Genomic DNA, 90,511 nt, shown 5'->3' with positions numbered 1-90,511 from the left:
ACGAGCTGCATGTTCTGGTTCACCAGCCATACATTCCCGGAGTTCACATCGTTCAGGACCACCAGGCCCCGGTTCACCCGGAAAACATACGACGGCGACGCACTCGCCTTGGGCACATCCACATTCTTGTCATCAGCATCGTTGGTGCAGTCCCGCACGTACTTGTTCGCACCCGACCACGCCGCATGCACACAACCACCCAGCTGAACCGGCGCCGCCGGCACACCCTCACCATCGAAAGTCACCGTCTTCGCCGTGGAACCATCCAAAGGCTGCTTCAACAACGCCTTCTGCGTCGAAATCGCCACAAAATCACTGCCCGGACCGCCCTGCTGCAACTTCGCATCCCGCGCGTTCTCCAACTGCAGCCGCTTCCCGCCCGACAGGAACAGCTTCCCTGCCGCAGCATCCAACACCACCGGCTTGTCCCCCACCACCGTGATCTGCAGATCACCGGAACCCTTCAGCTCACCCCACGTGCCGGACTCCGACGACGTCACCTCACCGTCAGCATCCACGGCCGTGACAGTGACCGTGCCAGTCTTCGGATCCGCAGAATAAATCCGGTCATCAGCGCCCACAGCGGACACCAACCCCTCGGAGCCCACCATCACCGGCTCCGACGATTCCTCATCAAACCCGTTCACGGTGGACGGCGACACCGCCCAAACCTTGCCCGACGCCGGATCGGTCACCGAAATCACGCCTGCGCCGAAGCTCACATCGGCTGAACCCGGCAACTGCTTATCCCCACCCAGGCGCATATTCGCAGGAGAAACCTGGTTCAGCGTCGAACCCGTCTCATCATCCACAAACACATCCCCGGCATGCTGCAAAATATCAAACGTCGTACTCGCCGGAGTCACCGCACCATCAAGAACCCGCGACGGATAATTCAACCGCCCCACAGCATTCTTCGACTTCGACACCACCCACACACCGCCGTCGTTCAACTCCACCTCAGTGGTCTTAAACCCCGGATACAACACCGCACCCGTGACCAACACCACTACCGCAGCACTAAATGCTGTGCCGGTGATCAGCCGCTTGTTGCGTTTCGTGAGTTTGTTGTGGCGCCTTTTCAGCCCAAGCTTCCCCAGCAGAGTTGTCACAGCGTTACTTTTCCCTCAATTTTGTGGCGGCCCCCAGGCCATCCTGTCCAAAGACCCGGTATCGGGCTCTCTGTTCCCCGCGTCAGCCTACCCAAGCTTCGGAGCAGCCGCGATGGGGAGCCCTCCCCAACCGATTCGCTGCCGCATCCGCTCCCAACATCCCTCAGCATCGCGGGATCCCGTGGGAGTAAGGCTGACCGAGCTGTGAGTGTCCCGCGACCATGTAATAACCGACGTTTCGGTTGGAGCCGGGTTCAATCCGGTAGAACGGCTGATCCGGGGTGTTGGTCCAGTGGTCATTCATCATGACGTAGCAGTGGACCACGATCCGCTCGCCGCTGTTGACGTAAAACCACGGCGGGGTATCGCCCTTGTTGACACCTTGGCAGTCGAAGTACGGACTTGGCCGGTAGCTGGCCTTGCCATACTCGAACGTGCAGGTGCGCACCAGGTCCGTGCCCTTGACGACGGTGGTGATCCATTCGCCTTGCGCACCCGAGGACGCGGACGCGGACACCACACCGCTTTCAGTGCCCAGCGAGTTGATGGTTTTCACGTCGATGCGATGCGACTCACTGAATCCTCCCGTGTTGATGACCCTGCTGCCGGACGGGGCCACGTTCTCCCAGCCGCCGCCGTCGATGCTGATCCGGGTACTAACTACGTCATTGGTGGTGGTGGACGGTGAGGACCAGTTCAGGGTCAGCGATTTCTGGTTCATGGCACCGTTCTGCCCGGATGCCGCCGGCGTCCCGGGTGACCCAAAGGGGGTGGTCGAGGCCCCGGTGCTGCCATTGGAGCTCGGCGCAACCGTGGAGTGCGCGATCACCGTGATCGTGGTCTGGGTGCCGTTGGTAAAGCCGCCCACCGTTTGGCCGCGGGCGATCGGGCCGCTTTGGCCGGTGCTGGCGTTGTAGCTGTAGCTGACCTCATCCGCGGACGAGCCGTTGCGTTCCGCGGCGGTCAGTTCCTTGAAGTTGATGGTCACTTTCCGCCCGGCTCCTCCGGTGTCCGCAGCGGCGACCGTAACGCCTGAGACCTGGCCGAGTTTGCCGGTGGCGCGCCGGGGTGCCGATGGCGGACTGACGGCACCCTTTCCTGCCTTGTTTTCGGCCTGGACAGTGAACGTGTACTCAGCTTCGGAGTTGTTTGCCGTGAAATTGGCCGTCCGTACCGTACCCGCGATGGTCTGGGTCTGCGGCGCTCCGCCGCCTCCGCTCATCGTGACGTAGTAATTCCTGATCGCGTCCCCGTTGGTATCCGGTTCCGTCCAGTTCACCCGGAGCTGGTTGGTGGTTCCTACCGCAGAAGCCACGGCTGACGTCGGTGCGGCTGGTGCGGCTGGGACTCCGGCCGGGTTGTCTTCGGAGGAGTAGATGCCCCAGTCGGACGGACCGAGCTCGTTGACGGCCTGCGCGCGCACTTTGTAGCGGACTCCGTTGGTCAGGCCGGGCCAGGTGTACGTCAGGCCGGTCACGCCGTTCTTGACGGCGATTCCGTTGGCCGGCGGCGGAGAGATTTCGAGGTTATAGCTTTTGACGGCCGAGCCTTCCGTTTTGGCCGGCAGCCAGTTGATGACCATGTTCTTGTCGCCAGCTTTCACAGTGGGCGCCTCCGGCGGGGACGGCTTTTCGTCGGGCCGGATTTCGTTCGACTGCGGGGACGCCGGGGAGTCTCCCACTTCGTTGGTGGCGGTCACCGTGAAGATGTACTTGACGTCGTTGGTCAGCCCGCTGAGTGTGCACGTTGTAGTGGCGCACTGTTGTTCGAAGCCGTTGTTGGACCGGACCGTATAGCCGGTGATCGTGGCGCCGTTATCCGACGGCGGGGCCCACTTGAGCACTGCCGTCCGGCTGCGTACATCGGTTGCTGTGGGGGCCGAGGGGGCATCCGGTTTGTCCCTGACTGTGATGCGGACGCGGCCGTTCACCTGGCGGGACGGATCCTCGGTTTTGTCCGAGACCGTGTACCGCAGCACCATGACGCCCTTGGATCCTTCAGCCGGCGTCACCGTGACAGAATCCCCGTTGATGACGGGTTGGCCGGCAGCGGATCCGGTTTCGACGCCGACTGAGACAACCTTGAGCGGCGTGTCGCTGAACGGATTGAAGTCGTTGGCGAGGACGTTAATAGTCTCGGCCCGGCCCGCGTTGGCTTGGTCGACGACGTCCTCGTTGGCGGTGGCAAGCGGCCGGTTTGATGCCACGACGGTGGCCGTCACTGACGCCTTGACAGCTCCGGAGCGTCCGTCGGTGACTTTCAGCGGGATGGTCCCCTTGCGGCCCGCGGCCATTCCGGCCTCGGAGCGGACGTTGAGCGTCTGCCCATCAATCGTGGCTGTGAACCCTTCGGGCGTGGTCCCGTCCAACTCGAATGTGAGCTTTTCCTGGTCCCCGGCGTCCGCATCCCTGGCCAAATTGCCCAAGTCCAAGCTGGCTGTTTCGGCCTTCGGCACTTCGAGGTCGCTTCCGCTGAAGGTGGGCTCGTGGTTGGCGTTCGGGTCCGGAATGACATTGGTGATGATGGTCAGCGTGGATTTCAGGCCCTGCGGATCTTCCGGACCGGAGCCGTCCGTCACTTCGAAGGTGAGGGAACCGGGACCGACGTAGTCCTTGAGTGCCGCGTAGCGCAGTGTCCTGGCATTGCCACCGATGACGTGCTGGGTGTCAGCGCCCTGCACCCGGACCTTGTCCGCCTGGGTGATCTGTGGGGCGCGGCCGTCCCGAACCCGGACGTACTCGCTCAGGTCAAGCGTGATTTCCTTGCCGGCCATCACTTCCACGACGTCGGCGCGGGCCAGGGTAGGGTGCTCTTCACCCTGCCCGGGCACCCAGACGACAGCGGTAGCATTCTGGCCATCGACGTCGGTGACGGTGTACGGGACCAGCTGGTCCACCGGTGCCAGGCTGACCACCACGTTGCCGTCGCCGCCGACCCGGGCGTTCGGGTTTCCGTCCGGCAGCGTGATCCTGAGTTCGGAGGCCACGCCGTCGGGGTCGGAGTCGTTTTTCAGGACAGGAACGTCGACGGCGGATTTGCCCAGCGTCTCGGCGGGCGTGACGACGTCGTCCTTGGCAATTGGGGCTTTGAGGGTGGCGTCGGGGCTCACCCTGACCCTGATGACGGCGCTGCCCTGGGCCTTCTTGTCGTCCTGGATCTTGTAGCCTACGCTCTCGTTGCCGGCGGCGCCCGGGGCGGTCAGCAGTACCCTGCCGCCGGCGGCCGTTTCGACGCGGAGCTCGGGCCGGGCCTCGAAGGCGTCGGAGACCAACCCGAGCGGGTCACCATCCGGATCTGAGTCGTTGCTGAGGGCGTCCACGGCGATCTTGCGTCCGGGCCGCACTTCCACGGAGTCATCCATGGCGATGGGTTTCTGGTTGTTGGGCTCCGGCGGAGCAACCCCGACAATCACCGTGCCGGTGTTCTCGGCGCCAATCCGGTCCCGGACGCGGTAGGTGAACGTGTCGGTCCCGGCGGCTGTTCCGATCGCTGTGAACTCAAGGTAGCCGTCCTTGACTACAGCCGTTCCCATCGCGGGGGCCTTATCCACCCCGATCAGTTGCACGGAGTCGCCGTCGGCGTCGATGCCGTCCAGGGGCACGGGGATTCGCACCACCATCCCTGACACCACGCGCGCCGTGAGGTTTTTGGGTTCGGGGCGGGTGTTGCGTTCGTCATCGCGGGCGCGGACGCGGATAGTGACCTGTTGGGAGTCCGACTGTCCGGATTCGTTGGTGACCTTGTAGATCGCGTAGACGGTCTTGGGCACGTCTCCGGCGATAAAGCGTAATGCGTTGCCCGCGCGGAAGATGCGGCCGTCGGCGTCGTCCGGCTTTTGGGCCAGCTCCGGCTCAAGGGTGAGCTTCCCGCCGTTGGGGTCGGTGTCGTTTTCAAGGACGGGAATGGTGACGACGTCGCCGACCCGGACTGACACTTCGTCCGGTTTGGCCTGGGGGGCCTGGAGCTTGGCCGGCGCGGGCACTACCAGGACCGCGATGTCCCCGCTGGCGGAGGACTTGCCGTTGGAGATCGTGTATTTAACGTTGAGCTGGCCCTGCGCCCGTATATCGGTGATCCTGACGACGGAATGATCCACCACCGAGACGCTCACCGGCAGGCCGTCGGCCGCCGTGACGGACTGGACCACAAGCACGCCGCCGGAGGGGTCCGAGTCGTTACCAAGGACATCCACCAGAACAGTGCCGCCGCTGGGCAGCAGGGCCGTGTCCCGCACGGCGACGGGGGCGCCATCGCTGTCGCCGGAAACCACGTCCACGCGAACCAGCTGCTGGGCACTGGCCGGACCGTTGGTCACGAGGTAGGACACGTAGTGTGCGCCCTGGGCCGTGGAGTTGAAGGTGAAGGTCTGCTGGTCCGCGCCCATGGTGGCTGTGGAGTTGCCGTCCGGCGTGATCTGGGCGAGACGAAGCGCACCTCCCTGCGGATCGGAGTCGTTCTTCAGCGGTGCGATGACGGTGTCCACACCGGCGACGGCGACGACGTGGTCTGCGTTGGCGATGGGCGGCAGCGCACCCGGCGCGCGCACGTCCACTGTGACTTTGCCCTCGGCGGTCGACTGGCCGTCGGACACCGTGAGGGTGACCACTTTACGGCCCGGCTCCGTACCGGCGTCCTGGAAGGTGAGCAGTCCGTCGGGCCGGGCTTTGACCTGGTCGCGGGGGTCGCTTCCGGTGGCACTGACTACGTAGAGGTCATCGCCATCGGGGTCGGTCCAGTCGGTGAGGATGTTCTGGCTGACGATTTTGCCGGCCTGCACCACGAGCGTGGTGTTCCGGTTCGGCTTCTGCCGCGGGGCGGAGTTCTCCCCCGGCGGGATGATATTGAGGGTGATGTCGGAAGAGGCGGTGAGGCCACGGCCGTCATCGACGGTGTATTTGAAGGTCTCGGAGCCGGTCCTGTCTGCCGGGACAGTGACTTGGAAGCCGGTGGATCCGTAGATCGGGGCGAGGAGCCCGGATTTGATCGGTTCCGGGGCACGGACCGTGAGGATGTCGCCGTCGGGGTCGGTGTCATTGTCCAGCACCGGGAGGATCGCGGTCCTTCCCGCGCGTATCCCAAAGGTATCCGGCTTGGCGACCGGCGCGCTGTTGGGTTTGGTCCGGTCCGGCAATACCGTCTGCTGGACTTCGTCCGCGGAGTCCTTGTCGGCGTCGTCGGACGTCTGTTGTGGCGGAATGACGTCGTCCCAGTTGTTCACGAGCTGCATGTTCTGGTTCACCAGCCACACATTCCCGGAGTTCACATCGTTCAGGACCACCAGGCCCCGGTTCACCCGGAAAACATACGACGGCGACGCACTCGCCTTGGGCACATCCACATTCTTGTCATCAGCATCGTTGGTGCAGTCCCGCACGTACTTGTTCGCACCCGACCACGCCGCATGCACACAACCACCCAGCTGCACCGGCGCCGCCGGCACACCCTCACCATCGAAAGTCACCGTCTTCGCCATGGAACCATCCAAAGGCTGCTTCAACAACGCCTTCTGCGTCGAAATCGCCACAAAATCACTGCCCGGACCGCCCTGCTGCAACTTCGCATCCCGCGCGTTCTCCAACTGCAGCCGCTTCCCGCCCGGCAGGAACAGCTTCCCCGCCGCAGCATCCAACACCACCGGCTTGTCCCCCACCACCGTGATCTGCAGATCACCGGAACCCTTCAGCTCACCCCACGTGCTGGACTCCGACGACGTCACCTCACCGTCAGCATCCACGGCCGTGACCGTGACCGTGCCAGTCTCCGGATCCGCAGAATAAATCCGGTCATCAGCGCCCACAGCGGACGCAGTGCCCTGCGACGCGGCCAGCACAGGCTCTGTGGACTCTGCGTCGAAGCCGTTGACAGTGGATGGCGAGAGAGCCCAGACCTTGCCCTTCGCCGCGTCCGTAACAGAGATGACAGCGGAACCGAAGCTCACATCGGCCGAACCCGGCAACTGCTTATCCCCACCCAGGCGCATATTCGCAGGAGAAACCTGGTTCAGCGTCGAACCCGTCTCATCATCCACAAACACATCCCCGGCATGCTGCAAAATATCAAACGTCGTACTCGCCGGAGTCACCGCACCATCAAGAACCCGCGACGGATAATTCAACCGCCCCACAGCATTCTTCGACTTCGACACCACCCACACACCGCCGTCGTTCAACTCCACCTCAGTGGTCTTAAACCCCGGATACAACACCGCACCCGTGACCAAAACCACAGCGGCGACACTAAAAGCGGTAGCTGCAAACCAGCGGGGCGGGCGGATGCGCGGTCCGGCTGCTGTCGCTCCCGTAGCGCGCGCAGATCGGCGAAAATTCACGGTTCGGTTCCCCCAGGTAGCCTCCGGCAGGGCCGGTCTCCGGCCAGCTATCGCCGGGCATTCATGACTATAGCGCTATTCGCCATCAAATGGATAAAATCGTTGCTTCCGGTTTCAGGCTCAGTCCAGGACCAGGCCCTTGCCCAGTCCCCTGGCAAGGCGGACGGGGTGGATTTCGCCGAAGCCACGGACGTTTTCGGCTGGCTGCGGGAGCAAGACGAAACGCTCGTCCTGGTCCAGGGCGGAGGCTGTCATGGAATCCACCAGCACGGTTCCCGGGTCCGCCAGAGTGGTGAGCCGGGCGGCAAGATTCACGGTAGGGCCATAGATGTCTCCGAGCCGGGACAGGATCCGGCCCCAGACCATCGCCACGCGGGCCTCGGGCAGGATCTCGTCCTCGGTGAATGCCTGGGCGAGGGCAAGCGAGATCTCGGCGCCGGCAGCAGGAGTCTCGGCAATGTAGAGCACTTCGTCGCCGACGGTCTTAACCAGGCGCCCACCGCCTACGGAGATGATTTCAGCGCATTTGTTCTCGAACCTCTGGACCAGCCTGGCGAGGGTCTTCTCATTCATGCGCCGTGACAGGCTGGTGTAGGACACCAGGTCAGCGAATCCGACGGCGCGTGCCAGAGGCAGCGGAGCGTCATCCTCGTCGCCTTCGCGGCCCTCTTCGCTGGCCTGCAGGCCGGCTTCCGCCCGAACGGCGAGCCGCTGGACACCGGCATTGAGCTGGCGCCGCCAGCTATAGACCAGCATCTCCTCAAGGGCGTCCACCAGCGCCGGAAGTTCGTTCACCAGCCTCTTGCGTGCCACCGCATCGGTGACTCCCTGTTCATGGACCATGTCCTCGACCAGGGCTTCGATCTGCCAGACCACCATCCGGTCGGTCATCTGCCCAATGGCGCGGGTCACGGAGATCGCTGCCTCTTCGGTCAGCTTCCCGGTGCGGACCAGGTCCACCACGGTGGAAAGGGCTGCCTGGTCGCGTTCCGTGAACGCCACGTCCTCATCGCCGAAATTCGGAAAGCCGAGCGCCCGCCACAGTTTGCGTGCCGAGAGGAGGGACAGCCCTGCGCCGGCTGCGACTTCGCGGCGCCGCAGTTTGCGGTCGCCGCCCAAGAGCCGGGCTTCAAGTGCCTTGGCAGCCAATCGTTCCGCGGAAAGAGTTCCGGTGGCGGGGTGCACGATGGCAGGCCGGGCGTCGACACCAGGAGCCTGCTGCTCCTGCTGCTCGTCATCGTTCATCTGTCCCACCTTCTCTCAACTCCCATGGCAGCGTCCCGCGTTCCTCCGCAGGGTCGCCTGCCCCAAATGCCACGTCCCCGGGCAACTCGTCGATGGCATCCAGGATAAAGTCCCGGAATCTTGCAACTTCCGGCACATCAACAACTGTGACTATCCCCTGGTATCCGGTTTCCAAGGATATATTCCCTGACCGCAATATGCGCTGCCCCATTGTCTGGGTAAGCATCAGGTTGCGGACCGCTGCCAGGTTCACCTGCTGGTCCCGCCGCTTCAACATGCCGTATCTGGCAACTATCCTGCGGCTAGTGAGCGTGTAACGGGTCCCCTGCCATTTCAGCAGGCGTGGGAGGCAGTAGGCCAACCATATCCATGCGGCGCCGAGGATGCATCCTGTGACCAGCCAGGGAGACCATTCCCGGGAGAGCGCGGGGACCAGCCGTTCCGCTTCCCCCCGGATGATCCAGGCGCTGGCGAACGCCGCCGCCGCGGGAGCGGCGATGAAGGCTGCGGCTGGCGCAATCAGCTTCCTCGGCTGGGGGCGCGTGGTGACTATCACCTGTTCCCCCGGCACGAGGTCTCTACGCATAACCGCTTTCGGTCCCCTGCCGCGGCGTTTGGCCCGGCGGGGTCCAGGGGCGGAGGTGCACGACGTCGCCGGCTGTCACCACATGTTCATGAGCGGCACCGTCGACAACCAGCAGGGAGCCGTAATCGTCCAAACGCGTTGCGTGCCCGATGATCTCGTGGTCACCGGGCAACTGGGCTTTGACCTGCTTGCCCAGGGTCACCAGGACAGCTTCCACCCGCTTGTGCAGTGACGGACCGCCGGCCATCCCGGCGGCGGGATCGCCGTCGGCGTTGCAGAAACTGCGATAGAGCACGGCGAAATGGGAGAGATAGCTCTTGAGCAGCAGCGTCCGGTCCACCGTCACGGGCTGCTCCAGTGCTACCGAGGTGGCCGTAGGGACGGGAAGTTCGGCGGAACTGAGGCTGACGTTCAGGCCGGTGCCCAGGATGACCGGCGGCGCGGAGCCCTCCACCATGGGGCCAAGCTGGGCGAGGATTCCGGCGATTTTCCGGCCGCGGACCAGGACGTCGTTGGGCCATTTGAGCTCCGCAGGGATGCCGGCAGTCTCCAACAGGGTTTCCCGCAGCGCCAAGGCGGCCAGCAGGGACAACCAGGAGTAGCACTGCGCCGGCAGCGGCCGCCCCTCGGCATTGACGGGCCTGAGCACAATCGAGACAGATACGGAACTTAAGGGAGGGGCCTCCCACCGGCGGTCAAGGCGGCCCCGGGCTGCTGTCTGGTACTCAGCAGTCAGGACAGAAAGATCCGGCCAGGACTTCGGCTCCACAGTGACTGACCGCAGGAGGTCGGCGTTGGTGGAACCGGTGGAGTCCACCACCACGAGCTTCGCGATGCCTGTGGCGGACAGAAAATCCTGGTCTGCCAAGGCTCCGCGGTTCAACGGTATGCCCGGGGCGTGTGCGTCATCCATGCTTGAATCCTATCGACTTGCCCACCCTCGGGCTCCCGCGACCATCAGGTTCAGAGGAAGATGTCAGGAACCAACCGGTCTTCGTCTGCGCCCAGGCTGTAGGGCCGGAAGTCCGTCACCCCGGCTGCGGCGAGTACCTGCTCGTCAGTGTAGAAGTTGCCGGTGGATGGCCCCCCGGCAGCCAGGACGGCGCCGGTTAGGACGGCGTGCGCGGCGTCGGCCATGATCTGGGGGCCCCTGGCGGCCTGGACCATGCTGGACCCGCCGGGCATGTTGCGGATAGCAGCGGTATCAATCAGGGTGCACGGCCAAAGGGAGTTGACGTTGATCCCGTCCGCCTTGAGTTCCTCCGCCAGCCCCAGGGTGGTCAGGCTCATGCCATATTTGGCCATGGTGTAGGCCAGGTGTTTTCCGGCCCACTTGGGGTCCAGGTTCAGCGGCGGGGATAGCGTCAGGATCTGACCGGCCTCCGACTTCCGCAGTGCCGGAAGCGCCAGCTTGGACAGCAGGAAGGTGCCCCTGACGTTAATGTCCTGCATGAGGTCGTAGCGCTTCATGTCCACTTCGTCAGTCCGGGACAGGTCAATAGCTGAGGCGTTGTTGATGACGGCGTCGATGCCCCCGAACATTTCCACTGCTGCTGCAACGGCGTCGGCAACGTCGTCGTCGTTGCGCACATCACCCACCAGAGGCAGTGCCTGGCCGCCCGCTGCCTCGATCTGTTCCGCGGCGGTATAAACGGTCCCTGCCAGCTTCGCGTGCGGCTTGCCGGTCTTGGCCATCAGTACAATATTGGCGCCGTCCTGCGCGGCCCGGGTAGCTATGGCCAGCCCGATCCCGCGGCTGCCTCCCGAGATCAGCAGGGTCCGGCCCTGTAGGGAACCGGCGGCCTGGTACGGCACTGCAGCGGCACCCGAAGCATCATTGCTCGAAGTCATGGCTCCACTGTAACCCAAGTATGTTACTGGCGAGTAACAAGCGTCTCGGCGTCACTCGAGCGCAGAAAATTGTAGGTTTTCTACAGCGGTCCCGACGAATAGCGTCACTAGACTAGCCAGCAGGGTCCTGTTTTTGTGCGGAAGCTACTTAATGCGCCGCAGCATCCCAGGACCAGCCACCATCAGCTACAGAGCCGGAGACACTTCATGAGCCACGATCTGACAACGACAGCGGGAAAGATCGCCGATTTCCGCGACCGCCAGGCCCGTGCAGAACAGCCCTCCGGCCCCGAAGCCATAGAGAAGCAGCACGCCCGCGGCAAGAACACCGCGCGCGAACGGATTGAACTGCTCGTCGATGAGGGATCGTTCATCGAATTCGATGCGCTCGCCGTGCACCGCTCCACCGCCTTTGGTATGGAAAAGAAGAAGCCGCTCGGTGACGGCCTGGTATCCGGGTACGGCACCGTCGATGGCCGCCCCGTGGCCGTCTACAGCCAGGACTTCTCCGTTTACGGCGGATCCCTCAGCCAGGTCAACGGCGAGAAGATTGTCAAGGTCCAGGAGTTCGCGCTGCGCAACGGCTGCCCCGTAGTGGGAATCCTCGACGGCGGTGGCGCCCGCATCCAGGAAGGTGTCGCGTCGCTTGCCATGTTCGCGGACATCTTCCGCAACAACGTCCATGCCTCCGGCGTGGTCCCGCAGATCTCCCTCATCATGGGTCCCTCCGCCGGCGGAGCGGCCTACTCCCCGGCGCTGACCGACTACGTGGTCATGGTGGACAAGACCTCCCACATGTTCATCACCGGCCCCGACGTCATCAAGACCGTCACCGGCGAGGACGTGGATATGGAAACCCTGGGCGGTGCCCGGCAGCACAACGCCACCACGGGAACCTCCACGTACCTGGCCTCCGACGAAGCAGATGCCATCGAATTCGTCCGCGAGCTCCTGGACTTCCTGCCGTCGAACAACCTGTCGGAGGCCCCGGTCCTGGAGCACCAGCAGGAGCTGGATGTCGACGACGACGACCTCGCCCTGGATGCGCTCATCCCCGATTCCGCGAACCAGCCCTACGACATGCGCACCGTCATCGAGCAGATCGTTGACGACGCACATTTCCTCGAGATGCAGGCGCTCTACGCCCCCAATGTGATGATCGGTTACGGCCGCGTCGAAGGGCACACTGTGGGGATCGTGGCCAACCAGCCCCTGCAGTTCGCCGGCACGCTGGACATCGCGGCATCTGAGAAGGCTGCCCGCTTTGTCCGCCACTGTGACGCCTTCAACATCCCCATCATCACGCTGGTTGACGTTCCGGGTTTCCTTCCCGGGAAGGACCAGGAATTCCAAGGCATCATCCGCCGCGGCGCCAAGCTCCTGTACGCCTACGCCGAGGCCACCGTCCCCAAGCTGACCGTCATTACGCGCAAAGCGTACGGCGGCGCGTACATCGTGATGGGTTCCAAGAAGCTTGGGGCAGACCTCAACCTGGCCTGGCCGACCGCCCAGATCGGCGTCATGGGAGCCCAGGGCGCCGTCAACATCCTTTACCGCCGCGATCTCGCTTCCGTTGCCGAGGCCGGCGGAGACGTTGAAGCCCGGCGTGCCGAGGTCATCCGGCAGTACGAGGAGGAGCTCCTCAACCCTTACCAGGCCGCGGAGCTTGGGTACGTGGACGCGGTCATCGCGCCGTCCGAAACCCGGCCGCAGATCATCAGGGGCCTGCGGGCGCTCCGGGACAAACGTGCCAGCCTGCCCACCAAAAAGCACGGGAACATCCCGCTGTGACCGCGGACAGCCCGGTTGCGGAGACGCCGGACGCCCTGATTTCCGTGGTGAAGGGCCAACCGTCGGCCGAGGAGCTCGCCGCGCTGACCGCCGTCGTGCTTTCCCTCCAAAGCCAGGAGACCGCTGAGGTCCGCAAACCCACTGTCCGGCATTGGGTGCGCCGGCAGCAGCTGCGGCTGGCACCCACACCTGGCCCGGGCGCCTGGAAGCGGAGCCGCGGCTAACATTCCCTAACCGCCAGGGGCACCGTTAGTCTCGTGGAGTGACTACTGAAACCGCGCCCTCCGCCCGTCCACGCACCGCCATCGACGCCGTAGCGAATGAGTACACCGACACGCTCATCCGATTGAATCCGTCCTTCGCCACCACCCTGGGCCTGCCGGGACACGAGACGGAATACCAGGACTACTCCCCCGCCGGTATTGCGGAGTTTGCCGCCGAAGCGAGGAAGACGCTCGACGCTCTGGAAGGGCTGGAAGCCCAGGACGACGTGGACGCCGTAACGCTGGATGCGATGCGCGAGCGGCTGGGACTGCAGCTGGAAATCCGTGAGTCCGGCTGGGACGAAGCCGAACTGAACAACATTGCCTCCCCGGCGCAGGACATCCGCGCCATCTTCGACCTCATGCCCACGGCCACGGCGCAGGACTGGGAGCACATCGCGGGCCGTGCCCTGAACGTTCCCGATGCCATCGACGGCTACATCGCTTCCCTCCGCCAGGCCCGTGATGCAGGGAGGGTTTCGGCGCAACGCCAGGTCAGCATCGTCATCGAGCAAACCACGAAGTACGCCGCCGAGGACGGCTTCTTTGCCAAGTTGGCTGCGGAGGCCAAGATTGCCGACGGGCCGCTGGAGGCGGCAGTCCAGGAAAGGCTCGACGCCGGTGCTGCCGCCGCCCGCAGCGCCTACAGCCGCCTCGCCGAATTCCTCCGCACGGAGTTGCTTCCCTCAGCCCCGCAGAAGGACGCCGTGGGAAGGGAACGCTACGCGCTGGCCTCGCGTTCCTTCCTGGGCGCCACCGTTGACCTTGAAGAAACGTACGCCTGGGGCGTCCAGGAACTGGACCGCCTGATTGCCGAGCAGGAACAAGTGGCCGAAACCATCAAGGCCGGGGCCAGCATCGCCGAAGCCAAGGAAATCCTCAACAACGATCCCGCGCGCCAAATCAAAGGCACCGATGCCCTGAAGGCCTGGATGCAGGAACTCTCCGACAAGGCCATCAAGGACCTGGCCGGTGTGCACTTCGACATCCCGGACGTGATGAAGAAGCTTGAGTGCCTCATCGCTCCGACCGACGAAGGTGGCATTTACTACACCGGACCGTCCGATGACTTCAGCCGCCCCGGCCGGATGTGGTGGTCCGTACCGGCAGGCGAAGACACTTTCACCACCTGGGCGGAGACCACCACTGTCTTCCACGAAGGAGTCCCTGGCCACCACCTGCAGGTGGCCACCGCAACCTACCGCCGCGAGCTCCTGAACAACTGGCGCCGCAACGTGTGCTGGACGTCCGGCCACGGTGAAGGCTGGGCGCTGTATGCAGAGAAGCTCATGCAGGAACTCGGCTACCTGTCCGATCCCGGTGATCACATGGGCATGCTGGACATGCAGCGGATGCGCGCCGCCCGGGTGGTCTTCGACATCGGCGTCCACCTGGAGCTCGCCGTTCCGGAGCGGTGGGGTACCGGCACCTGGACCCCGGAGGCGGGCTACGACTTCCTGAAGAAAAACCTGCCCATCAGCGAGGGGCAACTGAAGTTTGAATTTACCCGCTACCTCGGCTGGCCGGGCCAGGCTCCCTCCTACAAGGTGGGGCAGCGGCTGTGGGAACAGATCCGCGCGGAACTCGAAGCCCGGCCAGGCTTTGACCTGAAGGAATTCCATACGCGGGCGCTGAACGTAGGCTCCGTAGGACTCGATACCCTCCGGAGGGCGCTGCTCGGTTAGACAGGCGGGCGGAACGGGTGTTGAAGTCCCCGGGCGCCTGCGAGGAGGTTTTCCACCCGGTCCCTTCCCAGACCAAAAGGCATGGGTTAGACTCCGACTCACTATACGAGGATGCCAGCTTCATTGTCCCGAGGGGGCGGCCGGGCTGGCGTTCCGGTGACCCAACTCGCTGCCCCCGACCGCGACTACTCGCTGTCGCCACGTCCGAGGAGGGTCCCATCCGCTCAATAGGTCCCCCAACTTCCGAAGCCGCCGCACCAAAGCATGCTGGGGGCACTGCCCGCCTGCCGGGGGCGAAATCCTGGATGCCGGCCCACCTCAGAGACGTCCATCTCGCTCTCCTGAGTGCTGCGCTCGCGTGGGTGCTGTCAGCCGCGGGCTCTTGGAATGCGTCCCTATGGACGGATGAGGCGGCGACGATTTCAGCAGCACGCCGAACGCTGCCCGAGCTGTGGGCGATGGTCCAGAACATCGACGCCGTGCACGGGCTCTATTACCTGTTCATGCATTTCTGGGTCGGACTCTTTGGCGAATCGGCCTTTTTGCTTCGCCTGCCGAGTGCCTTCGCCGTCGCCGCGGCGGCCGCAGGCGTCTTCCTGATGGGCCGCACCCTGGGGGGTAGGGCACTCGGACTGGCGGCCGCCGCTGTTTTCGCGGTCCTTCCGCGGATCACCTGGGCGGGCATGGAGGCCCGGCCGTACGCTTTCACCGCCGCTGCTGGTGTGTGGCTCACCATCGTGCTCATGGTGGCCCTCCGCCGTCGGACGGCCCGTTGGTGGTTGGCCTATTCCGGACTGGCAGCCATCGCCATTGGCATCAACATCTATCTCGTCTTCATTCTGGCCTCACATGCGCTGACGGTGCTGGCACTGCGCCGTACCGGCTGGCGAACGCGAATCACGTGGGCCTTAGCTGCGGTGCTCGGCGCCCTCGTTTCCGCCCCGGTCGTGTACCTGTCCGCGATGCAGGGCGGACAGCTCAACGACGACGAGCTGGGGTTGTTGCGCTGGCTGCGGAACGTGGTGGTAAACCAGTGGTTTCTAGGTGATACTCCCACCGGCGGCTATCCACAAACGGGGACTGCCGGGCTATGGAAGATCAGCGGGGTCCTGCTGGCGGGGGTGTGCGGGCTGGTTATGATCTATGCTTTGGTGGTTGTTCTCCGCACACGCAGCGAGGGCAGCAAACGCAACTTCCTGGCCTGGATCGTTCCCCAGATCGTGCTGCCGACCTCGGTCATCGGCTTGTATTCCGTGTTTGTCCACCCCATGTACAGCCCCCGCTACCTCACCATGAGCGCCCCGGCCGTCGCCGTGCTGATCGGAGCCGGCATGATCTGGCTCCGGCCAGCCTGGCTGAGGGGAGGTGCTTGGATTGCCCTCATCCTGCTCGCCCTCCCGGTTTATGTTTCCCAACGAGAGGTCTATGCCAAGAGCGGTGCTGACTGGAGCGCCGTGGCCGGCTATATCCAGGAGCACAAGGCCACCAATGATGCCGTGTATTTCAGTCCGCGCTACCCGCCCGAGAGCGACCACGTCCATCTTACCCTCCGGCGGATTGCAGTGGCGTATCCCGGCGCCTTTACCGGGCTGCGCGATCTGACCGTTGATACTCCCGGGGCCCAGGACGGAACCCTGGACGGATCGTCCCGGCTGCTCGCAGCTTCAATGACGGGCCTCGAAGGCGTGAACAGAATATGGGTCATCCGCCGCCTCGATTATCCGGTGGACTCGGCGCGTCTAGACGACGACCTTCTCCAGGCGGCCGGATACCGGTCGAGGGCTGCGTGGGCGGGACCCGTCAATTCAATTCTCGAGTTCTCCCGGTAAGTTACGGGGCAACTGGAGACCCGCGATCGGCACACCGCCGCTAAGGACTGTCAGGGCGAAAAAGATACACCCCGGCCTGGAGACCGGGGTGTATCTTTCGGGCTAGCTGTTGTACTCGATGCCGAGGCCCTTGCCAACCTTCAGCGGCAGGCCGGTGTTGTCCCAGACATTTGTCTCAAGTCCGTGGACGATCGTGGTTGCCTTGACGTCAATGCGGACTACGTACTTGCTGACTCTGGGGAGCGCAAAGTAGTTGTACTGGTTTTGTCCGAAGCGATTCTTCTGGAAGGTGATCTCGCCTGGTTTGATGCAGGCCGAAGCCAGCCCGTCGTCGAACCAGTTCTGCTCAACGACAGTGTTTCTCAGCGGTGCGCCGGTGTTGTTCTGCAAAATAATGGTGCAGCCGTGTCCGTGGGGAAACAGGCGTGGTTTCGCGGGATCGGGCGAGGATCCTGCACCGAGGACTCCATCGTTGACAATGTTGTTGCCGGCAATGCGGATGTTCGTGCCGCCCTGGACCTGGATGCCGTCATTGTGAGTCCCGTCGGCTGCGGGTCCGGGATCGTGGGCTGCGTCGTGGTAGACAGTCGTGTGGATGTAGTTACCTTCGATCCGGACATTGGCGTTGACGCTGCCGCCGGGCTTATTGAAAACGCCCATCCCGTCGTTGGTCCCGTAAACGTGGTTCCGCTTCGCGGTGTACTCGTGGCCCACGATGCCGTCCCGGTACGCGTGGGGCAGGATGGGGTGGATCGTGCTGTCCTCGACCGTCAAATTGAAAACATTCGCACTGTTCGCGTCGATGCAGCCCGTGTTGGTGCTGGGCTTGTAGTTTCCGCAGTGCAGAAGGCTGTTCTTGATGACGACGTTTTTCGCCTGGATCTTGACGTCGCCGAAGATCTCTTTGCCATCCAGCACGGTGCCGTCAGTCGTGATGACGTAGGGCTTATCGTAGCTGCCGACCTTGGTAAGGGTCTTTCCGGCTGGTACACCCGTGGTGGACGCGTCCGGTTTGTAAGTGCCGTTGACGAGCGACGTGCGCGGTGTGGCGGCCTCTGCCGGTGCACTGATCATGGCGCCGGCACAAACAAGCCCGAGCAGGCCGAGTATGGGGACGATTCTCTTTCGCATAAGCAAAAAATTCCTTCATTTGATGGGACGTCGTGCTGGTAGCCGCTGACGTCGCATGGAAAACAACGCGGGAACGTAGGACGAAACGCTGTTGCCGCGCCGGCAAATCAAGTCAATAAACGGATGACCGGGGGTCGCCGTCAGGCCAGGCCGGGCCTGAAACGGCACCGACGGCTGGATGTCGATGCAGCAACCCGCGGCCATCCCGTGTGCGCCTGCCGTCAGGGCCTGGCACGGGCGTCGCGCCGCGTTCTTGGTGGCGGCGGCCCAGCATGGCGCACCCGCAGCACTATCTGACTCATTCCGGGAGGCGTTCCCGCCCCCCGGCTGATGATGTATCAGAGTATTCGACGTATCGGAATGTTGCAAATCGATAACGGCCGCTTATGCACGGCCGCGCCTGCGCGCTTAACAATGGCACAGGTGTATAATCCAGCGATTTAAAAATATCGCGGCATGGTGGCCAGCCGGAGGTGAGGTTCCAGCTGGCCACCGACGAAGGGGTCGGGACCCGGACCTGGCGAGATGTTTGCCACAGTCAGGGCGGGAATAACTTCACAATTACTTGATGCGACGCGGTATTTCCGGGGTTTTTCAAGTGCATGGGCGCTAGTTGCCTCGTAATATTTCTCAACATCCGTTCGTCGTGCTATGTGGGACCGGCCTAGCGTATTCGGGTGAGCACTCAAACCCGCACCCCCGAATCCACAGGAAAGACCGGCTTCCAGCTGCCCAAATGGGCTGGCTCGTTCGGCTTCCAGATCATCGCCGCCCTTATCGTGGGCCTGGGCCTCGGCCTGCTGGCCAAGTACACCGGCAGCACCAAAACCAGCCCCAACGGCCTGGGCGCCACGCTGCAGACCATCGGCTCCAGCTATGTTTCCCTGCTGCAGACGGCCGTGGTGCCGCTGATCTTCACGGCCGTGGTCAGCTCCATCTCCAACCTCCGCCAGGTCTCCAACGCCGCCAAGCTGGCATGGAACACCCTGCTGTGGTTTGCCATCACATCACTGGTCGCGGTGCTCATCGGCATCGGCCTGGGCGTCCTGCTGCAGCCGGGTGCCAACACCGGCATCACCGAGGAAGCCAAGTACAGCGGCAAGTCCGGTGACTGGTGGTCCTTCCTGGTGGGCCTGTTCCCGAAGAACTTCCTGGGCCTGGGTGCGAGCTCCACCGTTGCGGAATCAGGTGCGGTCACCACCGCCGTCAGCTTCAACGTCCTGCAGATCCTGGTGATCGCCATCGCCGTCGGCGTTGCTGCCCTGAAGGTAGGCAAAGCCGCCGAGCCGTTCCTCAACCTCAATGCCTCAGCCCTGGCAGTCATTCAGAAGGTGCTGTGGTGGATCATCCGCATCGCGCCGCTGGGCACCGTAGGCCTGATCGGCAACGCCGTGGCCGTGTACGGCTGGGACACCATCGGCTCACTGGGCAAGTTCACGTTCGCCATCTACGTTGGCCTGGCCCTCGTACTGTTCGTGGTCTACCCGGTCCTGGTCCGCACGCACGGGCTCTCCATCAAGCAGTACTTCTCCGGAGTGTGGCCTGCCGTCCAGTTGGCTTTCGTATCCCGTTCCTCGGTGGGCACGCTGCCACTGACCCAGCGTGTCACCGAACGCAGCCTGGGCGTGCCCCGGGCGTACGCTTCCTTCGCCGTACCCCTCGGCGCCACTACAAAAATGGACGGTTGCGCCGCTATCTATCCGGCCATCTCGGCGATCTTCGTGGCCCAGTTCTTCGGCGTCCAGCTGGACTTCAGCCAATACCTGCTGATCGCCCTCGTCTCCGTACTTGGTTCAGCTGCGACAGCGGGCACCACCGGCGCCGTGGTGATGCTCACCCTGACGCTGTCCACGCTGGGACTGCCTTTGGCCGGCGTCGGACTTCTCCTGGCCATCGATCCGATCCTGGACATGGGCCGCACGGCGGTTAACGTTGCGGGCCAGGCACTGGTCCCCACCATTGTGGCCAAGCGCCAGGGCATCCTGGATGAAGCCCTCTACAACGCGCCGCGCAACGGCACCCCGTTTGTGGATGACGACGCCGAGCCCGCCGCAGATCCGTCCGCGTCGGACACTGGAACTGCTTCCGATGCACGGGGGCGGGAACTGGCCGACGCCAAGGCCTAGTGGCCCACGCCTCCAAGCCTGAAGGGGAAGTCCCCGGGATTTGAACTGCCAGTTCAATTCTCCCGGGGACTTCTCCCGTTAAGGCCCGGGGACTCCCGTTCCTAGCGGCCGCCTCCTCCGATCACACCTTTCTCCACGGCTTTGGTGACCGCATCGGCCTCTTCCTGAGTCAGGATGCCGTCGGAAACGGCTTTGTCCAGCCTGGTCTTGAGCGCCGCGGCCTTCTCGGCCCGGGCCTCGGTGCGCAGCTCCTCAAGGGCGGCGGTGACCTTGGCCTCCTCAATCCCCAAAGATTCCGCCAGGGACTTTGCGAGCGCCGCCTCCCGGGCTGCTGCGTCCGGCTTTTCGCCGTCAGCCGGGGGCGAGGTGGGTTTGTTGGCTTCGCGGAGAGCCTGCAGCGCTTCGGTGACTTTGGCTTCCTCGACGCCGAGTTTTTCCGCGAGCGCCGAGGCCTGCGCTACCCCGCGCTCGCCTCCGCGGCCGCCGTGCCGCCCTTTACCTTCCATGGGCGGCGTGCTGTCCGGTGAGGCGCTGGAACTGGCGCTGGGCGTAGGCGTGGGTGTGGTAGTTGCCGACGCCATGCCGGCCACACCGATTCCGGCTCCGACGGCAAGGGCCGTGGCCGAAAGGCCAAGGGCAATTCTCTTTCTGCGTGACATTGGCTGTCTCCTGGATCTGCCGTCCGGTGACGGCTCCTTGTGATGTGTCTCCTGCGAGATAATCCCAGTGTCCGGCGCAAGGTTCGGATGCAGCTGTCGGGAACCTTTCAATCTGCTGTGAAAGGTCCCCCGACGCCCGCCCGGAATTGAGTAGGCTCGGCAGCATGCTGATCGTGACAACCAATGACATTCCGGGCCACAGGATCGATGCGGTGTTCGGCGAGGTGATGGGGCTGACCGTCCGCTCCCGGGACATCGGCTCGCAAATGCTGGCCGGCCTCCGTTCCCTCGGCGGCGGCGAACTGCCCGAGATGACGCGGGCATTGTACGAAAGCCGCCAGGAGGTCATGGCGCGAATGGTGGCGGAGGCCCAGCAGCGCGGCGCCAACGCCATTGTGGCCATGCGCTTCGACACCTCCGAGATGGGCACGAACTGGACTGAAGTCTGCGCGTATGGAACCGCCGTCTTTGCGATCCCGCTCGCAGAGGGCCAGCCGGGGGCTACCGGCCAGTCCATCCAGCTCACGAAGACCGGTTAACGCTCAGCGGGTCTCCCAATTAAGAAGTTGCGCAGAGTGCAAAATTGCACATAGTGTAACCATGTGAGCCATTCTCCCCTGACCGATGAACCCGCGCCCGCGCCCTCCCGCCGCGAACAGAACAAAGCTGCCACCCGTCAGGCCATCACCGATGCCGCCTTGAACCTGCTTCGGAGCCGCGGACCGGGCAACTTCACGGTTGAGGACATCGCCGAGGCCGCTGGAATATCGCGACGCACCTTCTTCAACTACTTCAGCAGCACCGAGGCGGCCCTGGCTTCGGTGACCAACGGTTTCCTGGACCACGCCCTCCAGCAGTTCCGGCTGCGCCCCGCCGGGGAGCCCACCCTCGAGTCTGCCCGCGTGGCCCTGATGCAACTGGCCGACCCCATGACGGTCGCCCCCATGGCAGAACTGTTCACCCTGACTCAGGAGAACTCCCTACTGGTCCGCTCCGAGCTTGAGGCCTGGGATCACTGCACCGAGCAGATCATCACCGCTGCCAAGGAAAGGGTCGCCAAGACGCCCGGGGCGGCCATCGACGAACTTTACCTCCGGGCCCTCGCCGGCTCCGTCATCTCCTGCGGCAAGGCTGCGATGGACGTCTGGTTCGCCCAGTGCGGCGCCGATCTGTCCCCGGCCTCCCTTTCCGTTCTCCGCCAACTGCTCATCGATGCCATCGGCCACCTTGGCGCAGGCTTCGACAGCCAGGCACGCTCTTCCTCCCCCACCCTCCTCAAAGATCGGCTCTGACATGGCCTTGTTGCTCTACCGGCTTGGCAAGTTCTCCTACCGTCACCGCTGGCTGGTCATCTCGCTCTGGCTCGCGGTCCTGGTGGCCGTCGGCGGGTCCGCCGCTGCGTTCCACGGCACCCTATCCAACAACTTCCAGATCCCAGGTACCGAAACCCAGCGCATCGCCGATAAGCTCCGACAGGACCTGCCGTCGGCATCAGGCGGCTCAGCCAGCATTGTTTTCGAAGCACCCGCGGGCGGCTTCACGGCCGAGAGCCGCGCCGCTGTGACGGAAGCGCTGAAAAAGCTTGAAACACTGCCTGATGTCAAAGCCACAGTGGACCCGTTCGCTACCCAGGACCAGGTGGACCAGGCAGGAGCGGCCATCACCGCGGGTGAGCAACAGGTCGCCGAGGGCCAGGCCCGCCTGGACGCCTCCCGCAGCCAGCTGGAATCGGGCAAGGCACAGCTTGCCGCAGCGGAGGAGCAACTCACGGCAGCGGGGGCACCGGCCCCCGTGATCGAGGCTCAACTGGGACAGCAGAAAGCTGCAATGGCACAAGGCCAGGCCCAGCTCGACGCCGGCACGCAGGAGCTTGCTGCCGCCAAGGCCAAGCTGGACCTTGGCAAGCGCCAGGCGGAGGCCTCCGCTGGCCTCCGCTTTGTGTCTTCTGACGGCCAGGCCGCGGTGGCCCAGGTCCAGTTCAATTCCTCCATCAACGGCCTGACCCCGGCCGTGCGCCAGCAGGTCCAGGACATCGCCCACGAGACCTCTGCCGCCGGCGTCACCGCGTTGGCCAGCAAGGAAATCACCGAGGACATCTCGGAACTCTTCGGCGCCGCCGAAATTATTGGCGTCGCCGTGGCCGCGCTCGTCCTGGTCCTGATGCTGGGCACCCTCATCGCCGCCGGCCTTCCACTGCTGATGGCCATCATCGGCGTGGGCGTCGGCGTCGGCATCACGTTTGCCCTGTCCGGAATGTTCGAGATGAGCTCCATCTCCCCCATGCTCGCGCTGATGCTGGGGCTGGCCGTCGGCATCGATTACTCCCTGTTCATCGTCAACCGCCACCGAACCCAGCTCCGGTCCGGGATGGAGCCCGAAGAGTCCGTGGCCCGTGCCACCGGAACCTCAGGCAATGCCGTCCTCTTCGCCGGCCTCACCGTGATCATCGCCCTGGCCGCCCTGGTGGTTCCCGGGCTCCCCTTCCTGAGCGTGATGGGCCTGGCAGCGGCCGGCACTGTTGCGGTAGCCGTCCTCGTGGCCCTCACACTGACCCCCGCAATGCTTTCGCTGATTGGCCGGCGCATCATCTCCAAGCGGGCATGGGCAAAAGCTGACGCCCACAACGCGGAGGCCGGCCATGAACTGGCAGACAAAGCCAGGGACGAGCAAAAGAGCACCCGTGGCTGGGGCGGACTCGTCACCAGGCATCCCGTGGTGGCGCTGGTGGCTGGCGTGCTCCTGCTCGGTGCCCTGGCGCTGCCCGCCACCCAACTGCAACTCGCCCTTCCGGACGGCGGGTCCGAGCCGGTCGACTCCGAGGCCTACCGCGCCTATGACCTGACGGCACGCAGTTTTGGTGAAGGTGTCACTGGACCCATTGTGGTGGTGGGTGAATTCCCGGTGGGCCTGGACGAAACCCAAGCCCAGTCCCTGCAATACGACGTCGCTGACCTGATCCGCGGAGTGGACAACGTTGTGGGAGCCGTTCCGGTGGCGCTCAGCGAGGACCGCCGGACCGCCGTCTTCCAGGTCATTCCGGAAGAGGGTCCTGCCAAAGCGGGCACCGTTCAGGTAGTGAGCGAACTGCGGGAACGGGGTGAGGAGATCAAGTCTGAAACCGGGGTCACTATCGGCCTCACGGGGCAAACCGCGGGCAACATCGACGTCTCCACCAAACTCGGTGAAGCGCTGCCGCCATACCTGGCCATCGTCGTCGGGCTTTCCCTGATCCTGCTGCTGCTGGTATTCCGCTCCATCGTGGTTCCCTTCCTGGCCACCGGCGGGTTCCTGCTCTCCCTGGCCGCCGCCTTCGGCCTGGTGGTCGCGGTGTACCAGTGGGGGTGGCTGGGAGGCGTGTTCGACGTCGCCAACCCCGGTGCCGTGCTCAGTTTCCTGCCCATCATCCTCATCGGCGTACTGTTCGGCCTGGCCATGGACTACCAGGTGTTCATCGCCTCCGGCATGCGCGAGGCCTATATGCACGGTGCCTCTGCCAAGCACGCCGTCCGGATCGGGTTCAGCCACGCCGCAGCCGTGGTCACCGCCGCAGCAATCATCATGGTCAGCGTCTTCGCCGGCTTCATCTTCAGCCACCTGACCATGGTCCGGCCGCTGGGCTTCGCAATGGCCTTCGGCGTACTGCTGGATGCCTTTGTGGTCCGCATGACCATCGTCCCGGCGGTGATGTACCTGCTGGGCGAAAAAACCTGGTGGCTGCCGGGATGGCTCGAGCGGATCCTGCCGGACGTGGACGTGGAGGGCGCCAAGCTGGAACGCCTGGAAAGCGGCCCGGCCAGGGCCGGCCAGCCTGTCCACTAGGCTGACATGGTGACCCGCCTCATCCTTGCCTCTCAGTCCCCCGCCCGCACGAAACTCCTCGCCGAGGCAGGCATCCAGCACACGGTGCTGGTGTCCGACGTGGACGAGGACGCAGTCCAGGCCCGCTACGGCGTCACGGATCCGCACGATACGGCCCTGCTGCTGGCGCGGGCCAAGGCAGAGGCCGTGGCCGCGCTGCCTGAAGCGGACGGCACGCTGGTACTGGGCTGCGACTCCGTCTTTGAGTTCGACGGCGAGGCGCATGGCAAGCCGTACACCGCCGGCGTAGCCCGCGAGCGGATGCTCCGGATGAGCGGGAACAGTGGGGTGTTGCACACTGGGCACTGGCTGGTGGACTGCCGGGATCCCGCACCCGACGACGGGACAACAGACCCCGGATCCGGCGCCACCCTCGGAGCGGTCGCGTCAGCCGAAGTCCATTTCATGGAGATGGAACCGGAGGAGATTGACGCCTACATCGCCACCGGGGAGCCGCTGCACTGCGCCGGCTCGTTCACCATCGATGGCCTGGGCGGGGCGTTCATCCGTAAGGTGGACGGAGACCCGCACGCCGTCGTCGGGCTGTCCGTTTCCACCCTCCGGAACCTCCTGGCCCAGGCCAACGTGCGCATCACCGAGCTTTGGCCAACGGAATAAAGGGACCCAATTTGCCGGAGAGTTGTAGCTTCCCTACAAAGCTCTGCCCGTTTACGCGCGGATTCCGCAAGTAATATCGGCGGACCCCACAAAATCGCGCTAGGCTCCCTGAAGGAAAGAAGGAGACGCCTTGTCAGCAAAGTTGGAGCAGTCCGCAAGTCCCGTGCAGTCGAACCTCACCAAGGTGCTGATCGCCAACCGTGGCGAAATAGCCGTGCGGATCATTCGCGCAGCACGAGATGAAGGCATCGCCTCTGTGGCTGTCTATGCCGATCCTGACCGGGATGCCCTGCACGTGCGGCTCGCCGATGAGGCCTACTCGCTCGGTGGAAACACCGCCGCCGAGTCCTACCTGGTGATGGACAAGATCATTGACGTCGCCCGCCAGTCCGGCGCGGACGCCATCCACCCCGGCTATGGCTTCCTCGCGGAGAACGCCCAGTTCGCCGCGAAGGTCATCGAAGCCGGCATCACCTGGATTGGCCCTTCCCCGGACGCCATCTCCGCCTTGGGTGACAAGGTGCAGGCCCGCCACATCGCTGAAAAGGTCGGCGCACCCCAGGTGCCCGGCACCGCTGATCCGGTGGAATCGGCCGAGGAAATCCTTGAATTCGTTGACAAGTTCGGCCTGCCGGTCGCCATCAAGGCCGCTTTCGGCGGCGGCGGCAGGGGCATCAAGGTGGCCCGCACCCGCGAGGAAATCCCCGAACTGTTCGAATCCGCCGTGCGGGAGGCCACTGCCGCCTTTGGCCGTGGCGAATGCTTCATCGAACGGTTCCTGGACGCCCCGCGCCACGTCGAGACGCAGTGCCTGGCGGATGCCCACGGCAACGTCGTGGTGGTGTCCACCCGCGACTGCTCGCTGCAGCGCCGCAACCAGAAACTCGTGGAAGAAGCCCCGGCCCCGTTCCTCACCGAGGAGCAGAACCGCAGGCTCTATGAATCTTCCAAGGCGATCCTGAAGGAAGCCGGTTACCTCGGTGCAGGTACCTGCGAATTCCTGGTGGGCCAGGATGGCACCATCTCCTTCCTTGAGGTCAACACCCGTCTCCAGGTCGAGCACTGCGTTTCCGAGGAAGTCACCGGAATCGACCTCGTCCGCGAACAGTTCCGGCTGGCACGCGGGGAGGAACTTGGCTACGGGGATCCCGAAGTGCGCGGGCACTCGATCGAATTCCGCATCACCGGCGAGGATCCGGGCCGCAACTTCATGCCGGCGCCGGGCACCATCACCACCCTGAAGAATCCCACAGGCCCCGGCATCCGCATTGACTCCGGTGTTGAGCAGGGCGACGTCATCAGCGGCAACTTCGACTCGATGTTGTCCAAGCTGATCGTCACCGGTGCCACCCGAACCCAGGCGCTGCAGCGTTCCCGGCGTGCCCTTGAGGAGATGGTGGTCGAAGGGATTCCCACCGTTATCCCCTTCGACCTGGCCGTGGTCAGCAACCCGGATTTCGCCCCGGCGGAAGGCCCCTTCAAGGTCCACACGCGCTGGATCGAGACCGACTTCGTCAGTGAAATCCCGGCATGGACGCCTACCGGCACCGAGGCCCAGGCCGACGACGCCGGCGAACGCCAGCGCGTGGTGGTTGAAGTAGGCGGCAAGCGCCTCGAGGTAGTGCTTCCCGCCTCCCTCGGCTCCCTCGGATCCAGCTCTGCCGGAGCCAAGCCCGCGAAGTCCAAAAAGCGTTCCCGTTCGGGCGGTGCGGCGGCCGCTGCGTCGGGCAACGGACTTGCCTCCCCCATGCAGGGCACCATCGTCAAGGTGGCAGTCAGCAACGGCGACATCGTGGCTGAAGGCGACCTGGTTGTTGTGCTTGAGGCGATGAAGATGGAGCAGCCGCTCACCGCGCACCGCTCCGGAACCATCACAGGACTCAGCGCCACAGCAGGCGAGACGGTGTCGGCTGGTGCCGTCATCGCCACGATCGAAGACTAGTCACCGCCGGAGGCGCACCCATGCTTGCACCCAGTTTTGAAGAAGAAGTAGACCGCTACCACCTCGCGGTTCCGGAAATCACGCGGGGAAACGCCGGGCCCGTCAAGGATCTCTACTCGCGGTTGGAGGACGTGACGCTGGCCAACCCGTTCGGCGGCATTGCCCGCGGCTGGGCCCAGGTGGAAGCGCGGCTGGACCAGGCCTCCCGGCAATTTCAGGACGGCGAGATGCTGGGGTTCGACACCATTACGTCCTACACCGCCCGCGACACCGCCTTCCTCGTGGAGACAGAACACTTCCGGGCCCGCTTGGACGGCGCCGCCGTCGCGGAGGAGTTCGCGCTCCGGGTAACCAGCGTTTTCCGCCGGGAGGAAGGCTACTGGAAGCTCGTCCACCGGCACGCCGACCCTGCCGCCCGGCCACAGTCCCGCCGATCACTGGCCCAGCCGGCGGACCGGGCTGCCGGGCACTGACGGCGGGCACTGACTGCGGCGCGCCCCTCTGGATTCCGGCAGGTGCCACGGGCACACTTAGCGTGTGAAGCCTTTCCTGCTGCTTGCCTCCCGGGCCGAAGACGCTGCTGCGGACAACGAATATGCGGCGTACCTGAGGTACGGCGGGCTGGCCCCCGGGCAGCTGCGGCGGATCAGGCTGGAGGCGGCACCCCTGCCGGAACTGGACCTGGCGGACTACTCCGCGGTAATCGTCGGCGGGAGTCCGTTCACGTCCAGCGATCCCAGTGAGCACAAAAGCGCCACGCAACACCGCGTGGAGCGGGAGCTGGCGGGATTGCTGGACCGGATCGTGGAACAGGATTTCCCGTTCCTCGGCGCCTGCTACGGCGTCGGGACACTGGGAAGACACCAGGGCGCCGTGATCGACAGGACCTTCGGCGAACCCCTCGGCGCGGTGGAGATTGAACTCACCGACGCCGGCCTGGCTGATCCTCTCCTTCGCGGAATGCCCGCCCGGTTTATCGCCTTCACCGGGCACAAGGAGGCCTGTTCCTCGCTGCCCGCCCACGCCGTCCTGCTGGCTTCTTCCCAGGCCTGCCCGGTGCACATGTTCCGGATCAAGGAAAACCTCTACGCCACGCAGTTCCACCCCGAGCTGGACGCCGAGGGTCTCGTCACCCGGATCGACATTTACCGCCACGCCGGATACTTCCCGCCCGAGTCGGCTGAGGAACTGATGGCCAACGCCCGCCGTTTCACGGCGACCGAACCCATGAACATCCTGAAGAACTTCGTGGCCCGTTACGGCACGTGAACGCAGAAATGCCCGGCGTGCTCCCAGCAAAAGCAAGGAGCACGCCGGGCATTTACGGCGCTAAGCGGGCTGGAAGTCAGGCCACGTTGTTTTCGTAGTCCAGGTCCCGGGTTTCCCGGCTTACGAACAGCGCGATGAGCGTCAGCACTGCCATGGAGGTCAGGTAGACACCCACCAGCACGGGGCTGCCGTCCGCCTGCTCCCAGAGTGCGACGGCGATGAAGGGAGCCACCGCCGCACCCAGGATGCTGGAGACGTTGTAGCTGACGGCCGAGCCGGTGTAGCGAACGTTCGTGGGGAACAGTTCCGGCAGCAAGGCACCCATGGGACCGAAGGTCAGCCCCATCAGGGAGAAGCCGATGACCAGCAAGGCCATGGTGCCCACAAACCCGCCGCTGAAGAGCGGGACGAACAGGAGCCCGAAGACGAAGATTCCACCGGTCACGGCCAGCAGCATCTTGCGCCGGCCGTATTTTTCTGCCAGCGGGCCGGAGACCAAGGTGAAGATACCGAAGAACACGACGCCGGCGATCAGCATCCAGAGGAAGTCGTTGCGTGTGTAGCCCAGGCCCGGGACGAAGGCAGCTGCTGCGGCTTCCGTCATGGGCTTGCCGGCCTTCTCGGCGGCGGCCTTGGCGGCGTCAAGCGTGGCCGGACGTGTGCCGTAGGTCAGGGTGAAGGTGGTCATCAGGTAGAACAGCACGTACGTGGCGAGCATGATGAACGTGCCGAGGATCAGCGGACGCCAGCTGGTCTTGAAGACGCGGCCGATCGGCAGTTTGGCCACCTCGTTGGATTCGATCACCTTGGTGAAGGCGGGAGTTTCGATCAGCTTGAGGCGGACGTAGAGGCCGATGATGACCATAACGGCGCTCAGCAGGAACGGCACTCGCCAGCCCCAGGCCAGGAAGTCGGCGGGCGTCAGGGCGTAGCTGAAAACGAGGAAGATCACATTGGCGATGATGAAGCCAATGGGCGCGCCCAGCTGCGGGAACGTGCCGTAGATGGCGCGCTTGTTGGCGGGGGCATTTTCCGTGGCAAGCAGTGCCGCGCCGCTCCATTCGCCGCCGAGGGCAAGGCCCTGGGCAAAGCGCATGACCACGAGGAGGGCCGGGGCCCAGAATCCCCAGCCCGGAATGAGCGCCGTCGGCAGGCAGCCGATCAGGAACGTGGCGATGCCCATGGTCAGCAAGGACGCGACCAGCGTGCCCTTGCGGCCAAACTTGTCGCCGAAGTGGCCAAAAACGACCGATCCCAGCGGGCGGGCGATGAACGCGACGCCGAATACTGCGAACGAGCTCAGAAGCTGCGTTGTTTCGTTCTGGTTGGGGAAGAACAGCGCGGGGAATACGAGTACCGCGGCGGTGGCGTAAACGTAGAAGTCGTAGAACTCAACGGTGGTGCCGATCAGGCTGGCTACGATCACCCGACCGCGCGAGTTCACCGCCTTGGCAGATTCGGGACCCATCGAGGTTTCAGTTGATGACATGTATGAACACTTTCGTCAGAACCGGCCGGACGTGGGGAGAGGCCCGGCGTGCAGTAGTTAGAGTTCAATATTAGTTCCGCTCGTCCAGTCAATGGACAAAAGGTCCAGTATGCGGACACTGGGAAGGTGTCTCATTTTTCCGGGCCTCACGCCCCCTAGAGCGGCCCGATAGGCAAATGTCACAGCGCGTTAACAAACGGCGACCGTCCATGAAACGAGCCGTCTCTACCTTGGAAGGACAACATCCCCCAAGAGGAGGTACACCGTGACTGTTGATCGCAGCGCAGATGCCGGCACCGGCAATTCCGTAGATATAGACACCAACCCGTTGCACGAAGGCGTGTCTTCATCCGCCAGCGCACAGCCCGGCTCCACGCGTACTACTGACGCACCCGCCCTTGAATACCGCCCCGGCCGCTGGATCGCCAACTGGAACGCCGAGAACAAGGAGCAGTGGGAGTCCGGTGGCCGCGCCATCGCCCGCAGGAACCTGAACTGGTCCATCTTCGCTGAATTCCTTGGTTTTGTCGTCTGGCAGCTCTGGTCCATCGTGGTGGTCCAGCTCCCCGCAGCAGGCTTCACCTTTACCACCTCGGAAATCTTCTGGCTCATTTCGATGCCCAGCCTGGTAGGCGCCACGCTCCGCATCCCCTACACCTTTATGGTCCCCCGCTTCGGCGGCCGGAACTGGACCATCGTGTCCGCCCTTCTCCTTCTCATTCCCGCCATCGGCTTGGGACTCTGCGTCTCCAACCCCGAAACCCCGTTCGGTGTCATGCTCCTCGTGGCAGCACTCGCCGGCTTCGGTGGCGGCAACTTCGCCAGCTCCATGGCCAACATCACGTTCTTCTACCCGGCCCGTGAAAAGGGCTGGGCACTGGGCCTGAACGCTGCCGGCGGCAACATGGGTGCCGCCGTCGCACAGCTCGCCGTCCCGATCGCGATCACCCTGCTCGCCGTGGGCAGCGTGAACCTGCCGATGGCCGGCTGGATGTGGGTCCCGTTCATCCTGATCGCCGCGTTCGGCGCCTGGAAGTACATGGACAACCTCACCAGCGCCAAGGGAGACGTGGCCGGCTCGGTCGCAGCGCTCAAGGAACCGCACCTGTGGATCATGGCACTGCTGTACATCGGCACCTTCGGTTCCTTCATCGGCTTCGCCGGTGTGTTCCCGAAGCTCATCAAGGACTACTTCCCGGCTTTCTCCTCCATCGGAGTCGGCACCGTGGCACTCTCCCTGGCCTTCCTTGGCCCGCTGGTCGGCTCCCTCGCCCGCCCCTACGGCGGACGTATGGCTGACCGCATGGGCGGCGCCCGGATGACCGTGGCCGCTTTCGCCTCCATGGCAGCGATCACCCTCACCATGATCTGGACCCTTCCGCTGAAGAACTTCTGGCTCTTCCTGGTCCTGTTCCTGATGCTCTTCACCGCCAGCGGATTCGGAAACGGTGCAACCTACCGGATGATCCCCATCATCTTCGCCACCTCCAGCAGGGCCGCGAAGGCAGGAGCCAGTACCGTGGAGACGCAGCGCTTGGCATCCTCTGCCCTCGGCCTGATCTCGGCCATCGGCGCTTACGGCGGGTTCGTTATCCCGCAGGTACTGAACGCCTCCAACTCCGCCAGCGGTTCCTACACGCCCGCCTTCTACGGCTTCGTCGCGGCCTACGCTGTGATGCTGGTTGTCTGCTGGGCCTTCTACATCCGCAACGCCAACCGAAATGCGATGGGACACGTCTAACATGACCAAAAGCGCCGACACGCACTGCCCTTACTGCGCCCTGCAGTGCGCCATGACGCTCAAGTCTCCAGCGGAACTGACCCCGGCTTCCGAGCCGGGGTCAGTCCCCGTGCCCACCCAGGCCGCTGCCGCGGCTGCTGCGACAGTTCCTGTGCTGGAAGTCAGCGGGCGGGATTTCCCCACCAACCGGGGAGGCCTGTGCCGCAAGGGCTGGACCTCCGCCACGCTCCTGAACCACCCCGGACGCGTTACCGAACCGCTCCTCAAGGGAGACGACGGGATCCACCGTCCCATCGGCTGGGACCAGGCACTGCGCCTGGTGACCACGGCCGTGAAGGAAACCCAAGCCCGCTACGGGAAGGACGCCGTCGGCGTCTTCGGTGGCGGCGGCCTTACCAATGAGAAGGCCTACATGCTGGGCAAGTTTGCCCGCCTGGCCCTTGGCACCTCCCGCATCGACTACAACGGCCGTTTCTGCATGTCCTCCGCCGCGGCCGCAGGGATGCGTGCCTTCGGCGTCGACCGCGGACTCCCGTTCCCGCTCGAAGACCTGGACAACGCCAGCACCATCATGATGCTGGGCTCCAACGTTGCCGAAACAATGCCGCCGTTCGTCCAGCACCTCAAGGGCGTCCGCGACGCCGGCGGGCTGGTCATCGTTGACCCCCGCCGTTCCGCGACGGCTAACTTCACGGCCGACGGCGGTGGCCTTCACCTGCAGCCCCTGCCGGGCACCGACCTGACCCTCCTGCTGGGGCTCTCGCACGTGGTCATCCACGAGGGCCTGGCCGACGCCGCCTTCATCGCGGAGCGCACCTCCGGCTACGACGCCGTGGTCCGCAGCGTCAGCGCATACTGGCCCGAACGCGTCCAGTCGATCACCGGCGTCCCGGCGGAGCTCATCCGCGAAACCGCCCGCAGGCTCGCCGATGGCGCACGCAAGGGCGGCAGCTACATCCTCACCGGCCGTGGCGTGGAACAGCACGTGGACGGCACCGACACCGCCACCGCCGCGATCAACCTGAGCCTTCTCCTGGGCCTGCCCGGATCGCTCCGCAGCGGCTACGGCACCCTCACCGGCCAGGGCAACGGCCAGGGCGGCAGGGAACACGGCCAGAAGGCCGACCAGCTCCCCGGCTACCGGAAGATCACCGACCCCGCAGCCCGCGCCCACGTGGCCGGCGTCTGGGGTGTCCCGGAAGAGACCATTCCCGGGCCCGGCCTCCCCGCCGTCCAGCTGCTCAAGTCACTCGGACAACCCGACGGCGTCCGCTGCCTTTTGGTGCACGCCTCCAACATCGCTGTGGCCTCCCCTGATGCGAACTCGGTCATCGCAGGGCTGCGCAGCCTGGATTTCCTGGTGGTCTGCGACTTCTTTATGTCCGAGACCGCAGCCGAGGCCGACCTCATCCTGCCGGTCCTGCAGTGGGCCGAGGAGGAAGGCACGCTGACCAACCTCGAAGGACGCGTGCTCCGCCGCCGCCGCGCCCTGCAGCCGCCCGCCGGTGCCCGCAGCGAACTCTGGATCATGGCGCGCCTGGCGGAAGCCCTTGAGGCTCCCTCCACCTACAGCGAGGACCCCGAGACGGTATTCGAGGAGCTCCGGTTGGCTTCCGCCGGCGGCCTTGCCGACTACTCCGGCATCGACTACGCCATGCTGGACCGCGGCGAAGCCGCCTACTGGCCATACCCCGCAGGCAGCACCGGCACGCCACGGCTCTTCCTTGACGCTTTCGCGCACCCTGACGGCAAGGCGGTCATGACCCCGGTGGCGCCCCGCCGTCGCCGTACCCCCGTTACCCCCACGGGGGACGGCAGGGACCCGGCAGCCAAAACCATGACCCTCATCACCGGGCGCCTCCTGGAGCACTACCAGTCCGGGGCCCAGACCCGGAGGGTATCGGAACTGCTGGCGAGCCAGCCGGAGGCGAAAGTGCAGATCCATCCTGCCGCCGCCGCTTCAATGGGCATCGCCGAGGGGTCCTTCGTGTCGGTAGCCAACGAACGCGGCCAGGTGGTTTGCCGGGCCGAACTCAGTACGGCGATCCGCCCCGAAACAGTGTTCCTGCCGTTCCACTTCCCCGAGCTCGAAAGCGCCAACCGGCTGACGGAAGCCGCCACGGACCCCATCTCCGGGATGCCCGAATTCAAGTTCAACAAGGTCTGGGTCCGGCTGGCCGCCGACCAGGCCGCGAACCAGCCCCAGAACCATGTTCTGCAGACGACGGAGGCCTCATGAGTGAGCAGATTGTCATTGTCGGTTTTGGCCCGGTGGCCGCTCGCCTGATCGATGAACTGATGCCGGCGGTCCGCGACGGACATGTCAGCCTGACCGTAGTGGGCGAGGAAACCGAAGCAGCCTACAACCGCGTCCTGGTCGCTGATCTCGGGGTCGGACGCACCACCGCCGATGCGTTGGCGCTCTCGGACGCGCAGGCCTTGGCTGCCGAGGGAGTGGACGTCCGCCTCGGCGTGCGGGTCCGCCGGGTTGACCGCGCCCGGCAGCAGGTAATCCTCACTAATGGCAGCGCCATCCACTACGAGCGCTTGGTCTTCGCCACCGGCTCGCGTCCTGTCATTCCCAACCTCATTGGTATCAACCCGGACCCCACCTCCCCCGTGCTCCCGGCCGGGGTTACGGCACTTCGGGACCTGCGGGATGCCGAAGTGCTTCGCCAGGCGGTGGACGGCGGCAAGCGCGTAGTGGTGCTGGGCGGCGGTGTACTGGGCCTTGAAACAGCCCTGGCAGCAGCCGAGGAAGGCGCCACCGTGACTGTGGTGCACAACGGACCGCATCCCCTGGGACGAAACATCGACCGTGGCGGCGGAGCGGTCCTCGCGGCCAGCCTTCGCCAGTGCGGTGTCCGGATGGCCGGCAATGCCCGGTCCACGGGTGTGGAGCACAACGCGCCCGACGGCGGCTTCTCGGCACTGCTGCTGGACGACGGTTCCGCGATCGACGGCGACCTCCTGGTCATCTCGTGCGGCGTGCGGCCCCGGACAGAACTTGCCGAAGGCTGCGGCCTGTCCACCGGCACCGGAATCCTGGTGGACCACCGGCTCCGCGCCCACCACGAGCCCCACATCTTTGCGATCGGCGACTGCGCCGAAGTCCGCTGCCCCGATCCCACCTGCGCCGAATGCCGCACCGCCAAGGGCCCGTCCGGCCTGGTAGGTCCGGGCTGGCGGCAGGCGGAATGGCTGGCCGAATACCTCACCCTGCTGGCCACTGGCACGCAGGAAGTGGCTGACGGGCTGCAGGAGCTGCCCCAGGAACTGGCCGGCGTCGTGGTCCTCAAGGCCCGCGGCATGAACATGGCCGTGGCGGGCAACAACAGTGCTGAACCGTGGGACGAGGAAGCCCTCACCGCCGGAGCGGTGAACGGCCGAGCGCGCCTGCAGATCGCTCAGTGGGCGGATCCCGAGCACGGCCGCTACGTCAAGATGACCACCCGCGGCGGAGTGCTGGAAGGCCTTGTGGCGGTCGGCATGCCGCGGACCGCCGCTGAGCTGGTGGGGCTGTTCGAGCGCGGCTCCGAGCTGCCGGCGGACCGTTCACTGCTGCTGCGCCTGGACGGACCTGACCAGCTGGCCGCGACCGGCCCGGCGGATCCGGCGGGCACCGTATGCCGTTGCGCCGGAGTCAGCGGGGCCAAGATCCAGGGGGCCGTGGAGGACGGCTGCTCAACTGTGGCCGAAGTGTCCAAGGCAACGAGAGCCGGGACCGGCTGCGGCGGCTGCCACGAGGACATCAAGGGGCTCATCGAAAAACACTTCCAGGCGGCTCCCGCCGCCTGAAATAATCGGTGGTCTGCCCAACTAGGTAGCAGCAAGTGTCGTTATGAGCGCTCATAACGACACGTGCTGCTACCCAGTTTGAGAGCCGGCCTGTGGCTTTCCACATGCTTGGATGCAGGTTCTTCCATCGTCTTTAGGACGACACTAGGCTCTCCTCCATGGGCCAGATCCGGCCCGCGGGTAGCAGACCTGCGCTGGGCAGTGTCATGGTTTGCGCCAATCTGCAGCGTCTGCCACCAAGAAGAGTCATCACTTCAAGGAATTGAGGTAACGCTATGCATAAGAAATCACTGCTTGGTGCTGCGGTCTGTACGTTGGCGCTGATGGGACTCAGCGCTGGACCTGCCCTGGCAAAACCCTACGATGTTCCGCGGGGACAGGTGGAAATGGGCGCTGACCACGCCAGGTCCGCCTGTGCCTTCTCCGGACTCAACGACGACCCCACGGAGGCCTTCCCGTTTGACGGACAGGTCCAGTCTTACGGTCAACTCGTGAAGAGGGGTGTCAAGGACTTCTTCCCGAAGCCGGGCCTTGCCTGCAATCCAAACACACCGCCTATGGAGGAGCACTAGGTAGACCGCAGTTGGCCCCCGGTCTCGGGGCCAACTGCAGGCCTTGCTACGCCGGGGCTTTGGGAATCATGATCCACAAGGCGATGTAGACCAGCTCGCCGATCCCCACGAGGCCAAAGATCACAAAGCCGAGCCTCACCAGGAACTTGGGAAGCCCGAACCGGGCTGCCAGGGCGGCGCAGACGCCGCCGATGATTTTCCCGCTGCGCGGCCGTACCAGAGCTGTAGTCATGTCGCCACGCTACCGCTATCCCCCGGCGCCCACCAGCCCGGCCTCCCTACATGTGGACGTGCAGGCGCCGCGCTGCTTCCGAAATCGATCCGCTGAGTGACGGGTACACCGTAAACGTGCTGGCGACGTCGTCGACGTGGAGCTTCTGCTTCACCGCGATGGAGATGGCGAAGATCAGTTCGGACGCGTTCGGTCCCACCACAACGCCGCCGATCACGGTCCCGGAGCCCTTGCGCGCGAAGATCTTGACGAAGCCGTCCTTGTGGTTGCGCATCTTGGCCCGGGCGTTGCTCTTAAGCGACAGTTTGACGATGTCGCCCTGGTATTTGCCGGACTGGATTTCGTCCTCGGAAACACCCACCGAGGCGATCTCCGGCGACGTAAAGATGTTGGACGCCACCTGGTGCAGCTTGATCGGCGTCACGCTGTCGCCGAGGAAATGGGCGATCGCGATCCTGCCCTGCATCGCGGCCACGGAGGCCAGCGCCAGGACGCCGGTGCAGTCGCCCGCGGCGTAGATGTTCGCAGCAGTGGTGCGGGAAACGCCGTCGACCTTGATGTGGCCGCTTTCGGTGAGCGCCACGCCGGCTTCCTCGAGGCCGATACCGGCGGTGTTGGGAATCGAGCCAACACAGACAAGGCAGTGGCTGCCGGTGACCTTGGAGCCATCGCCCAGGGTGACCACCACGCCGTCGTCGGTCCTTTCCACGCTCTCAGCGCGGGCACGGGACAGGACCCGGACGCCGCGGCGCTCGAAGACTTCCTCCAGCACCTCGGCGGCGTCGGTGTCGGAACCCGGAAGTACGCGGTCGCGGCTGGAAATGAGGGTGACCTTGGAACCAAGGCCGTTGTAGGCGGAGGCGAATTCAGCACCGGTCACGCCGGAGCCCACTACGATGAGTTCCTCCGGAAGCTCATCGAGGTTATAGATCTGGGCCCAGTTAAGGATGCGTTCCCCGTCCGGCCGGGCAGTGGGCAGTTCCCGGGGATGCGCTCCCACGGTCAGCAGAATGGTGTCCGCTTCCACAATTTCGGTGCCGTCCGCGGTCAGGACTTCAATCGTGTGGTTGTCCACGAGCTTGCCGGAGCCCAGCAGGATGCGGACATTCTGGTGTTCCAGTCCGGACGAGATGTCCCGGGACTGCTGGCGGGCGAGGCCCAGCAGGCGGTCGTTGATGTGCTTCAGGTCCGCCCGCATCACCGGCACAAAATCGCCGCCATCGACGTCGAACTTCACTCCCAGCTCCCCTGCCTCGCCAACGCGGGTCATCAGGTCAGCGGTGGCGATCAGGGTCTTGGAAGGCACGACGTCGGTAAGCACCGCAGAGCCGCCCAGGCCGGCGCGTTCGATGATGGTGACCTGCGCCCCCAGCGAGGCAGCCACCATAGCGGCTTCGTATCCGCCCGGGCCACCTCCTAGGATTGCGATCCGGGGTGAGCTGAAATCAGGGTGCGTAGTCACAAACAACCATTCTCGCGCATGCGGCCCCGCACCACCAATAATCAGGCTTGCCCATGGTGCGGATCACGGGCAGTCGTGACGCTGTGCACAGCGGCAACGGCACGATAACTTGTACCAGTGAGTAATACAGACTTCCTGAACACTGACCCCTTTGCCGCCGCACGCGCCGCCGCAGACTACATCGCCGCCGAAACCGGCGTGGAGCGCCACGACGTCGCCCTGGTCCTCGGGTCAGGGTGGGCTGAAGCCGCTGACCTGATCGGCACCACCACTGCCACGCTGGCCGCGGACGAGGTCCCCGGTTTCCATGCCCCGGCGGTGGAAGGCCACGTGGGAACCATCCGTTCGGTGCTCACCAGGGAAGGCAAACGGGCCCTGGTCCTCGGCGCCCGCACGCATTTTTATGAGGGTAAAGGTGTCCGTGCCGTAGTCCACGGCGTCCGCACGGCTGCCGCCGCCGGCTGCGGGACCCTGGTCCTCACCAACGGGTGCGGTGGCCTCAATGAAAGCTGGATTCCGGGCACCCCTGTCCTCATCAAAGATCACATAAACCTCACCGCGGCGTCCCCGCTGGAGGGGGCCACCTTCGTTGACCTGACAGATCTTTACTCCTCGCGCATCCGCGGGCTGGCCCGCGAGGTCGACTCCTCGCTGGAGGAGGGCGTCTACGCGCAGTTCACGGGACCCCACTATGAAACCCCGGCTGAGGTGCAGTACGCCAAACGGATCGGTGCGGACCTGGTGGGCATGTCCACGGCGCTGGAAGCCATCGCCGGCCGCCATGCGGGCATGGAGGTCTTCGGCATCTCACTGGTCACCAACCTCGCGGCCGGCATCAGCCCGGTCCCGCTCAGCCACCAGGAAGTCATCGAGTCCGGTCAAGCCGCCGGACCGCGGATCTCCAAGCTACTCGCGGAGATCATCGCCCGGTTGTAAAGGGTGTCACGTGCGGGTTTCCGGTCAGCCTGCTGACCGTTTCCTGCCTGGCGTCCGGAAACCGGCGTTCGATGGCTTGGGCTATCCCGGCGACAGATTGCCGGGAAAGCTCGGTACGCCAGGTGACCTCAGCATGCCGCATGGTCTGCGAAATCAGGCACGTCCGCGCATAGTCAGCGTCCATGTCGCCGCCGGGTGCGTCCTTGAGGATGCCTTCGCACCTGAAGGTATGCTCGTCCCCTTCGATGGCCAGGACCACGTCCAGGACGGAGATCCGGTCCGGGCGGCGGGCCAGCTGGAAGCCGCCCCTCGGACCTGACACCGATGCCAGGATGCCTGCCCGGACAAGGGCCTGGAGCTGTTTGTTCAGGTAGGCAGCGGGTAATTTGTAGAACTCGGCCAGGCGCGCACTGCTCACTGCCTCCCCCATCGGGGTCCAGGACATGTTGACGCAACTGTGCAACGCCCACTCCACGCCCTGCCCCATCTTCATATTCGAGACACTACTTGTCCAGAAAATTTTCTGTCAAGGAAATCGGGCACTCGTCGTGCTCCGCTGTGCGGGAAGGGGTGTTCGGGGACTTTTCTTCGGAGCAATGACGATAGCGTTATGCCCATGACGTCCACCGATGCCGACTCCCGCCTCTTCAGCCAAGCCCGTGACTGGGCCGCCCAGGATCCGGATTCCGAAACTTCCGCCGCACTCGCTGAACTGGTCCGGCAGGCGGAAGACGGTGTTGGCGCTGCCCGTCAGGAACTCACTGACAGCTTCAACGGCACCCTGCAGTTCGGCACCGCTGGCCTTCGCGCGGCTCTTGGCCCCGGACCCAACCGGATGAACCGTGTGGTGGTGCGCCGTGCAGCGGCAGGCCTGGCTTCTTTCCTCAGCGACGCGGCCAGTGCCGCTTCACCGGGCACCCGGCCGCGCGCCGTCGTCGGTTTTGATGCCCGCCACAACTCCGATATCTTCGCCAAGGAAACTGCGGCGATCTTTACCGCCGCAGGATTTGAGACCTTCCTGATGCCCTCCGCACTTCCCACACCGCTGCTGGCTTATGCCGTGAGGGCGCTGGATTGCGACGGCGGCGTGATGGTCACTGCCAGCCACAACCCGCCCCAGGACAACGGCTACAAGGTCTACCTGGGCCGCCATGCCGTGGAAGAAAGCGGACGGGGTGCCCAGATCGTGGCTCCGTACGACGCCGGAATCGCAGCGCGGATCAATGCTGTGGGCCCATTGGACTCCATCCCCCTCGCAGCTGGCGGCTGGACTGTATTGGATCCGTCCATCGCCGCCGACTATCAGCGCGCCGCCGCGGCACTCGCCGATCCGGCACGCTTTCCGTCCCGTGACCTGCGGATCGTCCTGACGCCCATGCACGGCGTCGGCGGGGAAACGGCGGTGGCTGTGCTGAACGAAGCTGGCTTTGCCGACGTCACCCTGGTGGCTGAACAGGCTGCCCCGGACCCGGAGTTTCCCACGGTGAGTTTCCCGAATCCGGAAGAGCCAGGCGCCCTGGACCTGGCCCTGGAAACGGCTGTGCGTGTTGATGCTGATATTGTCCTGGCCAACGATCCCGACGCGGACCGGGCGGCAGTCGCCGCCAAGGATCCTGACACGGATGCCTGGCGTATGCTGCGCGGTGATGAGGTGGGGGCACTCCTGGGCGCGCACATCGTGACTCGGCTTGCGGCCAGTGGCGAGGAAAAGCCCGACGGCGTTCTCGCCAATTCCGTTGTTTCCTCACGGCTGCTCGCACGCATCGCCGCCGCGGCCGGGTATGCACACGAGGAAACGCTGACGGGATTCAAGTGGATTTCCCGTGTGCCCGGTCTGCTTTACGGCTACGAAGAAGCCCTGGGCTACTGCGTGGCCCCGGACCTGGTCCGTGACAAGGACGGCATCTCAGCTGCCGTGCTGATCGCGGAGCTCGCCGCTGCCGCCAAGGCAGCCGGCAAAACAGTCTTCGACACCCTTGATGAGCTTTACCTTCAGCACGGCCTGCACGCCAGCGACCAGCTGAGCATCAGGGTAGCGGACCTTGGCCTGTTGGATGCCATGATGAACCGGCTCCGGGTCAGCCCGCCTGATTCGTTCGGTTCCTCCGCCGTGGAAACGTTCGTGGACCTCGCCGAAGGCAGCGAACACCTGCCGCCCACGGACGGTCTTTTGTACCTGACCCGGGACCAGACCCGGGTGATCATCCGCCCCAGCGGCACTGAGCCGAAGCTCAAGTGCTATCTGGAAGTGGTCAAGAATGTGGAGTCCGCAGCGGAACTCCCCGAGGCACGCCAAGCCGCACGCGCCGCCCTGGACCAGGTGCTCGGCGACGTGCGGGAGGCCCTCGGCCTTTAGCGGGAGATTAGAGCTCGATTTCGATGAAACCGTCGATGATGCGGGTGTTGAAGGTGTCCAGCCGCAGCTCAGCCGTACCGAAGCATTCGCCCGTTTCCAGGTCGTAGACCTCTTTGTGCAGCGGCGAGGCAATGGTGGGGCGCGTACCGCGGGAGCCGAGGATGCCTCGGGCCATGACATGGGCGCCGGTGGCGGGGTCCTCGTGGGCTACCGCGAAAATCTCGCTGGGGCCGGTCCGGAAGAGGGCTACCTGGCGGCCTGCAATGAGTGCGGCCTCGCCCCAGGACAGCTCCAGTTCTTCCACGGCGCAGACGCGGTGCCAGCCTGTGGCGGTGTCAGTTTCTGTGGCGAGTGCCCCAAGTTCCAGTGTTGCCGTCATGTCGGCTCCTCTCCCTGTGCTTGCTTGGCCACCTGTATGGCCGTACTAACAAGCTAGGCGTCCGGTGTTTCATGGGCATGCGCTGAATGTGTCCGGCGCGTAAAAGAGACCTCACCCGGCCGGAAATGCGTTCGTGATGCAGAAGTTAAGTTCACGAAACAATTGGGAAACTGAAGCGAAACTGCGGCTGCCTAGTCTGGATGGACAAGCTGCAGAGCACCGTCTGCGGCCCATGCGAAAGGCCCACAGTGACCGAACAGACTTCAAGCACAGAGACTCCGCGCCGCATCGTCGTCGCCGGCGGCGGCCCGGCGGCCCACCGTTTTGCGGACGCAATGCATGCCCGCGGCCTCGAAGGCTGGCATGTCACGGTCCTCACTGAGGAAGCCCACCTCCCCTACGACCGCGTGGCGCTCAGCAAGGCCCTGACGGAAATGGACTACGACCTCACCCTCGGCGAGGCGAGCATGTGGGACCACGAGGCCATGTCCCTGAAGACCGGCGAGCGCGTCGTCAAGATCAACCACGAAGCCAAGTCCGTGGAAACCGCGGCCGGAAACGTCTTTGAATACGACGACCTCGTGGTTGCCACGGGCTCGAACGCCGCCCGCCTGCCGATCCCCGGTGCCGAGCACACACACGTGTACCGCACGCTCGAGGACGTCTGGGCCATCAACAAGGCCATTGCCGAACTCACCGAGAAGCTCGGCCGCAAGGTTAACGCGGTCACCATCGGTGGCGGCCTCCTCGGGCTCGAGTCTGCAGCCGGCACGGAGCAGTTGGGCGCCAACCCGATCGTCATCGACGGTTCGCAGTGGCTGATGGCTACACAGCTGGATGAAGGCGCGGGCCAGGCCATGGGCCGGCTCATTAAGTCCAAGGGCTTCGAAGTGCACGGCGGCGTGTTCCCTTCTGAGGTGCTCTCCGACGACGACGGCCAGGTCACCGGTGTCCTCATGGCTGACGGCCGCGTCATCGATGCTGACCTTGTGATCGTCGCGATCGGCGTCCGGCCGCGCGACGAACTCTTCCGCGCGGCCGAAGGAGAGGAGCAGGTCTTCTCGCTGGGCCAGCGCGGCGGCGTGGTCATCAACGACTACTGCGCAACCGAGATCGACGGAATCTGGGCCATCGGTGAAGTGGCCAACTTCGGCGGCATGTGCCTGGGCCTGGTTGCCCCCGCCAACACCATGGCCGAGATCGTCGCGGACCGCCTGCACGGCGGGGAAGCCACTTTCCCGGGCTTCGACACCGCCACCAAGCTCAAGCTGTCCGGCGTCGACGTCGCCAGCTTCGGTGACGCGTTCGCCAAGACCGAGCACGCCCTTGAAATCGTCTACGCCGACCCGGCCCGCGGCGTCTACCAGAAGATTGTCACCACGGACGATGCCAAGACCCTCCTGGGTGGCATCTTCGTGGGCGACGCTACCCCCTACACCAGCCTGCGTCCGCTCCTGGGCCGGGAACTGAGCGCCGAGCCCGGCGCGTACCTCTCGGCCGCTGGCGGCGGCGACGCCCCGGACACCGAACTGCCGGACGACGCCATCCTGTGCTCGTGCAACAACGTGTCCGCCGGAACCATCCGCGACACCGTCAACGGCTGCGGCGCCTGCGAAGGCAACGCCCCGGTCCAGGAACTCGGCGAACTCAAGGGCTGCACGCGTGCCGGAACCAGCTGTGGCTCCTGTGTCCCGATGCTTAAGAAGCTGCTGGAAACCGAGCTCACCAAGTCCGGCGTCGAGGTCTCCAAGGCCCTCTGCGAGCACATCGAGCTGTCCCGCCAGGAACTGTTCGACGCCATCCGCGTCCTGGAACTGACCTCCTTCGAAGAGATCATGGCCAAGTACGGCACCGGTGCTGGCTGCGACATCTGCAAGCCGACCATCGCCAACATCCTTGCCAGCCAGAACAGCGCCTACGTGCTGGACGCCGGCCGCGGAACCCTGCAGGACACCAACGACCGCGCCCTGGCCAACATGCAGAAGGACGGCACCTACTCGGTGGTCCCCCGCATCGCCGGCGGCGAAATCACCCCGAAGAAGCTCGGCGTCATCGCCGCGGTAGCCGAGAAGTACAACCTGTACACCAAGATCACCGGCGGCCAGCGCATCGACATGTTCGGGGCACGCCTCGAAGAGCTCCCGGAAATCTGGAAGGAACTGGTGGACGCCGGCTTCGAGTCCGGCCAGGCCTACGGCAAGAGCCTGCGCACGGTGAAGTCCTGCGTCGGTTCCACCTGGTGCCGCTTCGGCGTCCAGGACTCGGTGGCCATGGCCATCCAGCTCGAGCTCCGCTACCGCGGCCTCCGCAGCCCGCACAAGCTGAAGATGGGCGTCTCCGGGTGTGCCCGCGAATGCGCCGAAGCCCGCGGCAAGGATGTTGGCGTGATCGCCACCGCCGACGGCTGGAACCTGTACGTCGGCGGCAACGGCGGTGCTACCCCGGCCCACGCCCAGCTCCTGGCCAAGGACCTCGACGACGAGACCCTGATCAAGTACATTGACCGCTACTTCATGTACTACATCCGCACCGCAGACCGCCTGCAGCGCACCGCGCGCTGGCAGGAGGAGCTCGACGGCGGCATCAAGCACGTGGAGGACGTGGTGGTCAAGGACACCCTGGGCATCGCCGAGGACCTCGAGGCTGCCATGGCCAAGCATGTCGACACCTACGTCGACGAGTGGGCCGACACCCTGAAGGACCCCGAGCGCCTGCGCCGGTTCCGCTCCTTCGTCAACGCCCCGGACCAGAAGGACGACTCCATCACCTTTGTTTCGGACGAGCGCGGCCAGATGCGCCCGGCCACCCCGGAAGAAAAGGGGAAAGTCCTCATTGGAGCTTCCATCCCCATGAGGCCCCGCGACGAGAACGAGGTATAGGCATGCAGCTCAGCATTGATCTCACCGGCCGCGAAGTCCTGGTCACCGGCTCGGACCACGCCGCACGCCAGGCGGTCCGCCGCTACGAGGCCGCCGGCGCCGTCGTCTACCGCCTCAGCACCCCGCAGGGTGCCGGGCATGACGGCCCGCTGCCCGAGCGTCCATTCCTGGTCGCAGCAGTCGAAGACGGCCAGCCCGGCTGGGATGCCCTGCTCGAGCGGTGCCGCGCAACCGGCATCCCGGTCGCAGCAGAACCGCCTGCTGGCCCCGTGGGCCATGTCACCCTGGTCGGTGGCGGACCTGGAACCACCGAGCTGCTGACTGTCGCCGCCACGAAGGCCCTCCGCGACGCGGATGTGGTGTTCTACGACAGGCTGGCTCCCTACCAGGAACTGCCGTCCATGACGTCGGCCGAACTGGTCGATGTTGGGAAGAAGCCGGGCCACCACAAGGTGGGCCAGTCCGATATCGAAAAGCTGATGGTGGAAAGCGCCCTCGCCGGAAACAACGTGGTCCGTCTCAAGGGCGGCGATCCATACGTCTTCGGCCGCGGCGGCGAGGAAGTCGCCGCCTGCGTCGCGGCCGGCGTCAAGGTCCGCGTCATCTCCGGCGTCACCAGCGCCATCTCCGTCCCGGCTGCTGCCGGAATCCCGGTGACCCACCGCGAAGTCAGCCACATGTTCACCGTCGTCTCCGGCCACGCGCCGCTGACGGAGAAGGAACACAAGCACCTCGCCGGACTTGGCGGGACCATTGTGGTGCTGATGGGCATCGGAACGCTGCACCAGCTCGCCGCCGGACTCCGCAAAGCCGGGATGCGTCCGGACATGCCCATGGCCGTCGTCGAACGCGGTTACCGCCCCGGGCAGCGGACCACCATCGCGGACCTGGGAACCATCACCTCCGCTGCTGCCGGCTGCAGCAACCCCGCCGTGCTTGTCATCGGCGAGGTGGTTCGCGTGGCTGAGGCCAACCGTGGGCATGCCGAGGCCGCCGCCGACCTGGACAGGCTGGCGGCCTCGCTGCTCGGTTCATGAAAGGATTGAACCCCATGAACGCACTGGCACCCGCAGAACCCCAGGTTGAAGAAACCTCCGGGCAGGAGGCGGCGGACTCCCCGTTGGAGGGTTTCCGCATTGGAGTAACCTCGCACCGGCGCTCCCGGGACCTCATCGAGGCCCTCGAACGCCGCGGCGCTGAAGTCCTGCACGCACCGGCACTGAAGATCGCCCCCGTGCAGGAGGACTTCCGCCTCATTGAGGACACCAAAGCCATCATTGCCGCACGCCCGGATCTCTGCATCGCCACCACTGCCTACGGCATGCGGCGCTGGTGCGAGGCTGCCGACTCCTTTGGCATCGGCGAGGACCTGCTGGACACCCTTGCAGCCTGCCGAATGTTCGTCCGTGGACCCAAAGCCCGGGGCGCCGTCCGCGCGGCCGGCCTTGCCGACGTCGGAATCAGCAGCGACGAAACCACCGCAACGCTGGTGGACATGCTGCTGGCCGAAGGCGTGCGTGGCAAGACTGTGGCCGTCCAGCTGCACGGCTACACGGATGTCCGGCAGCTGGAGCGGCTCCGCATGTCCGGCGCCACCGTCCTGACCGTGACGCCCTACCGCTGGGTCAAGCCCGACGGCGAGGACAAACTCCCCCGGCTCATCGAGGCTGCATGCAGCGGCAACCTGGACGTCCTGACGTTTACCAGCGCGCCCGCAGTGGATGCCATGTGGAGCACCGCCCATGAGATGGGTGTCTACAAGCAGCTGATCGAAAGCCTGAAAACCAACGTGACTACCGCTGTGGTCGGACCCGTCACCGCGCAGCCCCTGCTCGACGCCGGGGTGACCCCGCTGATCCCGGAGCGGTTCCGGATGGGCGCCCTCATCAGGCTGGTGTGCGAGCATCTCGCCCTTAACCATGTGCGCCGCCTGGACACGAGGTCAGGGAATATCGAGTTGCGCGGCCGCAGCCTGCGGATCGACGGGCAGCAGGTTGAGCTGGCCCCCGCGCCACTGCTGCTGCTGCGCGCGCTGCTCGGTGCCGGCGGGGCCGTGCTGTCCCGCGAATCGCTCTCGGAGCTGCTTGAGCTCAGGGGCTCAGTCCACGCCCTGGACATGACAGTCAGCCGCCTTCGGTCCTCGTTGCCGGATGGCCGCCTGGTGGAAACGGTGGTCAAGAGGGGCTACCGGATCCGCGTCTAACGGCGCGGGCTCCGGCCCCGTTTGTGTCAATCGGGACCATGGTGAGAGGTGCGTCACGGGTTCTGTTACCGGGCGGTAAACGTTGGCGAAAAAGCACTCCCAGGACGGCAACAGCGGGGAAACACGCTGGAAAAGCCGGCCGCCTACGCTGGGATTCATCAACGAATTCCCCGGCCGCTCTGCGGCCGCCAGCGAAAGGGCCAGCACATGTCCGCTCCGGCACCGTCCACCACCGTCTCCCCGGCCCCGCGCATCGTCATCGCCGGTGCCGGCCCCGCCGCGCAGGCGCTGGTCCGCCAGTTGGACGGTGCCAGGTTCCGCGGAACCATCACCGTGCTAAGCAACCGGGACGACGCTCCGGCGGAGCTCCTGGATCTTGCAGAACTGCCCCAGGTCTCGGTCCGCTTCGGTCAGCCCGCCAGCTTCATCGACCCGGACAACCGCACAGTCACAACTGCGGACGGAATGGAATTCAGCTACGACGAGCTGGTCATCGCCACCGGATCGGCCCCGGTCTCATCTCCGGTTGCAGGAGCCGGCCGCTGCCTGAGCTACTCCACAATTGACGACGCCGCCCGGATCGGCGACGCCGTCAACGAAGTCACTCGGGAGCTGGGCAGGCGGCCACTCGGGATCCTGGTAGGCACCGGCGCCGCAGCCGGACAGGCTGAAGCCGTGCTGCGTGCCCGGGGCGTCAGGCCCATCCGCACCACAGTCCGGCCCACCGCCGTGGTGCACTCCATCGATCGCGCCGGCACCGGGCTGACAGCGGCCGGGATCGTCTTTGCGGACGGCAGCAGCATGAACGGTGACCTCGTGGTCCTGGCCGAAGAACGGGTCTCCCGCGACGGCCTCGCCGCCAGCGCCGGACTCGCCACCGCTCCCAACGGCGGAATCGCCATCAACAAGGAGTTCAGGACCTCAGTTCCCGGCGTCTGGGCCATCGGCGATGCCGCAGCGTTCGACGGCGTGCGGCTGGGCCTGCTGGTGGCCGCAGCTTCGGCGGCCGGAGCGTGCGCCATGCAGCTTATGACGGCTGTGGCAACGGAAGACCGGGTTCCGGTGGCCGCCTGACCCCTGTGGCAAGATGGTCACCTGAAGAGCCATGGACACCGTGGCATGGGCGGCCCACGAGGCCCCGGAAAGGACCATCATGATGAGCAACGAAGCCACTCCCGCCGCGCAGACGTCAGCGGGCACGGAGCAGGCGCAGGGCAACATCGCTTCCTTCATCGACCACACCCTGCTCAAGCCCGAGGCCAGCGAGGCGGATATCCTCAAGGTCTGCGCCGAAGCCGCCGAGTATGGGTTCAAATCCGTCTGCGTCAACCCGATCTGGGTGAAAACGGTCAAGACGGCGCTCAAGGGATCCGGCGTCCTGGCCTGCTCGGTGGTCGGGTTCCCGCTGGGAGCCACTCCCACCGACGTCAAGACCTTTGAAGCCCGCGGCGCCGTCCTGGACGGCGCAGACGAGGTCGACATGGTCATCAACATCGCCGCTGCCCGGGCCGGCGACAAGGGCGCCCTGGTGGAGGACATCGCCTCAGTTGCCGAGGCCGTACACGCCAGCGGCGCCATCCTGAAGGTCATCATCGAAACGGCCCTCCTCAACGACGCCCAGAAGGTCCTCGCCTGCGAGGCTGCAGTGGAGGCCGGCGCTGACTTCGTCAAGACCTCCACTGGCTTCAACGGTGGCGGAGCCACCGCCGAGGACGTCGCCCTGATGCGCCGGACTGTCGGCCCGGAACTGGGCGTCAAGGCCTCTGGCGGCGTACGGTCCCTCGCCGACGCTCAGGCTATGATTGCTGCAGGTGCAACACGTATTGGTGCCAGCTCCGGAATTGCGATCGTCAAGGGTGAACAGGGTTCATCCGGCTACTGACACGGATCCGGAAGCCGCCACAATTTGAGCCCCGCGGGGCCAAGGAGGAATGAATGTCCAGCAAGACCACAGCGTCCAGTGTCAACACTGTCCAGACCCCGGAAAACGAGAACAGCCTCGTCACCAGCATCGTCCTGTTTGCTGTCATGATGGCGCTCTTCCTGGGCTCAATCTACTCGCTCTCATTCCTGACGCTCGGCAACCCGTGGCCGATGGCCGTCTGCCTGGGCCTCTTCGGCCTCGCGTTCTGGATCCCGCAGACCATCACCGGCCGCTCCGATTCAGCCGGCGAGCACTAAGCATCCGCTAAAACATCCGCTAAAACACACAGGCTGGGGCCCCGGATTTTCCGGGGCCCCAGCCTTTTAAGAGGTCGTCTCAGGTCGCGCCGAAAAGGCGGCTGAACAGGCCCGTTCCGAGTGACAGGGCAGCAGGGAAGTGTGATTTCGCCAAAACCCAAGCTGCCACGCACATGCCCACCATGGCATAGGCGCTCACCGGTATGAGCACCAGCCATTCCCGCTTGGACCCGGCACGGCCCAACAATGGCAGGGAAAAGGCGCCATTGGCTCTCCAGACATCGTTGATCACGGGCAGTTTCCGCAGGAACTTGGGTGGCTTGATAACGATCGGCCAGAGAAGTGGGACGCCGCCCGTTGTGATCATGTCACCCACGATGTGGACCACCACCCCGGTCAGCATCGACACAGGCAACCAGGTCCACTGGTCCGGGGCGAACCACGTGACAAGCCCGGCCATGGTCAGGGCGAACACCCAGTTGCTGAGGAAGCCGGACTTGGGGAACAGCTTCAGTGCCTTGGCCGCGATGTTAATCATGAACATGCACAGCAGGCCGGCGCCCACGGACAGCAGTCCCCAGTCCGTCTGCAGCTGGAACTGGCCGGCCACCATGGCCAGCAGCACGAAAAATGCCGCCCCGAGCAGCGAGTGCGTGCCCTGCCGGTGGCCCCCGATGGCGTTCTCAATGCCCACGGCAATCACGTTCGATAGCGGTGGCAGTGAGTTGGCCACCGTACTGTGCCGGTGGTCCCAGTCGCACACCAGCGCGGTCCCCGCCGTCGCCATGCCACCTATCAGGATGCCCGTGGCGTCAAGCGGATACCAGCCAAGTGTGTAGGGCCCGGTCGAAGCAATAGCTACCCACGCCGCGGCTCCCGACGCGGCGTGATGTCCTCCCATCAAAACTCAACCCACCGCCAGCGGGGCGTCCGAGAAGATGTTGCGGATGACACCGTTGGCCCATTCCAGGATTTCCGCGTCCTGCAGGTCCCTGCCGCCGATCTTCGCAGTCTTAGGCTTCGGGATGAGGACGGCGTCCAGCGCAGGCTTGGGCTGCGAGCCGGGGTACATCCTGGCGAGGCGCATCACCTTTGACTCCGGCAACTGCGCCGGAGAGAACTTGATGAAGTTACCCTGCAGGGCTACGTCGGAGAGTCCGGCTTCGCGGGCGCCCACCCGGAATCGGGCAACGGCTATAAGGTTCTTGACGGGCAGCGGGGGCTCCCCATAGCGGTCCACGAGCTCTGCGTGGACCTCCTCAATGGCCTCGTTGGTGATGGCGGAGGCCAGTTTCCGGTACGCTTCCAGCCGCAGCCGCTCCCCCGGTACGTAGTCGTGCGGCAGGTGGGCGTTCACCGGCAGTTCGATCTTCATCTCGGCAGCCTTTTCCTCGGCGTCGCCGCGGTAGTCGGCCACTGCCTCACCCACCAGACGGATGTAGAGGTCGAAGCCCACGCCTTGGATATGTCCGGACTGCTCGCCGCCCAGGAGGTTGCCGGCACCGCGGATCTCAAGATCCTTCATGGCCAGCTGCATGCCGGCACCGAGCTCATTGTGCGTAGCTACTGCCTTCAGGCGCTCCAGGGCGACCTCACCCAGCGGCTTCTCGGACGGATACAGGAAGTAGGCGTACGCGCGTTCCCGGCCACGGCCCACACGGCCACGGAGCTGGTGCAGCTGGGAGAGGCCGTACTTGTCGGCGCCATCGACGATCAGGGTATTGGCGTTGGAGATATCCAGCCCGGTTTCGATGATGGTGGTGCACACCAGCACATCGAACCGCTTCTCCCAGAAGTCCACGATGATCTGCTCGAGCCGGCTCTCGGACATCTGCCCGTGTGCGACCTCCACCCGGGCTTCCGGAACCAGCTCACGGACTTTCGCGGCAGTCCGTTCGATGGTGGACACGCGGTTGTGCACCAGGAACACCTGGCCCTCACGCATCAGTTCGCGGCGGATGGCTGCCGAGGTCTGCTTGTCCGTGTAAGGACCAACGTAGGTAAGCACGGGATGGCGCTCCTCCGGCGGGGTGGCCAGGGTGGACGTTTCCCGGATACCCGTCAGCGACATCTCCAGTGTGCGCGGGATCGGCGTGGCGCTCATGGCCAGGACGTCCACATTGGTGCGCATCTTCTTCAGCGCTTCCTTGTGCTCCACCCCAAAGCGCTGCTCCTCGTCCACGATCACCAGGCCAAGGTCCTTGAACGCGAAGTCCTTGGACAACAGCCGGTGCGTGCCGATGACGACGTCCACGGAACCGCTCTTGACACCCTCCACGGTCTCCTTGGACTCTTTGGCCCCCTGGAACCGCGACAGTGCCTTGACCCGCAAGGGGAATCCGGAGAACCGCTCGGTGAAGGTCTCGTAGTGCTGCTGAGCCAGCAGAGTGGTGGGCACCAGGACGGCTACCTGTTTCCCGTCCTGGACCGCCTTGAACGCCGCGCGCACGGCAATCTCCGTCTTGCCGTAGCCGACATCTCCGGACACCAGTCGGTCCATGGGGATCTCCCGCTCCATGTCCGCCTTGACCTCGTTGATGGTGGTCAGCTGGTCCGGCGTCTCGACATAGGGGAAGGCTTCCTCCAGTTCCCGCTGCCAGGGCGTGTCCGGCCCGAAGGCGTGGCCGCGGGAGGCCATCCGCGCGGAGTACAGCCGGATCAGCTCGCCGGCGATCTCCTTGACCGCTTTACGGGCCTTGGACTTGGTGCTGGCCCAGTCCGAGCCACCCATCTTGCTCAGCACAGGGGTATCGCCGCCGACATAGCGGGTCACCTGGTCCAGCTGGTCGGTGGGCACAAACAGCCGGTCCCCGGGAGCGCCGCGCTTGGACGGGGCGTATTCCAGGACCAGGTACTCGCGTACCCCGTCTCCGCCGCCCGCAACCTTGCGCTGGATCAGCTCCACAAAACGGCCGATCCCGTGCTGTTCGTGCACCACGTGGTCGCCGCCCAACAGCTGCAGCGGGTCCACGGCGTTCCGGCGTTTGGACGGCATGCGCCGCATGTCCTTGGTGGAGCCGGCGGAGGTGCGTCCCAGCAGGTCGGCCTCGGTCAGCAGGCCCAGCTTGAGGCTGTCCAGGACAAAACCGCGTCCGACGGCGGCCGTGGTCACCTCGATGATGCCCGCCTGGGGTTCCTGGTCAAGGGTGTCCACCCTGGCACAGGGGATGTCGGCGTCGTGGAACAGTTCCGCAAGGCGCTGGGCAGGTCCGGGTCCTTCGGTGGCCACCACAATGCGCCACTGGTCCCGGACGTGCGAGCCGATGAAGTCCATCATCTCCGCAACGTCGCCCTGGTACCCGCGGGGTTCGCGTGCGTGGAGGTTCAGGACGTCGATTTCCGGCAGCAGTTCTTCGTCTGTGGCAAGGGATGTGATGGACCACCAGGAGACCTCGTGGTCCAGGGCGGAGCTGCGGGTGTCCGTCAGGGAGCGGAAGCTGGCGGAGTGCAGGGCTGCTGACGCCTGTGAGCTCAAATCCAGGGGCGCCGTGCCTCCATCGGACGCCGTGGACCAGGCGGCTTCGAGGAACTCCTCGTTGGTGGCGGCAAGATCATGCGCACGGGTGCGGACCTTTTCCGGCTCGATCACCACGGAGATGGAACCGGCAGGCAACTGCTCCACAAAGGGGACCATCGCGTCCACGAGCACCGGAGCCAGGGATTCCATGCCCTCGACCGTGATCCCGCCGGCAATTTTCTCCAGCATGTCAGCGGCGGCCGGCAGTTGCTGCTTGAGGGTGGCCGCCCGCGACATCACCGAGGGCGTGATGAGGATTTCGCGGCAGGGCGGGGCGTGCAGGGCGGTGGGGTGGTGCAGGCCGGGCGAGGACAGCGAGCGCTGGTCTGCGACGGCGAACCAGCGCATCTGGTCCACCTCGTCGCCGAAGAACTCCACCCTGATGGGGTGGTCCTCCGTGGGCGGGAAAACGTCGATGATGCCGCCGCGGACGGCGAACTCGCCACGGTGCGTGACCATGTCCACGCGGGCGTACGCGGCGTCGGCGAGGCTCCGCACCACATCGGAGAACGGCCTTTCCTGGCCCACCTCCAAGGTGACCGGAACCAGGTCACCCAATCCGGCCACGATGGGCTGAACCACCGCGCGGACCGGTGCCACCACGACACGCAGGGGTCCCGCCGTCGAAGTTTCCGGGTGCGCCAGCCTGCGCAGGACGGAGAGCCGCCGGCCCACGGTGTCTGAACGGGGCGAGAGCCGCTCGTGTGGCAGGGTTTCCCAGCTGGGGAACTCAGCCACCGAATCGGCGGGGAGGTACGCGCGCAGGGCCGCTGTCAGATCCTCGGCTTCGCGTCCCGTCGCGGTGACTGCCAACACCACGGCCGGGAGCCCGCCGTCGGACGTTTCTTCTGCCGTGCCCGCGACGGCCAGGCCGTCTGCCATTTCTGCCAGCAGGACCGCACGCAGGCCCGCCGGTGCGCTGATCTGGTAGTCCTGGCCACGTACCTCAAATCCCCTTGCAGCCTCGGCCCTGACCCGGGCGAAGGTCTGGTCTTCGGCCAGGACACGGCGCAGTCCATCAAGCGACGGACCGGGATGGGAGGTACCAGTGCGGGAGGCGCTCGGGCTCATGGCAGAAACTCCTGTGGTGTTCAAGGGGATCGCAGGCAACGCGAAAACCCGAAATTCGCTTCGAATCCCGGGTAGTTCCAGCCTACCCCCGTGAACCACACTAAGCTTTCAGGACCCACGGCCGTCCGGACAGCCTGCCGTTCCGAATGGTTTGGTGAGAAGAAGGAGTCTGCATGACGGGCACTATCGATCCATCACAGCCCACCGAAACCCGCACGGTCCTGGTAACGGGCGCCACAGGCTATATCGGGGGCCGCCTGGTCCCGCGGCTTCTTGAAGCGGGCCACACCGTGAAGGTGCTGGTCCGGACGCCGGCCAAGATCGCCGGCGTCCCGTGGCTGGATGAAGTGGAGGTGGTCCAAAGCAGCCTTGACGACGGCGGTGCGTTACGGGCGGCGCTGGGCGGCGTCGACGTGCTGTACTACCTCGTCCACTCAATGGCTGCCGGCGCTGACTTTGAGCCCAAGGAAAAGGCCATGGCTGAGACCGCCGCGCACGCGGCCGCTGAGGCAGGGGTCAGCCGGATCGTTTACTTGGGCGGCCTGCACCCGTCCAATGTGGAGCTGTCCACGCATATGCGTTCCCGGGAAGCCGTGGGGAAGGTGTTCCTGGACAGCCCCGTGGATGCAGTAGTCTTCCAGGCCGGCGTGGTGATTGGTTCTGGATCCGCCTCGTTCGAGATGATCCGGCACCTGTCCGACGCCCTCCCGCTGATGCCGGCCCCCAGCTGGGTCCGCAACAGGATCGAAGCCATCGCCGTCCGGGACGTGCTGTACTACCTCGTGGCCGCCGCATCCCTGCAGGGGACGACCAACCGCACGTTCGATATCGGCTGCAGGCAGGTACTGAGCTACGCGGGCATGATGAAGGAATACGCCGCCGAAACCGGCCTGCCGCACCGAGTGGTGCTGGCCCTGCCCATTCCCGCTCCCAAGCTCGCCGGCATGTGGGTGGCCCTGACCACCCCCATCCCGCTGTCCATGTCGCTGCCACTCGTCCAGTCGCTGCAGCACGACGCAGTGTCCCGGGAGCACGATATTGATTCCTTTATTCCCGTCCCGGAGGGCGGCCTGACTCCGTACCGGCGTGCGGTGGCCCTGGCCCTCGGCAAGGAGCGCGACGGCCAGGTGGAGACAACCTGGGCCAATGCAGGGGCCGACGCCGATCCCCTGCCCAGCGATCCGGACTGGGCGGGCCACACGGTGTTCGTCGACGAGCGGACTTTCCATGGGGACGTCGATCCTGCCCATGTGTGGACCATCATCGAGGGAATCGGGGGCCGGAACGGCTGGTATTCGCTGCCGCTCGCGTGGCAGGTGCGGGGCTGGCTGGACAAGCTCACCGGCGGCGCGGGGCTCCTGCGCGGACGCCGGCACCCCGGCAACCTCGCATCAGGCGAAGTAGTGGACTGGTGGCGGGTGGAACGGATCGACCGCGGAAAAATGTTACGGCTCAGGGCGGAGATGCGTGCCCCCGGACGCGCCTGGCTTGAACTGTCCGTTGAGCCCGACGGCGCGGGCAGCCGCTACCGTCAACGTGCCATTTTCTTCCCGAAGGGGCTGAGCGGAAGGCTCTACTGGCTGGCCGTGCTGCCCTTCCACAGCCTCATCTTTCCGGCGATGTCGCGCAATATCACAGCCGCCGCCCAGAAACTTGCCAGTGCGGAGGCCGGTTCGAGGAACGCCCCGCGCTCCCCGTAGGATGTGGGGAGCAAAAAGCGTTCTGACCCCAATACTGGAGGACCCATGGCACTGAGTGCATCCACCACCCTTCCGCACGCCGTCGACACCGTCGCTGCTGTTTTCATCAACGAGGACTTCCAGCGGCACACGAGTGAATACGTTGGCGGCACACTGGAGTCGTTTGCGGTGGACGGCGACACGGCCGGAGCTTTCAGCACCACCTCGGTCCGCACCCTGCCCACTACCCGCCTGCCGGAGATCGCCCGCAAGTTCGTTGGTGACAAGCTCACGGTTACGCAGGTGGAAAACTGGGACGCCCCGGCGGCAGACGGTTCCCGCCAGAGCAACATCACCTTGAAGATCGCAGGCGCACCCCTTGACGTGACAGCGGTCCAGCGTCTCGTTGCTGAGGGCGGCAGCACCCGCGTGGAACTGGAAGGCAACGTGACCTCGTCCGTTCCGTTCCTGGGCGGGAAGATCGCCGATGCGGCCGAGCCGATGGTGGCCAAGGCCCTCAACATCCAGTCGCAGCAGGCCCAGGCCTGGCTGGAAAGCCACTAAGGTAATGCAACTCCCTATCTTCGCGGCCGTCCTGCTGGTCATCTCCGGCGTCTGGTCACTGGTGGTCTGGCCGCAGTTCCTGCGCCGGGTGATGAAGGATCCCCGGGCGCGGGACGCCGCAGGCAAGGCCACGAAGTTCCTCAACGTCCATCTGGTGCTCGTCAGCATCTCTATGGTGCTGGGGGCTGCCACGGCCATCATCGGGATCATGGGGCTGTTCGGCTAGCCCCTTTCCCGCCCGGGCCGAGGCTACGGTCTCTGTTCCGATCCGGCTTCCTGCGCGTACCCTGTGAACACCAGAGGGACAGGGAAGGTGGAGCTGTGCGGATCTCGGTCATAGGTTGTGGCTACTTGGGGGCTGTCCATGCTGCGTGCATGGCCAAGCTGGGGCATGACGTGGTGGGCATCGATGTTGACAGCCAGAAAGTCGCGCAGCTCTCCGGGGCGAGGGCACCGTTCTACGAACCCGAGCTCGATGCCCTCCTCACGGAGCTGGAAGCCTCCGGCCGTTTGCGGTTCACAACGGACATGGCGGCGGCAGCAGGCTGTGAAGTCCACTTCGTCTGCGTGGGTACACCACAAAAACGCGGGGAAAATGCCGCGGACCTGCGATTCGTGGACGCAGCGGTCGCCGGGCTGGCTGGATATTTGTCCCCTGGCGACGTGGTTGCCGGGAAATCAACCGTCCCGGTGGGCACCGCAGAGCGTCTCGCCGAACTCATCGCCGAGACCCAGCCGGGGGCAACACTCCTGTGGAATCCGGAATTCCTGCGGGAGGGACATGCCATATCAGACACACTGCGGCCTGACCGGTTTGTCTATGGCGTTCCTGACGGAAATGAAGACCACCCCGCAGTGGCAGTCCTGGACCAGGTCTACGATGCCGCGCTGTCCACTGGAACCCCAAGGCTGGTCATGGGGTATGCAACGGCGGAGCTGGTTAAGACCGCGGCCAATTCGTTCCTGGCCACCAAGATTTCCTTTATCAACGCCATGGCCGAGGTGTGCGAAGCCACCGGGGCGGACGTCAGCCGCCTCGCCGACGCAATCGGCATGGATGACCGGATTGGCCGCAAGTTCCTCAACGCCGGAATCGGGTTCGGTGGCGGTTGCCTGCCTAAGGACATCCGGGCCTTCATGGCACGGGCCGGTGAACTCGGCGCGGACCAGGCGCTGACTTTCTTGCGGGAGGTTGACGCCATCAATATGCGGCGAAGGACCCGTGTGGTGGAGCTCGCCCGGGAACTGTGTGGTGGGAGCTTGTTGGGCCAGCGGGTCGCCGTGCTTGGCGCTGCCTTCAAGCCCGAGAGCGACGACGTCCGGGATTCCCCGGCGCTGAGTGCCGCTGCGCAGCTCCAACTCCAGGGCGCCGTTGTCACAGTCACTGATCCGCAGGCGCTCGATAATGCCGCAAAGCGTTTCCCGGAGCTCCCCCTGGAGCCCGAGCTCGATGCTGCGCTGGACCGTGCGGACGCCGTCCTCCTGCTGACGGAGTGGAAACAGTACCGGGAGCTGGATCCGCACGCCACCAGGGCCTTGGTTAGAGTCCCCCGCATCCTTGACGGCCGTAACGTTTTGGATCCGGCGAAGTGGCGGGCTGCGGGCTGGACATACCGGGGATTGGGTAGGCCCTAAGCCCGTCAACGTGGCTCGCAGGCGTCCGCTGCAGCGGACTCCCGAAAAGTAACATTCCGGAACTCGACTGGGGGTCCGCCGTCGTAGTTCTTCAGCAACGAAAACCATCCTCCTCCGTACGTTGTGTCCGCCGAATCCGCGGCCTGGCTGCCTGCTGCGTTGGGCCGCCGTGCGCTGACCTTATACGGTGTCACAGACAGCACCAGTCGCGTCCATTCCCCAGCACTCGGTGGCGCGCCCTTGGCTTCGGCCAGCACTACCGGCCCCGCCCCCTTATCCTTCCGGCTGAGGATCAGCCTGCCGTCCGCGCCGAATTCCAGCTCGTAGCCTGAAACCGCAGCGTCCGGGCGGTACGGCGCATCATCGTCCTGGCCAAAGGCCACCCCGGCGCTGCCCGTCCCTGCGGGAAGGCCCTCCGGCCAGCGCAGTTCGAAGGCGAGCTCACGTCGCGGGCCCGACAGCCCGCCCATCGACCCCATCAAGTACGACGCCGGCTCCTTGCTTGCGATTCGGACAGCAGCCTGCTGAAGTGCCGACTGTCCTTGCCAGTCGCCTTCCGCCTGCTGGGGCAGGTCCCCGGCGTACCGCAGCCCGGTGTCAAAGCCATCCTCAGGTCGCCGTTCCTCAAGTTGGAGGACGTGGAGCACGTTCGAACAGACGAAACCACGGACGCCCAGCGCTTTGAGCCGTGCATGGTCGCTGCGGCGTCGGACTTCCCACGCAGCCACCGGCTTACCTGAGGCCACGAGTTCACGCACCACGGCGGCGGGGGCCCAATTGTGAACACCCAGAAGATCCACCCGGGGAATCAAGGCAGCGAGGTTGTCGTAGTCCTGCGCCGTCACATATCCCCACGTGGTGTAGCCACGGGACCTGGCAAGGGCGTGCCCCGGTGACGAAGCCGGCTGCTTCCAGACAACGCGTTCCCGGGCCCCGGGATACGTCTCCAGGAGCTCCAGGAGCTCGTCGGCATTGGTGCCCTGCTTGTCTTCGAGGAAAATGACCCTGGAAGGAAGGAAAGTCCGGAGGACATCCTCCAGCCGCGGTATCGGTTCCAGCGGTGCTGCCGGGCCCAACCAGGCACGGGCATCGTTGCGCAATGATTCCAGCGCCGCATAGCTGGCCCGGGCTATGGTGAGGTCCGTCCCGGTCAGCCGCCCGGTGTTGAGGTCGTGATGGCACACCAAAACCCCATCCGCTGTTGATGACACCGATACTTCCAACGCCTTCAAACCGGCCTCTGCCGACTTCGTGTAGGCATGCATGGTGTGCTCGGGCCAGTTGTCCCCTGATCCCCTGTGCGCCACGAAGAAGGTCGGAGCAGCGAGCAGCCCGGCTATGGCGAACGGTCCGACGTCGCCCGCGGCTGCTAAGGCACCCTCCTCGATAAACGATGCAGAAGCTTCCGACGCCGGCACGGAGTTGGGCACGGGCCTCGCCGCGTGCCCGGGAGGGGACTGGGGACAGGTTTCGCCGCAGCCGCTGCCGTTCAGCACCGCCGCCGCGGCCACCAGGCCCAAGAAGCCACGGCGTCCGATCTTTTCCCCGGATTCATTGACCGGCCGGCCGCTCATCAGCGGCCCGTGGGAACGGCTGGCGCCCTGGCCTGGCCTACAGCGGCCGCAGCCAATTCCGCCCGTTTTGTGCGCCGCATTGCCCGGTTTTCATCGCCCACAATGACCACCATTGCCAGGATGGTCCAGACGACAATCCCTGCAACGGACCGTGTGGCGAGCGAGCTGTAGGTCTGCGGAATCACCACTGCGAGGAGCCCTGCTAAGGTCAGGCCCCGGTAGTCATGCCACGCAGAGTTCCGCACCAGCAACACCAGCATGAGGCCGAAGTAAAGGACGGCGAAGAAGATGCCAAAGTCGATGCTGTACATCAGGATCGGATTCTCAAAACTTGTCTCCAGGCCTGCCTGGACGGCGACGCGGTGGCTGGACCCGATACCGTGGCCTGCCACGGCGTAGTCAGCCCACCGGGTGAGGAAGTATTCCAGCGCCAAGGCTCGCGCCTGGGCAGACCCGGTGTCATCGACCAGCCTTTCGGACACGCCTACCACCAGCGGCGACGACATGACGACCGTGGCAACACCTCCAAGGAACGCCAGCATGATGGCTTTTACCCACACCTTGCGGTCAGCGAAGAACACTACAAGGACGACGGACACCCCCACTACGGCCAGACCCACCCTCGATTGAGTGATCAGGACCCCGACAATCATCAGCACCAGGAGGACCGCCTGGACGGAATTGCGTTTCAGCCCGGCAACCAGGGGTGCGGCTACGCAAATCACCAGCGAGAGGGCGAGGGGCTGGTCCAGGGTACCCATCCAGCGCTGGGTTTCAGGATTGAACCAGTACTGTGTCCGGAACCCGGGGCCATAGAACAGGGCCTCACCGTTGAGCCATTGCGCCACCGCGATGATGCAGACTACAGCCACCAGGAAAAGCAGGAGTGATCGCAGCATCTTTATCAGTCCGGGATGGCGGATGCTGTTGGCAATGAGGAGAAGGAAAAACAGTACCGGGGCCACGATCTGGTCGACCAGCAGCAGCATGCCTCCGCCCTCTGACGAGGTCCTGGAGGCAAGAAACGCTGCCACGATCACCAAGGCAAGGACCAGGAAGACGAAAAAGTGGCGGGCCAAGGCGTCCTTGATGCTCCAAGGATCGTGCAGCAGTTGCCCGGCCAGAACCGCGACAATCAGCCAAGACGCTGCATGGAAGCCCAATGCACCGCCGGCTTCACCGGTAACCACGTAATTTCCCACCGCCGGGACCAGAAACCAAAGCGTGAGCACCGCCGCCAGCAGCACCCGCGGCCGGGAACGCAGGAGGACGGATGCAGCCACGCACAGTCCAATCCAAAGCGCCAACTGCACCGTTTACCTCCGGCGGGTCACAGGCTTGACAGGCTCCCCCGCGGACAGGCTGACCGGCATCCACTGCGCCGCCCGGGACCGCCGCCGTGAGCGGCGTACTCTCATTCCGCGCACGAACCTCCCCATGAACCTGCGACGTTCCTCCGCAAGCCGGCCGGGCAGCGCGTTGAGCACAACACCAGTTGCCTGCGTGTTGACAGCCTCTAGGTTTTTGAGGGCGGCTTTGAGCAATTCGGCCGACACACGGCCATGACGGACCACCAACAGGGTGCCATCAACCACGGCTCCGATCAGTGCAGCATCGCTGAACGGCCGCAGGGCTGGTGCGTCCACAATGACCCGCGTGTACTGGGTGCGCATTTCTTCAAGCACCTCATAAAGCGCAGGGCCCCTGAGCAGTTCTGTGGGGTTGGCAGGTATTGTGCCGGCCGCGAGGGCGTGAAGTCCGTCTACCGACGTGTGCTGGATGGCGTTACTGACGTGCAGGTGTCCGGCAAGGACATCGGACAAGCCAATGCTTTTTCCCAGGCCGATGTCGGCGGCCAGTCCCGGCTGGCGGAGGTGTGCTTCGACGAGGAGTACCCGCTCTCCGGCTTCCGCCCATGCTTTGGCCAGCATCAGCGCAACGGTGGTTTTTCCCTCGCCTGATCGGGCCGACGTGATAGCGATGACCTCGGCTGAAGGAAGGGCGGCCAGATGGTCAATGTTGGTCCGCAGCCTCCGCGCTGCCTCGTCGAGGAGGGAACCTGCCACTTTCCCCAGAAGCAGGGCGGCCCGGCCTGAGGTGGCGTGGCTGTACGGCAACCTCGCGAGCAGCGGCAGCCCGGAGGCCACTTCAACCTCTTCTGGCGTTTTCAGGGACTTGTCCAGCAGCCGACGCGAAACAGCGATCACAATTCCGGCGGCCAAGCCCAGCAGAACGCCGAGTCCGAGGTTGAGCGGGACCCGCGGGGAGACCGGGTCAGGGAGAACGTCCGGGCCCGAAACGACATTCAGAACGGTGGCGCCGCCCGGAAGGGTCCGGCCGGCTTCCAGCTCATTCACGGCAGCACCGAAGTTTTCGGCAACGGCGGTCACGGTTGCCCTCGCCTTATCGATATCCGGCTGGGTTACAGTCACGGTAAGCATCAGGGTTTCACTGTCTGCGGTGGCGCTCATGCTGCCAGCGGTCTGCTCGGCAGTCAGCCCGTTACCGCTGGCTTGGACTACCTTGTCGATGAATGAATCGCTCTTGACCAGGCTGGCATAGGAGGCCATCTTGCCGCGGGACAATTCCAAGGACTGGAGGGCGGACTGGCCGGTGACAGCCGGGCTCACCACGAAGAAGCGGACCATCCCCTGGTACATCGGCGTGGCGTTGGAGGTGACATACGTGGCCCCTCCGAACCCCGCAGCGACGCATACCAGGACTATCCACCAGCCCCGGGCTATAGCCCGCACGTACTCTCCCAGATCCAAAGGAACCCCCATCTGCGGCTTCCATGCCGTGCCACACCAACACGGTACGTATAGTCAGTCCCCTGACTATCGCTCCATTATTGAACGCAATGCACCCCGTAGGAAGCTTTCTGGGGGGCGGGATTTTCCAGTTTCGCCAATACCGTCCCCGGTCAGGGCCCCGGGCGCCTAGCCAAACGGTCGGCACAGCCGTAGTCTGTCCCTAATCCGGGGCAACGCGGCTTCATCGGAGGTGGGCAGAGGCGCTATGCGGAAGGTCCCGAGGCCCCTTTCGAGACCGGGCTGTTCCCGGCCCGTCCACGTACCCTGGGGCGCGAATGAATGAAGCAGTGCGATCGCTTAAAGTCCTGGTGGCGCATCCCAGCGCGGACCTCTACGGCTCGGACCGGGTGCTCCTGGAAACGATCGAGGGCTTGGAGCGCTCGGGCGCGCGGGTAGTGGTGACCCTGCCGTCGTCGGGCCTGCTCGTTCCTGAGCTTGTACGGCGCGGAGCCCGTGTCATCCTCTGTCCCACTCCTGTCCTGCGCAAGAGCATGCTTTCCCCCCTCGGGCTGCTGAATGTCAGCGGAGCCGTGGTCCACGGCCTCTTCCGCAGCATCGGGGTCATCCGCGGTGTCCAACCAGATGTCATCCTGGCAAACACCATCACTGTTCCGTTGTGGACGGCAGTCGGCCGGCTGTGCGGCATCCCTGTGGTCACCCACGTCCATGAGGCCGAGGCCAACGCCCCCCGCGCCATACGTGCCGCCTTGGCTTTCCCCCTGATCTTCTCGAGCGGGATCCTGACCAACAGCAGGTTCAGCACCGAAACCTTGGACAGCTCACTGGGCATCCTGCGTGGCCGTTCCACCGTCTTGAACAATGGGGTGCCCGGGCCACCATCGGACCGCCCGCCCCGGACCGGGCTCTCCGGCGGACTGCGGATCCTGTATGTCGGGCGGCTCTCCCATCGCAAAGGAGTGGACGTCGCCGTCGACGCACTGCTCCAGCTCCTGCAGCAGGGGGTGCCGGCGCACCTGTCCATCGTAGGGGCGGTATTCCACGGCAACGAGGCGTATGAAGCCGGGCTCCGAGAAAAGGTCCAGGCAGCGGGTGCCTCGGAACACGTGACTTTCCACGGCTTCCAGGATGATGTGTGGCCCTTCTTTGCCGATTCCGACGTCGTCGTGGTCCCTTCCCGGCTGGATGAACCCTTTGGGAACACAGCGGTTGAAGCGGTTCTCGCCTCCCGCCCCGTGGTGGTCAGCAACACGTCCGGGCTTCGGGAGGCGGCGGCTGGCTACAAATCGGCTCAATTTGTGGCCGCCGGGGAATCTGCCGACCTCGCGGCGGCCCTTAAGTCAGTTTCGCTGGGCTGGCCCGACTTCCGCGCCGCCGCGATCGCCGACGCCCGGGAAGCCGCCACCCGCCACAGCCCGGAGCGGTTCGGTGCAGTAATGGCCAGTTATCTTGCCCGGGCCTCTGGCAGACCGGCATGACAGGGAAAAGGCCGGATGCACAGGCAGAGGGACCTGCTGCACCGGCGTCAACAGAATCAGAACCGGACAACGGTGCCCGGAAGACAGCGCGAAGCGTCCGGTGGAGTTTCGGCGCTGTGGTTGCCCGACAGGGATTCCAGATCCTCTCGGCCGTAATCCTGGCCCGAATCCTGGGACCCCAAAGTTACGGCGTGATCGCCAGCGCCACCGTCTTCATCAGCCTGGTTGCCTTGGTCCTGGATCAGGGGCTGTCCGCAGCATTGATCCAAAGGCCCGAGGTCACCCGGCGGTTGGCCGGGGCCACTGTCACCCTGAACCTCCTGATCGCGGGCTTACTCGGTGCCGGAACGTGGTTCGCGGCGCCGTTGGTCTCCGGGTTTTTCAGCGTGTCCGAGTTGGAACCCATCCTGCAGGTGCTCGCGTTCGCCATCCCCATCAAGGCCCTTGCCATCACACCGAGGGCCATGCTGTCCCGTGACCTCCAGCTTCACCGCGTGGGCGCTTCAGACATTGCGGCAGCGGCTGCCGGAAGTGCCGCCGGCATCAGTGCGGCCTTTGCCGGCGCCGGACCATGGTCGATGGTTTACCAGGTTGCGGCGACTGACGTCGTGTGCGCCGTGGCGCTGATTGTTGCCAGCAAGGGTCCGCCGCCGAATTTCGGCTTCCGCGCTGTGGTGCCGCTGCTGAAGTTCAGCTCCAGTGTTTTCGCCACAGACTGCCTCGCCTATTTTTCCCGCAACCTCGACAACATTTTGGTGGGCAGGTTCTTGGGCGTTGCTGCCCTGTCAATGTATGGAATGGCCTACCGCATCCTGGTCATGCCCGTACAGCTCATCGGACAGACCGTGAACCGGGTAATGTTCCCCGCCTTCGCGCGCGCCGCGCATGAGCCCGCACTCGTAGCGGAGAAGCTGGTGGCTGCGACGCGCATCCTGGCGATTTCCGCAATCCCACTCATGGCCTATGTGGCATGCGCTGCCCCCGTCCTGGTGAACCTCGTGTTGGGGCCGGACTGGATGCCTGCGGCCGCGTTGGTTAGCGTGCTGGCGATCGGCGGAGCACGTGAAACGGTTTTTTACATCACGCCTTCCCTCATGAAGGGGCTAGGCCAGGGGCGGCTCATCATCCGCTACGAGATCCTGGCCGCCGTGGTTCAGGTTGGCGGCATAGTCATAGGACTTCAGTTTGGGCTCTTGGGGGTTGCGGTGGGCTACGCGGCTGCCGGCTTTGTCCTGACACCGGTCCTGCTGCGCATCCAAAAGTCGCTGACGGGGGTAACTGCGAGGTCGCAGCTTGGCACCATCTTTCCCGGAGCCCACGCTGCTGCGTGGGGTGCTGCGGGGTACGGCTTGCTCTCGCTGACGGACATGGGGGATGCAGGAATGCTATTCGGAGGCCTTGGGGTGTTTCTCATTTCGGCGTTGACCATCCTTTGGCTTTTCCACCGCCGGATGCTGAAGGCGTACCTGAGTGACGCCGCCTCGCTCGTGGGCAGGAAGAAGCCGGCCGCATCCAAACCAGTAGGAGGATTGCATGACCGAGCATGACGGAAAAGACAGGTCAGGTCCGGGCGGGACTGTGATCGCGGTCCTGACATACCGCCGGGGGGAAGACCTGAAGCTGGTCCTCCCCCGGCTCGCAGCACAGGCTCAGTCCATTAACACCGTCGAAGGCCGAGACCTGCTTCCGGTCACAGTCCTCGTCGTTGACAACGATCCCGCCGCCAGCGCCCTGACCACCGTGGAGGAGTTCGCCCGCACTCTGCCGTCCGGACTCCTCACCTATGTCCACGAGCCGAAGCCCGGGATTGCCGCTGCCCGCAACAGGGCCCTTACCGAATCGTCATCCAAGGATCTGCTCGTGTTCATTGACGACGACGAGATACCGTCCGAGCACTGGCTCTCCCAACTGCTGGACCTGCAACGCACAAGTGGAGCCGCGGCGGTGGTGGGACCGGTCATCAGCGAATACGAACACGCGCCCGAACCTTGGATCAGTGCAGGCCGTTTCTTCCAGCGCCGGCGTCTGGCGACGGGGACTCCCCTGACAGTGGCAGCAACCAATAATCTTCTGCTCCATCTGCCGCAGATCAGGGATATGTCCCTGGAATTCGACGAACGTTTCGGCCTGAGCGGTGGCTCGGACACCTTGTTCACGCGCCAACTCGTGAAGAGGGGCGGCGCGATGCTTTGGTGCGACGAGGCCGTTGTGGTGGACCGGGTGCCTGCCGGACGACTCACGAGGGACTGGGTCCTCCGCAGGGCGCTGCGCAGCGGAAACTCAGCCGCCCGGGTCAGGCTGGAACTGGAACGGAAGGCGGGCCGCCGGCTTGCAGCCCGAGGCTGGTCGTTGGCGTCCGGCGTCGTCCGTGTCGCGGGCGGAGTTATCCAATTATTGGCAGGGGTAGTGGCACGCTCCCAAGCTCATCGGGCACGGGGCTTGCGGACGGCGGCTAGGGGCTTGGGCATGGCCACCGGGGCGGTCGGTTACATTTATCATGAATACCGGCGCAGGTGATTCTTTTCACGAGCTTCCCAAGCGCCCGACCCCTAGATCCGCGGTCAATGGCCTGTGGCTCCTTCGTCCCGCGCGCCCAAGGCGCCCGGGGCATGGGTGCGGTTCCGGATATTTTTCGCAGGTTTCTCTTCACGCCACTACGAAGGCCTGACGATGTAATCGTCGACGATCGCGCGGACCGGGGCGTTGGTGGCCGAACCCGACAGGTAGGAAACCAGGCCTGTTGAGCCCGAGGATTGCAGGCCGGCCGTATTGTCAGTAGTACTCAGCAACCAGGACGCTGGTTCGGTAGTTCCAGCACGCCACACCTTTGCCCGAAGGGTTGTGGGCGACGTTCCGACTGCTTCGACCCTCAGCCGCAGCTGTTGGCCCGCAGTCAACGTGATTCCAGCGGCCACCTGGCTGATGGTTGTTTCAGTGCCTCCCGAAAGACGCGTCAGCTGGAGTGTGACGCTGCCATCGGGGGCGACCTTGGCCTTACCCCGATACTCGGAAGAGCCGACCCTGCGTGCGATGGCACCGAGGAACGTACCTACTCCTGCATTTCCAATCTTGTCCAGGCTGACGGTGACCGTGGAATCCGTGGCTGTGGAGCTGACCCCTCCCAGATAGGCGGACGGTCCACGACCGGCGTCGAGGTTCATAAATCCGCTTCCATTGCCAACAGAGAAGTAGCTCGCTGAGCCGCTAAGGCTCCAAGCGCCTCCAGTATCGGCGTTCCCCCAGCCCGACGCCAAGGTTCGTCCGAAGGAATCCTGGGCGAGTGGCGCTCCTGGTTCCTGGCCTACCGTCACTTGGCTCGTGGCCGAATCAGTTGCCCCGGCGTTATCCGTGACGGTCAGTGTAACGGTGTAGGTTCCAGCCGCCGCGTAGCTGTGCTGCGCTGTGACACCGGATCCGGTGCCGCCGTCGCCGAAGTTCCAAGCGTACGTCGTGATGGAGCCGTCGGGGTCGCTGGAGGCCGAGGCGTTGACGCCCAGGACTAATTGGTTAATCGAGGTGGAGAAAACCGCCGACGGCGATTGGTTTCCACCAGAACTGACCGTCACGCTCCGGGAGGTGCTGCTGCTCGCTCCGCTGTTGTCACGGACCGTCAGGCTAATGGTGAAAGTTCCGGAAGCAGCATACGTGTGGCTGGCGGTGGCACCCGTAGCGGTGGCCCCGTCTCCAAATGCCCAGGTGTAGGAGCTGATGCTGCCGTCGGGATCAGAGGAGGCTGAGCCGTTGACGCTGACCGTGAGTCCGCTGGTGGACTCAGAGAAGCTGGCCACGGGCGGTTGGTTGCTGGTTCCTGCGATTGATATCGTCCTGCTGTCCCCCGTGACCGTGTTGCCCAGTGGGTCTGTCACCCTGATCCGATAGCTGTGCGTCCCGCCGGTCAGCCCACTGTCATTGAATGTCAAAGTGGGCCGCTGCCAGAAGGTGGAGAGTTGTGAGACGGTATAGGCTGGCAACCCGTCCCGGAGAACCGTGTACGTGAGGTTGGAGTTGTCGCGGTCCCAGTTCGACTGCCATTGAACCCGCACCTGCCCCGCGCCCGGGCTGCTCAGCGATGGCACGAAGTTGGAACCCGACACCCGCGGCCCCTGGTCGTTGGGGGCTATTTCTTTCACCGCGAAGCGGGACAGACCCTGCTGCGGACGCTGGTTGACGTTTCTGAATTCGCCCACCATCACCACAAAGCTGTTATTGCCTGTGACCGCCCACGGGCCCTGGCTTTGTCCGCTGGCCGTCCCGGTGTCCATGTCCGGAAACCAGTTCAACATTGAGGGTGCGGGCTGGCCGGTGAAGGACGGATAGCCATGGATGTCCCTGGTAAGGAACCCCGTTGCCGCCTTGCTGAAGGACACGGCACGGTGCCACGTCCTCGGACTGGTTTCAGGGAAGCCACCAAGATTACCGCAGTAATGCGGGTGTCCAGCAACATAAACAGCCGTGTTGGTGGCAAAAACCCCATAGGAATCGCCGTGGCAGTCCTCGATCCATTTGATGTGCGCGTCCGACCAGTTCGCCGCGAAGGCCCCCTCAAGGTTTCCACCTGTGCCAAAGATGTAGCCCACTCCGTAGAATGTGGTCCCGTCGGTGGAGAGGGACAGGATGGCCGAGTCGGTGCCGGCATCGCGCACGATGTCGTTTGCCTGGATGGCAAGCGTTGCGCCGGTGGTCGCGTTGACCATTCCGAGTCCATAGCCGGGCCGGTTTGAACCATTGAGCGTGGTGAAGGCGCCGCCGATGACCACGCGTCCTTCCTCTGGAGAAAGCGCCAAAGCGTTGACGCGGCCGTTCGCGGCATTGGGTGCCCAGGACAGCAGGGCCCCGTTGCTTGCATTGACCGACGCGAGCCGGTTGCGTGACGCCGAACCGACGTTCGTGAACAGACCGCCGAACCACACCGTCGAGTTACTGGCGACCACGGCACGGACGGTTGCGCCGACGTTGGGAGCGAAGCCGCTGATCAGCGCCCCAGTGTTCGGGTCCAAAGCGGCAATTCGGTTTCGTGTGACTCCATTAACTGTCGTGAAGTCACCGCCGACGTAGATCCTGCTGCCGTCAGGCGAGGCCGTAATGGCCAGGGCCTGGCCGTTCAGGACCGGGGCGAAGTTGGTCCTGAGTTGGCCGGTCACGAGGTCGAAGGCGAGAATATTACGCCGTGAAACCAGTTGCGTTCCCGGTGCTGCACCAAAAGGTCGTGCGTTGTTGAACCTTCCGGCCACGTAGACAGTGTTACCGATCGTGACCGCCTGCCAAGCCACTCCATCGTGCTGGGCCGTGGGAAGGCTGTCCGCCGTTACCGTGACGGGTGTTTTGGGGTCGTTCGGATTCACAGGGGCCGAGTCAGCGAGCGCAGGCGTACCAAGCACTGCCCCCGACAGAGCCAGGACCCAGGCGGCCACCGTACAGAGCATCCGAAGATACAGATGGACCCGGACGTCCCGGACCTGTCCCTTCGGCGCACTCCCCGGGGAACCATCCCCCGGGGGCAGGGGCCTCGATTCGACAGTATCGGGCCGCGCCGGCTCAGTCGCCCAATGACGCCCATGCTTTCGTGGTTGCCATGACATCTCAGTGGCCTTTCAGCTCGAAGCTCGCCTTTAGCGGATCATCCAGTGGAAGTCACGCTTTAGTCATCGAAGCGCACCATTGCAGGTGCGTTTCCTGGGCGCTGAGCCGCCCACTTTTATTGGCAACTGGAGATCGTCCCCGCTGCGACACGACGGGAAACTCGGGCGGTGGGAATTCTTCCGCCTGTGATTTCCGTCATATATAGGTTAGCGCTTTCGTTGGACTTATTTCGAGTTTCTCCGCGAGGATTGTCATTGCTGGCCTTCACGCCGGTAACTCCCACAACATAGCTCCCATGCTTCACTTCGCCGTGAAGCTGACGGTTGTGGAGGGCTTTGAATTCCCGAAGGGATCCTTGACCACAATCCTGTAACTGTGCGCAGAACCGGAGGCCACCGTGTCCAAGTACTCCAAAGTAGGCCTGTTCCAAAATGTCGTCGCTTTCGCCTGGGTGTTGACCACAACGCCGTCCCGATACACCTGATAAGTGAGGTTGCTGTTGTCCCGGTCCCAGTTGGACTGCCAGCGGACCTTGATCTGGCCCTTGGCGGGCGAGCTCAGGGCCGGGTTCGTGGTGTCCGCCGACGACCTCGGACCTTCCTTATTGGGTGCAAACGAAGAAACGGCAAAACGCACAAGACCTTGCTGGCCTTTGAAGTTCACCGTCTTGAATTCCCCGCCCATCAGGATGTACTGGCTGTTGCCCGTCACATGCCAAGGACCTTGGTTCTGGCCCGTGGCCGTGCCCGTATCCATGTCCGGGAACCAGGTCAGCAGTTCTGGCGCCGGCTGGCCCGTATAGCTCTTGTACCCCTGGGTATCTGCCGTCAAAGTCCTGGTAGCTGCTTTGCTGAACGCGATCGCCCGATGCCATGACCTTGGACTCGTCTCCGGGAAACCACCGAGATTTCCGCAGTAGTGGGGATGCCCTGCGACATAGGCAGCCGTGTTATTCGCGAACAGGCTGTAGGAGTCTCCGTGGCAATCCTCCAGCCACTTGAGTCCCAAATTCGACCAGTTGGCCGAGAAAGCACCCTCCAAAAGGCCCGTGCCGGCGAAGTCGTAAGCCGTGCCGTACCAGTTGGTGCCATCCGTAGACAGTGACGTAATTGCCGCACCGCTGCCTGCATTGCGAACCACATCATTGGCTGGCGTCGCAATGATGCCGCCAGTTACCGCATCCGTTGCTGCAAGACCATACCCGGGCCTCGAGGAACCGTTCAGCGTGGTGAAAGCCCCTCCGGCAACCACGCGCTTGTAGTCGGGAGAGGCTGTGAGGGCATTGACCCGGCCACCGCTTGCATTGGGGTTCCACGCCAGCATGAATCCATCTGAGGACCGGAACGCCGCCAGTCTGTTGCGGGCCACGGTGCCGACTGTGGTGAAGAGGCCGCCCACCCACACTGTGTCTGCAGAAGCGACGACCGCCCGGACCGAGCCGTTCACCCTAGGCGCGAAGCCGCTCAGCACCGCACCCGTTGTTGGGTTGAGCGCTACCACCCTGTTTCTGATCTGGCCACTGACCGACGTGAAATCACCACCGACATAGAGCCGGGATTTGTCCGGTGAAGTGGTGATCGTGAGGCCTTGGGCATTGAGGGTCGGGGCAAAGGACGAAATCAGCGCGCCCGTGGTCAGGCTGTAGGCCAGGATGTTCTGTCGTGGCACAGTTTGTGATCCTGGTACTGCACCGGCCGGACGGGCAGTGCTGAATTTGCCCACAGCATAGACGGTGTTCCCGATAATCGTCTGCGACCACACAACCCCGTCTATCTGAACAGTAGGCAGGGCATCCGCCGACACAGTCACCGGCGTCTTGGGATCGTTCGGATTCGTCGGTGCCGTATCGGCAAAACCATAAGGCACGGCGAGGAAAGAGGCGGCAAGCAGTGCCAAACCTGCTGCGACGGCGGCGACCGGCTTGCCGCCGCCTTTTCGTGAGACGTGGGCTTTCAATGCGTGGTTCATAATGCTCCTTGCCCGCTAGGCGTGCCACACCCGGTAGCCAGGACAGCACGCTGACGTCCAAATCTTCATCAGATCAGCCGTGGGCAGCTGCGAACCAGTCAGAGAGTTCGCCCACTCACGGTGTGGTGACTGAGTAGTCGTCGAAGCGGACGGCCACCGGCCCATTGGTTGCGTTGCCCCACAGGTAGGACATCAGGCCGGTGGATCCAGCTGCCTGAAGCGAGGCGGTGGTGTCTATTGCGCTCGTCTGCCACGTTGCCGGTTCAGTGGTGCCGTCCCTCCAAGCCTTGGCCTGGATCGTGGTGGTCCCGGTTCCGGTCACTTGCATCCGCAGCTGGACCCGGTCGTTGGCGACGAGAGTCAGTCCCGCGATCGGCGCACTCTGCAGGGTGGTCTCGACACCGCCGGAAACCCTGGTGATGTACAGGCTGGTAGTCCCGTTGGTGGCGACACGCAGCTTGGCCCGGTATTCGTCGTTGCCCACCTTCCTTCCTACGACGCCGAGGAGCATGGCGGTCCCGTTACCGATCCTGTCCGGCGATACCTTGACGCGAACGTCCGTATCCGTGGCGGTTACCCCCGCCAAGGTGGTTGTTCGGCTGGTGCCTGCCGCCGTCGACATTGTGCCCACGCCGTCGGCCACGCTGTAGGTACCGCCCCCTACGGTCCAAGCGCCGCCGGTATCGGCGGTCCCCCAGCCCGCGGCGACGGTCCGGCCGAACGCATCGGCAGCCAGGACGCCGGGCGGCGGCGGGCTCGAGACGGTGACCGGCTGCGTCACGGCGTTCGTGGCGCCGTCGTCATCAGTAACCGTGAGCGTCACCTGGTAGGTGTTGGCTGCTGCATAGGCGTGCGACGGCGTCGCACCACTGCCCGTGGTGCCGTCACCGAAGTTCCAGGTGTAGTTGGTGATGGTCCCGTCGCTGTCGGAGGACGCCCCCGCGTTCAGGTTCGCGGTCAGCCCGCTGGTGCTGGAGGTAAAGGCGGCAACGGGCGCAGCGTTTGGAGCCGGCGCCCCGCCCGCTGTAACGTTCAGGTTGTCGTACCGGAAGACCACCGGAGCATTGGTAGCACTGCCGGATAGATAGGTCACGAGGCCGCTGCCGCCTGCCGCCTGCAACGCCGCGGTACCGTCGCTTGCGGTTAGCTGCCAGCCGGAAGGCTCTGCGTTGTTTGCCCGCCAAACTTTGGCGCTGAGCGACGTCGGGGACGTACCCTCAAGCCGTAGTCTGAGTACAACCGGATCGTTGGAAGTGAGCGTGAGTCCACCGATATTGATCTGGGCGAGATTGGTCTCTGCTCCACTGACCGTCCGCGTCAGGTAGAGCGTGACCGCGCCATTGCTGACTACCTTGATCTTGGCCCGGTAATCAGTATTATTTGCAGCCGTGCGTCCAAGGAGGGATGAGAACCATCCGCCTCCCGTAGCTGGCTTGTCTGCCGTAACTGTGACGCGGGAATCGTTTGCGGCGGTGGACACCGAATTCAGGAGGGCAACTCGGCTCTGTCCTGGCGTGCCAATGGTCATCGCTCCGCTGCCGTTGTTGACTGCGAAGTTGGTGTTACCGCCGGATAAGGCCCAGGCACCGCCGGTGTCGGCGTTGCCCCAGCCTCCCGCAACGGTGCGCCCGAAGGCATCCGCTGCGAGAACCGTGTTTGCAGGCGGTGCGGTCACTGTGACGTTCTTAATCACCGATCCGGTGGCACCGTCGTCGTCCGTCACCGTGAGCTTCACCGCGTAGGTGCCTTCGGTCGCGTAGGTGTGGTTCGCCGTCGCGCCCGTTCCGCTGGTGGAGTCGCCGAAATCCCAGGCGTAGCCGGCGATGGTGCCGTCGGCGTCCCCGGAAGCAGAACCATTGAAGGCCACCGCAAGGTTGCTGGCAGAGAAGCTGAAGTCAGCCACTGGCACCTGGTTGGGCGGAGGAGCCGTCACCGTCACGGGATGGGTCACCGAATTGGTGAGGCCCGTGTTGTCAGTAACGGTGAGTGTGACGTTGTACGTCCCGCCCGCGGCGTATACGTGCTGGGCAGTGACACCCGTGCCCGTCCCGCCGTCGCCGAAGTTCCAGGCGTAGTCGGTGATCGGCCCGTTCGCGTCGGAGGACGTTGAGCCGTCAACAGAGGCCGTCAAGCCTTCAGTTGTCGACGTGAACGCTGCTACTGGGGGTGCCGGAGGAGCGTTGACGTTCCGGCCTGACGCAACGTAGTGCGCCTGGACCCGGGACAGCGGCAGGACCGCAGGGTAGATGGCGACGTCGTCCAGCTGGCCGTTGAAGTACCGGTTGGTGGGCCGGTTGGTCCAGCTGCCGAGGTTGTCCCCGCCTATCCTCCAGAAGCCGTCGAACTGCCAGGCGGAGGTGATGTCCGTACGGCTTCCCACCAGGACGCCGTCGACGAACAACTGCATGCCGTTGCTGCCCAGGGTGGCCACCACGTGGTGCCATTGGTTGTCGTTGTAGCTGGCCACAGAGCTCACTGTTTGGCGTGTGACTCCGTTTGGCCGGACTCCAAAGAACAGCCTGCCGAGGTTGGACATGTAGAGCACCCGATCGAAATCGGTGGACACCGTGGTCTGGGTGTTGCCATATCCGAAGATCTGGCCGCCAGTGATGGATCCGGTCTTGAACCAGGCCTCCTGGCTGAAGACCTGCGGCCGGAAGTCCAGCGTCCGGTCGACGGCGATTCCGTCTGCCGTTCCGTTGAAGGTTGCAGCCGTATCGGTTTCCCCGCCGATCGCGCCCGGCGCACCCAGGGTCACGCCGGGACGGTACAGCAGGTCATCCTTGCCCGCGAGATCGACGCCGGCGGTTCCGCTTGCGTCCCCGAGCCGCCAGTAGTTGTTCGGCTCGTCCGCCAGGACGCTTTGGGCGTAGGACCCGGGCGGGGTGACTGAGCCGGCCGCTGTGATCCTCAGAATGTCGCTAAGGGCTTCGTTGCCAAAAGCGTCCCGCGCCACTACACGGTAGCCATAGCTCTGCCCCGGGACCCGACCCCGGTCCACAAAAGTCATGCCAGGGCGGTTCCAGAACCTTGAAGCCTGGTCGATCGTAGCGATCACGTTACCGTCGCGCCGCACTTCATACACCAGATTTTCGTTATCCTGGTCCCAGTTTGCCTGCCAGCGCACACGCACTTCGCCGGCAGCCGGAGTTGAGAGTGACGGGTTGAAGTTCAACCCGGTAACACGAGGCCCTCGTTGGTTAGGCGCAATGTTGCTCTTGGCGTAGCGGACCATGCCTTGCTGTTGCTGGTTGTTGACGATGGTGAATTCGCCAGCCATGACTAAGTAGTCCGAATTGCCTGCGATAGTCCATGGCCCCTGGTCCTGACCGGTAAAACTGCCCGCATTCATGTACGGGAACCAGTTCTGAAGAGATGGTGCCGGCGTGCCCGCGTAATTCGTGTAACCGTGGGTTTCCTGCGTCAGGACGCCGGTGGCTGCCTTGCTGAATGCCAGGCCGCGCTGGAACTCCCATGGTTCTGCCTGGGGGAACCCGCCTACGTTCCCGCAGTAGTGGGCGTGACCCGCCGCGTAGACCACGTCGTCCATGGGATAGACCGAGTAAGTATCACCGTGGCAGTCCTGAATCCACTTCGTGGAGTCGTCGGACCAGTTGACGGAAAACACGCCTTCAAGGGTGCTCGTCCGGCCGAACGTGTAACCGCCTCCGTAGACGTTAACGCCGTCGGAGGCCAACGTCGTTATGGAGCCGTTTGTTCCGCCGTTGCGGACCACGTTGTTGATTTGGAACGGGAGATTCGCGCCCAGGTTTGTGTCCACTTTACCCAGACCGAAACCTGGATTGGCCGAGCCATTCAAGGTGGTGAACGCGCCCCCGACCACCATGCTGGTTCGGTCAGGGGACAACGCCATGGCGTTTACACGGCCACCGACGGCAAGGGGATTCCAAGGCAAAAGGGCTCCATTGGATGCGGCGGCAGCAGCCAGGCGGTCTCGGCTTACCGAACCTACAGCGTTGAAAAGTCCTCCCATATAAACAGTGTCTGTTGTGGCCACGATTGCCCGGACCGATGCGGACATTCTAGGCAGGAAGCTCGTGATAACGCTTCCGTTGTTTGGGTTCAATGCGGCGACGCGCCATACGGTTGCCCCATTGATCGCCGTGAACGAACCGCCCACGTAGAGGCGAGTGCCGTCGGGGGAGGCAGCGAGCGCCGCGACCTCGCCGTTGATGCTGGGGGCAAACGCTGTATCCAGAACGCCTGTCCTGATGTCATAAGCGAGAATGTTTCCTCGTGCGACCTCCTGCGTTCCAAGTGCCGCTCCTGCTGGCCGTGCCTGGCTGAAGGTGCCTCCAACATAGACCTTGTTGCCGATGACGACTTGTGCCCAGGCGACGCCGTTGTGCTGCACTGTTGGCAGGCCGTCCGCCGAGACCGTGGCCGGAACTCCGGTGGCGGGGGCTGTATCCGCCGCTGCCGGAGCGGCTGCTCCCACGACGCCAAGGGAAACTGCGAGCGCCGCGCTGAGGAGGACGGCCAGAATGGACCTCAGGAGCCGCAGTTTTGTGGCCACTGGCCGAAACGCTGTTTCCAGGGGCACGATGCGATTTTCGCCCCCAGGCTGTCCGTTAACTCGCATTGCCTTCTCCATCCCTGAGGATTCCGGTTTTTCCGGAGGTCGTGAGCGCCATTACGTCCGACTGTGAATAGAGCGCCCGTATCCACTGGTCATTTAGGTTGTGACCGACGTTCGCATCACTGCGCGCTGTGCTCTGGCTACCCGGAATCATCGGGAAATGACGGGCCACAGCGCCCACCTGCCCCGTCTGGAAGCCCGCCCTCAGCGCTACCCAGTGGAGCCAGATGTCGTCGGCTCCAGGGCAGACGTCCATGAAGTGGTCGCCATGCATCCGGAGTTCGCGCAGCATTCCTGGCGGGTAGATGACTCCCGAGACGCCCAGCGCGAAGTTATTGAAGCCGGGCCCAGTGTCCCGGCGTTGCGTCCAGTCCCCATAGCCTGTGATGCTGCCCCCATTGAGGCCAATCGTGCGCACCCAGTGTCCGTGGACCACGTCTGGGTTCTCTTCGTTGGCCTCGACGAGCATCTGTAGCCAACGGGAGGGATAGATGATGTCGTCGTCTGCTGTAGCGAGCGGGCAGTCGAACACTGCCGAAGAGTCAACGTACGGAAAGTATTTTGTGTGCGGACCAAAGTTTTTGGTCAGCTTGGTTTCCAGGCCACGCCGCTGAAGACGCAGCAAAGCGGGCGTCTGCCGCTCGAATGCCGCCGGATCGTCCAACCAGAGGATCATCCGCTTCGGCTTGACTGTCCCCCTCGCAATCGACTCAAGGGCGATGTCCACCGTCCGCAGCCGGGCGCCGTAGCTTGTCATGGACACGACGACGTCGGCCGTGCCCGTGACCGGTTCACGCACCAGCAGGTTTCGGCACCGAAGAATCAGCAGGCCGCCATAGGCACGGATCCGCTTGAACATTTTTCGGGCACGTCTGACGGCGTACCGTGCCACGGGATGAGCGCTCATGCCGGTGCCTGCCCTTCAAAAGCGGCTATCGGGGTGGCGGCGTCAAGATTAAGGTAGATCTTCACAAGGTTCCGGGCATCCTTCGGAACTCCGAAGACAAAGACCCCCGAAGCGCTCGTGCCTGGGGCGACGCTGGCGGGGAACGGCACGGTACCGGGGCCGCTCAGCGTGCTTGCTGGAGAGTCGTCTTGTCCGTAACTGACGTTGATGACAGCCGGGTCCAAGGAAATCTCGGCGCCAGTATCGTTCTGCACGGTCACCTTGAACCGGATAGCGGGGCCGGCGATCTCGCCGATGCCGATGGCTTCCCCTTCCACGGCAACAAGTTCGCTAATCGTCGCGGACACGCCTGACTTGACAACCTTCGTGGCGACCAGCGGTACGGGTGGTGCCACGGGTTGGTCGATGGTTGCCAGTTCTTCGTCGCTCTTGTTCGAACGGTCCACGGGAGCCGGATCGCCGGGCTGCGGAACAGCCGTCGCCGTGGCCGGGCCAGTGGTCTCCGGCTGTGGTGAGGAACTGCCGGGGTCAGGGGTCGTCGTAGGACTGGCGGAAGGTCCGGCCGTCTGCGTTGCCGATTCGGTCGGACTCGCGGAGGGCCCAACTGAATCCGGGCTCTGCACCGAACCCGGGCTTTGTGCGGACATTTCGGATGCCCCCCATTGAGTGAAGGTCCAGATTGCTCCGGCCGCTGCCAACAGGGCCAGCACCAAGGCGAAGCCAACCCACCGTGGACTCATTCGTCCATGGTCTCCTGCGCTGTTCCCCGGCTCGTTCATGTCCTATGCCCCAAGATCAGATAGTGTCGCTACGCCGCTTCCGGCCTGGTTCCGTTCAGGAGGCGTAGTGGACGGCGTGCCATAGAGGATTTGCAACTCCCGGAACCACTTCACCGAGGCCATCGCAAGGAAGGCTGCGGTTGCGGCGAAAATTGCGGTGTAAATGGCCATGAACAGTGGGGTGGCGCCGTAAACGAAGAAGCTCAGGCACAGGACGCCGTAGTCCATGGGGACCACAAGGACAGAACGAAGCCACGAGGGTCCTGACGCATCGTTGGCCAGCGAAACCACTCCGCGTTGCCTGCGCAGTTGCTCGGTGAGAATCATGCTGAAGAACAACACTGCTGCCACGACGGCGGACCCCAGCGGAACAAGCAGCCAATTTTGGTCCACTGCTTCGAAACGGTAGAGGGCAACGAGCAACGCCAGAGGCAGAACCGACGTCTTGACGGAGTCCACCATGTGGTCCAGCCACTCACCGGCAGGCGATCCCTTGCCTGTAAGTCGTGCGAGCTGTCCGTCCGCCGAATCCAGGGCGTACCCCACAACCAGGCACAGCGAGACCGCGATGCCCAGCCCCCACGACGGCGGGAATGCCACGAGCAGACCGATGCCGGAGAAGGTGAAGACTGCGCTGATCGCCGTCACAGCATTGGGCGTCAGTCCCAATCCAAATGCGGCTGCCGCCAAATACCGTCCCAGCCGCCGGTTCACGAACCTCGAGTAGGCCGGCGCACCCCGCGCCGCCGTCTTTTGCGCGCCTGAAAGCCGGGAGACGGCGTCGCGGTAGCCTGCGTAGGGCATGAGCTCTGCGGCGGCGGCCACCTTCGCATGTTGCCCGGACATCAGCGTGCTCCTACGGTGTTACGCCGCTTGAGGGCGTGCTTGGGACTCCGCTGGCGGTCCGGCCGTGCCAGGGCACGAGCAGGCTGGTGTGCCAGGACGAGGTCCCCGCACAGCTGTTCATATCCCGCCGCGACCATGTCCCAGTCGAACCTCCGGGCGAGCTGCTGCCCCAGCGCGCCCCTCTCCCGCAATGCGGGCAGCTGCACCTCAGCCTCCTCTGCAAGCGCCGTGACGTCGTCGGGACCAACGAAATACCGGCCGGAGTCCGAAAGTACCTCGCGGTTGAAGTCGACGTCGAACGCATTTGTCGCCGCCGCGGAGCCGATCGCACGGAGAAGAGAGGGGTTGGTGCCACCTACCGAATGGCCGTGCCAGTAGACGAGGCAGTGGGCGTAGAGCTGGTCCAGTAATTCCTGGTCCCAGACGCCACCGACAAACCGCACGCGTTCGTCGCCGAGATGGTGAACCAGGCGTGTGTATTCATCCGAATACGGTGCCGAGCCCACCACTATTAACGGCGCCTTCGCCTGGCTGCGGACGTAGCCTTCCACGATCAGGTCGACGTGGTTTTCAGGCTCGAAGCGCGCTACGACCAGATGATAGCTGCGGGGCTCAACCCCGAGTTCTGCCAGCCTGTGCGATGGGGCGTTGTCCAATATTGGCGCACCATACGCCAAATAGACGGTTTCGGCGGCGAACTTGTCCCGGTAGTAGTTCTGGATGCCCGCAGCGTCCGCGATCAGCGCATCGGACCAACGGACAGCCAAAGCCTCCACGCTTCGGTAGTACCGCTGCCCGCCCCGGCCCCATTTGGCCCGTTTCCATTCAAGGCCGTCCACATGCGTTGCCACCGGTATGCCGGCAGCCCTGAAGAGGGGAAGGTACGGGGCGTTGGCCGCGTTGAAGACAATGGCCGCGTCGGGCCGGTGACGCAGCAAGTGCATTACTGAAAGGCCGGTATGGCTCAACGTCTCCAGTGCTCGCTTATGCATCGCCGGCAAGTAGACCAGGTCCATGCCGAGGTACGTCGATTCACGCGCCGCGCTGCCATCAAGGTCACGGCAGTAAACCGTCACCTTGTGTCCCCGGGCGCACAGTCTCTGTCCAATCTCTTCGATGGCTGTCTCGAATCCGCCGTAATGGGCGGGGACGCCACGCGTCCCCACCATCGCGATTCTCAGTCCATTCATCGCTGTACCTCGTGGATCCGGCCTTCCGGGCCGACCGGGTGATTGATAAGTTCAAGGGCAGTGCGCAGGACCGAGCTTGACGTGTGCACGGTATAGGGGAAGTAGACAACTTCGACGCCAACCTCGCCGAACGCCCGCTCCAGCCGCTTACCTTCGGGCGTACCACGCCAGTCATCACCCTTGAAGAACACAGTGAACCTCAGTTCTTCCCACACCTGGAGCTTGTCCGGAATCAGCTCCGCATACACCTTGTCGACATACGTGATGTTTTTGACGATCTCCAACCGCTCGGCAAGCGGCACCACCGGGAGGTGGCCCTTGGCCCTTTCGAGAATCTCGTCGGAGACGACGCCGGCGATCAGATAGTCGCATTGCGCCTTGGCGTGCTTGAGGATATTGAGGTGACCTATGTGAAACAGGTCAAACGCGCCGGCTGCATAGCCGATTCTTAGGCCCACGCCATGCCTCCTTCCAGTTTCTTGGCCGGCTAAGCCAGCGGTGTGTGGGAGGGCTTAGTCTCAGGAGGTTCCAAGACTTCGGCTCTGACCGGAGGGTAGGCGGAGCCGGCGCTCCCTGATGCAGGAGTAATAAGTGGTGTGAGTTCGCACGAGCCAGGTTGGTGAGCCAAAAGGCGCGGCGTTCTGTTGCTCGAAACAATGCCCGCATTTCGGTAGTGTTCGCTTTTAGGGACGACGAATACCCTGACCTGGCTCATCCTGAGACCTCTTCTGGGTGGGTTCCTGGAATTAGTACAAGTCAAGCCCCTTGGCACATGGGGTGCACCCGTAATTGCTACCTGTCTTGACTACTGGCGGCTACCTGTTTGTACTCAGGTGGATCCGGGGCAGCTACTTGAATGAGGCCATGCCCTGACCCGCCGCGAGGGAAGGGTCGACTAGACTGGTCAGAGGTGCGCCGGGAAGTCTGGTCGGCAATATTTTTGTCGACCCCTTGTTTAGGACACCTTCGTGAATAAAAACCCGTCTGCTCCTCAGCGCTCCTCCGTTTTGGGACGAGGAAGCTACGCCGAAGTGCTGCGCATCGGCGAGATCCTGCGGAAGGAAACCGTTGGCGGCATCTTGTTGGTCGCCGCAGCGGTCATTGCCCTGATCTGGGCAAACTCCCCGGCTTCCGACAGCTACTTCGCTTTGCGCGACTTCCGCATCGGCTTCGAGCCGTGGCACCTGGAACTCAGCCTGGGGGCGTGGGCCGCCGACGGATTGTTGGCGATCTTCTTCTTCCTCGTCGGGCTGGAACTCAAACGTGAGTTCGTGGCCGGAGACCTTCGCCAATTCAGTAAATCCGTGGTGCCCATCGCAGCGGCCGTTGGAGGCGTCGCAGTCCCTGCAATCATCTATGCGCTGATCAACCTGACCAGTCCTGGGACCCTGCGGGGCTGGGCTATCCCCACGGCGACGGACATCGCCTTCGCCGTGGCCGTGTTGGCGATCATCGGGTCGCACCTGCCCAGTGCGCTACGGATCTTCCTCCTGACTTTGGCCGTGGTCGATGACCTCCTGGCCATCAGCATCATCGCGGTGTTCTATTCCAGCAACATCCAGGCCGGGCCGCTGCTGCTTGCCCTCATTCCGCTGGCGGTGTACACCTTCCTGGCCCAGAAGTACCGCCGGTTCTTCGGGACCAGACCCGCTGCGGCGTGGGTGATCCTCCTTCCCTTGGGCGTGATCACCTGGGCATTGGTGCACGCCTCCGGTATCCACGCCACCGTCGCCGGTGTACTGCTGGGGTTCGCCATCCCTGTCATCCGGTCGCAGGCCAGCGGCGGCCCCGCTGCAGGACCTGGCCTCTCTGAGATCTTCGAACACCGGTTCCGGCCGATTTCAGCCGGCATCGCGGTCCCGGTCTTTGCCTTCTTCTCCGCCGGTGTCGCCGTAGGTGGCCGGGATGGTCTGATCTCGGCTCTGACTGACCCTGTAGCCATCGGCATCATCGTGGCGTTGGTGTTGGGCAAACCGATTGGGATCCTGGGCACCACATGGCTCCTCACAAAGGCCACCAGAGCGTCCTTGGACAGGTCCTTGAAGTGGATTGATGTATTTGGGATGTCCCTTTTGGCCGGCATCGGCTTCACAGTTTCGCTGCTCGTGGCCGAGCTGAGCTTCGGACAGGGCAGCGCCCACGATGACCACGCCAAGGTGGGGATCCTCGCCGCATCGCTGCTTGCCGCCCTCTTAGCAGCGGCAGTCCTGGGCACCCGGAACCGTCAGTACCGTGCCGTAGAGGCGGAGGAGGCCGTCGACACTGACCGGGACGGAGTCCCGGACGTTTACGAAGAAGACCGCCGCCCGTGACCTTATCCGGCCCACGCATGTGGAGGCGTCATCGATGATGGCGTGGTCGGGGTCCAAAGCGTAGACCGTGACGAAGTGTGCGACGCTGCCCGGGAACAGCACCATGGCTACCAGCACTCCGACACGGCCGCGGGGGACTCAGGAAGGTGGCATCAGGCTCAGGATGCCTGGTTCAGGGCGTCCTCGGCCGCTACCCAGGAAATCATGGCGCACTTGACCCTGGCTGCGTAACGGGCCACACCCTCAAACGCGGCGGCGTCGCCAAGGATCTCAGGATCGGCGTGGATCTTTCCGCGGGACCGCAAGACTTCGCGGAAGTTATCGATGATCGTGTGGAGTTCGGCCACTGACAGCCCTTCGGCCAGCTCGCTCAGGACTGAGGCTGAGGCCATGGAGATGGAGCAGCCCTCGCCGTCCCAGGACACCTGTGCAACCTTGCCGTCTGCCACTGCAACCCGAAGTGTGACTTCGTCGCCGCAGACGGGGTTGAGCTGGTGTGACTGCCCGGTGGAGGAGCCCTCGGGCGCAGCCGCACCGGCCAGGCCGCTGCCGTGGCGGACTTTGGAATGGTCCAGGATGATCTGCTGGTACAACTGGTCAAGGCTCATGATCGTTTACCTTCGGGGAATCGTTCTAGACGCGGAAGTAGGACCGGACCTCAGCCACGGATTCCAGGAATGCGTCGACGTCGTCGGTGGTGTTGTACAGATAGGCGCTGGCCCGTGTCGTTGCGGTCAGTCCCAGGCGGCGGTGCAGCGGCTGGGCACAGTGGTGCCCCACCCGGACGGCGATGCCCTGCGAATCGAGGAACTGTCCGACGTCGTGGGCGTGCACTCCTTCAACGGCGAAGGCCGCGAGGCCGATCCTCTCCTGACCCGCAGCAGGGCCAAGGACGCGTATCCCCGGAATGTTTTCCAGGCCAGCCACCATGCGCTGGCCAAGCTCAGATTCCCAGCGGTGGACGCGCTCCAAGCCCGTCTCGGTGAGGTAATTTGCCGCTGCTGCCAACGCAACAGCCTGGGAAATGCGCTGAGTGCCGGCTTCAAACCGTTGCGGGGCCGGCAAGTACTCCGCCCGGTCCATGGTCACCGTGGTGATCATGGAGCCCCCGGTGAGGAACGGAGGCAGGATGTCCAGGATCTCCTGCTTGCCATACAGCACACCGATTCCGGTGGGTGCAAGCATCTTGTGCCCGGAGAAGACAGCGAAGTCAACGTCCAGGGCTTTGACGTCCAGCGGCAGATGTGGAGCGGACTGGCACGCGTCCAGGACAACCAGCGCTCCGGCCTTGCGGCCCAGCTCCACCAGTTCCTGGACGGGGTTGATGGTTCCAAGCACATTGGACGCATGGGTGAAGGCAAGGACTTTGGTCCTGCTGCCCAGGATGTCGGCAGCCTCGTCCATCTGCAGGCTGCCGGCGTCGTTGATCGGGATATAGCGGAGCGTAGCCCCGGTCCGGAAGGCAAGCTCCTGCCAAGGGATGAGGTTGGCGTGGTGTTCCATTTCGGTGACCACAATCTGGTCACCCGGCCCTATGCCTAAGTCCTTGAGCCGGGCGTCCCCGCGTCCCTGGGCAGCCCACAGTGCAGCGTTGGACAGTGCGTAGCTGACCAGGTTGAGTCCCTCGGTGGCGTTGGACGTCCACACTGTTTCTGAGTAGTCGGCCCCGATAAAGTCGGCCACAGTCTGGCGGGCGTCTTCGAAGACCTCTGTAGCTTCAACGGCAAGGAAGTGGGCACCGCGGTGCACTGCCGCATTCCGTTGCTCGTAGAATTCCTGCTCTGCCTCAATCACACTGAGGGGGTTCTGCGAAGTAGCACCGGAATCGAGGTAGACCAGCGGACGGCCATTCACCAACTGCCCAAGCACCGGGAAGTCGTTCCGGATCCGAAGCACTTCGGCGTTGTCCATGGCCGGCAAAGCCCGTTCCAGCGTTGCTGGGGTTGTTACTACGGCCAACACTCACTCCTTGAGATGTCAATGGATGACACTCAATTGTCCCACAGCACGACTGTGGCGGCCCCCTAAAGGTGGCCGCCACAGTCGTTCCGGGCTTCAGCCGGAGAGTGGAGGGCCGGCGACGGCTGGGGGGAGAGCCTCGGTCTCAGAAGACTCTGACGTCGCCGGCCCCGTCTCAGTCCGGCTGTTGCGGGCCGGAAGTTATAGTGCGAGGAGGCCTGAGTAAGTACTTCAGCGGAGTCTGCGGCTTCTTTCGGTCCGCTTCTTCCTGCTTGTATTAGTTAATCGCGCCAGGCAGCCCAGTACACGAGTAGGGGGTACTCGACTTTCAAGCGGCCTTACTACGGGTTACGCACTGCCGCTACGCGTATTTGTAAACAAAACCACCTAGGTACTCACCCACACGCCGAAAGCACCGCTGTCCCAGGGAAAGGCGGTCCGGGCAGGGCTTGGTCGCGGCGCCTACTTTGGCAGGGCCGAGGCAAGTTCGTCGCGGCTGCGGACACCGAGCTTGACGTAGGTACGGTAGAGGTGGCCTTCCACCGTGCGTACTGACACCATCAGCCGCTGGGCGATCTCCCGGTCAGTGAGGCCCTGCAGCGCCAACTCCACGATGTCCTGTTCGCGCCGGGTCAGATGCACCGCCGGCGCGGCCGCGATGAAGTGTCCTTCGCGGAACCGCTCGCCCAGTTCGTGGTCGCATTTCTCCCGAAGGGCGATTGCCTGCCTGGACCGCCGCCGCTCACCTGACTGTTCCAGGAGCGTGCTTGCCCTGGCATAGGCCTCGCGGGCCAGGTTGACGAATCCAGTGGCTTCAAGGTTCGTGGCGGTTTCCATCAGGGCGTCGGCGTCCGCGGATTCCCAGTTCCGGGCCAGCGTCAGCATGGCCGCCGCCCACCGGCCTTCCACTTTACCGGCGAGGGCCAGCACGAGCGGGATGACGGAGTGGTCGCCCAGGTCCCAGCAGATGGCCAGGAACTCCAGGTGCATCCCCTCCCTGGCCGAGACTTCCGGAGTAGTGGCCAAGGTGTGGATCGAGGCCAGCCCTTTGCCGTCACGGCCGGCGTACTCGGCAGCAGCGTCGGCATAGGCTTTGGCAAGGAGCTCGTTGGAGGGCGAGCTTGGGGTTGAGTCCTTATAGTCCAGCTCCAACCGCTTGGCCTGCGCGGCATCTCCGAGCCTTGCAGCCACGTAGAAGCCCAGCGATGAGCCGAACCGGAACAGCTGGAGGGGATCATTGAGCCTGAGTGCCTCAACGGCCGGAAGCAGCATCTGGTAGGCACGTTCAATCCGGCCCTGCCGCAGCAGCGAGTAACCCCGGAGGAGCTGGACGGCTCCGCTGAAGCATGGGGCTCCGGCGGCCTGTTCCAACGCGTAGTTGGCCAGCTCCCGTTCGGCGGATTCCCATTCGCCCATGGCCAAGTAGCCCATGACCATGCGACCCAGGACAAACTCGTTGAAAAAGAACACACCGTCGCGAAGGGCAGGAAGTTCAGAGGCGGCCAGCAAAGCGGCATCGAGGCCCTGGACGCCGCGCCCAGCCACTGACAGTGCCTGGGAATAAAGCGCCAGTCCGATGGCCCGGAGGGCGTCGTCCACGGGCTCTGCGGGGTTGCGGCTCCTGATGTCCTGGACGGCTGTCCCCAGGGCGTTGTAGTCCCCCGCTTCGCCCAGTTCCAGAAGGCGCAGCATCTGAATCTGCCAGGGCCCCGTGCCGGCGGCTGCAGTGGAATCCACGGACGTGCCGGATTCTGCCCCGTCCGGATGGGGAGCCGAGGGCTCTTCCAGGAGCCCGGCCTGGCGCAGGAGTTCCCGGGATTCGGCGGCGATGGCTGCCACAGGTTGTCCAAGGGCCTGATGGGCAGCTGTGCGCAGTAGCAGGACGTGGGCCGCCTCGGAACTGTCTGCCAGTTCCAGCCAGCACCGGTCCAGCACGCTGGCTGCCTCGGAATAATGCGCCTCGTTGAACAGGGCCCTTGCCTGAATGGCGCGGGCGTGTGGTGCGAGGACTGGATCCTGAACCCTGGTGGCCAACATCCGGGCGGTCCCGTTCCCGTATCCTGCGATAGCCGTACCCGCCGCCTCCAGCAGTTCCGTGTCCGGAACACGGAGGCCGCATTCGAGCGCCCATGCGGCGGCCCGCAGCCTGCCTTCAGGACTGGAGGGCGGCGCCTCCTGCTGGGCGCGGAGCTTTTCAAGGAGCTGCAGGCTGCGTGAGACGGACACGCTTTTCCTGACCGCGTCACCAATGACGCCGTTCCACATCCTCAGCACGGCAGGGCTTCCGTTGCTTTCCACAACAGTCTGCTGGTCCAGTAATGAACGGACCAGCTCGGCTCCGCAGATGTCCTCGATCACCTTGCGGCCCACGGGCTCGGCCAGGGCGACCAGCTTCAGTGCTTCCTGTTCCTCAGGCCGGCGGCGGAGGAGATCCTTGGAAACCACGGACGTAAGCCTGGGTCCATCGGAAGGCAGCGGCCCGAGCAGCATCCAAATTCCGTTCCGCTTGGCGAGGACCCCTTGCTCTGCCGCGTCGTGGAGCAGGGCGTCGAGGATCCGGGGGTTGCCGCCTGAGGCGTTCCAGATGGAGTCAACCGTGCCTGCGGGAACGCTGCCGTCCAGGGCGTGCGCCAGGACTTCTTCGATCTGCTCCCGGTTGAGCGGCCGCAGGTCCACCCGGTCCGCCAGACCGTCGTACCAGAGCTGGTCGAGCGGCTGCGGCAGGCCAGGGCGCGGCCTGCCGGCGGCTACCACGCTCGCCCAGCCGGCGGAGATCATATCTGCCACGATGCCAGCACTGGCTTCGTCGAGCTGATGGGCGTCGTCAACCACCAGCAGCAGCGGAGTGTCCTTCCCGTCCTTGAGTTTTTCGAAATATTTCCACACGGACCGAAGGACAGCCACCGGGGAGACGGAATCTTCCGCTGTCAGCTCAGCCGTGTACGGGGTCAGCACCCCAAAGGGGACCCCTGACAGGGATGAACTGCCGTGGATGCGCAGAACGATCATCTCCGGGGACAGCCGCTCGGTGATGGCTTCGGCCAGCGCGGACTTGCCGATGCCGGGCCCCGCCATCAGGAAGACGGCCTGGCTGGTGCGGCTGCGGATGATGTTGCAGATCCGGTCCAGCGGCTCCCGCCGTCCCGTCAAAAGTCGGGACGATGCGCCTGATCTTGGTGCGTGGCCATTAGACGAGTCCAGTCAGATCACCCCTGGAAGTAACTCCGAGTTTGGTGAAGACCTGGTACAGGTGGCCTTCAACGGTACGGACCGAGACACCCATCTCCAGCGCAATGTCCCGGTTTGACGCTCCCCTTCCGGCGAGCCGTGCAATTTGGCGCTCCCGGCTTGTCAGCAGGGGGCTGCCGGTACTCGGCACGATCGGAAGGTTGGCGACCGTGGCAGCCAGTATATCCAGCCGTGCCTGCGCAGTCCTTGCCGACACGGAGTCGCCGGCCTGCCGGGCGTAGTCCACGGCAAGGGCCATGCATCGTGCTTCCACGGCGTCGAGTTCCAGGGTTGCCGCGAGTTCTCCGCCGGCCAGCAGGGTCTTTGCATCCTTCGTCCTGCTGCCCACGGCAATCAGGCGGGAGATTTCCGCCAACGGTCCTTGCCGATGCCCCGCCACTTGTTCCAGGAGCCTGAAGTCGGCGTCGGTGCCATTGACCGTTGCTCCCAGCAGACTGATCCCGGCAACGGTGAACCGTCCCGCCTCGATGTTCCGGCGAGCGGACTCCTTGAGGCGGGCGGCGGCGTCGTGCTCCCCCAGCCACCTGCCGGCCATGTCGGCGCAGAATTCGATAATGCTTCCGGTCATGAAGTCACAAGGACCTGCCGTACGCTGGAGCTTCTCCAGGTACCTGCGGGACTGGCCGGCGGTCCCAATCTGGGCGTAGGCCAACGCGGCCGCGGCGTAGGCGGAACGCAGGGAGCTGTGCAGGGGCCGCAGCTCCAGCTGCGCCGCAGCGGAGAGCAGCGGGTCCAGAGCGGCCGCTCCCCTTCCGCTGTACACATAGGCGATGCCGGCAGCCAACTCAGTGGCCGCGCTGCGATACGGGAGACGGTGCGCATCCGTCACCGCCGGCGGGTCCAGGAGGTCGATGCAGCGCCGCCATTGCCCTGCCATCAGCAGGACAAAGTAGGCGCGGCTGGTGTATTCCTCGCGCAGGCCAACGATCTGGGCAGCGTCCGAAATCTGGCCACCGAGCGTCCGCATCAGGCTGAGGGCGTCCATTTCCCGCCCGGTCAGTGACAGCGCAGTCATCAGGATGATTGAGGCATTCATCCTGAACGAGACGTCCGGGTTGCGGGTGGCGTCGGAGGCAGCTTCGAGCGCGGGAACCATGGACGCGAAGTCGCCCACGAAAGCCTTGTATTCGAATTCACTGAGGCTGATGCGGTTGGCGGCAATGGCTAGGGGGGAAGGCCATCCGTTGGCAAGTTCCGGGCCTACGCCCAGCCGTGTCCTTGCCTCCTCAAGCAGGCCCGGGACCCTTCCGGTGTGTTCGGGAAGCCACACCATGACCTTGGCCTTAGCGGCCACAACCTGGGCGTATTCATCCGCATCCAGGTTGTCCAGCTGTGGCTGCGTAATGTCGTCGAGGGCAGCCATGGCCTGGATCGGCAGGTCCAACAGGAGGTACGCTGCGGCCTTCTGCCGCTGACCGGGCACCCACTGGGGGTCACCCCTGGTCAGGGTCTCCGCGTAGGCGAGGGCGGAATGCGGATCGAAGAGCTGGATCGACGCTTCGGCGGCAGCCAGGGCCATGGCGGGGCTGAGTTCGGCCTCGCATTCCCGGGTCCATGCGGCGAACGCCATCAGCTCCTCGACGGTCATGGAGCCCGGGTCCGGTTCCTTGCCGCCCAGGAGCTGGGTGCGGAGTTCCCTGCGACGGGCGATGCTGAGCCAGGAGCGAACGACGTCGCCAAGGTACTTTTCGCGGAGCGATACCCAGCGGCTGTCCGAGCCATCGATATCCAGGAGGCCCGCGTCCTCCATGTCAGCGACGATGCCGGCACCGAAAATCGATGTGAGGGCGGACAATTCCACGCTCCGGGCACACGAGAGCATTTCGATGACCTCCCGTGTCTCAGGAGTCTTCCTCGCCCATCTGGAACGCACAATGTCGTCGAGGCTTGCGGCGCCGTCGAGCACCACCTTGTCCCGCAGTGTCCACACAGAATCTGAAAGCACCAGGTTCCCGGAGAGCTGCTGCTCCGTCACCAGCGCTTTTAACAACAGCGGATTGCCGCCCACCATGTTGTGGTAGATGCTCACCAGCGACGCGGAAACGCGATGGCCCAGCAAAGACAACAGCACCTGGCGGGTCTGAAGCTCGTTCAGGTTGTCCAGCCTGACTTCGGTCAGGCGGCGCTCGGTGAGCAGCCAATGGAAGTCTGCGGGCAGGTCACTGCTCTTCGGGGCCACGGCGACAATTTTGGCTGTGCCGGTCAGGAGAATGTTCAGGAGGACACCGGCGCTCATGTCGTCGATGCTCCCTGCGGTGTCCAGGGTGATAACGCAGGGCCGGCCTGCTGCGTCACTCCTGATCAGGGACGTGATGCCCCGGAGGATGGCAGTCGGGGAACCCATGTACGCCTGGGGAAGCCGTGCCAGTAAAAAGGAGAGGCAGCCGTAGGGGGTCTTTGAGGCTGGGTGGCCGCTGCGCAGCTGGAGAGCCCAGATATCCGAGCCCAACTCGGCAACCGCGGTCCTGGCCAGGGAGGATTTCCCCACTCCCCTGCCACCGGTGATGATCACGCCATAGGAATCTTTGCTCGTCAGCGCTGTGCGCACGGCTTCGAGGTTGGCACTCCGGGCAGGGACGGACCATCTCTGGTGCTCGGACTGTGCAGCCGTGTCCGTGGGCAACTCAACGTCGTTGAGCGTTGACCCACGTCCCCAGCTGAGTGGCTCGATTGACATGAACTTATCCCCTAGATCCCGCCCTAGCGGAGATAAAGCCCCATCGCTCCCCCGCTTAGGAAGAAGACTACCCCGAGGTACTGACTACTAGACAGCTAACTGGCGATTAAGTTTTTTTTGCTACAACTGGGACTTAGCCGGATGGAACTTTTGCTGCGCCACGGTCAGTCCTTCCCTGACCAGCACATCCACGGCGTCTGCCGCTTCATCCAGCAGGAACGGCAACTCCTTGCGCTCAGCCGTGCCGAAGTCGCGAAGTACGTAGTCGGCGGTGTCCATCCGCCCGGGAGGCCGTCCGACCCCAACCCGGACCCGCAGATAGTCCTTGGTTGATAGGGCCTTGGACATGTCGCGCAATCCGTTGTGCCCGCCTTCCCCACCGCCGGACTTCAGTTTGACCGTGTTAAAGGGGATATCGATCTCGTCGTGCACTGCAACGACATGGTCCGGTCCGATGCCGTAAAAACTGGCCAGCGCTGCGACGGGGCCGCCGGAAACATTCATGTAGCTCATGGGTTTGGCCAGCACAACGCGGGGGCCACCAATCCCCAGGCGGCCTTCGAGTACCTGGGCCCGGGCCTTGTGTGTCTTGAAACTGCCGCCGATCCGGCTGGCCAGTTCATCCAGGACCATCTGGCCTACGTTGTGCCTGTTGCCTTTGTACTCGGTCCCGGGATTCCCGAGGCCAACGATCAGCCACGTGTCAGTCATGCGTCAATCCTAAGGTGGTAAAACGGCAGTGGCCGGATCCCGTGGGGGATCCGGCCACTGCTGCTGTGGTCCGAAATTACTCGGCTGCTGCCGAGGAAGCCTCAGTGGCGCCTTCGGATGCCTCTTCTTCGGTGACCTCGGTGGCCTCGGAGATGTTGACAACCAGGGCGTCAGCGTCGGCCAGCAGGACAGCGCCCTTGGGAAGAACGAGGTCGGAAGCGTGGATGTGCTCGCCGGCGCTGCGGCCTTCGATGCTCACCTCGACGGCGGTGGGCAGGTGGGTTGCCTCGGCTTCGAGGGAGATAACGGTCAGTTCCTGGTTGTAGACGTTGCCCGGGGCAAGTTCGCCTACGACGTGGACGGGGATGTCGACCGTGACCTTCTCGCCCTTGCGGACGGTCAGCAGGTCGATGTGCTCGATGATCTGCTTGATGGGGTCGCGCTGGACGTCCTTGACGAGTGCCAGGTGGCCTTCGCCGTTGATGTCCAGGGACAGCAGGGCGTTGGCGGTGCGGACGGCCAGGGTGGTGGCCTTTGCCGGCAGGGTGATGTGGATCGGCTCTGCACCGTGGCCGTAGATGACGGCCGGGATCTGGCCGGCCATGCGGGCGCGGCGGGCGAAGCCCTTGCCGAATTCAGTGCGTACTTCTGCTGCGAGCTTCTGCTCAGACATGTGTTTCTCCTTGAAGACTAAACGGTGTTCAGCAAGGGCGGAGGTCTGTTGCGACCTTCAACGCCGGGCGGCCCGCGGGCGGCCCTTCAAGAAGGGAGGTTCAGACCCAGTCGATAACGGAGACCTGCAATCTGATGTCCGCAGAACGGCAACCAGGTGCTCTCCCTCGCCAAGGTTTCGTGGAACAGCTTATCAGCGGCGGGCCCAATTCCTGAAAACGGGGCGCAATACCGATAAGGCGGTGGTGGGG

63 protein-coding genes and 1 pseudogene are annotated in these 90,511 nt (G+C 64.4%); 32 read left to right on the top strand and 32 right to left on the bottom strand.

The genetic code is table 11. From position 1 onward, the window contains the following. The 6 genes and pseudogenes from ACLKOZ_RS02990 to ACLKOZ_RS02965 all read right to left on the bottom strand — a co-directional run. Positions 1-1,112: pseudogene (locus ACLKOZ_RS02990) on the bottom strand (Ig-like domain-containing protein); the annotation flags it as partial. Between the two features lie 163 nt (positions 1,113-1,275). Continuing rightward, positions 1,276-7,338, bottom strand: coding sequence for an Ig-like domain-containing protein (locus tag ACLKOZ_RS02985; RefSeq protein ID WP_436472701.1), 6,063 nt, complete (start codon positions 7,336-7,338; stop codon positions 1,276-1,278). Positions 7,339-7,560: 222 nt separating this feature from the next. After that, entirely contained in the window at positions 7,561-8,685 is a 1,125-nt protein-coding gene (locus ACLKOZ_RS02980) for an adenylate/guanylate cyclase domain-containing protein (protein WP_436472699.1), read from the bottom strand. Next, the gene (locus tag ACLKOZ_RS02975) at positions 8,675-9,271 is read right to left on the bottom strand and encodes a PH domain-containing protein (protein WP_436472697.1); all 597 of its coding nucleotides are present in this window, start codon (positions 9,269-9,271) and stop codon (positions 8,675-8,677) included. The genes ACLKOZ_RS02980 and ACLKOZ_RS02975 overlap by 11 nt, the downstream gene beginning before the upstream one ends. Next, positions 9,264-10,184 carry a biotin--[acetyl-CoA-carboxylase] ligase gene (locus tag ACLKOZ_RS02970; protein ID WP_436472695.1) on the bottom strand — a complete coding sequence of 307 codons (921 nt, stop codon included), beginning with the start codon at positions 10,182-10,184 and terminating at the stop codon, positions 9,264-9,266. The genes ACLKOZ_RS02975 and ACLKOZ_RS02970 overlap by 8 nt, the downstream gene beginning before the upstream one ends. 50 nt (positions 10,185-10,234) lie before the next feature. Next, positions 10,235-11,122, bottom strand: coding sequence for an SDR family oxidoreductase (locus ACLKOZ_RS02965; protein ID WP_436472693.1), 888 nt, complete (start codon positions 11,120-11,122; stop codon positions 10,235-10,237). A 207-nt stretch (positions 11,123-11,329) separates the two neighbouring features. Between ACLKOZ_RS02965 and ACLKOZ_RS02960 the strand changes: the two genes are divergently transcribed. From ACLKOZ_RS02960 to ACLKOZ_RS02945, 4 genes are all read left to right on the top strand, one after another. Beyond that, positions 11,330-12,913, top strand: coding sequence for an acyl-CoA carboxylase subunit beta (locus ACLKOZ_RS02960; RefSeq protein ID WP_337346547.1), 1,584 nt, complete (start codon positions 11,330-11,332; stop codon positions 12,911-12,913). Continuing rightward, positions 12,910-13,137: an acyl-CoA carboxylase subunit epsilon gene (locus ACLKOZ_RS02955; protein ID WP_376045553.1), complete on the top strand. Its 228-nt coding sequence runs from the start codon at positions 12,910-12,912 to the stop codon at positions 13,135-13,137. The genes ACLKOZ_RS02960 and ACLKOZ_RS02955 overlap by 4 nt, the downstream gene beginning before the upstream one ends. Positions 13,138-13,175: 38 nt before the next feature. After that, on the top strand, positions 13,176-14,861 hold the full coding sequence (locus ACLKOZ_RS02950; RefSeq protein WP_436472690.1) for a DUF885 domain-containing protein: 1,686 nt from the start codon (positions 13,176-13,178) through the stop codon (positions 14,859-14,861). A gap of 305 nt (positions 14,862-15,166) precedes the next feature. Then, the gene (locus ACLKOZ_RS02945; RefSeq protein ID WP_436472688.1) at positions 15,167-16,690 is read left to right on the top strand and encodes a glycosyltransferase family 39 protein; all 1,524 of its coding nucleotides are present in this window, start codon (positions 15,167-15,169) and stop codon (positions 16,688-16,690) included. 102 nt (positions 16,691-16,792) lie between these two features. Here the strand turns inward: ACLKOZ_RS02945 and ACLKOZ_RS02940 are convergent, their stop codons facing one another. Beyond that, positions 16,793-17,821 carry a hypothetical protein gene (locus ACLKOZ_RS02940; RefSeq protein ID WP_436472686.1) on the bottom strand — a complete coding sequence of 343 codons (1,029 nt, stop codon included), beginning with the start codon at positions 17,819-17,821 and terminating at the stop codon, positions 16,793-16,795. Between the two features lie 677 nt (positions 17,822-18,498). Here ACLKOZ_RS02940 and ACLKOZ_RS02935 point away from each other — a divergent pair. Beyond that, a complete protein-coding gene (locus ACLKOZ_RS02935) occupies positions 18,499-19,947 on the top strand; it encodes a dicarboxylate/amino acid:cation symporter (RefSeq protein WP_436472684.1) in 1,449 nt (482 codons plus the stop codon). Between the two features lie 101 nt (positions 19,948-20,048). On the opposite strand, the gene ACLKOZ_RS02930 is transcribed toward ACLKOZ_RS02935, so the two are convergent. Further along, positions 20,049-20,606: a hypothetical protein gene (locus ACLKOZ_RS02930; protein ID WP_436472682.1), complete on the bottom strand. Its 558-nt coding sequence runs from the start codon at positions 20,604-20,606 to the stop codon at positions 20,049-20,051. A 164-nt stretch (positions 20,607-20,770) separates the two neighbouring features. Between ACLKOZ_RS02930 and ACLKOZ_RS02925 the strand changes: the two genes are divergently transcribed. The 7 genes from ACLKOZ_RS02925 (at position 20,771) to ACLKOZ_RS02895 (ending at position 28,293) form a co-directional block, all read left to right on the top strand. Continuing rightward, positions 20,771-21,145, top strand: coding sequence for a YbjQ family protein (locus tag ACLKOZ_RS02925; RefSeq protein WP_436472680.1), 375 nt, complete (start codon positions 20,771-20,773; stop codon positions 21,143-21,145). 63 nt (positions 21,146-21,208) lie between these two features. Further along, positions 21,209-21,898: a TetR/AcrR family transcriptional regulator gene (locus tag ACLKOZ_RS02920; RefSeq protein ID WP_436472678.1), complete on the top strand. Its 690-nt coding sequence runs from the start codon at positions 21,209-21,211 to the stop codon at positions 21,896-21,898. 1 nt (position 21,899) lies between these two features. Then, a complete protein-coding gene (locus ACLKOZ_RS02915; RefSeq protein ID WP_436472676.1) occupies positions 21,900-24,425 on the top strand; it encodes an MMPL family transporter in 2,526 nt (841 codons plus the stop codon). A 9-nt stretch (positions 24,426-24,434) separates the two neighbouring features. Beyond that, the gene (locus tag ACLKOZ_RS02910) at positions 24,435-25,082 is read left to right on the top strand and encodes a Maf family protein (RefSeq protein WP_436472674.1); all 648 of its coding nucleotides are present in this window, start codon (positions 24,435-24,437) and stop codon (positions 25,080-25,082) included. A gap of 130 nt (positions 25,083-25,212) precedes the next feature. Further along, positions 25,213-27,024: an acetyl/propionyl/methylcrotonyl-CoA carboxylase subunit alpha gene (locus ACLKOZ_RS02905; protein ID WP_436472672.1), complete on the top strand. Its 1,812-nt coding sequence runs from the start codon at positions 25,213-25,215 to the stop codon at positions 27,022-27,024. A 20-nt stretch (positions 27,025-27,044) separates the two neighbouring features. Continuing rightward, positions 27,045-27,497 carry a YybH family protein gene (locus ACLKOZ_RS02900; RefSeq protein WP_436472670.1) on the top strand — a complete coding sequence of 151 codons (453 nt, stop codon included), beginning with the start codon at positions 27,045-27,047 and terminating at the stop codon, positions 27,495-27,497. Between the two features lie 64 nt (positions 27,498-27,561). After that, a complete protein-coding gene (locus tag ACLKOZ_RS02895) occupies positions 27,562-28,293 on the top strand; it encodes a glutamine amidotransferase (RefSeq protein ID WP_436472668.1) in 732 nt (243 codons plus the stop codon). A gap of 76 nt (positions 28,294-28,369) precedes the next feature. Here ACLKOZ_RS02895 and ACLKOZ_RS02890 read toward each other — a convergent pair whose 3' ends face one another. Further along, entirely contained in the window at positions 28,370-29,782 is a 1,413-nt protein-coding gene (locus ACLKOZ_RS02890) for an MFS transporter (protein ID WP_436472666.1), read from the bottom strand. 265 nt (positions 29,783-30,047) lie between these two features. Here ACLKOZ_RS02890 and ACLKOZ_RS02885 point away from each other — a divergent pair, with 265 nt between their 5' ends. The 4 genes from ACLKOZ_RS02885 to ACLKOZ_RS02870 all read left to right on the top strand — a co-directional run bounded on the left by ACLKOZ_RS02885 (position 30,048) and on the right by ACLKOZ_RS02870 (position 35,893). Further along, on the top strand, positions 30,048-31,523 hold the full coding sequence (locus ACLKOZ_RS02885; protein WP_436472664.1) for an MFS transporter: 1,476 nt from the start codon (positions 30,048-30,050) through the stop codon (positions 31,521-31,523). A gap of 1 nt (position 31,524) precedes the next feature. Beyond that, the gene (locus tag ACLKOZ_RS02880) at positions 31,525-33,762 is read left to right on the top strand and encodes a molybdopterin oxidoreductase family protein (RefSeq protein WP_436472662.1); all 2,238 of its coding nucleotides are present in this window, start codon (positions 31,525-31,527) and stop codon (positions 33,760-33,762) included. Further along, entirely contained in the window at positions 33,759-35,321 is a 1,563-nt protein-coding gene (locus ACLKOZ_RS02875) for an FAD-dependent oxidoreductase (RefSeq protein WP_337350004.1), read from the top strand. Before ACLKOZ_RS02880 ends, ACLKOZ_RS02875 begins: the two co-directional genes overlap by 4 nt. A 275-nt stretch (positions 35,322-35,596) precedes the next feature. Beyond that, positions 35,597-35,893, top strand: coding sequence for a hypothetical protein (locus ACLKOZ_RS02870; RefSeq protein WP_436472660.1), 297 nt, complete (start codon positions 35,597-35,599; stop codon positions 35,891-35,893). 46 nt (positions 35,894-35,939) lie between these two features. Here the strand turns inward: ACLKOZ_RS02870 and ACLKOZ_RS02865 are convergent, their stop codons facing one another. Beyond that, complete coding sequence (locus ACLKOZ_RS02865) at positions 35,940-36,125, bottom strand: PspC domain-containing protein (protein ID WP_267278308.1); 186 nt, start codon at positions 36,123-36,125, stop codon at positions 35,940-35,942. A gap of 46 nt (positions 36,126-36,171) precedes the next feature. Then, entirely contained in the window at positions 36,172-37,587 is a 1,416-nt protein-coding gene (locus ACLKOZ_RS02860) for an NAD(P)H-quinone dehydrogenase (RefSeq protein ID WP_436472658.1), read from the bottom strand. Between the two features lie 117 nt (positions 37,588-37,704). On the opposite strand from ACLKOZ_RS02860, the gene ACLKOZ_RS02855 reads away from it, so the two are divergent. Beyond that, positions 37,705-38,523, top strand: coding sequence for a purine-nucleoside phosphorylase (locus ACLKOZ_RS02855; RefSeq protein ID WP_436472656.1), 819 nt, complete (start codon positions 37,705-37,707; stop codon positions 38,521-38,523). Here ACLKOZ_RS02855 and ACLKOZ_RS02850 read toward each other — a convergent pair. Then, positions 38,507-39,016, bottom strand: a complete 510-nt coding sequence (locus tag ACLKOZ_RS02850; protein WP_337350008.1) for an RrF2 family transcriptional regulator — start codon at positions 39,014-39,016, stop codon at positions 38,507-38,509. The two genes, ACLKOZ_RS02855 and ACLKOZ_RS02850, sit on opposite strands and share 17 nt — an antisense overlap. A 123-nt stretch (positions 39,017-39,139) precedes the next feature. Here ACLKOZ_RS02850 and ACLKOZ_RS02845 point away from each other — a divergent pair, with 123 nt between their 5' ends. Next, on the top strand, positions 39,140-40,879 hold the full coding sequence (locus ACLKOZ_RS02845; RefSeq protein ID WP_436472654.1) for a phospho-sugar mutase: 1,740 nt from the start codon (positions 39,140-39,142) through the stop codon (positions 40,877-40,879). A 7-nt stretch (positions 40,880-40,886) separates the two neighbouring features. Here ACLKOZ_RS02845 and nirD read toward each other — a convergent pair whose 3' ends face one another. Beyond that, entirely contained in the window at positions 40,887-41,258 is a 372-nt protein-coding gene (gene nirD / locus ACLKOZ_RS02840) for a nitrite reductase small subunit NirD (protein WP_337346569.1), read from the bottom strand. A 248-nt stretch (positions 41,259-41,506) separates the two neighbouring features. On the opposite strand from nirD, the gene nirB reads away from it, so the two are divergent. The 6 genes from nirB to ACLKOZ_RS02810 all read left to right on the top strand — a co-directional run bounded on the left by nirB (position 41,507) and on the right by ACLKOZ_RS02810 (position 48,521). Further along, positions 41,507-44,137: a nitrite reductase large subunit NirB gene (nirB, locus tag ACLKOZ_RS02835; protein WP_436472652.1), complete on the top strand. Its 2,631-nt coding sequence runs from the start codon at positions 41,507-41,509 to the stop codon at positions 44,135-44,137. Between the two features lie 2 nt (positions 44,138-44,139). Next, the gene (gene cobA, locus ACLKOZ_RS02830; protein ID WP_337350011.1) at positions 44,140-45,174 is read left to right on the top strand and encodes a uroporphyrinogen-III C-methyltransferase; all 1,035 of its coding nucleotides are present in this window, start codon (positions 44,140-44,142) and stop codon (positions 45,172-45,174) included. Between the two features lie 14 nt (positions 45,175-45,188). Further along, positions 45,189-46,340 (top strand): uroporphyrinogen-III synthase, encoded by a 1,152-nt coding sequence (locus ACLKOZ_RS02825; protein WP_337346572.1) that lies wholly within the window; start codon positions 45,189-45,191, stop codon positions 46,338-46,340. 207 nt (positions 46,341-46,547) lie between these two features. After that, entirely contained in the window at positions 46,548-47,414 is an 867-nt protein-coding gene (locus ACLKOZ_RS02820) for an FAD-dependent oxidoreductase (protein WP_436472649.1), read from the top strand. Positions 47,415-47,496: 82 nt separating this feature from the next. Then, positions 47,497-48,222, top strand: coding sequence for a deoxyribose-phosphate aldolase (deoC, locus tag ACLKOZ_RS02815; protein WP_436472703.1), 726 nt, complete (start codon positions 47,497-47,499; stop codon positions 48,220-48,222). 53 nt (positions 48,223-48,275) lie between these two features. After that, positions 48,276-48,521 carry a hypothetical protein gene (locus tag ACLKOZ_RS02810; protein ID WP_337346574.1) on the top strand — a complete coding sequence of 82 codons (246 nt, stop codon included), beginning with the start codon at positions 48,276-48,278 and terminating at the stop codon, positions 48,519-48,521. A gap of 79 nt (positions 48,522-48,600) precedes the next feature. Here the strand turns inward: ACLKOZ_RS02810 and ACLKOZ_RS02805 are convergent, their stop codons facing one another. Both ACLKOZ_RS02805 and mfd read right to left on the bottom strand, forming a co-directional pair. Next, positions 48,601-49,422 carry a metal-dependent hydrolase gene (locus ACLKOZ_RS02805; protein ID WP_436472646.1) on the bottom strand — a complete coding sequence of 274 codons (822 nt, stop codon included), beginning with the start codon at positions 49,420-49,422 and terminating at the stop codon, positions 48,601-48,603. 6 nt (positions 49,423-49,428) lie between these two features. Continuing rightward, positions 49,429-53,109 carry a transcription-repair coupling factor gene (gene mfd / locus ACLKOZ_RS02800; RefSeq protein ID WP_436472644.1) on the bottom strand — a complete coding sequence of 1,227 codons (3,681 nt, stop codon included), beginning with the start codon at positions 53,107-53,109 and terminating at the stop codon, positions 49,429-49,431. 173 nt (positions 53,110-53,282) lie between these two features. Between mfd and ACLKOZ_RS02795 the strand changes: the two genes are divergently transcribed. The 4 genes from ACLKOZ_RS02795 (at position 53,283) to ACLKOZ_RS02780 (ending at position 56,987) form a co-directional block, all read left to right on the top strand. Beyond that, positions 53,283-54,809, top strand: coding sequence for an SDR family oxidoreductase (locus ACLKOZ_RS02795; RefSeq protein ID WP_436472642.1), 1,527 nt, complete (start codon positions 53,283-53,285; stop codon positions 54,807-54,809). A 45-nt stretch (positions 54,810-54,854) separates the two neighbouring features. Then, entirely contained in the window at positions 54,855-55,352 is a 498-nt protein-coding gene (locus ACLKOZ_RS02790; RefSeq protein ID WP_337346578.1) for a DUF2505 domain-containing protein, read from the top strand. Between the two features lie 4 nt (positions 55,353-55,356). Further along, positions 55,357-55,578, top strand: a complete 222-nt coding sequence (locus ACLKOZ_RS02785) for an SCO4848 family membrane protein (RefSeq protein WP_436472640.1) — start codon at positions 55,357-55,359, stop codon at positions 55,576-55,578. A gap of 95 nt (positions 55,579-55,673) precedes the next feature. Further along, the gene (locus ACLKOZ_RS02780; RefSeq protein WP_436472638.1) at positions 55,674-56,987 is read left to right on the top strand and encodes a UDP-glucose dehydrogenase family protein; all 1,314 of its coding nucleotides are present in this window, start codon (positions 55,674-55,676) and stop codon (positions 56,985-56,987) included. Positions 56,988-56,992: 5 nt separating this feature from the next. Here the strand turns inward: ACLKOZ_RS02780 and ACLKOZ_RS02775 are convergent, their stop codons facing one another. The 3 genes from ACLKOZ_RS02775 to ACLKOZ_RS02765 are packed head-to-tail and all read right to left on the bottom strand — an operon-like array spanning position 56,993 to position 61,344. Next, positions 56,993-58,561: a glycerophosphodiester phosphodiesterase gene (locus tag ACLKOZ_RS02775; RefSeq protein ID WP_436472636.1), complete on the bottom strand. Its 1,569-nt coding sequence runs from the start codon at positions 58,559-58,561 to the stop codon at positions 56,993-56,995. Further along, positions 58,561-59,844 carry a hypothetical protein gene (locus tag ACLKOZ_RS02770; protein ID WP_436472635.1) on the bottom strand — a complete coding sequence of 428 codons (1,284 nt, stop codon included), beginning with the start codon at positions 59,842-59,844 and terminating at the stop codon, positions 58,561-58,563. The genes ACLKOZ_RS02775 and ACLKOZ_RS02770 overlap by 1 nt, the downstream gene beginning before the upstream one ends. 33 nt (positions 59,845-59,877) lie before the next feature. Beyond that, on the bottom strand, positions 59,878-61,344 hold the full coding sequence (locus ACLKOZ_RS02765; protein WP_436472633.1) for a polysaccharide biosynthesis tyrosine autokinase: 1,467 nt from the start codon (positions 61,342-61,344) through the stop codon (positions 59,878-59,880). A 305-nt stretch (positions 61,345-61,649) separates the two neighbouring features. Here ACLKOZ_RS02765 and ACLKOZ_RS02760 point away from each other — a divergent pair, with 305 nt between their 5' ends. Genes ACLKOZ_RS02760 through ACLKOZ_RS02750 form a run of 3 tightly spaced genes read left to right on the top strand, consistent with a single transcriptional unit; the run spans position 61,650 to position 65,327 of the window. Then, positions 61,650-62,810 (top strand): glycosyltransferase, encoded by a 1,161-nt coding sequence (locus tag ACLKOZ_RS02760; protein WP_436472631.1) that lies wholly within the window; start codon positions 61,650-61,652, stop codon positions 62,808-62,810. Continuing rightward, positions 62,807-64,357 (top strand): lipopolysaccharide biosynthesis protein, encoded by a 1,551-nt coding sequence (locus ACLKOZ_RS02755; RefSeq protein ID WP_436472629.1) that lies wholly within the window; start codon positions 62,807-62,809, stop codon positions 64,355-64,357. Before ACLKOZ_RS02760 ends, ACLKOZ_RS02755 begins: the two co-directional genes overlap by 4 nt. Then, positions 64,344-65,327 carry a glycosyltransferase family 2 protein gene (locus ACLKOZ_RS02750; protein WP_436472627.1) on the top strand — a complete coding sequence of 328 codons (984 nt, stop codon included), beginning with the start codon at positions 64,344-64,346 and terminating at the stop codon, positions 65,325-65,327. Before ACLKOZ_RS02755 ends, ACLKOZ_RS02750 begins: the two co-directional genes overlap by 14 nt. Before the next feature lie 137 nt (positions 65,328-65,464). On the opposite strand, the gene ACLKOZ_RS02745 is transcribed toward ACLKOZ_RS02750, so the two are convergent. From ACLKOZ_RS02745 to ACLKOZ_RS02710, 8 genes are all read right to left on the bottom strand, one after another. Then, positions 65,465-68,221, bottom strand: a complete 2,757-nt coding sequence (locus ACLKOZ_RS02745) for a PKD domain-containing protein (protein ID WP_436472625.1) — start codon at positions 68,219-68,221, stop codon at positions 65,465-65,467. Between the two features lie 469 nt (positions 68,222-68,690). Continuing rightward, positions 68,691-70,358, bottom strand: a complete 1,668-nt coding sequence (locus tag ACLKOZ_RS02740; RefSeq protein WP_436472623.1) for a hypothetical protein — start codon at positions 70,356-70,358, stop codon at positions 68,691-68,693. Positions 70,359-70,473: 115 nt separating this feature from the next. Beyond that, positions 70,474-74,922, bottom strand: a complete 4,449-nt coding sequence (locus ACLKOZ_RS02735) for a PKD domain-containing protein (RefSeq protein WP_436472621.1) — start codon at positions 74,920-74,922, stop codon at positions 70,474-70,476. A gap of 28 nt (positions 74,923-74,950) precedes the next feature. Then, positions 74,951-75,865, bottom strand: coding sequence for a hypothetical protein (locus ACLKOZ_RS02730; protein ID WP_436472619.1), 915 nt, complete (start codon positions 75,863-75,865; stop codon positions 74,951-74,953). Then, positions 75,862-76,605, bottom strand: coding sequence for a hypothetical protein (locus ACLKOZ_RS02725; protein WP_337350024.1), 744 nt, complete (start codon positions 76,603-76,605; stop codon positions 75,862-75,864). The genes ACLKOZ_RS02730 and ACLKOZ_RS02725 overlap by 4 nt, the downstream gene beginning before the upstream one ends. 42 nt (positions 76,606-76,647) lie before the next feature. Further along, on the bottom strand, positions 76,648-77,490 hold the full coding sequence (locus ACLKOZ_RS02720; protein WP_337350025.1) for a CDP-alcohol phosphatidyltransferase family protein: 843 nt from the start codon (positions 77,488-77,490) through the stop codon (positions 76,648-76,650). Next, positions 77,490-78,680, bottom strand: coding sequence for a DUF1972 domain-containing protein (locus ACLKOZ_RS02715; RefSeq protein WP_436472616.1), 1,191 nt, complete (start codon positions 78,678-78,680; stop codon positions 77,490-77,492). The genes ACLKOZ_RS02720 and ACLKOZ_RS02715 overlap by 1 nt, the downstream gene beginning before the upstream one ends. Further along, positions 78,677-79,138, bottom strand: a complete 462-nt coding sequence (locus ACLKOZ_RS02710) for an adenylyltransferase/cytidyltransferase family protein (RefSeq protein ID WP_436472614.1) — start codon at positions 79,136-79,138, stop codon at positions 78,677-78,679. The genes ACLKOZ_RS02715 and ACLKOZ_RS02710 overlap by 4 nt, the downstream gene beginning before the upstream one ends. A 510-nt stretch (positions 79,139-79,648) precedes the next feature. On the opposite strand from ACLKOZ_RS02710, the gene nhaA reads away from it, so the two are divergent. After that, on the top strand, positions 79,649-80,992 hold the full coding sequence (gene nhaA, locus ACLKOZ_RS02705; protein ID WP_337350028.1) for a Na+/H+ antiporter NhaA: 1,344 nt from the start codon (positions 79,649-79,651) through the stop codon (positions 80,990-80,992). 158 nt (positions 80,993-81,150) lie between these two features. Here nhaA and sufU read toward each other — a convergent pair whose 3' ends face one another. From sufU to ACLKOZ_RS02675, 6 genes are all read right to left on the bottom strand, one after another. Next, entirely contained in the window at positions 81,151-81,600 is a 450-nt protein-coding gene (gene sufU, locus ACLKOZ_RS02700) for a Fe-S cluster assembly sulfur transfer protein SufU (RefSeq protein ID WP_337350029.1), read from the bottom strand. A gap of 25 nt (positions 81,601-81,625) precedes the next feature. Continuing rightward, positions 81,626-82,951 carry a SufS family cysteine desulfurase gene (locus tag ACLKOZ_RS02695; RefSeq protein ID WP_337350030.1) on the bottom strand — a complete coding sequence of 442 codons (1,326 nt, stop codon included), beginning with the start codon at positions 82,949-82,951 and terminating at the stop codon, positions 81,626-81,628. Positions 82,952-83,413: 462 nt separating this feature from the next. Beyond that, the gene (locus tag ACLKOZ_RS02690) at positions 83,414-86,101 is read right to left on the bottom strand and encodes a LuxR C-terminal-related transcriptional regulator (protein WP_436472611.1); all 2,688 of its coding nucleotides are present in this window, start codon (positions 86,099-86,101) and stop codon (positions 83,414-83,416) included. A 37-nt stretch (positions 86,102-86,138) separates the two neighbouring features. Continuing rightward, positions 86,139-88,877, bottom strand: coding sequence for a LuxR C-terminal-related transcriptional regulator (locus tag ACLKOZ_RS02685; protein ID WP_436472609.1), 2,739 nt, complete (start codon positions 88,875-88,877; stop codon positions 86,139-86,141). A gap of 120 nt (positions 88,878-88,997) precedes the next feature. After that, positions 88,998-89,588: an aminoacyl-tRNA hydrolase gene (gene pth / locus ACLKOZ_RS02680; protein WP_436472607.1), complete on the bottom strand. Its 591-nt coding sequence runs from the start codon at positions 89,586-89,588 to the stop codon at positions 88,998-89,000. Positions 89,589-89,664: 76 nt separating this feature from the next. Further along, on the bottom strand, positions 89,665-90,261 hold the full coding sequence (locus tag ACLKOZ_RS02675) for a 50S ribosomal protein L25/general stress protein Ctc (protein WP_337346601.1): 597 nt from the start codon (positions 90,259-90,261) through the stop codon (positions 89,665-89,667). Positions 90,262-90,511 lie beyond the last annotated feature (250 nt).

Origin of the sequence: Arthrobacter sp. R4, from assembly GCF_051365025.1 — a bacterium.
Lineage (GTDB): Bacteria > Actinomycetota > Actinomycetes > Actinomycetales > Micrococcaceae > Arthrobacter.
Note: the sequence above shows the minus strand (reverse complement) of the source record. Positions and strands in the feature narration are given on the sequence as shown.

Excerpts from the sequence above, each read along its gene's own strand:
- nirD (WP_337346569.1), bottom strand. The coding sequence starts at position 41,258 with ATGACGGCAACACTGGAACTTGGGGCACTCGCCACAGAAACTGACACC.
- ACLKOZ_RS02810 (WP_337346574.1), top strand. The coding sequence starts at position 48,276 with ATGTCCAGCAAGACCACAGCGTCCAGTGTCAACACTGTCCAGACCCCG.
- ACLKOZ_RS02900 (WP_436472670.1), top strand. The coding sequence starts at position 27,045 with ATGCTTGCACCCAGTTTTGAAGAAGAAGTAGACCGCTACCACCTCGCG.
- ACLKOZ_RS02970 (WP_436472695.1), bottom strand. The coding sequence starts at position 10,184 with ATGGATGACGCACACGCCCCGGGCATACCGTTGAACCGCGGAGCCTTG.
- ACLKOZ_RS02715 (WP_436472616.1), bottom strand. The coding sequence starts at position 78,680 with ATGAATGGACTGAGAATCGCGATGGTGGGGACGCGTGGCGTCCCCGCC.
- ACLKOZ_RS02880 (WP_436472662.1), top strand. The coding sequence starts at position 31,525 with ATGACCAAAAGCGCCGACACGCACTGCCCTTACTGCGCCCTGCAGTGC.
- ACLKOZ_RS02730 (WP_436472619.1), bottom strand. The coding sequence starts at position 75,865 with ATGAGCGCTCATCCCGTGGCACGGTACGCCGTCAGACGTGCCCGAAAA.
- ACLKOZ_RS02915 (WP_436472676.1), top strand. The coding sequence starts at position 21,900 with ATGGCCTTGTTGCTCTACCGGCTTGGCAAGTTCTCCTACCGTCACCGC.
- ACLKOZ_RS02965 (WP_436472693.1), bottom strand. The coding sequence starts at position 11,122 with ATGACTTCGAGCAATGATGCTTCGGGTGCCGCTGCAGTGCCGTACCAG.
- ACLKOZ_RS02760 (WP_436472631.1), top strand. The coding sequence starts at position 61,650 with ATGAATGAAGCAGTGCGATCGCTTAAAGTCCTGGTGGCGCATCCCAGC.
- ACLKOZ_RS02765 (WP_436472633.1), bottom strand. The coding sequence starts at position 61,344 with ATGGGGGTTCCTTTGGATCTGGGAGAGTACGTGCGGGCTATAGCCCGG.
- pth (WP_436472607.1), bottom strand. The coding sequence starts at position 89,588 with ATGACTGACACGTGGCTGATCGTTGGCCTCGGGAATCCCGGGACCGAG.
- ACLKOZ_RS02795 (WP_436472642.1), top strand. The coding sequence starts at position 53,283 with ATGACGGGCACTATCGATCCATCACAGCCCACCGAAACCCGCACGGTC.
- ACLKOZ_RS02775 (WP_436472636.1), bottom strand. The coding sequence starts at position 58,561 with ATGAGCGGCCGGCCGGTCAATGAATCCGGGGAAAAGATCGGACGCCGT.
- ACLKOZ_RS02725 (WP_337350024.1), bottom strand. The coding sequence starts at position 76,605 with ATGAGTCCACGGTGGGTTGGCTTCGCCTTGGTGCTGGCCCTGTTGGCA.
- ACLKOZ_RS02825 (WP_337346572.1), top strand. The coding sequence starts at position 45,189 with ATGAACGCACTGGCACCCGCAGAACCCCAGGTTGAAGAAACCTCCGGG.
- deoC (WP_436472703.1), top strand. The coding sequence starts at position 47,497 with ATGAGCAACGAAGCCACTCCCGCCGCGCAGACGTCAGCGGGCACGGAG.
- ACLKOZ_RS02805 (WP_436472646.1), bottom strand. The coding sequence starts at position 49,422 with ATGGGAGGACATCACGCCGCGTCGGGAGCCGCGGCGTGGGTAGCTATT.
- ACLKOZ_RS02685 (WP_436472609.1), bottom strand. The coding sequence starts at position 88,877 with ATGTCAATCGAGCCACTCAGCTGGGGACGTGGGTCAACGCTCAACGAC.
- ACLKOZ_RS02720 (WP_337350025.1), bottom strand. The coding sequence starts at position 77,490 with ATGTCCGGGCAACATGCGAAGGTGGCCGCCGCCGCAGAGCTCATGCCC.
- ACLKOZ_RS02785 (WP_436472640.1), top strand. The coding sequence starts at position 55,357 with ATGCAACTCCCTATCTTCGCGGCCGTCCTGCTGGTCATCTCCGGCGTC.
- ACLKOZ_RS02820 (WP_436472649.1), top strand. The coding sequence starts at position 46,548 with ATGTCCGCTCCGGCACCGTCCACCACCGTCTCCCCGGCCCCGCGCATC.
- ACLKOZ_RS02960 (WP_337346547.1), top strand. The coding sequence starts at position 11,330 with ATGAGCCACGATCTGACAACGACAGCGGGAAAGATCGCCGATTTCCGC.
- ACLKOZ_RS02975 (WP_436472697.1), bottom strand. The coding sequence starts at position 9,271 with ATGCGTAGAGACCTCGTGCCGGGGGAACAGGTGATAGTCACCACGCGC.
- ACLKOZ_RS02865 (WP_267278308.1), bottom strand. The coding sequence starts at position 36,125 with ATGACTACAGCTCTGGTACGGCCGCGCAGCGGGAAAATCATCGGCGGC.
- ACLKOZ_RS02890 (WP_436472666.1), bottom strand. The coding sequence starts at position 29,782 with ATGTCATCAACTGAAACCTCGATGGGTCCCGAATCTGCCAAGGCGGTG.
- ACLKOZ_RS02870 (WP_436472660.1), top strand. The coding sequence starts at position 35,597 with ATGCATAAGAAATCACTGCTTGGTGCTGCGGTCTGTACGTTGGCGCTG.
- ACLKOZ_RS02845 (WP_436472654.1), top strand. The coding sequence starts at position 39,140 with ATGACGTCCACCGATGCCGACTCCCGCCTCTTCAGCCAAGCCCGTGAC.
- cobA (WP_337350011.1), top strand. The coding sequence starts at position 44,140 with ATGCAGCTCAGCATTGATCTCACCGGCCGCGAAGTCCTGGTCACCGGC.
- ACLKOZ_RS02945 (WP_436472688.1), top strand. The coding sequence starts at position 15,167 with ATGCCGGCCCACCTCAGAGACGTCCATCTCGCTCTCCTGAGTGCTGCG.
- sufU (WP_337350029.1), bottom strand. The coding sequence starts at position 81,600 with ATGAGCCTTGACCAGTTGTACCAGCAGATCATCCTGGACCATTCCAAA.
- ACLKOZ_RS02755 (WP_436472629.1), top strand. The coding sequence starts at position 62,807 with ATGACAGGGAAAAGGCCGGATGCACAGGCAGAGGGACCTGCTGCACCG.
- ACLKOZ_RS02875 (WP_337350004.1), top strand. The coding sequence starts at position 33,759 with ATGAGTGAGCAGATTGTCATTGTCGGTTTTGGCCCGGTGGCCGCTCGC.
- ACLKOZ_RS02750 (WP_436472627.1), top strand. The coding sequence starts at position 64,344 with ATGACCGAGCATGACGGAAAAGACAGGTCAGGTCCGGGCGGGACTGTG.
- ACLKOZ_RS02980 (WP_436472699.1), bottom strand. The coding sequence starts at position 8,685 with ATGAACGATGACGAGCAGCAGGAGCAGCAGGCTCCTGGTGTCGACGCC.
- ACLKOZ_RS02675 (WP_337346601.1), bottom strand. The coding sequence starts at position 90,261 with ATGTCTGAGCAGAAGCTCGCAGCAGAAGTACGCACTGAATTCGGCAAG.
- ACLKOZ_RS02925 (WP_436472680.1), top strand. The coding sequence starts at position 20,771 with ATGCTGATCGTGACAACCAATGACATTCCGGGCCACAGGATCGATGCG.
- ACLKOZ_RS02790 (WP_337346578.1), top strand. The coding sequence starts at position 54,855 with ATGGCACTGAGTGCATCCACCACCCTTCCGCACGCCGTCGACACCGTC.
- ACLKOZ_RS02940 (WP_436472686.1), bottom strand. The coding sequence starts at position 17,821 with ATGCGAAAGAGAATCGTCCCCATACTCGGCCTGCTCGGGCTTGTTTGT.
- ACLKOZ_RS02850 (WP_337350008.1), bottom strand. The coding sequence starts at position 39,016 with ATGAAGATGGGGCAGGGCGTGGAGTGGGCGTTGCACAGTTGCGTCAAC.
- mfd (WP_436472644.1), bottom strand. The coding sequence starts at position 53,109 with ATGAGCCCGAGCGCCTCCCGCACTGGTACCTCCCATCCCGGTCCGTCG.
- ACLKOZ_RS02740 (WP_436472623.1), bottom strand. The coding sequence starts at position 70,358 with ATGAACCACGCATTGAAAGCCCACGTCTCACGAAAAGGCGGCGGCAAG.
- ACLKOZ_RS02930 (WP_436472682.1), bottom strand. The coding sequence starts at position 20,606 with ATGTCACGCAGAAAGAGAATTGCCCTTGGCCTTTCGGCCACGGCCCTT.